The organism is Prevotella lacticifex (genome assembly GCF_019973375.1).
Classification (GTDB): domain Bacteria; phylum Bacteroidota; class Bacteroidia; order Bacteroidales; family Bacteroidaceae; genus Prevotella; species Prevotella lacticifex.
In genome coordinates, this window is sequence record NZ_BPTV01000002.1 from 641,256 (window position 1) to 756,598 (window position 115,343).

General features: G+C 48.5%; 95 protein-coding genes and 1 tRNA gene (1 of these 96 only partly in view). 17 read left to right on the top strand and 79 right to left on the bottom strand.

What is annotated here, in order from left to right; all coding sequences use genetic code 11:
- Positions 1-793: 793 nt before the first annotated feature.
- Positions 794-1,474, bottom strand: a complete 681-nt coding sequence (locus LDN30_RS12940; RefSeq protein WP_223929712.1) for a Crp/Fnr family transcriptional regulator — start codon at positions 1,472-1,474, stop codon at positions 794-796.
- A 168-nt stretch (positions 1,475-1,642) separates the two neighbouring features.
- Here LDN30_RS12940 and fldA point away from each other — a divergent pair, with 168 nt between their 5' ends.
- Positions 1,643-2,140 (top strand): flavodoxin FldA, encoded by a 498-nt coding sequence (gene fldA / locus LDN30_RS12945; protein ID WP_223929713.1) that lies wholly within the window; start codon positions 1,643-1,645, stop codon positions 2,138-2,140.
- 51 nt (positions 2,141-2,191) lie between these two features.
- Entirely contained in the window at positions 2,192-2,515 is a 324-nt protein-coding gene (locus LDN30_RS12950) for a cupin domain-containing protein (protein ID WP_223929715.1), read from the top strand.
- Positions 2,516-2,596: 81 nt separating this feature from the next.
- Here the strand turns inward: LDN30_RS12950 and LDN30_RS12955 are convergent, their stop codons facing one another.
- The 3 genes from LDN30_RS12955 to LDN30_RS12965 form a co-directional block, all read right to left on the bottom strand.
- Positions 2,597-3,844 (bottom strand): anaerobic sulfatase-maturation protein, encoded by a 1,248-nt coding sequence (locus tag LDN30_RS12955; RefSeq protein WP_223929716.1) that lies wholly within the window; start codon positions 3,842-3,844, stop codon positions 2,597-2,599.
- A gap of 122 nt (positions 3,845-3,966) precedes the next feature.
- Positions 3,967-5,391: a sulfatase-like hydrolase/transferase gene (locus LDN30_RS12960; RefSeq protein ID WP_373316547.1), complete on the bottom strand. Its 1,425-nt coding sequence runs from the start codon at positions 5,389-5,391 to the stop codon at positions 3,967-3,969.
- Between the two features lie 338 nt (positions 5,392-5,729).
- A complete protein-coding gene (locus tag LDN30_RS12965) occupies positions 5,730-6,878 on the bottom strand; it encodes a CobW family GTP-binding protein (RefSeq protein WP_223929718.1) in 1,149 nt (382 codons plus the stop codon).
- 396 nt (positions 6,879-7,274) lie between these two features.
- Here LDN30_RS12965 and LDN30_RS12970 point away from each other — a divergent pair, with 396 nt between their 5' ends.
- The gene (locus LDN30_RS12970; protein ID WP_223929720.1) at positions 7,275-7,658 is read left to right on the top strand and encodes a hypothetical protein; all 384 of its coding nucleotides are present in this window, start codon (positions 7,275-7,277) and stop codon (positions 7,656-7,658) included.
- Positions 7,659-7,716: 58 nt separating this feature from the next.
- Here the strand turns inward: LDN30_RS12970 and LDN30_RS12975 are convergent, their stop codons facing one another.
- From LDN30_RS12975 to LDN30_RS12985, 3 genes are all read right to left on the bottom strand, one after another.
- On the bottom strand, positions 7,717-9,270 hold the full coding sequence (locus LDN30_RS12975; RefSeq protein ID WP_223929722.1) for a hypothetical protein: 1,554 nt from the start codon (positions 9,268-9,270) through the stop codon (positions 7,717-7,719).
- A gap of 2,555 nt (positions 9,271-11,825) precedes the next feature.
- Complete coding sequence (locus tag LDN30_RS12980; RefSeq protein WP_223929724.1) at positions 11,826-12,080, bottom strand: hypothetical protein; 255 nt, start codon at positions 12,078-12,080, stop codon at positions 11,826-11,828.
- A 134-nt stretch (positions 12,081-12,214) separates the two neighbouring features.
- On the bottom strand, positions 12,215-15,118 hold the full coding sequence (locus tag LDN30_RS12985; protein WP_223929726.1) for a leucine-rich repeat protein: 2,904 nt from the start codon (positions 15,116-15,118) through the stop codon (positions 12,215-12,217).
- A 1,526-nt stretch (positions 15,119-16,644) separates the two neighbouring features.
- Between LDN30_RS12985 and LDN30_RS12990 the strand changes: the two genes are divergently transcribed.
- Entirely contained in the window at positions 16,645-17,115 is a 471-nt protein-coding gene (locus LDN30_RS12990) for a hypothetical protein (protein WP_223927394.1), read from the top strand.
- Between the two features lie 444 nt (positions 17,116-17,559).
- Here the strand turns inward: LDN30_RS12990 and LDN30_RS12995 are convergent.
- From LDN30_RS12995 to ileS, 9 genes are all read right to left on the bottom strand, one after another.
- Positions 17,560-17,634: transfer RNA gene (locus tag LDN30_RS12995), tRNA-Val, on the bottom strand.
- 284 nt (positions 17,635-17,918) lie between these two features.
- Complete coding sequence (locus LDN30_RS13000; protein WP_223927393.1) at positions 17,919-18,794, bottom strand: helix-turn-helix domain-containing protein; 876 nt, start codon at positions 18,792-18,794, stop codon at positions 17,919-17,921.
- 12 nt (positions 18,795-18,806) lie between these two features.
- Complete coding sequence (locus LDN30_RS13005) at positions 18,807-19,559, bottom strand: lipocalin-like domain-containing protein (protein ID WP_223927392.1); 753 nt, start codon at positions 19,557-19,559, stop codon at positions 18,807-18,809.
- Positions 19,560-19,638: 79 nt separating this feature from the next.
- Complete coding sequence (gene nadC / locus LDN30_RS13010; RefSeq protein ID WP_223927391.1) at positions 19,639-20,487, bottom strand: carboxylating nicotinate-nucleotide diphosphorylase; 849 nt, start codon at positions 20,485-20,487, stop codon at positions 19,639-19,641.
- A gap of 23 nt (positions 20,488-20,510) precedes the next feature.
- A complete protein-coding gene (locus LDN30_RS13015; protein WP_223927390.1) occupies positions 20,511-20,726 on the bottom strand; it encodes a hypothetical protein in 216 nt (71 codons plus the stop codon).
- Positions 20,726-21,673: a DUF4296 domain-containing protein gene (locus tag LDN30_RS13020; protein WP_223927389.1), complete on the bottom strand. Its 948-nt coding sequence runs from the start codon at positions 21,671-21,673 to the stop codon at positions 20,726-20,728. Before LDN30_RS13020 ends, LDN30_RS13015 begins: the two co-directional genes overlap by 1 nt.
- Positions 21,673-22,470: a lipoprotein signal peptidase gene (locus LDN30_RS13025; protein WP_306421523.1), complete on the bottom strand. Its 798-nt coding sequence runs from the start codon at positions 22,468-22,470 to the stop codon at positions 21,673-21,675. The genes LDN30_RS13020 and LDN30_RS13025 overlap by 1 nt, the downstream gene beginning before the upstream one ends.
- Entirely contained in the window at positions 22,471-22,854 is a 384-nt protein-coding gene (locus LDN30_RS13030) for a TraR/DksA family transcriptional regulator (RefSeq protein ID WP_223927388.1), read from the bottom strand.
- Positions 22,855-22,977: 123 nt separating this feature from the next.
- Positions 22,978-26,649 (bottom strand): isoleucine--tRNA ligase, encoded by a 3,672-nt coding sequence (ileS, locus tag LDN30_RS13035; RefSeq protein WP_223927387.1) that lies wholly within the window; start codon positions 26,647-26,649, stop codon positions 22,978-22,980.
- 218 nt (positions 26,650-26,867) lie between these two features.
- On the opposite strand from ileS, the gene LDN30_RS13040 reads away from it, so the two are divergent.
- From LDN30_RS13040 to LDN30_RS13075, 8 genes are all read left to right on the top strand, one after another.
- Complete coding sequence (locus LDN30_RS13040; protein ID WP_223927386.1) at positions 26,868-27,764, top strand: DNA/RNA non-specific endonuclease; 897 nt, start codon at positions 26,868-26,870, stop codon at positions 27,762-27,764.
- Between the two features lie 618 nt (positions 27,765-28,382).
- A complete protein-coding gene (locus tag LDN30_RS13045; protein ID WP_223928309.1) occupies positions 28,383-29,864 on the top strand; it encodes an L-fucose/L-arabinose isomerase family protein in 1,482 nt (493 codons plus the stop codon).
- A 971-nt stretch (positions 29,865-30,835) separates the two neighbouring features.
- Entirely contained in the window at positions 30,836-31,507 is a 672-nt protein-coding gene (locus LDN30_RS13050; protein ID WP_223927385.1) for a hypothetical protein, read from the top strand.
- 82 nt (positions 31,508-31,589) lie between these two features.
- Positions 31,590-32,192: a hypothetical protein gene (locus tag LDN30_RS13055; protein ID WP_223927384.1), complete on the top strand. Its 603-nt coding sequence runs from the start codon at positions 31,590-31,592 to the stop codon at positions 32,190-32,192.
- Between the two features lie 878 nt (positions 32,193-33,070).
- Positions 33,071-35,044, top strand: coding sequence for a polysaccharide biosynthesis protein (locus LDN30_RS13060; RefSeq protein WP_223927383.1), 1,974 nt, complete (start codon positions 33,071-33,073; stop codon positions 35,042-35,044).
- The gene (locus tag LDN30_RS13065; RefSeq protein WP_223927382.1) at positions 35,041-35,214 is read left to right on the top strand and encodes a FeoB-associated Cys-rich membrane protein; all 174 of its coding nucleotides are present in this window, start codon (positions 35,041-35,043) and stop codon (positions 35,212-35,214) included. Before LDN30_RS13060 ends, LDN30_RS13065 begins: the two co-directional genes overlap by 4 nt.
- 50 nt (positions 35,215-35,264) lie before the next feature.
- Complete coding sequence (locus LDN30_RS13070) at positions 35,265-35,516, top strand: hypothetical protein (protein ID WP_223927381.1); 252 nt, start codon at positions 35,265-35,267, stop codon at positions 35,514-35,516.
- Positions 35,517-35,688: 172 nt separating this feature from the next.
- Positions 35,689-36,588 carry a phosphate acyltransferase gene (locus LDN30_RS13075; RefSeq protein ID WP_223927380.1) on the top strand — a complete coding sequence of 300 codons (900 nt, stop codon included), beginning with the start codon at positions 35,689-35,691 and terminating at the stop codon, positions 36,586-36,588.
- 299 nt (positions 36,589-36,887) lie between these two features.
- Here LDN30_RS13075 and LDN30_RS13080 read toward each other — a convergent pair whose 3' ends face one another.
- Together LDN30_RS13080 and LDN30_RS13085 are read right to left on the bottom strand one after the other, a co-directional pair.
- On the bottom strand, positions 36,888-37,130 hold the full coding sequence (locus LDN30_RS13080; protein ID WP_223927379.1) for a hypothetical protein: 243 nt from the start codon (positions 37,128-37,130) through the stop codon (positions 36,888-36,890).
- Positions 37,131-37,151: 21 nt separating this feature from the next.
- On the bottom strand, positions 37,152-40,046 hold the full coding sequence (locus LDN30_RS13085) for a leucine-rich repeat protein (protein WP_223929728.1): 2,895 nt from the start codon (positions 40,044-40,046) through the stop codon (positions 37,152-37,154).
- Between the two features lie 538 nt (positions 40,047-40,584).
- On the opposite strand from LDN30_RS13085, the gene LDN30_RS13090 reads away from it, so the two are divergent.
- Positions 40,585-42,003 (top strand): transposase, encoded by a 1,419-nt coding sequence (locus LDN30_RS13090; protein WP_223929730.1) that lies wholly within the window; start codon positions 40,585-40,587, stop codon positions 42,001-42,003.
- 162 nt (positions 42,004-42,165) lie between these two features.
- A complete protein-coding gene (locus LDN30_RS13095) occupies positions 42,166-42,555 on the top strand; it encodes a transposase (RefSeq protein WP_223929732.1) in 390 nt (129 codons plus the stop codon).
- Between the two features lie 134 nt (positions 42,556-42,689).
- Here LDN30_RS13095 and LDN30_RS13100 read toward each other — a convergent pair whose 3' ends face one another.
- From LDN30_RS13100 to LDN30_RS13140, 9 genes are all read right to left on the bottom strand, one after another.
- Complete coding sequence (locus tag LDN30_RS13100; protein ID WP_223928808.1) at positions 42,690-43,784, bottom strand: IS110 family transposase; 1,095 nt, start codon at positions 43,782-43,784, stop codon at positions 42,690-42,692.
- A gap of 695 nt (positions 43,785-44,479) precedes the next feature.
- Positions 44,480-44,782, bottom strand: coding sequence for a glutaredoxin-related protein (locus LDN30_RS13105; RefSeq protein ID WP_223929733.1), 303 nt, complete (start codon positions 44,780-44,782; stop codon positions 44,480-44,482).
- A gap of 269 nt (positions 44,783-45,051) precedes the next feature.
- Positions 45,052-46,317: a peptidoglycan D,D-transpeptidase FtsI family protein gene (locus LDN30_RS13110; protein WP_223929735.1), complete on the bottom strand. Its 1,266-nt coding sequence runs from the start codon at positions 46,315-46,317 to the stop codon at positions 45,052-45,054.
- A gap of 29 nt (positions 46,318-46,346) precedes the next feature.
- Positions 46,347-47,372 (bottom strand): PrsW family glutamic-type intramembrane protease, encoded by a 1,026-nt coding sequence (locus LDN30_RS13115; RefSeq protein WP_223927373.1) that lies wholly within the window; start codon positions 47,370-47,372, stop codon positions 46,347-46,349.
- A gap of 88 nt (positions 47,373-47,460) precedes the next feature.
- Positions 47,461-48,867: a DegT/DnrJ/EryC1/StrS family aminotransferase gene (locus LDN30_RS13120; protein WP_223929736.1), complete on the bottom strand. Its 1,407-nt coding sequence runs from the start codon at positions 48,865-48,867 to the stop codon at positions 47,461-47,463.
- A gap of 6 nt (positions 48,868-48,873) precedes the next feature.
- On the bottom strand, positions 48,874-49,893 hold the full coding sequence (locus LDN30_RS13125) for a hypothetical protein (RefSeq protein WP_223929737.1): 1,020 nt from the start codon (positions 49,891-49,893) through the stop codon (positions 48,874-48,876).
- A 101-nt stretch (positions 49,894-49,994) separates the two neighbouring features.
- Positions 49,995-50,609 (bottom strand): sugar transferase, encoded by a 615-nt coding sequence (locus LDN30_RS13130; RefSeq protein ID WP_223929738.1) that lies wholly within the window; start codon positions 50,607-50,609, stop codon positions 49,995-49,997.
- Between the two features lie 19 nt (positions 50,610-50,628).
- Positions 50,629-51,753 carry a carboxylate--amine ligase gene (locus LDN30_RS13135; protein WP_223929740.1) on the bottom strand — a complete coding sequence of 375 codons (1,125 nt, stop codon included), beginning with the start codon at positions 51,751-51,753 and terminating at the stop codon, positions 50,629-50,631.
- A gap of 187 nt (positions 51,754-51,940) precedes the next feature.
- Complete coding sequence (locus tag LDN30_RS13140; protein ID WP_223929742.1) at positions 51,941-53,167, bottom strand: glycosyltransferase family 4 protein; 1,227 nt, start codon at positions 53,165-53,167, stop codon at positions 51,941-51,943.
- Between the two features lie 668 nt (positions 53,168-53,835).
- Here LDN30_RS13140 and LDN30_RS13145 point away from each other — a divergent pair.
- The gene (locus LDN30_RS13145; protein WP_223929743.1) at positions 53,836-55,848 is read left to right on the top strand and encodes a KUP/HAK/KT family potassium transporter; all 2,013 of its coding nucleotides are present in this window, start codon (positions 53,836-53,838) and stop codon (positions 55,846-55,848) included.
- A 423-nt stretch (positions 55,849-56,271) separates the two neighbouring features.
- Here the strand turns inward: LDN30_RS13145 and LDN30_RS13150 are convergent, their stop codons facing one another.
- The 29 genes from LDN30_RS13150 to LDN30_RS13285 all read right to left on the bottom strand — a co-directional run bounded on the left by LDN30_RS13150 (position 56,272) and on the right by LDN30_RS13285 (position 88,813).
- The gene (locus LDN30_RS13150; protein WP_223929745.1) at positions 56,272-57,234 is read right to left on the bottom strand and encodes an acyltransferase family protein; all 963 of its coding nucleotides are present in this window, start codon (positions 57,232-57,234) and stop codon (positions 56,272-56,274) included.
- Positions 57,235-57,434: 200 nt separating this feature from the next.
- Positions 57,435-57,806, bottom strand: a complete 372-nt coding sequence (locus LDN30_RS13155; RefSeq protein WP_223929746.1) for a DUF2335 domain-containing protein — start codon at positions 57,804-57,806, stop codon at positions 57,435-57,437.
- Positions 57,793-57,957, bottom strand: a complete 165-nt coding sequence (locus LDN30_RS13160; RefSeq protein WP_223929748.1) for a hypothetical protein — start codon at positions 57,955-57,957, stop codon at positions 57,793-57,795. Before LDN30_RS13160 ends, LDN30_RS13155 begins: the two co-directional genes overlap by 14 nt.
- Before the next feature lie 1,254 nt (positions 57,958-59,211).
- A complete protein-coding gene (locus tag LDN30_RS13165; RefSeq protein WP_223929750.1) occupies positions 59,212-60,096 on the bottom strand; it encodes a glycosyltransferase family 2 protein in 885 nt (294 codons plus the stop codon).
- Positions 60,097-60,098: 2 nt separating this feature from the next.
- The gene (locus LDN30_RS13170; RefSeq protein WP_223929751.1) at positions 60,099-61,277 is read right to left on the bottom strand and encodes an EpsG family protein; all 1,179 of its coding nucleotides are present in this window, start codon (positions 61,275-61,277) and stop codon (positions 60,099-60,101) included.
- 179 nt (positions 61,278-61,456) lie between these two features.
- Positions 61,457-62,374, bottom strand: coding sequence for a glycosyltransferase family 2 protein (locus tag LDN30_RS13175; RefSeq protein ID WP_223929753.1), 918 nt, complete (start codon positions 62,372-62,374; stop codon positions 61,457-61,459).
- Positions 62,375-62,382: 8 nt separating this feature from the next.
- Complete coding sequence (locus LDN30_RS13180) at positions 62,383-63,423, bottom strand: O-fucosyltransferase family protein (protein WP_223929754.1); 1,041 nt, start codon at positions 63,421-63,423, stop codon at positions 62,383-62,385.
- Positions 63,424-63,429: 6 nt separating this feature from the next.
- On the bottom strand, positions 63,430-64,437 hold the full coding sequence (locus LDN30_RS13185; RefSeq protein WP_223929756.1) for a glycosyltransferase family 2 protein: 1,008 nt from the start codon (positions 64,435-64,437) through the stop codon (positions 63,430-63,432).
- A 334-nt stretch (positions 64,438-64,771) separates the two neighbouring features.
- Positions 64,772-66,085 carry a Fic family protein gene (locus LDN30_RS13190; RefSeq protein ID WP_438804765.1) on the bottom strand — a complete coding sequence of 438 codons (1,314 nt, stop codon included), beginning with the start codon at positions 66,083-66,085 and terminating at the stop codon, positions 64,772-64,774.
- 661 nt (positions 66,086-66,746) lie between these two features.
- Positions 66,747-67,127 carry a GxxExxY protein gene (locus LDN30_RS13195; protein WP_223929759.1) on the bottom strand — a complete coding sequence of 127 codons (381 nt, stop codon included), beginning with the start codon at positions 67,125-67,127 and terminating at the stop codon, positions 66,747-66,749.
- Between the two features lie 1,648 nt (positions 67,128-68,775).
- The gene (locus LDN30_RS13200) at positions 68,776-69,930 is read right to left on the bottom strand and encodes a glycosyltransferase family 4 protein (protein ID WP_223929761.1); all 1,155 of its coding nucleotides are present in this window, start codon (positions 69,928-69,930) and stop codon (positions 68,776-68,778) included.
- A gap of 35 nt (positions 69,931-69,965) precedes the next feature.
- Entirely contained in the window at positions 69,966-70,523 is a 558-nt protein-coding gene (locus tag LDN30_RS13205) for an acyltransferase (protein WP_223929762.1), read from the bottom strand.
- Between the two features lie 100 nt (positions 70,524-70,623).
- Complete coding sequence (locus LDN30_RS13210) at positions 70,624-71,439, bottom strand: glycosyltransferase family 2 protein (protein ID WP_223929763.1); 816 nt, start codon at positions 71,437-71,439, stop codon at positions 70,624-70,626.
- A 10-nt stretch (positions 71,440-71,449) separates the two neighbouring features.
- Positions 71,450-72,274 carry a glycosyltransferase family 2 protein gene (locus LDN30_RS13215; RefSeq protein WP_223929764.1) on the bottom strand — a complete coding sequence of 275 codons (825 nt, stop codon included), beginning with the start codon at positions 72,272-72,274 and terminating at the stop codon, positions 71,450-71,452.
- A 3-nt stretch (positions 72,275-72,277) separates the two neighbouring features.
- A complete protein-coding gene (locus LDN30_RS13220) occupies positions 72,278-72,955 on the bottom strand; it encodes an acyltransferase family protein (RefSeq protein ID WP_223930312.1) in 678 nt (225 codons plus the stop codon).
- The gene (locus tag LDN30_RS16545) at positions 72,936-73,361 is read right to left on the bottom strand and encodes an acyltransferase family protein (protein ID WP_373316562.1); all 426 of its coding nucleotides are present in this window, start codon (positions 73,359-73,361) and stop codon (positions 72,936-72,938) included. Before LDN30_RS16545 ends, LDN30_RS13220 begins: the two co-directional genes overlap by 20 nt.
- On the bottom strand, positions 73,283-74,197 hold the full coding sequence (locus LDN30_RS13225) for a glycosyltransferase family 2 protein (protein ID WP_223929765.1): 915 nt from the start codon (positions 74,195-74,197) through the stop codon (positions 73,283-73,285). Before LDN30_RS13225 ends, LDN30_RS16545 begins: the two co-directional genes overlap by 79 nt.
- A gap of 40 nt (positions 74,198-74,237) precedes the next feature.
- Positions 74,238-75,782: an MATE family efflux transporter gene (locus LDN30_RS13230; protein WP_223929766.1), complete on the bottom strand. Its 1,545-nt coding sequence runs from the start codon at positions 75,780-75,782 to the stop codon at positions 74,238-74,240.
- 32 nt (positions 75,783-75,814) lie between these two features.
- Positions 75,815-76,822, bottom strand: coding sequence for an acyltransferase family protein (locus LDN30_RS13235; protein WP_223929767.1), 1,008 nt, complete (start codon positions 76,820-76,822; stop codon positions 75,815-75,817).
- A gap of 458 nt (positions 76,823-77,280) precedes the next feature.
- Positions 77,281-78,345: a type II toxin-antitoxin system antitoxin DNA ADP-ribosyl glycohydrolase DarG gene (gene darG / locus LDN30_RS13240; protein ID WP_223929768.1), complete on the bottom strand. Its 1,065-nt coding sequence runs from the start codon at positions 78,343-78,345 to the stop codon at positions 77,281-77,283.
- Positions 78,346-78,354: 9 nt separating this feature from the next.
- Entirely contained in the window at positions 78,355-78,981 is a 627-nt protein-coding gene (darT, locus tag LDN30_RS13245) for a type II toxin-antitoxin system toxin DNA ADP-ribosyl transferase DarT (RefSeq protein ID WP_223929769.1), read from the bottom strand.
- Positions 78,982-79,520: 539 nt separating this feature from the next.
- A complete protein-coding gene (locus LDN30_RS13250; protein WP_223929770.1) occupies positions 79,521-80,486 on the bottom strand; it encodes a glycosyltransferase in 966 nt (321 codons plus the stop codon).
- A 200-nt stretch (positions 80,487-80,686) separates the two neighbouring features.
- Positions 80,687-81,919: a hypothetical protein gene (locus LDN30_RS13255; RefSeq protein ID WP_223929772.1), complete on the bottom strand. Its 1,233-nt coding sequence runs from the start codon at positions 81,917-81,919 to the stop codon at positions 80,687-80,689.
- A 176-nt stretch (positions 81,920-82,095) separates the two neighbouring features.
- Positions 82,096-82,347, bottom strand: a complete 252-nt coding sequence (locus tag LDN30_RS13260; protein WP_223929774.1) for an STAS-like domain-containing protein — start codon at positions 82,345-82,347, stop codon at positions 82,096-82,098.
- A 106-nt stretch (positions 82,348-82,453) separates the two neighbouring features.
- Entirely contained in the window at positions 82,454-83,482 is a 1,029-nt protein-coding gene (locus LDN30_RS13265) for an NAD-dependent epimerase/dehydratase family protein (RefSeq protein WP_223929776.1), read from the bottom strand.
- Positions 83,482-84,441, bottom strand: coding sequence for a hypothetical protein (locus tag LDN30_RS13270; RefSeq protein ID WP_223929777.1), 960 nt, complete (start codon positions 84,439-84,441; stop codon positions 83,482-83,484). The genes LDN30_RS13265 and LDN30_RS13270 overlap by 1 nt, the downstream gene beginning before the upstream one ends.
- 173 nt (positions 84,442-84,614) lie before the next feature.
- Positions 84,615-86,519, bottom strand: coding sequence for an IS1634 family transposase (locus tag LDN30_RS13275; protein ID WP_223925324.1), 1,905 nt, complete (start codon positions 86,517-86,519; stop codon positions 84,615-84,617).
- A gap of 110 nt (positions 86,520-86,629) precedes the next feature.
- Complete coding sequence (locus LDN30_RS13280; RefSeq protein ID WP_223929779.1) at positions 86,630-87,607, bottom strand: NAD-dependent epimerase/dehydratase family protein; 978 nt, start codon at positions 87,605-87,607, stop codon at positions 86,630-86,632.
- A 9-nt stretch (positions 87,608-87,616) separates the two neighbouring features.
- Positions 87,617-88,813 carry an ATP-grasp domain-containing protein gene (locus LDN30_RS13285; protein WP_223929780.1) on the bottom strand — a complete coding sequence of 399 codons (1,197 nt, stop codon included), beginning with the start codon at positions 88,811-88,813 and terminating at the stop codon, positions 87,617-87,619.
- Positions 88,814-89,136: 323 nt separating this feature from the next.
- Between LDN30_RS13285 and LDN30_RS13290 the strand changes: the two genes are divergently transcribed.
- A complete protein-coding gene (locus tag LDN30_RS13290; RefSeq protein ID WP_223928966.1) occupies positions 89,137-90,282 on the top strand; it encodes an ISAs1 family transposase in 1,146 nt (381 codons plus the stop codon).
- 245 nt (positions 90,283-90,527) lie between these two features.
- On the opposite strand, the gene LDN30_RS13295 is transcribed toward LDN30_RS13290, so the two are convergent.
- The 23 genes from LDN30_RS13295 to LDN30_RS13405 form a co-directional block, all read right to left on the bottom strand.
- A complete protein-coding gene (locus LDN30_RS13295; RefSeq protein ID WP_223929782.1) occupies positions 90,528-91,175 on the bottom strand; it encodes an LbetaH domain-containing protein in 648 nt (215 codons plus the stop codon).
- 5 nt (positions 91,176-91,180) lie between these two features.
- Positions 91,181-91,624, bottom strand: coding sequence for a hypothetical protein (locus LDN30_RS13300; RefSeq protein WP_223929783.1), 444 nt, complete (start codon positions 91,622-91,624; stop codon positions 91,181-91,183).
- A 2-nt stretch (positions 91,625-91,626) separates the two neighbouring features.
- Positions 91,627-92,064, bottom strand: coding sequence for a hypothetical protein (locus LDN30_RS13305; protein WP_223929784.1), 438 nt, complete (start codon positions 92,062-92,064; stop codon positions 91,627-91,629).
- Positions 92,061-92,486 (bottom strand): hypothetical protein, encoded by a 426-nt coding sequence (locus LDN30_RS13310; protein ID WP_223929785.1) that lies wholly within the window; start codon positions 92,484-92,486, stop codon positions 92,061-92,063. Before LDN30_RS13310 ends, LDN30_RS13305 begins: the two co-directional genes overlap by 4 nt.
- A gap of 52 nt (positions 92,487-92,538) precedes the next feature.
- On the bottom strand, positions 92,539-93,687 hold the full coding sequence (locus LDN30_RS13315; RefSeq protein WP_223929787.1) for a DegT/DnrJ/EryC1/StrS family aminotransferase: 1,149 nt from the start codon (positions 93,685-93,687) through the stop codon (positions 92,539-92,541).
- Positions 93,688-94,012: 325 nt separating this feature from the next.
- Complete coding sequence (locus LDN30_RS13320) at positions 94,013-94,726, bottom strand: DUF4276 family protein (RefSeq protein ID WP_223929788.1); 714 nt, start codon at positions 94,724-94,726, stop codon at positions 94,013-94,015.
- Positions 94,723-95,832 (bottom strand): AAA family ATPase, encoded by a 1,110-nt coding sequence (locus LDN30_RS13325; RefSeq protein WP_223929789.1) that lies wholly within the window; start codon positions 95,830-95,832, stop codon positions 94,723-94,725. The genes LDN30_RS13320 and LDN30_RS13325 overlap by 4 nt, the downstream gene beginning before the upstream one ends.
- Before the next feature lie 173 nt (positions 95,833-96,005).
- Entirely contained in the window at positions 96,006-97,568 is a 1,563-nt protein-coding gene (locus tag LDN30_RS13330) for a PD-(D/E)XK nuclease domain-containing ATP-binding protein (protein WP_223929791.1), read from the bottom strand.
- A gap of 278 nt (positions 97,569-97,846) precedes the next feature.
- The gene (locus tag LDN30_RS13335) at positions 97,847-98,824 is read right to left on the bottom strand and encodes a glycosyltransferase family 2 protein (protein WP_223929793.1); all 978 of its coding nucleotides are present in this window, start codon (positions 98,822-98,824) and stop codon (positions 97,847-97,849) included.
- A gap of 88 nt (positions 98,825-98,912) precedes the next feature.
- Positions 98,913-99,827 carry a glycosyltransferase family 8 protein gene (locus tag LDN30_RS13340; RefSeq protein WP_223929795.1) on the bottom strand — a complete coding sequence of 305 codons (915 nt, stop codon included), beginning with the start codon at positions 99,825-99,827 and terminating at the stop codon, positions 98,913-98,915.
- A gap of 192 nt (positions 99,828-100,019) precedes the next feature.
- Positions 100,020-100,784 (bottom strand): retron system putative HNH endonuclease, encoded by a 765-nt coding sequence (locus LDN30_RS13345; RefSeq protein WP_223929796.1) that lies wholly within the window; start codon positions 100,782-100,784, stop codon positions 100,020-100,022.
- 6 nt (positions 100,785-100,790) lie between these two features.
- A complete protein-coding gene (locus LDN30_RS13350; protein ID WP_223929798.1) occupies positions 100,791-102,110 on the bottom strand; it encodes an AAA family ATPase in 1,320 nt (439 codons plus the stop codon).
- 33 nt (positions 102,111-102,143) lie between these two features.
- Positions 102,144-103,064, bottom strand: coding sequence for a glycosyltransferase family 2 protein (locus LDN30_RS13355; RefSeq protein WP_223929800.1), 921 nt, complete (start codon positions 103,062-103,064; stop codon positions 102,144-102,146).
- Positions 103,065-103,185: 121 nt separating this feature from the next.
- The gene (locus LDN30_RS13360) at positions 103,186-104,181 is read right to left on the bottom strand and encodes a glycosyltransferase family 2 protein (protein ID WP_223929802.1); all 996 of its coding nucleotides are present in this window, start codon (positions 104,179-104,181) and stop codon (positions 103,186-103,188) included.
- 988 nt (positions 104,182-105,169) lie between these two features.
- On the bottom strand, positions 105,170-105,913 hold the full coding sequence (locus tag LDN30_RS13365; RefSeq protein ID WP_223929804.1) for a glycosyltransferase family 8 protein: 744 nt from the start codon (positions 105,911-105,913) through the stop codon (positions 105,170-105,172).
- A gap of 11 nt (positions 105,914-105,924) precedes the next feature.
- Complete coding sequence (locus LDN30_RS13370; RefSeq protein WP_223929805.1) at positions 105,925-106,971, bottom strand: glycosyltransferase family 2 protein; 1,047 nt, start codon at positions 106,969-106,971, stop codon at positions 105,925-105,927.
- Between the two features lie 1,028 nt (positions 106,972-107,999).
- On the bottom strand, positions 108,000-108,542 hold the full coding sequence (locus LDN30_RS13375; protein ID WP_223927338.1) for a PD-(D/E)XK nuclease domain-containing protein: 543 nt from the start codon (positions 108,540-108,542) through the stop codon (positions 108,000-108,002).
- 230 nt (positions 108,543-108,772) lie between these two features.
- Positions 108,773-109,252 (bottom strand): DUF4411 family protein, encoded by a 480-nt coding sequence (locus LDN30_RS13380; RefSeq protein ID WP_223929806.1) that lies wholly within the window; start codon positions 109,250-109,252, stop codon positions 108,773-108,775.
- Positions 109,253-109,256: 4 nt separating this feature from the next.
- Positions 109,257-110,375 (bottom strand): ImmA/IrrE family metallo-endopeptidase, encoded by a 1,119-nt coding sequence (locus tag LDN30_RS13385; protein WP_223929808.1) that lies wholly within the window; start codon positions 110,373-110,375, stop codon positions 109,257-109,259.
- Between the two features lie 82 nt (positions 110,376-110,457).
- On the bottom strand, positions 110,458-111,762 hold the full coding sequence (locus LDN30_RS13390) for an AAA family ATPase (protein ID WP_306421525.1): 1,305 nt from the start codon (positions 111,760-111,762) through the stop codon (positions 110,458-110,460).
- 366 nt (positions 111,763-112,128) lie between these two features.
- Positions 112,129-112,515, bottom strand: a complete 387-nt coding sequence (locus tag LDN30_RS13395; protein ID WP_223929809.1) for a hypothetical protein — start codon at positions 112,513-112,515, stop codon at positions 112,129-112,131.
- 21 nt (positions 112,516-112,536) lie between these two features.
- Positions 112,537-112,791: a hypothetical protein gene (locus LDN30_RS13400; protein WP_223927333.1), complete on the bottom strand. Its 255-nt coding sequence runs from the start codon at positions 112,789-112,791 to the stop codon at positions 112,537-112,539.
- A gap of 327 nt (positions 112,792-113,118) precedes the next feature.
- The gene (locus LDN30_RS13405) at positions 113,119-113,673 is read right to left on the bottom strand and encodes a UpxY family transcription antiterminator (RefSeq protein ID WP_223927332.1); all 555 of its coding nucleotides are present in this window, start codon (positions 113,671-113,673) and stop codon (positions 113,119-113,121) included.
- Positions 113,674-114,028: 355 nt separating this feature from the next.
- Here LDN30_RS13405 and LDN30_RS13410 point away from each other — a divergent pair, with 355 nt between their 5' ends.
- Positions 114,029-115,343, top strand: partial view of an NAD(P)-dependent oxidoreductase gene (locus LDN30_RS13410; protein ID WP_223929811.1) — the 5' portion only. The gene runs 41 nt beyond the window's last position; only the first 1,315 of its 1,356 coding nucleotides appear in the window; the start codon lies at positions 114,029-114,031; its stop codon lies off the right edge, out of view.

Genomic DNA, 115,343 nt, shown 5'->3' on the forward strand with positions numbered 1-115,343 from the left:
AGACCGGATTATTCCAAGAGGGAATCACGGCACAGTGGATATTTTCCGTGGGTTGGATATGAGGCTTCTTCGCTGTATCGATTACATTTAGAGAGATGGAAAATAGTCCTGAACAGTCTTTAGCTCCTCATGGAGCTATGGGTCTGACGTGAAGGGGCAGCCCTTACGAGCAAGCTCGTGGGCTGCCCCTTCACGTCAGACCCGCACCTTCGGTGCCAAGCCTGTCCCGGACGAAAATCGCTGACGCGTAAAATTGCGCATGGGCGCATAAAATCATGCAACCGATAGCTTAAATGACGACTTTCTGAATCGTTTGTGGACGGAATAGTGAGGTGCTGATATTTTATGCACCGTTAAGGTGCAATTTTACGCGTCAGCGATTTTCGTCATGGACAGGCTTTTACCCCGTAGGGGTGAGTCTCAGCCTATGGGATAGACTGCGAGCTTGCTCGCAAAGGCTATCCCATAGGCTGAGACTCATAGCTCCATGAGGAGCTATGGGCCTGTTCAGGACTATTTTCCTTTCCTTCGTGGTGATGGATGACTACACATCGGAGAAGTCTGTACAACATACAGAATTACTCTTACGTTTCAAACAGTTTATAGAAAATTTCTGCTTCCTCTCACCATCATTCCACGGAGAATATCCACTGTGCCGAAATCACCCTTTTATCTTCCTCAGCCATAATATCAGGAAGACCTACGACCGCATTATTTCAAGAGGGAATCGCCCTTTTATCTTTCTCAGCCACATCATAAGGAAGACCCAAGACCGGATTATTCCAATAGGGAATCACCCTTTTATCTTCCTCAGTCCCTCGCTGTCGACGATGGTGATGGACTTGCCGTTGGTGGCGATGAGACCATCATCGGTGAACTCGCGGATGACGCGCTGGAGCGAGAACTTCTGGATGGCGAAGGTATCGGCAATCTCCTGGCGCGACATCGTCAGCGTGAACGTCTTACCGTCATGGCGGGCGGCCTCGTCGAGGAGGAATGCCGCCACCTTCTCGCGTACGGTGCTCAGGGTGAGCATCTGCGTCTTCCGGGCCAGAAACTCACTCGTCGACGACAGCTGGCGGATGAAGTTCATGCCGACCCTGTCGTCGCCCTTCATCAGCTGGTACAGTCCGGCAGGCGTCATCCTGAACACCACCGTAGGCGCTGTCGTCTCAACGCTCACCGGCAGGCGGTTGTCCTTGGCAAAGATATACGCCGGGGCCACAAGCGTGCCTACCCCGATGGTGGCCATCTGCACGAATTTCCCCGACGGACCGACCATCCGCGCCGTCATCTCGCCCTCGACGACGATGTCGGCATAGCGGCAGGGGGTACCGGCAAGGGCATAGACATCATCCTTGTCGAAACGTACCAGACGGTGCTTAACCGCGGCAGTAGCAAAATCTATATCCTCAGCGCTCAGACCCTCGAAGAGCTGACAGCGCATAAGGGCTTCGGTAACTTTCTTTTCCATTCCGTATGACTTGTTTCATGCAAAGGTACACATTTTATATCCATTTCCCGACACCGCCGACCGAAAAACGGACCCGTCCGGCCACAATTGTGGCTTTCTCGACCATCGGCACGCCTTTTGCCGTAGTATTATTGAAGGAAATAATAACAAACAAAAAACGATAAGACAATGAAAAAGACAATTGTAGTTTACGGATCCACCACCGGCACATGCCAGGAGGTTGCCGAGCAGATAGCTCAGAAGTTAGGTGTCAGCGACGTAAAGAATATCTCGGATGTCGATGCCGACATGCTTGCCGACTACGACAACCTCATCCTCGGTACTTCCACATGGGGTTCGGGCGAGCTTCAGGACGACTGGTACGACGGTGTGGAGATGCTCAAGGCGGCCGACCTCAGCGGCAAGACCATCGCCCTCTTCGGTGTCGGCGACGCCGAGGGCTACAGCGACACGTTCTGCGGTGGTATGGCATCACTCTATGAGGCCGTGAAGGACAGCGGTGCACGCCTCATCGGGCAGGTCGACGCCAGCACCTACACCTACGACGATTCGGAGTCGGTGGTCGACGGGAAATTCGTCGGTCTGGCCATCGACAGCTCAGAGAGCGAGGGTAAGACCGAGAACCGCGTCGACGAATGGATCGACGGCATCAAGGGAGAGCTGTAAGCGGCTCACCAACAGACCATTAACACGTATAACTCTTAAAACCTTACGACTATGGCAAAGATATTAAAAGCACAGGTGTTCAACCCAAATGAAGTTATCGATTATGCCGACGGCGGCGTCATCTCGAAGGAGTTTATCCATACCGCCAATGGCAGCGTGACACTCTTCTCGTTCGACGAGGGACAGAAGCTGTCGGAACATTCGGCACCTTTCGATGCTGTCGTCAGCGTCATCGACGGTGAGCCGGAGATTGTCATCGACGGCAAAGCCCATCATCCTAAGGCGGGTGAGGCTATCATCATTCCCGCCGGCCATCCCCATTCCGTCAACGCACCCAAGCGTTTTAAGATGATGCTCACAATGGTCAGAGGATAACCCTTTATATATAATGTTGTCCGCGCGGAAGGCAATGGATAACCCCTCACTGCCGTTCGCGCGGAGACAATGGATAACCTCTCACACATTATCTTCCGTGCCTATCCATCCCCGCCGTATTGCCTCCATGACATTCGCCGGGGCGCGGTCGTGGCGCAACTCGTTGGCCATAAAATCCATGTACGGCGCCACATGGTGGAAGAACTTCTTGTAACCGCGACAGAGATAGTTAAGACCACTATCGCCGTCGGCGGTGACGGAGAACCGGTTCTTAGGACACTCTCCATTACATGCAAAGAGATACTCACACTCCCGGCACTGCCGTGGCAGGGTCTCGCGCTTCGCGGCACCGAAGGCCCGCTGGCGATCACTGTGCATCAGTGCGTAGAGCGACTCGTCGCGGATATTGCCCAACCGGTATTCGGGAAACACGAAATGGTCGCAACTGTACACATCACCATTATATTCCATCACTCCCACCTGCCCGCATGTCGGTGCCATCGAGCAGATGCCCGGTGCCACACCCACCCAGTTGGCTAAGGTAGCATCGAAGAGCTGGACGAAATAGTCGCCGACATCCGTCCTCACCCACTCGTCGAAGACAGCACAGAGGAAATCGCCCCACTGCTCGGCACCCACCGAGAACGCCGTTACTGCCATGCTCTCCTCGTCGGGGGCGGCGAGACTGCGCCCGTCGGCATGACCGAGAGCACGCTCCACAACGGGCGTGAACTGAAGGTAGTGACAGCCTATTGACTTGAAAAAACGGTAAAACTCCAAAGGCCGGCTGCCGTTGTCGTTGTTGACGACGGCCATAGCGTTCCACTGCACACCATACCTGTTGAGGATCTCTATGCCTTGCATAACCCTCGCAAACGACCCCTCGCCCTGCCGCGACCGCCGGTATTCGTCATGAAACTCCTCCGGACCGTCGATGGACACGCCGACGAGCCATCCGTTGTCGGCGAAGAACCGCGCCCACCGTTCGTCGATGAGTGTGCCGTTGGTCTGGATGGCATTGTCGATATTCCGGCCGCGGCCGTAGCGCCGTTGCAGGGCGATGGCTTTCTCGTAGAACGCTATCGGCCGCAGAAGGGTCTCACCGCCGTGCCATGTGAAGAGGATATCGCTCGTCGCCTGTGCCTCGATATATTCCTTTGTGAACCGCTCGAGCATCTCGTCGCTCATTATGTGGCGGCTGTCGTCGCCATAGAGCCGCGACTTCTCGAGATAGTAGCAGTAGCGGCAGGCGAGGTTGCAGGCCGCTCCCGCCGGCTTTGCCATAATATAAAATGGTCGCGCGAAGGGCGATATCGTTCTCTCTTGCATTGGATAATTTCTTTTTAAGGGCTATAGAAGCTATAGAAACTATAGAGGCTATAGCAGCTATAGGCTCAGCCTCCTATCGAAGCCCATGCCCCCTATGCCGGTCTATGCCGGCCTATCGCTGTCTATTTCTTCTTGGGATAGTATTTCTCTCCCGGCAGGGGCCAGTTCTCCGAGGGGAAATGTGCCTTGCGCATGGCCTTGTCGAACTTCTTAACCATCTCGGGGTATTTGTCGGCGAGATTCGTCGTCTCGTTAGGATCCTCCTTGATATTATACAGTTCGAGGGGGCGGTTCGGCTTAACGGTCACACACTTCCAGTCGCCCTGGCGCGCGGCCCTCTGCTTTCCCGTGAACTCCCAGTAGAGCATGCGGTGGTCGGTGTCGACCTGACGACCGTAGAAGAGCGGGAGGATATTCATTCCGTCGATGCCGTGGGGCAGGAAACGCTCACTGCCGGTGAGGGCCGCGAGGGTAGGCATGAAATCGGGGAAGTAGACGATGTTGTCGACGGTACCCACGGGCACCTTTCCCGGCTGGTTGACAATCAGCGGCACCTTGATACCGCCCTCGTAGAGCTGTCCCTTCGTTCCGCGCAGGTTTCCGCCGCAGTGGAGGGTGGCCCTCGGCGACATCACGGCGGCACCGTTGTCGCTGGCGAAGATTATCAGGGTATTGTCGGCGAGTCCGAGAGCATGGACGGCTCCGAGCAGTCTACCTATATTATAGTCCATGTGGGTGACGAGGGCCGCATAGCGTTTCGTGTTCGCGTCCCAGTTCTCGTCGTCATACCACGACGTGTCGTCGATATGGTACGGTTCGTGAGGCGCGTCGTAGGCGAGGTAGAGGAAGAAAGGATGGTCCTTCTCTCTGTTGATGAACGCGATGGCGTCGTCGGTCGAAATCTCTGTATTATGTCGCACATGGGCATCGTGCTCGTTGGCACTGATGGTGATGAGACTGTCGCCGTGGAACCGGTAGTTGGGATAGTAGAAGTAGTCGCCATTGCTGCGTGTCGTCGATATCGTCCATCCGTAGAACTCGTCGAAACCGCGGTGGTTCGGCGATGCCGTCGGGTCGTAGCCGTCGAGATGCCATTTGTTCACGAGACAGGTGCGGTAGCCGCCGGCACTGAGCACCGTAGCGATGGTCGTATCCTGTGGCAACAGGTTCGCCCGGTGGTTATAGGTGGTGTCGCCGCGGAGGTTGATCTTCACTCCCCGCAGTCCGCCGACGGGACACTGGTTGTCGCGGATGCGCGTCTTTCCCGTGTTCTTGCCCGTCATCAGCGAACAGCGCGACGGCGACGAGATGCCGCTGCCGGCATAACTCTCGGTGAACCGCAGGCCGGTGGCGGCAAGGCGGTCGATATTCGGGGTCTGGATATATTTGTTGCCGTAGCAGTGGAGGTCCTCGTAGCCGAGGTCGTCGGCGAGGATGAAGATGATATTCGGATGGTCGGGGGTAGCCTTCCCTTGTGCTGTCTGTTGTGCACATACCGGTGTTACGGCTGTGAAGGCCATACCGTAGAGAATGAGTTTTTGTCGCATAATAGATATTAGTTCGATCTGTCTTAGATTGTTTCCACGGCTCTCGCTTTCAGCACCGATTGCCGTATTGTAGTGCAAAGGTAATAAATTTTAAAGGCAAATGCAAGTTTTTTAACACTTTTCTTTTGGCCGAAGCCAAAATTTTTATAAGGAGCATAGACCCTCATAGGCCTTAATAGGCTGGTATAGGAGGGAATAGGAGCCATAGCTACTATAGTGGCTATAGAGGCTATAGAGGCTATAGAAACTATAGAAGCTATAGCCCCCTCCCTGAAAAGCCTATGAACGCCTATGAAGGCCTATTCCTCCCTAAAAAGCCTATGCGCGCCTATGAGCTCCTACTCCTCGCTCACACACTTCTCCAGCCCCTCGACGATGGCCTTGCGGTCCATATTCCTGCCGATGAAGACGAGCTTCTGCATGCGGTCGCCGTAGGTATCGTCCCAGTCGGCGGCGACAGCCTTGTTCTTGCTGAGGAAGTCGCGGAGCTCATCCTCCGGCATCGTGGCATACCACTGACCGGCGTTGCGGAGACCAATCTGACGGCCGGCCTGCTCGAAGACATAGCATGTCTGCTTCTCGTCGGCGAAATAGCAGATACCCTTACAGCGGATGACCGACTGCGGCCAACTCTCTGACACCCACTCGTCGAAGGCCGCAAGGTCGAGAGGACGGCGCTCCTTCCATACGAAGGTCTCGATGCCATACTCCAGTGCCTCACCCGACTCCTCGTTCTCGAGGTCGTCATCATCGCCCTCCATGGCTGCTATCCACGCTGCCGAGGTGGCCACCTTGTCGAAATCGAATTTCCCCGTGTTGAGTAGTCGGTCGAGGTCGACATCACCGTAGTTGCACTCGATAATCTCGGCCTGGGGCTGCAGATGGCGCAGGATGTCCTTTACCTCGGCGAGGTCGTCGGCACTAACCTCCGAGGCTTTGTTCAGGAGGATGGTATTACAGAACTCCACCTGCTGGATGACAAGACTCTCGAGGTCGTCCTCACCGATATTCTCCTTCATCAGGGCGTTACCCTTACTGAACTCGTCGCGCATGCGCAGGGCATCGACGACGGTGACGATATTGTCGAGACGGGCACGGGCCGTACGCGCCAACTCGGGATAGAGCTGGGCATAGGCCGAAATCGTCTGCGCTATCGGTGCCGGCTCACAGATACCGCTGGCCTCGATGACGATATAATCGAATTTGCCGGCCTGGGCGATATCGCTGAGCTGTTTGACAAGGTCCATCTTCAGCGTACAGCAGATGCAACCGTTAGAGAGCGGCACAAGACTGTCGTCGCCCTGACCGACGATGCCGTCCTCGGCGATAAGGCTCTCGTCAATATTCACCTCACCGATGTCGTTGACGATGACGGCGAAACGTATGCCGCGCTCGTTGCGCAGGATGCGGTTGACGAGCGTTGTCTTGCCACTGCCAAGATAACCGGTGAGCAGCAGTACCGGGATTTCTTTCACTTTATTGTCCATTGTTTCTTTTCTTTTGATTTTTCCGCCTGCAAAGGTACAAATATTATGCCAAACACCACAAAACAATAGAAAAGGTTTCGAGCCAGAGGAATAGGTGGACGCGGGGGCGGAGGATGCGGCCGGGGCGATATAGCCCCTATAACTTCCATAGCCTCTACAGCTACTATTTCTTCCTATAAATCACTATAGTTTCCTATAAATTCCTATAGCTTCCTATAAATCCCTATTGCTTCCTATAGCCCCTATAGAAACCTATCGCCCCTAAAAAATCCCTATAGCATCCTATCGCCCATATAGAAATGGAAAAAGGAGTTCCTCACGGAACCCCTCCTTCGTTTTCTTACCTGTTAGCTCCCATCTTTATACTCTTGGGAGAGAGTATTTTATTTATCCGTTATGAAGAAAATGAATGTTGCCAATAACCTTCGGATGCAAAACTTATCATTCACATATATTATCTTTCTGTTTCCATCAGCGATAATCGTTGGAATATCGTTTCCATCGGGCGACAACCGTCCGAATGTCGTTTCCATCGGCGATAACCGCCAAGTATATCATTTTCACCGAGCCATGATACCCGATTGTCGTTTCCATCAGGCCTTAACCGCCACGTATATCATTTTAACCTTCACCCTCGCCCGCCCTATCCAAAGTCGTCAGCAGGAAGATTCTATCCCAAGCCGAAAGGGAAGCGCCGCGGGCTTCTATGAAAATCCCTACCTCCTAAGAGATAGCCAGCTCCCACTTTCACAAGGGGAGCTGCTACTGGTAAGAAATTGAGATTGAGGTTATGATGATTACTATTTTTCTTATTTTTCGTGCTTAATCGATTGCGCAATCAGAGCCGAGTAGAAAAGATACCCGTTTTCATAACTATCGTCAGCATACCGTCGCTGTAGAAAGCTCCGTTGAACTGAGTGTTGAAGTGAGCGGTGATATTACCGTCGTTGGCGATAATAAGGTTGCTCGGGTTCTCCTCGTCGATCTCACCCTTCTTGTTGCGGCTCATGCAGGTGTAGATACCATTCTCGCCCTTGTCGTAGAGCTGGTTCTCTGCAACCTCCTTGACAACCTTTCCGGTGTTGCCGTCGAAGAGGCGGGAAACGCCGTCCTTGCCGTTGAGCACCACCTCGTTGCCGTTGCAGTAGAAGTTCATCAGCTTATCGCCGTCGGCAGCGTATTTCTCGTGATGGCTGAGCTCGTTCGACTTACCGATGACATCCTTGCCGTAGAGGTTGACCTGCTGGTTCTGGAAGTCGCTGACGACGTTCAGACCTGCACTGGTCATATAGAAAGCCTTGTCCTTGCCGAGGTAAGCATCGAGAATCTTACCGTCAATCTTCAGGTAGTTGAGGAAGTACTGCTGACCAGTGGCGAGGTCGTACTGAGCTACGAACGGCTTGCCGACTTCGTAAGAGCAGCCCTCGAGATAAGCCAGACCGGTGGAGAGCAGTGTGATGCGGTCACCGTCAATATTGATGTGCATCGCTGAGGTCTTGTCCTTAGGCAGCTGTGTGAACCACTTCACGTTAAGGTCGTAATCCATGCAGTAGAGGTCCTCACCGTCAGCGAGGTAGATGAGATTATCCTTGAAGGCGATATTCGACTTGATACCTGTCCAGTAGCCGCGGTCGACATAAGGAGTGAAGGCGTAGTCGGCATCGGAGTTGTGGTTGGTGCTGTGGTCTTTCTTGCTCAGACCCACCGGAACACCGTAGCGGCCGGTATTGACGTTCATGCGCTTTACGACACCTGTCTGCGGGTCGATGAGCATCAGCTGGTCAGCCCAAACGAGGTAGTTGCCGGTCTCAGGAAGATACTGAACCTTGTTCCATCCCCAACGGGTGTAGTGGCTGATGGTGTCGCTCCAGAGTTCCTCACCATCGGAGAGGCGGTAAGCGTAGAGGACGTTCTTATTATGGAATTCGAGGTCACCGTTGAAGCTGTTCCACTTTGCGCGGTAGCCGAGGACAACGTTTGCTGAGTCGTCAACGTATACCGGAAGGATGTTTCGGGTCCATACGTGGTTGCCCATGAGGTTGTCCAGTGTGGTGAAGAATCCGGTGTTACCTTTTACATTACGGTCGGTATTGTTGGAGTTCAGCAGACCCATGCGGGTGACCTGGAAGATACCTCCCTGGTTGTCCTTCTTCCAACGGAAGCCCTGCTCAACACTTGAGTAGAGCATTGCCTCAGAGTTACGCTGCTGATATAAGAGGAGCATCTCGCCACCATGGCACTGGTCGACGAGCATTGTGTTAGCATTTAAGTCAATGTAGTCGCCGTTGATGTTTGAACCTCCAATAAGGTTCTTCAACGTCATTGCGCGGTTGTCGGCATTTGCGATGATTGCAATCGCGAGGAGCAGTATGGTAAGAAAATTGCGTTTCATAAGCCGTTACGTTTAGTTGTCTGTAGTTCTTGTTTTCTTTTGCAAAGATATTTACTATTCTCACTACTTCCAAACATTTCGGAGATTATTTTTTTGTTGTGCGCACACAATTAGGTTTATTAACATTTCATACCGCAATATGTGTAACGTTTAGAGCGTTTAGTGTAATAGAGAATGCAGTTTTTTGTGTTCTACAGCATAATAATTTTATGCTCTAAAGCTGTTTATATGTTTCAGTAATATGTATTATATGTTCCGTGTAGGTGTATATTTTGTTGCCTGAGGCTTGAAAAGGTATATATTTCGTTATTATAAGGGGTATATTCTGTTTACTTTGTAATTTATCTAAATCTTGAATAATAGCAATTGTGCACGCACACCGCGTTAACAACCATTCACAAGTGGATGGTTTGGGTTCTGACGGGGAAAATATGCTGTAGGTCACGTTTTCATCGCTGTTTTGTTGCCGCACAGTGCATAAAATGTTGCCGTTGTGTTATCGCACACAGTCGACAAGAATGCGAATTATCCTTACATTGAATCACACAGTCGTAAAACAATTCAACCATAATGGCGAAACATATAAGTATGTCGGGAATAGGGCAAGAAGTCCGTGGTAGTCGGCATTGCAGGAGTCAGAGGAAAATTATAGGGAACAATAAATGTTCAAATTTCGACAATGATTTTCGGTTTTTCCTTTGGCGAAATAAACGTCGGGAGTTGTACGGGAGTATGGCTCGGCGATTATTCCCCCACCGATGGTTCCCGCCGACAACGGTACGAGGACCATGCCGCTCTCGTGCATACACATTATTATATATAGGTGGTGTCCTGCCGCCAACAGCCATTGGGGTGCGGAATAATGGCCCACAGCGTGGCCAATGCAGGGCGAGGGAAACGGCCTAAAGGCCAAAGGAATCCCCTCGCAAAGCCGCAAAGACCGCAAAGGACACGCCAAGATAATAACCTTCGCGGAATCTTTGCGGTCTTTGCGGCTTTGCGAGAAACTGCACCTACCCACTTGCAGGGGCGGCCCTCGTGGCCGTCCGGTCGGTCGTCAGACCGAATCTCTGCATTTATTTCCGACGTTTGACAAGTCGTAATATTCTGCGTAAACCACTGATACTAAGCCGCTTGCAGCACTCCACCGCCGTGGTGGGGTTTATCCCCACCCTCGAAGCTGCGGGGTGTTACCTTGATTCTTGTCCGACGCTGGTAGGACGGGGATAAACCCCGCCCCTACGGTGGATGTGTGCAACACATTAGTTATCAACGGATTACAAACATAATGCCCTTGCAGAGAAGTCAGGTTATGGCCGGACTGTCGCGTTGAATAGACAAATGAATATGCGTATTCGGTCGTAAGCCCGAATCTCTATGGCGGCAGCCTGTTTTGATGGTTTTCCTTTGTGTCAGCGCCAAGATCCGACGGAGGAGGATCTGCCATTTGGGATTTGAGGGCGGTGAGAGGCCCAGCCTCTCACAAGCACTCAAAGCCCAAATGGCAAAGGGCGAAAGCCCTTGGCGCTGACGCAAAGGGTTTTTATGGTTTTGGTCTGAAATTATGATTGTCTATTCAACTCTCTAAAACTAAGGTTAGTATTGATTTTGGTCTTAAATTATTTCGTTCAAGGTGCTTAGACTGCCAATGCGTAGATGCGCACAACGTGCTATTGTGCGTCTTCGAGGCACTGAATATATAGCTGCCTGCTTCTTTCTTCCCCGGACTGCACTCGCTATCGCTCGCTTAGTCCGGGGTTACTGATGATTAAGCCCCGTCGGGGCTTTCTTATGGCAGAGAAGAATTGCCATCTTACTAACTGCGGGGTAGCTACCTTAGATCTTGTCCGACGCTGGTAGGACGGGGATAAACCCCGCCCCTACGGTGGACGCGTGCAACACATTAGTTATCAATGGATTACCAAGCCAACGTCTTCGAAAGGCGGGCAGGTAGGCAGGGTTAGGGATTATTTAATCGTTAATTTCGTGTTTTTCGTGCAGACGAAACGGGCTGGGCCGTTGACCCGTGTTGTCCGTGTAAGAAGAGGGGGACGGCCCAACGACTTGGTACCGCCCCCCTTAACACAAGTATAAAAAAATTGAGAATCTATTATTTCCGTTCTATTTCAGCAACATACGGCCGCGTAACGTGTACGTAGCAGGAGGCATCATTGGACGACATTCAACCGCCGAATCGCGGCAATTTACATCATTGTGCAGCACTCTACCGCTGTAGGGGCGAGGTTTATCCCCACCCTCGCTGCTGCGGGGTATTTGCTTTGTATCTTGTCCGCTGTTGGTAGGACGGGGATAAACCCCATCCCTACAGCGGATGTGTGCTATACCACTGATACTAAGGCGCTTGCAGCACTCGGTAACGTAGGGGTGGGGGTTATCCCCACCCTCGCTGCTGCGGGGTATTTGCTTTGTATCTTGTCCGTTGTTGGTAGGACGGGGATAGCCCCCGCGCCAACGGATAGGTGCAGCGCAACCGGCGGAGAGGTGCAACGACACGGTGGGCGCCAGGTCACCCATGGACCACCGTACAGGCGGCGTTACTCGTCCCAGGTACTCCAGGGGTCGTACTTACCACGGTTACCACTACCGTTGGCACTCTGACCGTGGGTAAACTCCGTGCCGGCATAAGCATTGACGATACCCCACTCCTGCTTCGTTGTGGGGCATTCACCCTCCCAATAGCGGTAGGTGGAGGCAATCTTTCCATAACGGTTTGACGCCGCCATCATTGCCTCGGAATGCATGACGATAACCTCTGTTACCGGCTTGATATATGTTTTCTTCTTTTCCATTGTAGTAATCATCTTTTCGTTAACCTCACTTACTTTCTACCTGCCATCATCACCTCAGCATGCACGGCGACGACCTTTGTCACCGGCTTGATATATCTTTTCTTCTTTTCCATAGTCGTAATCATCGTTTTCGTTTACTTCACTACATACTTCTTACCAGCGGCGATATAGATGCCCTTTGGCAGTCCATCGAGGCTGTCGCCGACATACTGTCCGTTGAGATTGTAGACCTTTCCGTGGAAAATATCTATTGTTCTGTCGCCAAAGTGCACCTTCGTTATTCCGTCGGCGGTGTTGCCCGCAGCCTCTATCGACACGTTCTCAGGACCGTTGGCCTTGGCGCTGCCGGTGGTGGTGAAGGAGTCGTCGCCGAAGACGCTCTGCCCGTTTGCATTATCATTATTATGACGTGTGTACCAGTGAACATTACCAAATTTACCTTGTGGTACATATATCTTATCATCACCTTCCTTCCATTCGTAGCCGATGATTGCCGTGTAAGCATTCCAGTTCAATTTCTGATCAGGGAATTCTTCCTGCCAGAAGAATGTTGCGACTTGCTCCTTATCATACCATGCGAGGAAGTAAGCATAGCGAGGCATCTCGGTCTGCCAGTAATTGCCAATGAATTTGTAATATTTACCTGTTCCTTTACCATCCTTATCGGTTGCCTCAACAGTTACTACACCATCCTTTACGCCCTTACGGAGTTCTACCTGCGAAACGGCCCTGCATCTTTCGTCTATTAGAACCTGCTGTGCGGGGTAGAATTCTAATGATCCATCAGATTTCTTCTTGAAATCGGGCTGGAGGAGGTAAGGCACACCGGCCTTGATGACAACATCGTCATCCTGCCTATCGCCAGTTTTTTTACCACTATCGTCGTATACATAATTATATACGTCACGGTCGAATTTCAGGACGATTTTACCTACAAGGTCAGTCTTGGTGTTACCGGTATATGTAGCATCGCGCAGCACACCAGTAAACTCGCAGACATGCGGTTTGCCCGGTTCCTCTCCATCTGGACGATTTCCGAAAATCTTTCTTACCTCAGCCCTCGTCATATTAAACGGCACGCAGATTGTCCACCAGCCATTATCGTTGATATAACTGAAGTTATGAGAAGGCACATCCGGTTCCTCATAATTGAACGAGGTTGCAAGGACAAACTGATGCCATCCACGGTAGTCGTTGTCGTAGAGTTGTTCATTTGTTCCTTTATAAACCGTTTTCTGCCAGTCGCCATTGTCAACGTCGCTCTTACCATCGGCACTTGTATGGTAGAAAATTGCCGACTTATCCTTCTTAGCACTATTGTTAAAGAGTGTATTGGCAATTTCCTGGCTCATCTGATAGCCATATGAGCCACTACTAGTCTCGCCATTCTTCAAATTTATGTCAAAAGTTCCCAAATTTGACCATGCAGTTCTCGGTGCATCCCATGCATTCCAAAGATATCCGTTTGTAGCCTGCTGATAAGAGCGGATAAATTCTGACTGGTTAGGCCATTTGATTACATTTCCTTTACCATCAGCATTTCCATCAGCATCGGTGATGGTATAATCACGGGTAACGTCGGTGTAGAGTTTTTCCTCGTCCATACCTTGAATACTGCTGGGGTAGTGGAGCACTGCTATCCAACCATGATTCTGGAAATCGGCGCGGGTAATACCTCCGTTAGGCGAGAATCCATTATTACCTGTACATGGGTTTGTGCCAAAGGCATTAACCTGACACACAGGCGCTTTCGTGGAAAGATTATACACGTCTTTCACCTTAATCATTGAGGCAAAAGCCCAGGTATCTATTTCTTTTAAATTTGTCGAAAATACGGCAGATCCAGCCGTTGAATCAACCTCATCAATGACTACTTGGTCGCTGAATTTCGTCCCATCTTTAGCAGTGAATTCTTTTAATTCCGTCTTTTTACCATAGCCCTTATCAATAAGATTTCCATCCTTGTCAGTTGTTGTAATGTGGTTTAGGTTGTTGAGACCATAAAACGCACGATAACCAATCTTAGTAATATTATAAGGTATATGTATACTCTTGATATTGTTGGCACCATTGACATGTAAGAAGTCAGCTGGCAACTCATCTACCGATGAAGGAATGACAACAGTTACTGAGCTTGCACCGATAAGTTTCGTTTCACTAAGAGTCAAATCATTGATGTTTGAGAATATGGCATCTTTAAGATCCAGTTTCTTAACGCCATTACTACCATCGAAAGCCACGCCATTACGGTCTCCTTTGGCATTTTTATCCATCTCCCTGTAATTGTCTGCACTTGATACATTATAATTATCCGTGAACGCAAAGTGACCATTCTCATCATAATAAACATCTGTATTTGTATTGGCCGAGATATCCTTAGCGTTGAGATTACCGGAGATTTTCAAGTAATCAATATCGAGGTTAGAATTACCCTGACCATTAACTTTTGTCACATCCTCCGTCATCTCGGTGAGGATATGGACATCGCCTTCATTGGAAGAATAGCATGTGTATGACTTTCCTTCCTTATAATAATATGCCACGCCCTTGAGTTGCGGGTTGTTTTTGCTATTGCGCAGGTCTGTGAAAAGCTGGTCGTCGTGCTTGGTCAGTTCCGCACCGGCGTCAGGCAGAGCTAAGTATTTAGCATTTTCGTTTAACTTGATTTTGTTGATGGCTTCAATTTTCTTCTCCGGACTGTCGAGGTCAACTAAGACGAGCTTCGAGAGATTAATCCGCTCGTTCGTCAACTTGCTCAGAGCGGCCAGGTCGGCGGAGTTAGCATTTCCATCGTAGATGAATGTCGTTGTTGATCCGTAAGTTGTGAGAAGTTCGCAGTTGTCATTATTAAGATGATCGGCAAACTCCCCGGCGTTTTCTACCGTTACGGTGACGAACGTAGTGCCACGCCAAGTTTGGCCAGCCGTCACCTTCACCCCACCCACGGCATTCTGTACACTCCCGAACACCGCGAGGAGGATGGTGATGAGAGCCGTCATCACCATGTGTGGTTGTTGTTTAATTTGTTTAGTAATCATCGTTGTTCTCAATTTATTATTTGTTCTTGTTTGTTGTTATCTTTATTCAATCTATTTCATGGGTCGGATTGTTATCCTTGCCACGATATATATATTGTCGGATGTTCCGGCGGTCGTTCATACTTCGGCAGTCGTTGTGACTTTTTCCGTTCCCCGGCGGCAACATTTGTTGCGTCGAGGGTTAATTAATGTTGTAAGGTTAGAAATAATAGGTAAGACACCAAAACTTATCGTTCGGTGATGCAAAATTATATGAAATTCGGATAACGTGAATGTTTTTTCGTTTCCGATGAATGTATAAAATGTTGCCATGGTACAATTTTATGGTATAAAAACAGTTTTTCCACCTCATCTGTTATGATTTGTTCCGAGAGAAGTGTATGATTTGTTAACGCACACAGAGGAGAAGTGGGAGGCGAGATGATGAGGCAGATGGAATGGGCGTCAACGATGTTCTGCACCTGGCCGTATGCAGGGGCGACCACATGCCACGAATCGACAAAAGAATACGGTTATTCGGTCTAACGACCGGGCGGATCTCTGTATCTTCAAACGGGGGAAAAGGGAAAAGAAAATCATGGGCAGGCTTATTCTCCCCATGGAGCAATGGGTCTAAAGCTATGGGACAGACTGCGAGCTTGCTCGCAAAGGCTGTCCCATCACTTCCACACCATGGCTCCATCGGGAGCCTAAGCCTGCCTATGACTATTTTCCTTGAGTTATGAACCTCTCTAACCAATTATGAATAATCGGTCCACGAGAAATATCCAGTGCACCAAATAAAGGGCTGGGATTCGGACTCTCTTGTGACAAAAACCGAATATAACCACTTGCGTTTGCAAGGGCTTCGCCCATTGTTTCTTCTCCGTCGCAGGCTTGCTCCGAAGCAAGCTTCGGCAAGCCGGCGACGGAGAAGAAACAGCCTTCGTGCCTCAGGCTTGCAACCGCAAGAAAAACCTTCAAAACCGCTGATGCCGCAGAATACGACCATGCGATTAGGTTTAGTTTGTAGTCGTCCGAGCGCAAGAATAAACGATGGTCGTTTGCATGGGGCGAGTAGAAAGGTTGTTACCGCTTAATAAATAAAGGATTCGGTCTTACGACCGACCGGACGGCCATAAAGGCCGCCCCTGCAACCGCACTGTGCAGCTAATCTGTAACTATAAGGGCCATAAATATCTCAAAAACTAAAGGACACCCTCGCAAAGCCGCAAAGACCGCAAAGGAGTTTTTTCGGGGGAATTCGGGGGCGGAGGGGCATATATATAATAATGTATACATTATATAAGGCACAGACTGGGGAGGGGGCGGAGGGGCATATATATAATAATGTATACATTATATATAGGGCACGGGCGGGGGAGGAAACGGGGCGGGGAAAGAAAATGACGGTGAAATATTTTGCTATCTCACTGGATTGCACTATCTTTGCAGAGATTCCTGCGAGGGCCGCCGGGAGGAAGACGAGGCGGACGGAGACGGGAAGAGAGCTACAACGACAAATCAATGACAAACAAGATATGTTTATGAGACGGATTATAGCACTAATGATGATGGTCGGACTGACACTGATAGCTTCGGCGCAGACCGACGTGATGAGTGTCGACGACGCTATCGCAATCTTTAAATCGGGAAAGAAGGCCACCGCCGACGCCACTCTCTCGAAGCAGGGCTACCGCTATAAGGGTGTGTCGACACTGCTGCACAAGGACTACTGCTGGGCCAAGAATGTGGAACTGTCGAAGGACTTCCTGCCTGAGAGCTACGGCAAGGGCAACTCGAGTGTGTTCATGATGGCCACTGACGGCAAGAGCGCGTTCCTCTATGTCTACAACCAGCGGGCCTTCGCCGGTCTGCAGGCTCAGGTGAAGAAGAAGGGCTACGAGGTTCAGAAACAGAAGGACGGGTCGCTGCTCTGCACCCACGATGCCCTTCCGACGCTGACATTCATGCAGTTGCAGATGCCCTACCCGTTCTGTATGGTCGTCACACCATAGGAAACGCGAGGCCGAGCTGAGGCCGCGGCGAGGACGAGAGGCAGCCGGGGCAAGGCTGAGCGGAGGCCGCGGCGAGGTTGAGCGGCGGGTTGTAACCCGCCGAACACGACAGCACAGACAAGAGAGAAGCCGAAAAACGGGCGCCCACGGAAAAAGGCGGGGCACGGAAAGACAGGCACGACGCACGGGAGAGGCCGAAAAACGGGCGCACGCAGATAAAGGAGGGACACTTAAAGGCAGGCCCAGCGCACGGGAGAGGCCGAAAAACGCACGCCCACGGAAAAAGGCGGGGCACGGAAAGACAGGCACGACGCACGGGAGAGGCCGACGAAGGGCACACACGTAGATAAAGGATAGGCACGAAAAGCGGAGCACTGAACGGTGCTGCGAATCTCTATGCAATGTAAAAAACGGGGAGGAAAATGGAGGAAGATGAAATAGAAGTAGGGACGATCGGGTTCGAACCGATGACCTCTGCAATGTGACTGCAGCGCTCTAAACCAGCTGGGCTACGCCCCTGTCGTTCTATTTGCGGATGCAAAGGTAATAATAATATGTGTAAATGCCAAAGAAAAAAGGCGCGTTTTTTCGTTTAGGACAAAAAACGCGCCTTTGATATTGTTATACGGCCACCGAGAATACGGATTCCACGATGAAAGAATCTCATTTGCGATATTTGCGACTTTGCGAGGTGTTCATCTCAGACAATACCAGCCCCTGCAAGTGGATAGGTGCAGCACATGTAATCATGATGGAGAACAGAAGGCTGCGAGGGAGCGAGCCAGGGGGCGGAAGGTGCTGGATCAGTCCTTCTTGCCTATCGTCTGGGCACGGTATTTCATCGGTGTGAGGCCGAGGTGCTCCTTGACATAGTGGCTGAAATAGGAGCGGGTCTTGAACTTCATGATTTCGCCTACCGACTTTATCGACAGCGTAGGATTGCGCAGGAGCCGCGTTATCTCGGCCATGGTGAACTTGTTTATCCAGAAGGAGGCCGTGTGGCCGCTGGTATCCAAGCTTATCTCGGAGAGGTATTTGGCCGTGATACCGAGTTTGTCGGCATACCACCTCACCTCGCGTTCCGACTTGTAGCTGCCGTTCTCGAGCATCGTGATGAAGTCGTGGAAGTAGCGCATCGACTGCCGACCGCTGTAGACGATGCTGTTGCCCGCCTGGTTCTGCCGGCTGTGGATGTCGTAGAAGTCGTACATCATTATATGCACGAGATTATGCAGAACTGGGCGGTAGAACATGTGGTCGTGGATTGGCAGCCGCTCGCGTATGCACTCTATCGTCTCGAGGAAGAACGCCAGGTCGCGGTCGGTCATCTTCACGACGGGACTCTCTATCAGCGCCGACATCCGGAAGTTGTACGACATGATATCCGGCTCATCGACGGTGAGATAGATTCCGTGGATGAAAATCGCCTTCATGGTGAAATCGGGGCTCACCTCCAGCCACGTCAGGACGTTGTTGTTCATGACGAACAGTCCGGTGTGGTCGGAGATGAAATACTCCCGGTCGGCGATTTTTATCTTAGCGTAACCCCCTGAGCAGTAGACGAATAACTGGAAATCGTGATATTCGTCGCTCGTCGTCTCCCGATAGTCGTCGGTGATGTGGAAGAGCGCGCTGTCGTCGTAGAGCTGCCGATTCTGTGTTTGTGTGCCTTCAGCCATAGATTCCCGTCATTACTTAGCGAAGCGCAGTCCCACCTGCATGCCGTCGTAGCTGCCGAGGATGGAGCTGAGGGTAGAGAGTGTGGCGTTGCCGGTGAGCTTACCTAACGATCCGGCATACTTCATGAATTTCGACGCATCCATGACGATGAGGAGGTTGTTGCCGTCGAGCTCAGTTTTTCCTACGAGCTGCTGGAGTCCGCTGGCGTAGGTGAGTACGACATTCTTTCCGCTGAGCTTGTATGTTCCGCTGACGGTCTTTGTTCCCACGGTCTGGGTGAAATTGCCGTCCTTATCGAAAGTCATCTTGAATTTGCCCTTTGTGATGCCGAATTTCTGCAGTTCGGTCTGGAGTTTCTTCTCCACGGCAGCGCTGGCGAGCTTTCCGCCGAGGTTCTTCAGTGCATCCGACGACTCGAAGACTACTGCCGGACGGGTGTATTTCCATGTTCCGGCGAGCGTCTCGGTGCTTGCCGACGAACCCCCGAGGAGTGACGAGACAGCCGAGAGGAGACCTCCAGCAGCCGACGAGGTGTTGTCGGTGGTGGCAGTAGTTTCGGTTGTTGTCGTGGTTTTTGTCGATTTTGTCGACTTTGTTGACTTTGTAGAGGTCTTCTTTGTCGACTTCTTGGTCGATTTCTTGGCGGTTTTCTTCTTCACCGGCATCGAGGTAGATGCTGACTCAGAGGAAGTTGCGAATGCTGAAGCCGGTGCTGCGATGAGAAGCGCTACGGCTGCTGCTAAAGATAATAATGCTTTTTTCATTTGAGTTGAATTTTTGATGGGGTTAATGGGGTGAATGGGGTGAATGAGAGAGGTGGGGCTGCCAGCTACGGCGGGGCTATCAGCAGGCTTTGAAGCTGAGGTCGAGGCCCTTGACGGAATGGGTGAGGGCACCGACGCTGATGAAATCGACACCCTGCTCGGCGTAGTCGCGGATAGTGTCGTAGGTTATGCCTCCCGACGACTCCACCTCATAGCGGTGGTTGATGATTGTCACGGCCTTGCGCGTGTCGGCGGGGGTGAAATTGTCGAGCATGATGCGGTCTACCCCTCCCTCGTCGAGGACCTGCTGGAGCTCGTCGAAGTCGCGGACCTCAATCTCAATCTTCAGGTCGAGGCCCTTAGCCTTGAGATACTCGTGGCAGCGGCGGATGGCGTTGACGATGCCTCCGGCGAAGTCGATGTGGTTGTCCTTGAGGAGAATCATGTCGAAGAGGCCTATACGGTGGTTCATTCCGCCCCCAATCTTCACGGCCTGCTTCTCGAGGATTCGCATTCCCGGAGTCGTCTTTCGGGTGTCGAGGATATGGCATCCCGTTCCGGCTACGCGCTCTACGTAGCGGTGTGTCATCGTAGCTATTCCGCTCATACGCTGCATGATATTCAGCATCAGCCGTTCCGTCTGTAGCAGCGAGCGCACCTTTCCGGTGACGACAAAGGCAATGTCGCCCGGTTTGACGTGAGCGCCGTCGTGGATCATCACGTCCATCTTCATTGTCGGGTCGAACTTGTTGAACACTTTCCTTGCCATCTCGACACCGGCGAGGATTCCCTCCTCCTTGACGAGGAGATGGCTCTTGCCCATGGCATCGGCCGGGATGCAGCAGAGCGTTGTGTGGTCGCCGTCGCCGATGTCCTCGGCGAAAGCCAGTTCGAGGAGCTTGTCCTCTAATTCGTCAACTGTGAGCATTTTGTATTGTTTTTTCGTTTGTTTTATTCGTTGTCACTGATGATGGTCTCGTCGCGGTAGGCTCGGAGTATGCCGTCGTCGTCGCGTTCCACGACGATTGTACCGCCGAGCCACTCCGTCATCGGCAGCTCGTCGCGGAACTCGTAGTAGTTGACCACGCGTCCGTCGCTGATTTCGACCACAGCCTGCGAGAGCGTCGCCGCGGGCGTTATGACCTTATGAGCACCGACACGTCGCATCAGCGTCCCTCCCTCAAAGTCTGCGGAGCCATCTGCACAGCACCACCGGCGGGTGCCGGTGCACTGCCACCGCCGCTAACGGGCATTCCCGACGGTGATGGTCCCTGCGGTGCAGGTGCCGCCGACGTTCCCGGGCCCTGTGCTCCCTGCTCCGGCTGCTGCTTAGGAGCGTGCATGCGCAGGAAGTGTATGTTGGTGATACAGAGGATTTTCAGCGTTGTCGACGGGATTACCCCATTGTCGGGCGGGAAGAGGATGTACCCCCGTATGGCCTTTATGCGGTTGGCGGTGAACCCGCCGAAGAATGTCGACTGATGGCTGTCGGAGCTGATACGCATCACCTGGCTGACGACGGAGTCGTTGTCGAGGGTCAACGCAATGACAGCCACGGCATTACGCGTACCGTCCTGGATGATGTAAGCGGCATCGAACTGCATCGAGAACGTGTCGCCGACATGATATGCCGTATCGCAGCGCATGGCGAAGGAGTAGCTGTTCTGTCCCGCCTCGGGCATGAGGACGACGGCCTGCGGTCCTTTCCACACGTCGGCGGTGTCGCCATTCTGCTTGTAAGTCTTAGCCATGCCCATGCCGGAGCCGTTGGCACCCAGGTCCTTAGCCTCGTTGTCGAGTCGCTCGGCGAGCTTATCGTAGATGTCGTGGAACTGGTCGGTGTGCCTCATATAATAGCGCATGGAGGCATCCATCTGCTTGTCGGTGTAGCCATACTTGCGCAGAACGGCCTCCTTATACTCCACTATGCGCTCGTCGCGGTGGGCCTCATCGCCCTGCTGCGCCATAGCCATGGCCACATGGTAGTCGTAGAGGATGTCCTCCATCTCGCCTGGCTGTATGTAGTCGTCGGGAACACCGGGCTTGCAGGCCACGACGATCGCGGCCAAAGCGGTGAGACACAGCATGTTGATGATGATCCTGAGCTTACTCATTACTTATTTTCAGTTATCGTATCGGTGGTGGCGGCGACATCAGAGGCCGCTGCCGTGGCAGCGTCGGCATCGGCCGAACTGCTTGCTTGTGAAGCCTCAACCTCCTCAGTATCAGAAGTTTCGTCGTCGGGAGCGTCGTTCTCTGATCCGTCGTCACCGCTCCTGCCTTTCCTTTTGTCCCTGTCGAGGTCGGTGCTGAGCGTCTTGTTATAGAAGATGAGCAGACAGATGACCCCCACGGTGATGCAGGCATCGGCGAAATTGAATATGGCGTTGAAGAACGTAAATTCCCGTCCGCCACCTATGGGCATCCAGTCGGGCAGGGTGCCGTGCCAGAGTGGGAAATAGAACATATCGACGACGCTGCCGCTGAGCAGCTGCGTGTTGTAGCCTTGTCCCCAGGGCACGAGCTGCGCCACGTCGAACGGTGTCGAGGCGGTGAAAATCTGACCGTAGACCACCGAGTCGAAGATGTTTCCAGCTGCTCCGGCGCAGATGAGACAGATCATCGTGAGGTATCCCCATTTGACGTTCCGGCGTATGAGCGAGACGATATACCAGATGATGAATCCCACGGCGACGATACGGAAGAGCGACAGGAAGAGCTTCGATCCGAGTTCCATTCCCCATGCCATTCCGCGGTTCTCGATGAACTGGATGCGGAACCAGGGCGCGATGACGATTTGCTCGCCGAGCGTCATGTGGGTTTTAACCCATATTTTTATTATCTGGTCGATGACGAGCAGTGCCACGATGAGCACTGCCGCCACGACGGTTTTCTTTTGTTTTACAGTCATTTAGTGATTCTTGTGCGCATTTTTCGACTCTACGCTGAGTGTGGCGTGCGGTACGGCGCGCAGGCGTTCCTTAGGTATGAGCTCCCCGGTGATGCGGTCGATGCCGTAGGTCTTGTTCTGTATGCGCAGCAGAGCGGCCTCGAGGGCGTTGATGAATTTCTGCTGACGCTGCGCCATTCCCACGAGCTCCTCCTTTGTCTGGGTGAGCGATCCCTCCTCGAGGGCCTTGTAGGTTGGCGATGTGTCGTCGACATCGTTGGTATTCTTGTTCATCAGCTGGTCCATAGTTTCCTTATAGTCCTGCCGCGTCTTAGCTAATTTCTCGTTTATTATCTGCCTGAACTCCTCGAGTTCGGCATCGCTGTAGCGTTTTTTCTCAGCCATAGTATATTAACTTTGTGCCCCGCCGTCGCCCCGTTTCCCGTTTGGGTGACGTGGTGGCGGCGGTGCTGTGATGGTTGTTTCTGCTAATGATTTCAGGTCGACAGCGCTGTAGTGCGAGCGCTCTCAGGCCTTCACAATCTTGATATTCAGCTTGAAGTCGTCGAAGTCGACCTCCTGTCCGTCGTTTGGCGCGATGTCGATGCTGTTGGCGAGGACCTGCGCCTTGACGAGGTCGCCGTAGCTCTCGATAGCGGCGTCGGTGTCGGCGTTCGGCGACAGCGTGACGGCAATGCGGTCGGTAATCTCCAGTCCGGAGTCCTTACGGAGGTTCTGGATGCGGTTGACGAGCTCGCGGGCCATGCCCTCGCGTTTGAGGTCGTCGGTGAGCTCCACCTCGAGGGCCACGGTGAGGTTGCCCTCGTTGGCCACGAGCCATCCGGGGATGTCCTCGCTGATGATTTCGACGTCGTCGGCGAGCACCTCAAGGCTGTTTCCGTCGACGGTGATAGCGAGTTTTCCGTCGGTCTCGAGGCGTGCGATATCGTCCTGCGAGAGGGCACTCATCTGTGCGGCGACACCCTTCATAAGCTTGCCGTACTTCTTTCCCATGACGCGGAAATTACATTTTACCTTCTTGACGAGCATGCCCTGACCCTCGATGAAGTTCAGTTCCTTGACGTCGGTCTCGGTCTTGATGAGGTTGGCGACGGCCTCGATATGGCGTTTCTGCTCGTCGTCGACGGCCGGAATCATGATCTGCGACAGTGGCTGGCGCACCTTGATATTCACTTTGCGGCGCAGGGCGAGTACCATACTCGTGATCTTCTGTGCCATCTCCATACGTGCCTCGAGGTCGGTGTCGATAGCCGACTCGTCGACAGCGGGCCACGTGTCGAGGTGGACGCTCTCGAGCTTGCCGCCGAGGTCGTGGTAGAGGGCATCGGCATAGAACGGCGCGAACGGTGCGAGGAGCTTGTCGACGACCATCAGACAGGTGTAGAGGGTGTCGTAGGCCGACTGCTTGTCGGCGCTCATCTCCTTGCCCCAGAAGCGCTTACGGTTCAGACGGACGTACCAGTTGGACAGGTCGTCGTTGACGAAGGCGTCGATGAGTCGTCCGGCGCGGGTAGGATCGTAGTTGTCGAGCTGTTCCTGGACGCCCTTGACGAGGCTGTTGAGCTTCGAGATTATCCACCGGTCGATCTCGGGAGCGTCGGCAGCGGGCTTCACGGCATGGTCGGGGGCCTCGTAGCCGTCGACATTGGCGTAGAGGGCGAAGAACGAGTAGGTATTATATAATGTGCCGAAGAACTTGCGGCGGCACTCGTCGACACCGTTCTGGTCGAATTTCAGGTTGTCCCACGGCTCCGAGTTCGTCATCATATAGAAGCGGACGGGGTCGGCGCCGTACTTATGTATCATCTCGAAGGGGTCGGTGACGTTGCCGACGTGTTTCGACATCTTATTGCCCTTGGCGTCGAGGACGAGACCTGAGGAGATGACGTTCTTGAAGGCTACGCTGTCGAAGACCATCGTAGCGATGGCGTGGAGGGTGAAGAACCATCCGCGTGTCTGGTCGACACCCTCGTTGATGAAGTCGGCAGGATAGAAAGCCGGCGGCACGGGGGTACCCTCATAGTTCGAGGTGATGAGCATCCGGCGGTATTCGGCCTCGCTCTTGCCTGTGGCCTTGAGTTTCTCGGCGTTCATCTCACCCTCGAATGGATAGTGGAGCTGGGCGTAAGGCATTGAGCCAGAGTCGAACCACACATCGATGAGGTCGGACTCGCGGCGCATGGGCTCGCCGTTGTCATTGACGAGGATGATGTCGTCGATATACGGACGGTGGAGGTCGATGCGGTCGTAGTTGGCCTGACTGTAGTCGCCGGGCACGAAGCCACGGGCTTTCAGCGGGTTCTCCTTCATCACTCCGGCCTTGACACTCTTCTCAATCTCCGCATAGAGTTCCTCCACCGACCCGATGCACTTCTCGCCGCGGTGCTCATCGCGCCAGATGGGCAGCGGGGTGCCCCAGAAACGGGAGCGCGAGAGGTTCCAGTCGTTGAGGTTCTCGAGCCAGTTGCCGAAGCGTCCTGTGCCCGTCGACTCGGGGTGCCAGTTGATGGTCTTGTTGAGTTCGACCATGCGTTCCTTCTTCGCCGTATCGCGGATGAACCACGAATCGAGGGGATAATAGAGGATTGGCTTGTCGGTGCGCCAGGAGTGGGGATAGGTGTGGACGTGCTTCTCAATCTTGAAAGCCGTTCCCTCCTGCTTCATCTCCATGCAGATGACGATGTTGAGGTCCTCCTCCTTCTCGGAGCGCTTGCGGTCCCAGACACCGTTCTCGTTGTATTTCGGGTCGTAGGCGTTCTTCACGTAGTCGCCGGCATGATGGCTGTAGAGAGCCTTGTCGACGCAGCGGTCGGTGAAGTTGCCGTCGAGTTCGTCGAGGGTATAGTATTTCCCCTGGAGGTCGACCATCGGGCGCGTCTCACCTTTCTTATTAATAAGGTATAGTCCCGGTATGGCGGCATCCTTCGACACCTTGGCATCGTCGGCACCGAAAGTCGGGGCGATATGCACGATACCGGTACCGTCCTCAGTGGTGACATAGTCGCCGAGGATAACGCGAAAGGCCTGGTCGGCCATCTCGACGAAAGTATCGACACCGTCCTCACCCTTGAAAACCTTCTCGGGGTGGGCGGCAGCATAGTCGGAGACGAATTTCTCGCTGTACTCGTCGACTTTCTCGCAGGGCTTCACCCACGGCATGAGCTGGCGGTAGCGCAGGCCTTCGAGGTCGGTACCCTTGAAATGGGCCACAACCTTATAAGGCACATATTTGTCACCATGCTGATACTCAGGCAGTTCGCCGTCGTCGGTGATAGGACCGCCGGGGTTGAGGTATGCGGGCACACGGGCCTCAGCCATGATGAGGGTCATCGGCTTGGCGTTGTAGGGGTTATAGGTCTCGCAGACGACATAGTCGATCTTCGGACCCACACAGAGTGCCACGTTCGAAGGCAGTGTCCACGGCGTTGTCGTCCATGCCACAAAATACGGGTCGCCCCAGTTCGACTTCTTCAAGCGCTGCGACTTGGTCTTGAGCTGTGCCCAGCTGTCGTCGTCGATGCGGAACTGTGCCGTGACGGTGGTATCCTTGACGTCGCGGTAGCATCCCGGCTGTGCGAGCTCGTGGCTCGACAGTCCTGTGCCGTCCGACGGGCTGTAGGGCTGGATGGTGTAGCCCTTGTAGAGTAACCCCTTGTTGTAGAGCTGCTTAAGGAGCCACCACAGGGTCTCAATATATTTGTTGTCGTAGGTGATATAAGGATGGTCGAGGTCGACGAAGTATCCCATCTCCTCGGTCACCTGGCGCCACTCCTTGGTGAATTTCATCACGTTCTCGCGGCACTTGTGGTTGTAGTCCTCGGTAGAGATGTATTTCGGCGACTTCTTGTTGTTGATGTCCTTCTTCGTGATGCCTAACTCCTTCTCCACACCGAGCTCCACGGGCAGTCCGTGGGTGTCCCAGCCGGCCTTGCGGTGCACCTGGAAGCCGCGCATCGTCTTATAGCGGTTGAAAGTGTCCTTGATGGAACGCGCAAGGACGTGGTGGATGCCGGGGTGTCCGTTGGCCGAGGGTGGTCCCTCGAAGAAAATAAACTGAGGATGCCCCTCACGTTGGTCTATACTCTTGTGGAAGATGTCTTTCTCCTTCCACTCCTCAAGAACGTCTCGGTTCACCTGTGTAAGGTCGAGCCCTTTGTGTTCGGCGAATTTCTTAGCCATAGATATATTTATTTGTCTGTTTTCTCTTTTCTATACTATATTTTTATAAGGTTGCAAAATTACCAAAAAAAAATGTTTCCGCCAAAAAATCACGTTAAATTTGGTTCGTCGGCGAGAATATGTTATTTTTGCAGCACCAAAGGACAGCGGCGACGCTGAATGGCAGCCGCAGTCCGGGGCGATTATGGCTCTGCAAACCAATAATTTACAATAATATAATGTTACGAAAGATTTCGAATCACATCTATGTCGTCCTCGCGGCCTGCCTGCTCATGGCCTGCCAGCTGCCCGGACACAGCAACAAAGCACAGGACCTGCCTGAGCTCTCCGCCGACACGGCAGCCATCGACGGCAACGATGCCGTGAGTGCCGAATCCGATGCCGACAACGCCACCGACGACGGCGCGGAGGGCTCCGTGGCCGATGCCGACGGCAAGTCGTCGCCGGCGAATCCTGTCTGCGGACTGCCACGGGTGGCGAAGGGCACACCGGAGGTCGTCCTGCGGCGCGTGGGATACACCGTATCCTACAACCCCGACAACCGCATACCGAACTGGGTGGCATGGGAGCTCACCGCCGACCATACCGACGGTCCGTACAAGCGCGGCGGAATAAAATTTCAGGAAGACGAGGGCGTGACAACCTACGACTACCAGCGGTCGGGCTACGACCGGGGCCACATGTGTCCGTCGGGCGACAACAAGTGGAGCGAGGAGGCGCAGCAGCAGAGTTTCCTCATGACGAATATGTGTCCGCAGAGCCACGGCCTCAACGCCGGCGACTGGAACGAGATGGAGATGCAGTGCCGACGGTGGGCCGAGGAGTTCGGATCCCTCGACATCATAGCCGGACCAATCCTCTTCCGCGGACGGCATAAGACCATCGGCAGCGGTGTCGTAGTGCCAGAGGCGTTCTTCAAGGTGGTATACTGCCCCTCGCGCCACATGGCCATTGGCTTCATCTACCGCAACGAACCCGGCAACCGACCCAAAGGCGACTATGTCAACTCGGTGGCCGAAATCGAACGCATCACGGGTTTCACCTTCCTCACCGCACTTCCACCGAAGCTCGCGGCAAAGGTAAAGAAGGAGGCCGACCTCTCGCAGTGGTATTAGCACCGGGGCCGTGGGGCCATAGCCCCATGGCTCCCCGCCGTCGTTCCGCCCCCCCTGTCATCGCCTATCCTTCCTATCATCGCCTATTCTTCCCTCTTCCCTATCATCGCCTATCCTCCCCTATGCTTGCCTATCGCGCCATCCTCCTGTAAATATATTTCATTTCCCCTCTCATTTTTATCTCCTCTTATAACCGCCTATCCCTCAGCCATTTACAATTCCTATCAAACGACCTTGCGAAACGGCCCATTTCGTCCTCCCAAACGGACCGTTTCAGCCTCCCAAACGGCCCGTTTTGCAACCTCAAAAGGCCCCTCTCCGAAAAATGTAAAATATTTTCTTCGCAAGTACCCCATATCCGCGCCATATCCCTATCATCGTCTATTCCTCCCTATGATTGCCTATCCTCCCCTATCATCGCCTCCCATCTCCCCTCCCCCTCAAAAATTATTTCAAAACCGTTTCCTTTTGTCTCTTCTCCCACCATCACCAAAAAATTATGAATAATTAATCGTCGGGATTTTGCAGATAAAGAAAAAACGCTTAACTTTGCGACTGTCAAAACTACTCAAACTGACAAAATACTGAAATCAAAAATAAATACGAAAACTTATGAAAATCAAAAGCACTAACATCCCAGAGGTGAAATTGGGCATCATCGCCGTCAGCCGTGACTGTTTCCCAATAGAATTGTCTACTCAGCGTCGCGAGAATATCGTAAAAGAATATAAAGGTGAAATCTTCGATTGCCAGACAACCGTTGAGAACGATGCCGACATGCTAAAGGCTCTCGACGAGGTGCGAGCAGCAGGATGCAACGCTCTCGTGGTGTTCCTCGGCAACTTCGGACCGGAGACTCCAGAGACGCTCATCGCCGAGAAATTCGACGGACCATGCATGTTCGTGGCTGCCGCTGAGGGCGACGGCGACATGATCAACGGTCGTGGCGACGCATACTGCGGAATGCTCAACTGCTCGTATAACCTCGGCATGCGCCACCTGAAAGGCTATATCCCGAAGTATCCGGTGGGAACAGCTACCGACATCGCGGCAATGATTGCCGACTTCGTTCCGGTGGCACGAGTAATACTCGGACTCAAGGGTCTGAAAATCATCACCTTCGGTCCACGCCCACAGGATTTCTTCGCCTGCAACGCGCCTATCAAGGGACTCTATGAGCTCGGCGTCGAGGTGGAGGAGAACTCGGAGCTCGACCTCCTCGTAAGCTACCGACAGCATAAGGACGACAAGCGCATACCGGCAGTATGCGAGGACATGCGCAAGGAGATGGGCGAAGGAAAATACTACGAGACACTGCTGCCGCGAATGGCACAGTTTGAGCTCACACTCCTCGACTGGGCAGAGGCTCACAAGGGCAGCCGCAAGTATGTGGCCTTCGCCGACAAGTGCTGGCCGGCATTCCCGTCGCAGTTCGGCTTCGAGCCATGCTATGTCAACAGCCGTCTCTGCTCACGCGGCATACCGGTGGGATGCGAGGTCGACATCTACGGAGCGCTGTCGGAATATATCGGTATCTGCGCGTCAGGCGACACGGTGACGCTCCTCGACATCAACAACTCGACACCAAGGTATATCTACGACGAGGACATCGTACCGAAATACGGAAAGAAATTCGACATCACCGACACATTCATGGGATTCCACTGCGGAAACACGCCGAGCTGCAAGATGTGCGCTAACCGCGCCATCAAGTACCAGCTCATCCAGCACCGTCTGCTCGAGACCGGCGACCCCGACTTCACACGCGGTACCCTCGAGGGCGATATGGCTCCGTCGAAGATCACATTCTACCGCCTGCAGTGCGACAGCGAGGGACAGCTGCGGTCGTACATCGCCGAGGGCGACATCCTCGACGTACCGACACGCTCCTTCGGCGGCATCGGCCTCTTCGCTATCCCGGAGATGGGACGATTCTACCGTCACGTGCTCCTCGAGAAGCACTATCCGCACCACGGCGCAGTAGCCTTCGACCACGTAGGAAAGACGCTCTTCGAGGCCTTCCGCTACCTCGGCGTCAAGGACATTGCCTACAACCAGCCGAAGTCGCTGCCATATCCTACCGAGAACCCATTCGCTTAAAAACGCACCGGCCCCGCCCCGAAACAAAAGGGACACCGGCATAAAGTTCTCCGGCCCTGCCCCGAAACAAAAGGGGCACCGGCCTAAACCCATGGCACCCACGCGCTTCGCCATTCCCGACGGCGCGTGGGTGCCTTTTTTTGTTCGTAGCGGTGAGGAGCCGCCTCCCAGCCGCGGCTTTCTGGCCTCCCCGCTGCTGTTTTCTTCGCCTCTCTGTGCCTCCCCGCTGCGGCTTTCTTCGCCTCTGTGCCTTTTTGTCGTGTTCGGCGAGTTATAACTCGCCGCTCTCCCTCCGTTTCTCCCCGCTCCCCTCCGTTCTCCCCGCTCTCCCTCCGTTCTCCCCGTCTTTCCTCCGTTCTCATCCGTCTTTCCTCCGTTCTCATCCGTCTTTCCTCCGTTCTCATCCGTTTTCCTCCGTTTCCCCTCCGTTTTCGCCCCCTTCGTATAGGCACAAAAAAACGGGGCGATACTTTCGTACCTCTCCGCTGAAGATTAAGTTATTTAATCGCTGTAATGTTGTTGCTCGGAAAAATGGTGGGCTTGCGCCCAGACAATCATCTCAAGCAGCAGGGCCTTTACTTGTCAAGGCCGATGTGGTTGTTTACGCGAATTGCGTTTGCTACTACTGCTGCTACGATTGCCATTACCATAAATGTTGTCATCATAATCAATTTTTCCTTTCTCTAATTGTTAATTCATTACCCCCGAAGGGCCAACTTAAATTTAATTTTCTACCGGGTGTACTAACGACCCTTTTGCTTAATTGCACTGCAAAGGTACGCATTGTGTGCGAACACAGCAAGCTTTTCGCTCTTATTTTCCCCTCCGCGCCGTCTTTCTTAGTCTATATCAACCCACTTGACATGCGTCAGTCCGTCAGCACACAAAGAAATTCTTCGGAGTTTCTTTGGCGTTCTGACTAAAATTCACTACCTTTGGCCAATGAATATAATACATTGAGGACACAGCTTATGATTACACCTGACAATTTTGAATCACAGTACAGTGATCCCATAGAGCAACGCCAGATAAGCAAGTTTGTCTGCGACGAGATTTCCCGACAAATACACCGGTACATAAAGGGTATGTCGGGGTCACACCGCACGATGGAGAAATTCGAAGACAGCCTCCGAAACCTCACCGTGCCGGAGAAAGAACGCGCCATAGCCGCATATATCGACCTCAACCGCCACGCACTCGACGGACTCGACATGAAGATGGTGCTCGTGAGGGCTATGGCCAACTACTGCGACACATTTGCATACATGATGCAGATGATCAAGGACAAACGAAAATGGCTGATGTACCTGAAGGCTATACGCGACACCTACTTCCGTTTCCATGAGGTGTTCGAGGAAAACGGCAAGTATGGCATCCGCGACCACGACGGACGAGTGACCGTAAGTCCAAGCTACGAATTCCTGCGTACACCTTATATATATGTAGACGATATCCGACAGACACCGGTAATCGCCCAGAAGAACGGAAAGATGGGACTCATCCTTGCCGACGGCCACGACACCGTCGTCGCACCGTTCCGCTACGACGATATCTCCCTGCGTGACGAGGAGCCCTACTTCGTCGCTCGCATCGGCGACCGCACCGTCTACCTCGATACCGCACCGAAAGGACGCAACCAATAACGCCCTCCCGGCCATCCACGGTCTCTAAGCAACGACAGGAATCAAGCCCATCGCCAACGACAGGAATCAAGCCCTCTCAACAATGGAAAACGAGCAAACGGAACCAGCCACACATCCACAGCAGCCGTCAGCCCCCGCATCACCGAGGGCTGACAGCGGGAAAGCAGCCCCGTCCCCTCAGCCGTCAGCGCCCATCAACCCAAGGACTGACAGCGGGAAAGCAGCCCCGTCCACTCAGCCGTCAGCACCCATCAACCCAAGGACTGACAGCGTGCAAGCCCCGTCCCCCCACCCGTCAGCCCCCATCACCCCAAGGGCCGGCAGCGGGCAAACACCGTCAGCCCCGCTGACACGCAGCGAGGCGGAGGCGCATTGGCGCATCCATGCCAACGAGATCCTCGCCTCTGATGCCGACTACCTTGCCGCCGAGCGCATACAGAAGCACGTCGGAAAGGTCGTAGGCTGGTCGTATGTCGTACTCGTGGCGAGCCTTTTGGCGTTTATGATGGGTTTCTATCTCTGGCGTTTCCGTTTCTTCTGGGCCATCTGCATCTACGTCGTCCTCCTCTGCCTCGCAGCTCTCGCCGCCCGAACCATCTCCGTCCACGCCATGCGCAACGACCACCTCGGCGACCGCGTCAAAGCCGCCCATGACCGGTTCATCACCCGCGCCACCGGCTCCTGAGCCGCCTTCCGCCCCCTGACCCTCCTCCATCTCGCCCCGCCTCCCGTCTCCCGCTCGCCTCGCCGCCTCCGTTCCCCTCTCTCGGGTCTTTGCTGTCGTGTTCGGCGGGTTACAACCCGCCGCCCGCCTCGCTCTGCCTCCTTCCTCCCCTCACTTCCATTGACCTCTATCAATCTGCTTGATTCTTATCAAGAATATAGCATTTCCCCCAATAAAACTGCAAAATTGTTTTGCCGTGTGCGCAAACAGCTGTACCTTTGCAAGCGTAAAAAGTTAGTAGATTGTTTAGGTTAGTAGTAATAGATTTAGGTTTTTAGTTATTTTTTTAGGTAAGAAACAAAAGAGATTGTTTCAGTTTTATTTAGGTTTAGTTATTAGGTTTAAGGATTGATTAGATTTCAGGTAATTATTTCGATGCAAGATTAATGGGGAACGCCGCGAGGCGCGAACCAACAATCAAGCACGATGTTCTATAAAGAACGTAGAGGGAGATCACCGAGAGGCGGTCTTTTTTTATGCCCCTACGTTTCCAACCCACTATCACCTCTATCCACCGCCGCATCCATCTACCCCATTCGCCCCATCAACTGTATCCCTCTCTCCTCCAGCTCATTAGCCCCATTCACCCCATCAACCCCATTAACCCCATCCTCTGATTCCTGCTCTCCTCCAGCTCATTAGCCCCATTAACCCCATTAACCCCATCCTCTGCTTCCTGCTCTCCTCCAGCTCATTCACCCCATTCACCCCATCCCCTGTCTCCCTTCCCATCCCCCTCCATCATTATTTTCATCTCCCCCAACAAAAAATCACCCATTCATGCCCTGCTCTTATATTTTTTTCGTAACTTTGCCAAACAAGCAATTGAGCAATAGTTAATGAAAAATATACTTGACCACGTCCTCAACTGGTACTTCTCGCGACAGGCACTGCCCTACTGGGTAATCCTCATCGTCGACTGCGCCATCTGCTACCTCTCCGGGATATTCGTGTTCTGGCTGTACTACCATGGGGCCGTAACATTAGGAAATATCACCATTCTGTCGAAGACCATACTCGTGTATATGATCTTCAACCTCATAGGCTTCCGGATTTTCCACACCTACTCGGGTATCATACGCTATTCGTCGTTCGTCGACCTGCAGCGCGTAGCCAGTGCGCAGGCACTGTCGTGCTTCCTCGCCATCATTTTCCATTACATCATATATCCCTGGCACCGCGTCATAGGATTCATTCCCCTCGAAGGACGGCAGATAATTGCCATGTACGTCATCGCCATGGTCCTCATGTGGGGCGCACGAATACTCGTAAAAACACTCTACGACGTATCGTTCAGTTCGAAGGCGGGAATGCGCACTCTCATCTACGGCGTTGGCAGTCAGGGCATTGGACTGGCAAAGTTCGTCCGAAACAGTAAGACATCGGCTTTCGTCCTGAAGGGATTTATCTCCCACGACCCCCATTACACCGGCCATCTGCTACTCGGCGAGAAGGTCTATAAGCCGGGGAAGGAACTCGCCGAGGTCATCGCCGACATGCACATCCAGGCCGTCCTCGTCAACGAAATGCGACAGCAGCTCTTCCGCAACGACACCCGACTGCAAAATATGCTCCTCGACGCGGGAGTGAAAATATTCTTCTCTAACATCACCGACGCATCGAAACCGGAGACTTCGGGGATGGCTCTCCACGAAGTGAAAATCGATGATCTCCTCCCACGCGACGAGATACAAATCGACATGACCAATATCAGTGCCACACTCTGCGGCAAGCGGGTCATGGTGACGGGTTCGGCAGGAAGCATAGGCTCTGAACTCGTAAGACAGATAGCCAGTTTCAAGCCCGCCGAACTGATCCTCATCGACCAGGCAGAGACACCGCAGCACGACGTCAGACTCATGGCCATGCGCGAATTCCCCAACGTGAAAACGGATACCTACGTGGCCAGCATAGCCAACAAAGGGCGAATGGAGAGCATCTTCCGCACGAAACGGCCTGACTACGTCTTCCATGCCGCGGCCTACAAGCACGTGCCGATGATGGAGAACAACGCCACGGAGAGCGTACAAAACAATATCTGGGGCACAAAGGTCATTGCCGACCTCAGCGCAAAATACGGCGTGAAAAAGGTCGTCATGATTTCTACCGACAAGGCCGTAAACCCATCGAACGTCATGGGATGCTCGAAACGCATCTGCGAAATCTACTGTCAGAGTCTCGACCGATGGCTCGACAGCCACACTCCCGACGGCAAACCGGCTCCGGCAGGCAACGAACACACGCGTTTCGTCACCACTCGGTTCGGTAACGTCCTCGGTTCCAACGGCTCCGTGATACCGCTCTTCGAACGACAGATAAAGAAAGGCGGACCCGTAACCGTCACCGACCCGAACATCATACGCTTCTTCATGCTCATACCAGAAGCCTGCAAACTGGTTCTCGAGGCGGGATGCCAGGGCGAGGGCGGACAGATCTTCGTCTTTGATATGGGCAAGCCGGTGCGCATCGCCGACCTCGCCAAACGCATGATCCAGCTCTCGGGAGCTACCAACGTACAAATAAAATACACCGGACTGCGGAAAGGCGAAAAACTCTACGAGGAGGTGCTCGCCAAAGATGAGCAGACACTGCCGTCGTTCAACAAGAAGATAAGGATAGCCAAGGTGCGGCAGTACGACTATCCGGCTGTAGAGACTGATATCGAGGACCTTATGCGCATAGCCGCAACCTTCGACGAGATGGCTACGGTAAAGAAAATGAAGGACATCGTACCGGAATACAAGTCGCTCAACAGCGAATACTCTAAGCTCGATTCCGGCAAACAAACAACAAAAACATCCAAAAACTCATGACAACGCAATACATCATCATCGCAATCGTCGTTGCGGCATGCCTCTTCTTCGCCGTGAAATACTTCATCGACGAATGGCGCGAGAACGTAAGATACAAAAACTACGGTTGCGCCGGCTGCCCGTTCTACGACAAATGTACGAGAACGAAGAAGAAACCAATAAAGAAATAATAAGATAAAGAAATAAATATATAAAAATATAAATAAACGAACACATACTTATGGATTTACTATTTATAGCCTTAGGAATACTGCTCGTGTGGTATGTCGTCGACTCATACGTCCACCACGGCCACAGCTCTGAGTATAAGGAGTTTGCAAAGGAACAGGCCCGCAACAAAGCCCGCAAGGAAGCCCGCCTCAAAGAGAAGTCGCAGTCGGCAACCGAGGCAACCGAGACAGCACCCACTGCCGATGCAGCCGCCTCAGCCCCCACTTCCGATGCAGCCCCTTCCGATGCAGCCCAGCCCTAAAAGCCAGCCACTATAGCGTCTATAGCTCCTATAGTTTCTATAGCCCCAATAAGGCCTATAGCTCCCTATAAAGGCCTATCACCTATAAAAGCCTATAGCTTCCTATAGAGGCCTATGGCTCCCTATAAAGGCCTATAGCCCCTATCAACCCATCAAAAAAAATATTACTGCCATGTCTATCACCACCTTCAATCACCTTGTGGAGCTCCTCGTTCGCCGGGGACAGCGCCGCCGCTTAGCCGTAGTCAACGGCATCGACGACCACACACAGCGCGCCGTCGAGATGGCTCTCGACGAGGGCATCGTAAACATCATCTTCGTAGGAGGAAAGAAAATAATCAGCCGAAACCAAGCTATGGCCCACTACCACAGCCACATAGAATACGTTCCGGCCGACAACCCCGACGACGCAGCACGACGCGCCGTGGCCCTCTGTCGTGAGGGTAAGGCCGATATGCTCATGAAAGGCCGCATCAACACCGACAACCTCCTGCGTGCCGTCCTCAACAAGGAAACTGGCATGCTGCCGAAAGGCAATGTGCTCACACAGATAACGATGACGGAGGTGCCGGGCTTCGACCGACTCCTGATTTTCACCGATTCGGCTGTAATACCGTTCCCAACGCAGGAACAGCGGGTGGCACAGGTGCGCTATGTCGTCAATGCATGGCACTTTATGGGTGTCGAGGAACCGCGCATAGCCCTCATCCACTGCTCCGAGAAAGTAGACGAGCGCCATTTCCCTTACACTGCCGGATATAAGGACATCATTGCCATGGCCCAGCGAGGCGAATTCGGGAAGTGTATCGTCGACGGACCACTCGACATCGGAACGGCGGTATCGCCGCAGGCTCTGGCCACAAAAGGTCTCTCCTCACCCCTCGAAGGGCGCGCCGACGGTCTCATCCTCCCGAATATCGAGGTCGGCAACGTCCTCCACAAAACACTCTCGACATTCATCCACGCCCGTATGGCCAGCGTCCTACAGGGTGCCATGACCCCCGTCGTCCTGCCCTCCCGTGGCGACAGCGCCGAGAGCAAGTTCCTCAGCATCGCCCTCGCAGCCCTGTAGCCGCGCCACCGCCCATCAGCCCCGCTCCCTATAAAGTTTCTATAGGGCGCAGGGCTTTCCATGGCCTATAGCCGCTATAGCTTCTATAGCCGCTATAGCTTCTATAGTTTCTATAGTTACTATAGCTCCTATAGCCCCCTATAAAAGCCTATAGCCCCCTATAAACTACAACAAATGGGTGCCCCAAATCCCTTGAAGACACCCATTCAGACAATTAATAAACCTCAGAAGCCGCTCCACAGCGGCTTAGTATATTTTTTGCCATAGGGCGCAGCCAGCACCCTACAGCCATCTCGTTTCTACCATTCCTCCCAGGCGTTGCCCTTACTTCGGTTTCCGCCTCCCGATGCACTCTGACCGTGGGTGAAGTAAGCCTCGGCCTGGGCGTTCACAATCCCCCACTCCTTGCCGGTGGTGGGCACCTCGCCCCTCCAGCGGCGTGCACCAGCAATCATTTCCAGCGACGCTGCAAGAATCGTCGTATTACCATGCAACACGATAACCTCTGTTGTCGGCTTGATATATTTCTTCTTCTTTTCCATAGTTGTCTCATTTTAAGGTTTTTACTTCACAATATATTTCTTACCGCCGGCGATATATATTCCCTTGGGAAGTCCCTCGAGACTGTCGCCGACATACTGTCCATTGAGATTGTACACCTTCCCGTGGAAAATGTCTATCGTTCTGTTGCCGAAATGCGCCTTCGTTATTCCGTCGGCGATATTGCCGTCGGCCTCTATCGACACATTCTGCGGACCGTTAGCCTTGGCGCCGCCGGTGGTCTCAAACGAGTCGTCGCCAAAGACGCTTGCGCCATTTTGCACATTGCCTAACCGTGCGAACCAGTGGACGTTATCTAATCCATTAGGGCCGCCTTGTGGCACATACATCTTACGGTTGTCCTTATTCCAGTTACAGCCGATGATGGCCGTATACGGATTCCAGTTCATCGTTCCTTCAGCCTGTTTCTCCTGCCAGAAGAATGTAGCCAATCCCTTGGAACCGTCAGTAGGCTGATACCAGGCGAGGAAATAGGCGTAGCCCGGCATCTCTGTCTGCCAGAAATTGCCAATGAAAGTGTACTTATAATTCTGGTCTTCGTTGCCCGCAGCGTCCTTGGCCGTCACCTCGACGACATTCTTCATAGCCATATCCTGAAGCTCTGCCGACGAAACAGCCTTACACTTAGGGTCGCGGAGGATATGCTGACTCGGGATAAACACCACATTGCCGTCGACTTTCTCCTTGTAGTCAGGTTGCAGAAGATACGGTACGCCCTTGTGAATCACGATGTTATCATCCGCGGTCGCCGTCTTTGTTCCATCGGCATTGTAAATCCACTTGTAAACATCACGGTCGAACTTCAGCACAATCTTACCCTTGCCCTGACCGTCGGCGTTGGCGTCGCGCAGCACACCGGTAAATTCGCAGACGTGAGGACCGCCGTGGGTGCCGTCGGTGCCGAACATCGTTCTCACCTCCGCTTTCGTCATATCGAACGGCACGCAGATTGTCCACCAGCCGTTGTCGTTGATATAACTGAAGTTATGCGACGGTGTAGTGTTCTGATAATCATACGATTCCGCCAACGAGAACTGATGCCATCCGCGGTAGTCGCGGTCGTAGAGCGGCTTGCCGTCGGCAGTCTTAACATTAGCATAAGCGCCGCCATCGACATCCGCGCCGCCGTCCGTAGCGGTGTGGTAGAAGATCGACGAGGCCTTGTCCGCAGCTTTATTATCAGCGTAATATTGATTGGCAGTGACCTGCGTCATCTGATAATTATGGTCGCTCTTATTCAATTGGCATGAGCCATATTGCGACCACGGCTCGCGCGATGTGTCCCAGGCGCGCCACAGATATCCGTTTGTGCCCTGCTCGTAGGCTCGGGTAAACTCCGTCTGGTTAGGCCAGTGGATAACGTTGCCCCAACCGTCGGTATTACCGTCAGCATCGGTAATGGTGTAGTCGCGCGTCACGTCGGTATAGCGTTTCTCCTCGTCAGTGCCCTTGACAGAATTAGGATAGTGGAGCATCGTAATCCAAAATCCTTGATTCTGATAGTCCAGGCGTGTGATGGAACCAGCCGGGTCAAAGCCGTTGTTGCCGGTATACATCATAGTTCCAAAAGCGTTGACATGGCACGCCGGAGCCTCCGTGGCGAGAACATAGACATCCTTCACGTGCGACATGCTACTGAACGCATAACTGTCTATCTCTTTCAGATTATCCGAGAACACCACTGTTCCGGAATTCTCGTCCGTCTGCGTACTGTCAACCACATGATCCGTCCATGACGTCCCGTCAGCTGCAGTAAACGTTTTCTTCTCCACCTTTTTACCATAGCCAAAGTCGATAACCTTCCCCTCGGCATCGGTAGTCGTGACGTGGTTCAAGTTATATTGATTTAAGAATGCTCTTGCGCCAATTTTCTCAATATTGCGCGGAATGCATATTTCTTTCATTGCAGACGAAAGATTTAGGAAATCCGGCGGTAGCTCCGTGATTGACGGGTCGGTAGGAATAAGCACAGTGGTAGTGGAAGCCGAGACCAGATAAGTCTTGCTAAGGGTTAAATCTGCGATATTAGTAAACTTAGCGTCCTGCAAGTCAAGAGATGTGACAACGCCCGCACCCACCCAAGCACAATTGTCAGTATTACCATCAGAGGAACTGGCAAAAGTCGTGGTTCCCCCGACCTTGCTCTCATCATCGGAAACCAATACGAAATGCCCGTCTTTATCGTAAGTGGCACCCCATTTGTTTCCAGAAATATCCTTAGAATTGAGATTTCCCGATATTTTCAAATTATTGAAAGGTGTACCATTAAACTGATTCCATTGATTACCTCCCCAATAACCTTCTGACATAGTGGTAAGTATATACACCTCCCCCGGAAACTTCGAGTAGCAGGTGTACGACTTCGTTGCCTTATGGTAGTAAGCCACGCCCCTGAGCTGCGACATATTGTCGTAAAGGGTCTTAAACAGCTGGTCATTGTGATTGGTGATATCAGCACCCGCATCAGGAAGAGCAATAAACTGGAAACTACTGTTTCTCAGCGTGTTAAGTTCGGCAAGGCGCTTCTCGGCAGTGTTTAGCTTCTCATCGCTCTCGTCGAAAGTCAGCTGGCAGAGGTTCAGCCGTGGGTTCGTCAGCCTGTTAAGAGCAACAAAATCCGCAACGTTGGCCGGACCCTTATAGACTATATTATCATAGCTCTTATATTCGGTGGCCAACTGGCCAACGCGATCGTTCATATATTTTGCGAAGTCACCGGCTGCGTCAATAGTCATTGTCACACCAGTAACTATTTGTGAGCCATTAACCCATTCGTAGTTCTTCGTGAGAGTCACCCCTCCCACGGCCTCTTCGACATTTCCGAAGAGAGCTATCAGCAACGTGATGGCAGTCACTGCCACCACGTGCCTACACTCATGAATAAAATTAGTAATCATCGTCAATTCCTCCTCAATTTTCTTATTATTAACTAAAGTTTCCCACTTGTTCAAAATGCCCATAAACAAGGGGTTTCTGAAAAGTTCAAATAGCAGGATGCCCATAAACAAAGTAGTTTAACAAGTGCTTAATAAATGTGAAAGGGCAAATGACCTTAAAAGGAGAAGTCCGATAATGCAATATTCTACTGCTCATAAAAAGTTTTTTGAAAAGTTAAAGATGCGCATACCCTTTGGGAAAGCCTTTTTATAAAGGGGTTCTCCAAGTGGGAAACTCTAGTTATTAATTAAACATTCCTTATATGTTTGCAAAATTAAGTAAAGAAACCTCCATTTGAGACACTATACAATTTGGCCCTTGCTTTGCCGTTTCTGGCTTAGCAAGGGCTTTCTTTCGTAGAAAGCCCGTTTAAACTTCCCCTTGTTTTAGTCTCTGCATAATTATTTTTGCCAATATTATTGGTAATTTCTTGCAGATATGGCCATTTATTTGTACCTTTGTATAGTTCTTTTAATTATATAGATACTATACATATTTATGGCTATTCCAGAAGAGATAAAGTCAGTCGCCCGCCCCAAAAGTACGATAGTTCGACAGAGAGGCAGCCGTTTTGTCGTCATAAAAAGGACGAGTAAAAGAATTAACGGGAAGCCTATCCCCGTAGACCAAGGAACGGTAGGAGAAATTGTAAACGGCAAGTTTGTCGAGGGCTCATATATGCGCAAGAAAAATCAAGTGGATATTAAAGATTATGGAGAGGTGGCTCTCTGTGACAAGTACGGCAGTGGACTTCTTCAAGAACTCGCCAAGGTTTGGAATCTCGACGATGCAAAGCGCCTCTATGTCATTGCCTTGCTCCGTGCTTCATATGGAGGCATCATGAACCGTGACTTGCAGATACAGTACCTCTGCTCATTTGCATCAGAGATGTATCCGGGAGTGCATTTGTCTGAGACGGCAGTGTCCGGGTTTCTTGTGAAGATAGGCAAGGCGTACTCCCTTATCTGTGAGTTCATGCGCAATAGGGTGAACACCTTTACCGGCGGTGACATGGTTATCGATGGCATGCTCAAGGACTACAATGCCAAGACGGGGAGTCTGTCGGAGTTCTCGCGCAAGGGAGCGAAGAAAGGCTCCAAAGACATCAGCTTGCTGTATGCTTTCAACCCATTGACGCGTGAGCCCATAGCGGCAAAGCCTTACGCAGGCAACATGCTGGATCAGACGGCGATAGACGACTTTGTAGCGGAGTATGAGATTAAGAACGGTCTGATGGTATTCGACAAGGGTTTCTACAACGACAAGCTTTTTGAGAAAGTCGACAAGATGGAAGGACTGGCATACCTGATACCGTTGAAGCAGAATTCGGCGTTCATAAAGAATTACAAGATGGATGAGCCGACAATGCCATTGAAAGACTATAAGGACGGAACGATTCTATACAAAAAGCAAAAAATGTCAAACGGCAAGTTCCTCTACTCTTTCCGCGACCCGAAGGCTGCCTCCGAACAGGAGATTGGATATGTGCAGAATGCCAACAAGAAAGATAACTTCAAGGCAGAAAGCTATGCCGAGAGGAAAGGTTTATTCGGTCTGATTGTCTTCAAGTCAAAAGCTGATCTTGACCCATTGACCGTCTATTTGGCTTACTCACAGCGATGGTCTGTGGAGACTCTGTTCTGGCTATACAAGAATATCGTTGACCGTGACACGGTAAACGTGCATTCCGACTACAGCGTATATGCCACTGAACTGATAAATTTCCTTTCAGTCGTCATAACGACAAGGGTTAAGAATGAGTTTGTCAAGCTGGGACTAAACAAGAAATATTCTTACAAGGCTATATTCAAATACCTTTCAAAATACAAGAAGGTGAGAACCAAAGATGGTGGGAAATGGGGTACGGCAACCATGCTTAAATATATAGAAGAGTTAGTGGCTATGCTTGGTGTATAGTGTCTCAAATGGAGATTTCTTTAATTAAGTAAAATCGGCGAGTTGGCCAAGGTTTTAAGTGTTAAAAATGAGACTTGTGACGCAATTATGCACTTCATGGCGTGTTTTGGCATAGGCAGGATCCTTTCCAAACACTCTTTGGACAAGATGCGTGGTCGGGATATGGCAGAGCAGATAATGGCCATGATGGTGTTCCGTATCATAGGTGAGACAATAGGCTTTATGTCAACAACAAAGTTCTACGGTATTCTTGAAGTTGGCAAGAACTGCTTCTATCGTTTGCTTGCTCGTTCGGAAATGGACTGGCGTATCCTCCTTCTGTCGATGGCCCGGCGTTTCCAGAGCATAGTACGAAAGGAAAACGCAGAGGAGACAGATGCGCCGAAATGCTATATTATTGATGACACGACCTTAGCCAAAACCGGGTTCCGCTTCGAAGGACTTAGTCGTGTGTTTGACCATGTCCTCGGCAAATGCGTCCTCGGTTACAAGCTGCTCATTCTCGCATTCTTTGATGGGTCAGACCGAATCTCTCCACCAAATCCTACCTAATAACCTGCGCAAACCTCTGATATTAAGACGCTTGCAGCACTCTGCCGCCGCTTCCTAGGTTTCTGACCAAAGGAAATCTCGATTATTTTTCGTTTTTAACTAAATTTATTGTAATGTTGATTTTTTATTTACATTTATAGTGCTGCCTCAAGTGAAGGTTCCGTCTTCAATACAGGCTCCACCGTTTTGAGTTTTCTCAGTAATTCATGATTGTATTCATAGTCGCAGTCGTTTTTTACAAGTGAGTATGTTATGTGCAGGAGTTTGTTTATTACGTTGTTGAGGACAATGCTGTACGGCTTGCCTTTCTTTTCCAGTCTGTCGGCGTAGGCCTTTATCTCTCGGTTGTAGATAATCGCACTTCTGGCAGCCATTCTGAGGTTGTTCTTTATCATCTTACAGCATACGTTCTTGCTTGGATCCTTCTTGTGGACAGAGGTGCCGGATTCGTCATAGAACGTATGAGCGCCTGCGTAACAGGACATCTTGTTGGGTGTGGTTATCTTCTTGAAATTCGACGAGTATGCGATAATGCAAGCTGCATTGACCAGGCCGAGTCCATTTATGGAAGTCATGTGCAGGTAGTTTCTCTTCAAGTCCTCGTCAGAGTTGATAATGCGCTCGATTTCCTGGTTACACTTTTCGATTATCTCGTCGAGTGTCTTTATCTCGGATTCAGACATTTTGTTTATTACGCGTTCTGTCTGCGATTTGCCAAGTACTGTGGTGAACTTCTTTTCCGACAGCCTTGTCTTTGCCTCTTTTCGGCGTTCTACCATTGTGGCGCGGTAATTCACTATTTCCTTCAGTTCCATGATAACCGTTGGATCGGGCGAAAAAAGGACAAGCTTGTCCTGATGTTTGGCCGCATACTCTGATATGTTCCTCGAGTCGGCCTTGTCGTTCTTCCCGCGTCTGAACCCGGAGGAACGGTGTATCTGCAAAGCACTCTCGCGCCATACGTTCTGGCCTTTGTCGTGAAGATACATACAGATCTGCCTGTCGTATCCACCGGTAGTCTCCATGCAGAACAGTCCGTCTTCCGACAGCTTGCCGTTGCATTGCTTGCACAACTTCTTTGCCCATGAGACAAGAGCTCTGAAGCCTGACGGGCAGTTTTCGAACTGTCTGTAACCAACCTCGTTCAACGAATCTATCGATTCGACGAAAATTGCAGTCGCATCAAAAGTTTTTTTGGCAATGTCTATGCCAATACAGAATTTCTTCATAACTTTGTCTTTTAATGAAGTAAGTAACGAGTTGACCGAGAAGTTGTCCCGACTAATACTTTATTTAGGCTTCGAGCCTAACTTCCTACTTGGTCTCTGCAGCTTCAATCCGGAGGGTCTATAACGGCGATTAGGCTCGAAGTCTAGTAGGGGGTATAGATTATCCCTCCGGTGGTCAACTTTTCCTTACAACAACAAAGGTAAAAATTAACCATGAAACTAAAGGCATAAACCTTTAAAATATTCACACTGCAAAGATAAAGTAGGGGGGGGGGTGGGGTTTATCCCCACCCTCGCTGCTGCGGGGAATTACCTTAATTCTCGTCCGCCGCTGATAGGGCTGGGATAAACCCAGCCCCTACGGTGGATAGGTGCAACACATTGATAACCAACATGTTATAACGTTATCCGCTTATACAGGCGGGTAGGCAGGGTAAGTGACGGTCGATTGCATCGGATAGACAAATGAATATGCGTATTCGGTCTAACGACCGGATCCCTCCACCAAATCCTACCTAATAACCTGCGCAAACCACTGATTCTAAGACGCTTGCGGCACTCCACCATAAGTAGGGGTGGGGGTTATCCCCACCCTCGCTGCTGCGGGGAATTACTTTAATTCTCGTCCGTCGCTGCTGCAGGGAATCTACCTTAATTCTCATCCGTCGCTTGTAGGGCTGGAATAAACCATCTGCTCAGCAACCCTTGCCATCGATGCTGCACGAAGGGGCATCGGAGGACGGATTGTACTCTTTCAGCCCCACATCCTCTGGCTTGAGGGTCACGGTGCCATCTTCGAGGACGAAGGCGGGAATGCCGATATCGCCGATAGCCTTCGAATGGTCGAAGACGGGACTATTGTCGCGCAGATGCATGAAAGCACTCATATAATGAACGTCGGCACCGATATCGATGACCTTGAATCGCTTGTCGCCCTTGACCTGCTCGTCGACGAAAGCGCAATAGGGGCAGGTGGGCATACCATAAATCTTAATCATTGTCGTTTTCCTTTCTTTTGTTATCAGTGCAAAGATAGCGAGTTTCTTCCTTATCGACGCACCGATTCTCCCTTTTTACCTATTTTTAAGGTTCTTTCGTTTCGGCGGAGAGATAAGAAGCGGGACTGTTGAGACCCATTGCATGCTATAGATGCCAATAGGCTCTATAGTTGCGATAATTGCTATAGTCGCTATAGTTGCTATAGTAGATATAGTTGCTATAGTAGCTATAGTAGCTATAGCCCCCTATATATAATATGTATAGGCTTCTATTTTCTCCTCGGCGAAGGTGTCTTCTTTGCACCGGAATTTGCGGGAGCCTTCTTCTGCGTGCCCCGAGCCGAGCCCGATTTCTTCTGCAATCCGGCTGAAGCAGCGTTTTTTCGGTGGCCGGGAGCCGACTTCGTATTCGTGGGCAGGAGATAGCTCTTGATAATCTGTGCGGCGATGGGTGCTGCCGTCTTGTTGCCGTCGCCGCCGTGCTCGATATATGCGCAGACGGCTATCTGCGGGTTGTCCATGGGAGCGAAGGCTATGAAGGCCGAATGGTCGATGCCACCGTTCTGCGCCGTACCCGTCTTTCCACAGATGGTGATGCGGGGGTCGTCGATGGTCTTCGCCGTCCCGTTCTTCACACAGGCCCGCATGCCCTCGATAACGATATTATATGCTGCCGGCGACGCTTTCGTGCGGTGAGGATTGATGTAGGCCTCGGGGTCGGCGCCGGCGGTGGAATAACGGTGATAGGGCGTCATCCACCATCCGCGGTTGGCTATCGTCGCCGCAAGGTTGCAGAGCTGTAGCGGTGTGACGGTTATAAGTCCCTGACCCATACCGATATAGCCTATCGTACGGGCGTTCCAGAACTTAGGGTATTTCCTGTTGACGTAGGCCGAATCGGGGATTATCCCCCGAGCCTCACCTCCGTAGTCGACCCCCGTTTTCGTACCGAAGCCATAGCTCGTCATGTAGTCGTGCCACACGTCGACGGCATGGCTCCGCGACCCGTATCGCGTTGTGTCACCGATCATCCGGATGAAATTCGTTATGAACCACGAGTTGCACGACTGCGCCAGGGCCTGCACCGTCGACAGCGGTGAGGCGTGGTAGTGGCATCCCACATGCGTTCCACCCATCATGAATCCGCGGTGACAAGCCACTTTCGTGTCGCGCGTCACTATTCCCTCGCTGTAGAGCGTCAGCAGCTGAGCCGCCTTGATGGTCGACCCCGGCGGATAGGTGGCCTGGACGGCGCGGTTGATGGGGTCGCCCTTGAGGGTATTGCTCGCCATACAGAGAATCTCGCCGGTGGTGGGGCGGATAGCCACGATAGAACCCTGCCGGTTCTCGAGGAGCCTTTCGGCAAGTCGCTGAAGCCGAGGCACATAGGTAAGGTCGGGGTCCTGAGCTGTGGCCGCGTGTGTGGCAGTGGTCTGCGCCCATGAGCTGAAGGGCTGCAGGAGGAGGGCGACGACGGCCGCGAGGGCGATATTTATGATGTTATTGTTCGATTTTTTGATAGTCTTTCCTGTCATTGAAGTAAATGTGATAAAAAAGAGAAGAATCAGTTGCGCAGCCGCTGACGAATGGCCCCGCTGCGCTCGAGATAGCCCATGAGCAGCAGTACGCTGACGACGGCCACGGCCAGAGCCACAAGGTACATAACGCCCGCAAACGAGTCGTAGAGGCCGTGGAGCGTGGCCGGAATGACGGCGGCGAGCGTGCACAGCGCCTTACGGTAGCGCGGGTAGAGTCCGGCCATACCGATGAAGTAGCCGCCGATACCGGCCCACACGGCGTGAAGGAACGGCAGCGACGTCAGCCGGGCGATGTTCAGGACGAACGCCGTGGTGTAGTCGGCCTGGATATTCACCTGTGTCTGGTACTGTACGCCCTCGAAAACGCCGAAGGCTATGCCGGCCATAAGCCCGTAGTAGACCATTGTCTGGGGCAGCATCGGCTCGCGCGACCGGTTCTGAAGGATGTACAGCGGCACCTGCTTGGCAAATTCCTCCGTCAGTCCCACGCCGAGGATATATCCGACGATGCTCAGGGGGAACGGCGCATGGGTGAAAACGTAAAAGAAATTCAGCTGGTTCAGTCCGGAGAAGATGATGAACACCCCAAGCTGGGTGAGGAAGAATGTCGACACCGTCGTCTTGAGGTTCACCTGCCGCGTGCGGAACATATAGTAGAAGAACATTCCCCAGATGGTGGCGAAATACAGCGATACGACGTAGAAGGCGAGGTAGCCCCCCACGGGCATCATCATGATGAACGACAGCGACAGTCCGACGACGGCGAGGATGAGCATCCGCTTGTCCTCGAAGAGATTCGTCCGCCGCATCGACTCGCGCGGGAAGATAAACTCGCGTCCCACGTAGTCGAGCTGTTGTCCGAGCGTCCCGTTGTTGCGTACGTGCGGCCGTAATCCCTTGGCCATCAGGAAGTCGCGCACTATTCCCTCTCGTCCCGTGTCGGCATCGCGGGCCTTATCGTGGAGCAGCAGCCGTCCCTCCTCCACGTACCGCGCCACCTCCCTCTCGTCGAAGGGTCCGTAGTCGTGGTCATTGCGTGTGATGATTAGCATTGTTGTCTTCTTTTCCTTTAAGAATCTCTTTCTACGTTAAAAGTATGTTCCGTATGGCCGCGGGCTTTACATTCTCAGCCACAGCCACTTAGCAGACGGCATCCTTTATGGCATCGACGATGAACTGTGCGTCGTCGAGGGTCACCAACGGTCCTGACGGAAGGCAGAGTCCCACCTTGAAGATGCTCTCCGCCGTACCGTTGACGTAGGCGGGGCTGTCCTTGTAGACCGGCTGCTTGTGCATCGGTTTCCACAGCGGACGGCTCTCGATGTTCAGGCTGTCAAGCCACATGCGCAGGGCCTCGACGTTGGCGTTGGGCTCACAGTCGGTATGTGCGCTGTCGACATAGTGGATGACGCCGGCAGCACCGCCCACGGCACCCTTCACCGTTGTACGGTATGCGTTCTCCTCGCCCTTGATTTTCAGCTGAGGGTCGAGGGTGATGGTGTTCAGCCAGTAGTTCGACAGGGTCTTACTCTCGGCTGCAGCTCCTACCGCCGGGTTCAGCTCACTGTCGCTGCCGGCATGGAACGTGATGCCGTCGAAGCCCTTGAAGGCCTCGGCGTAGAATTTCGCCAGCCGCCGGTGGTGGGCAATATGCTCGTCGAGCACCGTCAGCTGACCGCGTCCTATACCGGCGCAGATATTCGACAGACGGTAGTTGTAGCCTATCTTCTCGTGCTGGTAGTAGGGATAGCCCTCGCGAGCCTGGGTGGCAAAGAACATAACCTTGTTGCGGGCCTCCTCGTCGGGGCATACAAGGGCACCGCCACCGGACGTGGTAATCATCTTATTGCCGTTGAACGACAGGATGCCGTAGTCGCCGAAGGTACCGCAGACACGGCCGTGATAGCGTGATCCCAGGCCCTCGGCAGCATCCTCGACGAGCGGAATGCCGTATTTGTCGGCCACCGCCTTTATCTCCGCAATCTTCGCCGGCATACCATAGAGGTAGACGACGATGATGGCCTTCGGCTTCCGGCCGGTCTTGGCCATGCGGTCGTTGATAGCTTTCTCCAAGAGTTCCGGGTCCATATTCCACGTCTCCCTCTCCGAGTCGACAAAGACGGGCTTTGCTCCGAGGTATACGACGGGATTGGAACTGGCACAGAACGTAAAGCTCTGACACACAACCTCATCGCCAGCCTTCACGCCCACAGCTATCAAGGCAAGATGAACAGCCGCCGTACCACTGGAAAGCGCGACGACCTGCTTGTCCAGAAGTTTCGCGTCGGTAATGGAATCCAACCATAACTTTTCCGGATCGTTCTCATGAGGTTTAATGCTCTTCGGATAAGTCTCTTCCTGTAGGTCGTTTTCTGCTGTCAGCGTACAGGGGGATACCACAAATCTCTTCAGTTCCTCCTCAAACTTGTTCACGTTTGGTCCAAGTGGCACCACCCAGTTCTGGTCGAATGCCTCTTGTATATACTTCATCTCATTGCCCGACATGTGGGCGAGACATAGAATAATTCGTTTCTCTCGTTTTTGCATAATCTATTACTTATTGCTCATCATCTGCTCGATTTGAGCATCTGAGAGGCCTTGCTCTTTCAAGATCCGTTTCAGATTGGACAACTGCTCAGATTGTTGATTCAGCTGTTCACGTTGCTCCTTTATTTTTCCGTCCTGCTCTTTTATTTTTCCGTCCTGTTCTTTTATTTTTCCGTCCTGCTCCTTAATTTTTCCGTTCTGCTCCTTGATTTTCCCGTTCTGCTCCTTAATTTTTCCGTCTTGCTCTTTTATTTTCTTATCACGACTCATGATGGCGGTGTCGCGGTCCTCGATGGCGGAGTAATATTCATCCTCTACATTCATATTCTGCCGCATCAATGGATTGGAAGCAGCTGCGGTGAGACGGTGTACGATATAGTTCATGTCGTTGTTGTCGGCATATACCGACTCGTCGAGACATAGCAGATGTGGGTCATCCTTGTCGCGTTTTGTCTGGTCGAGCACACTGAGCACCTTGTCGAGGCGGTTATTGATGACACCATGGAGCAGCGGAATCTGCACGATGATGCTATCGTGCACAAGACTCTCGACGAAGGGGTCGGGCATTCCTTTCTTCACCTCGTGACCGTCATAGTCGTAGGCTTTGTGACTGACATACAGCACGGGTACGTCAATATCGCCGACGCGGTGGCCCATGATATAGATGGTCACCATAGGATAGGCAAAGCCCTTGTGGTCGCCTTTCTGTTTGTCGATGTTGTTCTTGTCGCTGTATTGAGCTCCGAGGTACTGTCGGAAGCGCAGCGTCTCGGTCTCCACCCAGGTCTTCTGCAGTTCAATGAGTATCAGTTCCGTCTCGTTCTCGCCCGTACGTATTCGTGCTCCGAAGTCTATGCGGAACATCGATATCTTGTCGTTTGTTTCGTTGGCATACTCGTGGGGCCGCAGTTCGACACTGACGACATCCTTCTTCAGCAATGCCGACAATACCGTCTTTGCCACACGCTCGTCCTCCATGAGATATTTGAACACGGAGTCGTAAATGGGATTGGCTACGTATATCATATCTACAGTCTTTTATAAATTCTTCGTTGCAAAGATACAATTTTTCTACTACATTGCCCACATGTAATAAGATAAAAAATGTTCACCGGAATAATCCTATTCTATATCTCTTCACCGGCATACCTCATCTTTCTCCCCAAAACAGTGCACACAATCATTTCTATATCTTTAAAGAAAGAGTAGTGCTCCAAGTAGTAAAGGTTCAGCCGTACTTTATCAGGATAGATAATCTTGTCGTTGTATTCCTGTGGGTTCTCTACGGAGTTGAGTAAGTCTTCTTCCTGTCGGTATTTCAATGATGCCGGCCCCGTTATTCCTGGTTTTAACTTAAGGATGTCGCGGTTCTTTCCTTTCAATTTATCAGCATATCCCGGTACATCCGGTCGTGGCCCGACGAAACTCATGTCACCCTTGAGGACATTCCACAGTTCCGGCAGTTCGTCAAGCTTGTACCGTCGGAGTTTCTTTCCTAATGGCGTAATTCTATTCTCCTCTGTTGAGGCTATTGATGTTGTTCCTTCACCGGCGACCTTCATCGACCGGAATTTATAAACGGTAAAGAGCCTGCCGTATTGTCCCACCCGCTGCTGCTTGAAAATGACCGGTCCTCCAGGCATCTTAATCCTTATGAGAATTGCAACAATCAGAAACACAGGACTCAGACAAACAAGTCCCATGAACGAGACTATCCTGTCAAAGAGATATTTTACATTCATTTTTCTCGTAAATAGTGTGTTATGGATTTAGTTTCCGGTTTTTAATGAGTTTCTCCAAATAGTAACAAGCTTCACCAAGGATTGCCTTCTTATCATCTGCGAAAAAGTCATCAAAAGCATCAAAGCCATGACAGGAAAACACCCGCTTCATCTCTTGCCGATTCCATTTCATGGACAACACTCTTCCGACCAGTGTTATAATATCACCCAACAGCCATTTTGTTCGTGTTCCTACTCGTACCTTTATAGGTTCGTCATAGCTACCCTTGGTAGCCAAACAATAGAGTACCCACGGAATATCAAAACCTGCGGCAATAGGAGTAGCTAATCCTCCGGTAAAGCGGGCGTTGGTCTCAATATAGGCTATTCTGTTATGGCGCTCATCTACACGAAAGTCCATTCCGCAGACACCATGAAAATCAATAGCATCCAACATTTTTCTTGCTTCCTGCTCTAACTCCGGCATCGCTACTATCTCACGTTGCGTCGTCGTACCTCCTCCATCAGTTTTGGTCACTAATGCACGATAGACTGACGTCTTACAAAAACCGTCCCAGCGCACGCAGTCGACGCTATAGTCACAACCTCCGATCCATTCTTCCATCAACGTATCTGTACCACGATACGTTTCAGCCAAACGATGCAACTCCTCCCTATTCTTAGGAAAGAACACACTTTTGGCGGAGTTACCAATCACGGTCTTGAAAACAACAGGGTATTGATTTATTTCTTCCTCAGAATGGTATACTTTAGGTATAGGCACTCTACTATTCCCTGCCAGCGCCGTTGACGTTGCTTTATTTGCAAGAAGAAGCAATGTTTTCTCATCTTCATAGGGGATAATAAGATCTTTAGGGAACTCTTCACGATGACGCATGATAACCACGCTCTCATCATGGGTTGGAAGAAGCATCGTCGGTTGAAGTCTCGCTACCCATTCTTTAAGACAATCTATGAAATGATTTTCATCGGTAAAAGGGTCTGGATAGACAAAATGTCCCGCACAATAACGCGACATACTACAGATGTTGGTACGGGAAGTGTCTGCTGCCCATACTTTTAATCCATGTTTTGCAAGACTCCGCAGTATGTTATAGCCTACGCGGTTCCAGCAATAAGTTACAATAACATCGCAATTGCTCATGCTGCCCTCCTCTCGTCGAAAACATCATAGAGTCGGGCAAGAAGAGTAACTACGCTACCCCCAAAGATATTATTATCATTGATTACTTCTATATACATATCATTATTATCCATTTCTTTAATTACCTAACATTGGCTCGCTGCGACAGCACTCTATACTTGCTGTATTGACCCTAAGCAACTGTTTGTCAGTCCTTCAATTCATTATAGAACGCTAACAGTCCATTCCACACATCCTTCTGCTCATATCTCTCCTTTATCATCCTGCGGGCGTTGCGGCTCATGCGCTGAACCTCAGCGGGATGGAGGATGAACCATTCCATCGTCTCTGTCAGCGCGGGGGTGATGTCGGCGACGTGATGGCCGTGGGCGTCGAGGGGTGCCACGATAATCTTCCCGTTCAGCCCGTCGCGGATAATCTCGTTGGATCCGTTGATATCGGTGACGATACACGGAAGGTTCATAGCCCCGGCCTCCATCGGCACATTGGGGAAGCCCTCGCGGTAGCTCGGGAATGCCAGCGCGTCGGCAGCCATAAGGTAAGGACGCACATCTTTCTGACTGCCAACGTATTTCACGACCTTACTGCTGAGGAAGTAGTCGTGGACATCATCGGTGATGGCATCCCCTTTCTCCATCGTTCCCACGAGCAGCAGACGGGCGTTAGGATGTCTGGAGCTGATGGTCCTCATAGCCTGCGCCAGCTCCGTCATGCCCTTGTCGGCGACGATACGCCCTACAAAGACGAACACGAAGTCGGCATCGGCGAATCCCAACCGTCGGCGCACCTCCATCCGGTATGCGGCAATATCCTCGTCGGTGACGGCCTCAGGACTCTTTTGCAGGTTGTCGGCAACCGTCTGACGGCGCGACAGATGCGTCGTATTCTTGCCGTTGATGTTTCCGAAGTGTATCACCTTCAGCGGCTTACGCGTGATGTGGTCGGTCTGGAGGGTATGCAGCACGCCCTGCCCTTCGGGAATGACGTTGGTGGCGAAGAGGCATGTCGTGCGCTCCATAGTCTTGAGAATGAGGCGGAAAAGCCCCCGCGCCCCCTGATAGCGCAGTCCCGTGACGGTGTAAATCCTGTGCGGCACCCGTGCTGCCCAAGCCGCCACCATCGCCAAGAGCGAGCCCTTGGGCGTATTGGCGTGGACGGCCCACGGTTTCTCCTTGCGGAAGAGCCGATACAGTATGCCGAGAGCACGTATGTCCTTCGTCAGCGAGATTTCCCGTTCCATGGGCACGTCGATGCAGCGGACGCCCTCGCGCTGCCTCACCCGCTCCATTACGCCGGTATTCTTAGCCACGCCGACAACGTCGTAATAGCGGCTGAGAAACCTCAGCTGCCCTTCCAAAAACGAGTCTAACGATATATCGTGTGTCGTAACACGTATCAACTTCTTCTTTTGCATGAACGATAAGTTTTTTATCCGAATGACCTAAATGCCATCATCACGCAAAGATACTACAATATTGTTGTCTAAACAAATAATCGGCTGAAAATATCGGAGCCAAAATCATTATTTTCCCGTTTTCATATAGAATCTGTCGCGGGAGGAAACGGGAATCGGCTGCCGCTATGGATTCTATGGCTACTATGTGGCTATGGGCTGCTATAGACTTTATAGTTTCCTTCCGCCCCATAGTTTCCTGTAGTACCCCATAGTTTCCTATAGCCGCTATAAATTCTATAGATTCCTATAGATCCCTATAAATCCATATAGCCCCAATAAATCCCCATAGCCTCCCATTAACCCCGCTCCTCCGATATTTCAAAACGCGAAACGGTACTTTTCGCATTGCAAAAAGTACCGTTTCGCGTCGTAATACCGTCCGTTTTGCGGAGCAAAATGGTCGGTAACGTAATCAACTGGTTATCAGAGTGATAAAATAGAGGCTAAGAGAGATTCCCGCATGGAATATTATTTACATTTTATCGCCAGCCCCACACTATTCACAGCCTGCGCCGGGGGCTCTATGGGGCGGTGCGGGGTTAATTATTCTAAATATTATGGTGGGGAGCAATCTTATCTCATTGGATTTTCGTAATATTGCAGCCGATTTTTTTAGGATAACATATATGACATCAAGAACCGTTTCTTCGGGAAGTACGGCCCACCGCCTCAGTGCGATGGGACTGTTAGTGACATTGGGCATCGTGTACGGCGATATTGGTACGTCACCGCTGTATGTCATGAAGGCCATTACCGGCACCACCTCGATGGTGACGGCCGACTATATAATTGGTGCTGTATCGTGCATCATCTGGACGCTCACCTTCCAGACCACGCTGAAATATGTGGTGCTGGCCCTGCGCGCCGACAACAAGGGTGAGGGCGGCATCTTAGCACTCTACGCCCTCGTGAGGAAGCACGGCAGGGCGTGGCTCTACCTCCTGGCCATCATCGGCGCGAGCACACTCGTCGCCGACGGGGTCATCACGCCGTCGATAACGGTACTGTCGGCCATCGAGGGACTGCGCGCCTACGAGCCGTCGACACCCGTCATCCCCATCGCCATTGCCATTCTGACGGTGCTCTTCTTCATCCAGCAGTACGGCACGAGTGCCATCGGCAAGCTCTTCGGACCGATGATGCTGTTGTGGTTCTCGATGATCGGCATCCTGGGCATAACGCATGTGGGCGACAGCTGGATAATCCTGAAGGCGTTCAATCCGTGGTACGCCATCCGTCTGCTGACGACAAGTCCGGAATGGTTCCTCATCCTTGGGGCCGTATTCCTCTGCACTACCGGTGCCGAGGCCCTCTATTCCGACCTCGGCCACTGCGGCAAGCAGAATATCCGGGTGAGCTGGGTGTTCGTCAAGGCCATGCTCATCTGCAACTACCTCGGTCAGGGAGCATGGATTATCGCCCATGCCGACAGTCTCGTGCCGGGAGTGAATCCGTTTTATGCCATCATGCCGGCGGGATTCCTGCCCGTGGGAATAACGATGGCCACAATAGCGGCAATCGTTGCCAGTCAGGCACTTATCAGCGGCTCGTTCACCATCTTCAGCGAGGCCATGAACCTGCACTTCTGGCCACGGCAACGCATAAAATATCCCACCGACATCAAAGGACAGCTCTACATACCGTTCATCAATATCAGCCTCTACGTCCTGTGCATCGTCGTCATCGTCTTCTTCCGCACATCGAGCAATATGGAGGCCGCCTACGGACTGGCCATCACGGTGACGATGCTCATGACGACACTGCTCTTGGGCTGCTACCTCCGGCAGAAGCAGATGCGGTGGGCGCTTCTCGTACCGGTAATAGGATTCTTCGTAGTCCTCGAGAGCATCTTCTTCGTGGCCAATCTGGCCAAATTCCTCCACGGCGGCTGGGTGACGATGCTGCTGGCGGGAACCATTTGCACGGTGATGTACGTATGGTACAACGCCGAGAAGATAAGAAACGCATTCGTCGAGCACCGCGACATTAGGAAATATTATGACATCCTATCCGACATCAAGGCCGACAAGTCGATAGCCAAATTTGCCACTAACGTGGTGTATATGAGCAGGTTCGGCGGAAAATACGACATAGAGCAAAAGGTGCTCTACTCCATCATCAACAAGCATCCCATGCGCGCCGACCACTACATCCTGCTCCACACCGACTACGACGACACCCCCGACGAGCGAAGCTACGAGTTCTACGAGCTCATCCCCGGCACCCTCTATCGCCTCAACCTCCACCTCGGATTCCGCGTCCAGCCCTATGTCAACCTCTATCTACGGCAGGTCATCGAGGACCAGGTGGGCAACGGCCGCTTCACCCTCGAGAGCGGCTACGACTCACTGCGCCGGCACCACGTGTCGGGCAACTTCATCTTCGTCTTCATAAAGCGCGTCTATGCCGAGTTCAATGTCTTCACGCCCAAGGCCCGCTTCATCATGACCATCTATAACCTCGTCCACCATCTCAAGCAGAGTGCGCCAAAGGCTATGGGCCTGAGTACCAGCAACGTACTCGTCGAGACCGTGCCATTGGTGGTCAGGGCCCGGCAGGTCGAAAGGGTGACGCAGATCAACGACGGTTCCCCCGCCGATGCCCCCGCTGCCGATCCCGTTGCCGCCCCCGTGGAATAACCACCGCAGCCCGCCGGCAGCGTCAAAAAGGGCGCAGACGGTTACGTGAGAAAGAAACGGGATGTTCCTGGCCGATGAAAGAGAATTATCCCCTCCCGCCTACCAGCACAGGCAGACGGTGAACATGATGTTCCTGGCCGATGAAAGAGAATTATCCCCTCCACACACAAAACAAAAAATCCCGCAAAGCCGCAAGGTTCGCCGAGCTGATTCCATCGGAATCAACCTCCTTTGCGTTCCTTACGGCCTTGCGGGAGATAAAATCGTCTCGCGAGGAGAAAAACAATGCTCCTCTGCCCTATGGCGGCCTATAAGCCTGCTATCCTTCCTTATGTTTGTGTAGTACCAATAGCAGCCTGTCGCTGTCTTTTCCCTATAATATCCTATCTTCTCTATAGCCGCCTATATCCCTGGCCCTCAGCATCATCCTCCCAACATCACCTTCGCCGTCACCTTGTTTTTCTTCATTATCCTTGCAATGCCGTAGCATACAGCCACCGTTGCTGCTCCTATGGCCGGGGCGACGACAAACTGCTGCACTCCGGCCGGGCACACCGCCGCATCAATATTCGCGAGCCGCACCACGACATTCTCCAGCAGCACACCCTGGAGGCCGTAGATAGCCAAGGTGTAACGGCCCACATCCGCCAAACGGTCCTTCCATCCGCCACGAAACAGCCTGCAAACCAGCATCAGCAGACCGATGCTCAGCAGCGCCCCCGACAGTCCGCCAACGAACTGCACCGGCAACTGCAATGGGTCATGGAACAGCACATCATGCGTCAGCACCGCCGGACCACGCCACGGCACGAGCAGGAAGCCGACCGCCGATGCAGCTGTCACCCCCCCCACGTGTGCTTTCAGCCATCCGTCATAATCCTTCATCACATAGCCTAACCAAAAGAATATGAGCATATAGTTGAACTGCAAGTAATAGCCATGGGGGAAGAGCAGCGCGACGACGATACTCCCGACAATCCTCAGCCACAGCGCCCCCGGCAGCCTCAACACCAGCCATGCATAGAGATAGCAGGCAAAGAGCGTGCGCAGAAACCACATGCCGCCAATAGCCTCATTATGTATGAACCCCACCGGGCATCCGCCCGTTACCACCCTCGTAGCTAATAGGTTAAGACATACATACGCCACCGTCGGCACCAACAGCTGCAATGCCTTCTTCTTGACGAACGCCCCGAACGGCATCGTCAGCGCATGATGGCTGAAGTACCCGCACATCAGCATGAACAGTGCCATGTGGAACGTGTACAGCATCCTCCACACCACCGCCCCGTCGCCCACCGACAGCATCTGGAACGCATGTCCCGTACACACCAAGAATATCGCCCACAGCTTCGCCAGGTCGAGATAAGCTATCCGTTTCGGCATTTTTTACTTTTGTTTCAGTTTCTTCGTATCCACGATGTGCATCGCCCACCCCACCGGCTTGACCCATTTCCAATACCAAGCAATCGACGGAATTGGGATCGCGGCCTCACGCTTGTGCTTCTCCGTCAGACAAATATATAAATTGTAATGGAATGACCTTTCAATCATTCCAATTATTATGATGTAAAATCTATATGGATTCAATTATTGTGCTTTGATTTTCCATAAGTAAAAAGACCCACTACAGCTGCTATTGCACCTATAGCTGTTGCAATAGCTCCAGTGTCAGACTTTACATAAATTGCAAAACAAAGTATTCCCCCTAATAATATGACACATAAGAAAGCAAGTACAGTAGAAACTATTATGAGCCTACCATTATATTTCAACGTTTTGTCCTCTCTTCGGTGCCTATGTTCCATCTCTTTCTCAGCCATTGAGAGTATTCTTTCTGCTGCTCCTGGAACTATAATGTCATATTGTTTAAGTGACTCTGGAGGAGGAAGAGGACCATGCCAAGCTTCCATTTGCGAAACTTGGTGGGTTTCAGTACTTTGTTTATTTTCGCCCATAATTATTCATAGCTGCGAATAAATCTCTGCCAACATTTTCCCAATCATGCTTAATGGCCTCACTATCAGAGTGTTCATCTATAGACATAGGATTATTTCCCATGCCAAACATATATAGAAATGTCTTCCAAAATATTTTCATGCCGTTCATTTTTCTACAAAGTTAAATGATTCCTATTTAATCCGCAAGTGTTTTGCCACTTTTAACACATTACTCCATAGAGATAGAGTGCCAGGATTTCTGTATCACGTTTTATTTCTTAACTCAATCTTGAATATTTAAAAAGTTAAAGCATTACTCATGAGTTTAGAAGCCTTTTCTGCCTCTTCACTGTAAGAATATATTTGACAAGTTGGCTAAAAAAATCATCGGAAATAATAATTACATGTGCTGCACCTACCCGCTTGCAGGGGCGGCCTCGTGACCGTTATTACATGTGCTGCACTTACCCGCTTGCAGGGGCGACCTCGTGACCGTTATTACATATGCTGCACCTACCCACTTACAGGGGCGGCCTTTATGGCCGGCCGGCCGGTCGTAAGACCGAATCTCTGCCATATCTTCGGCCTCTCAGCCCTGCCTAACGGCCATTGCAAACCACTGATAATAAGACGCTTGCAGCACTCTGCCCAGGGGCAGGGTTTATCCCCGTCCTACTGCCAAAGAAGAATTATAAGCCTCACACTACCAGCCCCGACGGGGCTGAATCGTCAATAACCCCGGACTAAGCGAGCGACAGCGAGTGCAGTCCGGGGAACATATAGGTCGACAGACATGCATTCAGTGCCTCGAAGACGCACAATAGCACGAAGTGTGCAAAAGCATGTGTTATCTGCGCGTTCCGCTATTCAACCTCTCCGAGGCTGGTCGTGGATTTCTCGCGTCCACGATCTTCCCCAGACTGCGGTCGCTGCGCTCCCTTAGTCTGGGGTTATTGAAAATTAAGCCCCGTCGGGGCTTTACGTTAGCAGCGAAAAACAATACATTAATTATCAGCGGATTGCCAACGTGACCCATTGGCAAGGGCGGGTAGGAAGAATTAGGGGTCGTCGGCGAACAACGGACAAATATAATCAGACCAACAAAAAAAATAGAGATTCGGTCTGGTGACCGACCGGACGGCCATAAAGGCCGCCCCTGCAAAGGGATCACGGAGGAAAAACGTTTGAGCGTTTCGGGCTCACTTGATATTTCCCGTGGACCGATATGTTTAATCTTCTCTGGTTACTGATCTATAATTGGTTAGAGAGGTCCATAACTCAAGGAAAATAGTAATAGGCAGACTTTAGCTCCCAATAGAGCTATCTCCTGCCACTGCCAGCCCACGGGGTTGAATCGTCAATAACCTAAGAATATCGCCCACAGCTTCGCCAGGTCGAGATAAGCTATCCGTTTCGGCATCTTTTACTTTTGTTTCAGTTTCTTCGTATCCACGATGTGCATCGCCCACCCCACCGGCTTGACCCATTTCCAATACCAAGCAATCGACGGGATTGGGCTCGCGGCCTCACGCTTGTGCTTCTCCGTCAGACAACAGCTGAACCGCCAATAATTAATCGCCGCTTTAGCCTTCTGCAACAATGGAATAGGCAGAGTAGTCATCTCGGCGTAAGTCATCATCGCCGCTATGGGGCTTTTCATGCGTATGCGCACTATATTGTCCGTGAGTCCGCCGTCGAGATAATCGCGTAGATATACGACCTTAGGGAACACCCGCAACCGGTATTTTCTTGCTATTCTGTTCCATACAAGGCACTCAGGGCAGAAACGCTCACCCTTCACCTCAGGGAAAGGGTACCGGCGCAGGATGTCGGTACGGAACACCTCACACATATCACCGCCGACATGCAAACGATAGCGCAGTTCCACTTCTGTAAAATCGCCCCCGACAAACGGATGTCCTATAACTTGTCCGTCGCGATGGGCCATATATCCACACACACCGGCAATATCGGCACTGCCGTTAGTGGATCTGTAAGCCTCAGCAATGTCGGCAATGGCCGTAGGAGGCAGCTCATCATCGCTGTCGAGCAAAAGCGTCAAACGACCGTGGGCGTTCTTGACACCCATGTTTACTGCCGTATGCTTGCCACCATTGGCCTTACTAAGCAGAATGACAGGAAAAGCGGCGGCAGGCAGCCTGTCGACAGCAGAACTGACATCATCATCTGATCCGTCGTCGACAATAATCCACTCAAAATCTTTGAATGTCTGATCGCATAGGCTTCTAAACAAATCCGGCAGAAAAGAGGCCCGGTTATATATTGGGGTAATGACCGTGACGAGCATAATTATCTCCTTTCCTCACCAAACTTAAAGGGCCTACGGTACAACTTGTCACGGTCGTAGTTATGGTCGTACTCATACTGTGCCTCTATATCGTCACCTCTACGGAATCCATTGGTAAGGAAAGTCTTATAAGGGTAGAGCATCATGCCCCAACTCGTAAGGATACGGTTGAAAAGGAAGAAACACACTACGACAATGATATTGGCGAATTTCCGGTTGTTGGCGGTGTGTGTACAAAGATAGGAGATGGTAGAGATGACACCTATCATATAGTACCAGCTCAGTCGTCCTCCGTTTTCATTTTTGATGAAGAACAAGAGAATAAGACAGAAAACGAGGGCCATATTCATCATCACGATGTTTGTTCTCCTCAATGGAATCTCATTATATCGTCTGAGAATGATGTACAGGAAAAATACAGCCTCAACAAGATAGGCTATTCGGAATCCTGTCTCATTACCCGCCACTTCCGCACGCTCACTGTCCACCTCACCGTATGCCGAGAAGATGGCAGTAGGACCACCGGTCAGTCCTAGCAGGAAAGCGGCAATCATCACATAGATAACTTTCTTCTTTTCGAACTTCCTTACAGGAACGAAATACATCGGAAGAAGTATTAATGCCGAGTTATGGAATGACCAGGCTATGAACCACACTAACAGGAATCGCTTCCAATTACGGTCAATGATATATCTTATCGACAGCCACGCTATTGTGGCTCCTATTACCTGACGGAGATAAGTAAATGTGAAAAAGAACCACAGGCCCAAAAACAAAATGACGGCAAAAGGGTAGTTATTGCAGTAATCTTTGATAGAGTGGAACAGAAGTGTATAAATCACGCAGGTAGTGATAAGGATGAAGATGTACCGGTTGTCGGTAATCGCTCCTACGATAACGTTATATATCTGATAGCCATACTCTTTCGGGTACAAATTGGCTACTGCCGACTGCCGGAAGTCGAAGATGCCGTCGTTCACCATATCGGCAGTATCGTCGAACAGCTCAGCATAGATGTATCTGTCGTAACCACCAAGCATGTCGGCAAGACCGACGAAGAATGCGAGGAAGGCAAACATAGCTACAAGTGCATAGCGCTGGTTGTCGGTACGGCTTCCGTAGCCCACCGACGAATAGTATGTGGCTACCGCAATAAGAAATATAATGTAGTATAATAACATTTACAATTGACTATTATGGTTGTAAAATGGCAATAAATCAGTCCTCCCTTGGATTAGCAGCAGGTCAGAATCGATGCCATATCTTCTAAAGTCTCTGCAAAGATACAGTAAAATTATTTAAAAGAACAACAATAAAAGAGAATTATATATTAACTTCCTTTTTATTATGAATTAAAACATCAAGAATGATGGCGGATGGGGTGAAAACATGAATCAAAAAGAGAAAAGATATTAATGAAGAACCCGAACAGATCGGCCTTCAGGTTATGTGACCGTCTGACAGGAATCAGCCCCATCTTGCGATAGACCGCTGCATAATACCTTAACGTTCGTCGGTCGTCGAACCGGAAAATGGTGTAGAGATGAGCAATGATATCGAAATTGAGACGAGCCTCAATGATCGCGCGCTGCTCTCCGGAAAGATGCCCGGCGAGGGTCTGAAGCGACTGATAGACCTTCAGAGAATCCTCGTTGGCAATGATACGGGTCTGCGGGTTATTGGTATGGGAAATAGAATTGTTATTGTCACGATGATAGACATAACCGATCACGGGAAGGCACACGATCTTCGACAGCTGGATGATGACATGAAGGTTAAAGCACATATCCTCTATATGGAAGATACCATCGATAAACCGATTGCCGCCGATGGCTGACCGGCGAAAGATTTTATTCCATAGATAGGAGCCGCCGGAAGCGTGCTTGATGAACATCACCCCATCAACGACAACCTTTTTCTGATATTTGCTGACAGTCACGGTCCGGTCAGGAAAACATTCGTCATAGTTGAAAGCGATCAGTTCAACATCCTTGGTTCTGAGTGCATCAACCATCAGGCTCGCATCGGCAGCTGACAGATTCTTTACCTCGTCGTCTCCGTCTACAAACCATATCCATTCTCCACTTGCTTGCGCTAAGCCACGGTTGCGGATGGTTGCCGGTCCCTCGTGGTGAAGATCATCCAACTTGATGATCTCATATTCACTCCCAGGAACTCCCCATTGCGACATCAGTATCCTTATGCTTCTCAAGCAACGGCCGATGTAGGCCTCACAGTGATAGGAGGGAATAATAAAGGAAAGCAGCATCTTTCTCATTGTACTTATTATGATAATGTAGAAACCTTTATTTCTCTATAAGGCGCGCCACCTAACAGAGCTGATCTCTGTGGAAATGTGCTACGCATCAACAACTTGTCAGTGGCTTGATAAACAGTGCCCGAGAAAGAAAGCATATACATATCAAGGAACGACTTCATGTAGACAGCCTTTGACGCATCGGCTGTAAAACCAAGATGTACGACCTTGCCAGGCATGACATATACGTAGGGAAGGGATTTTTCTTTCAATTCTGAAAGGAATGTCGAACTGTCTGCGGTTACAAGAATATTCTTGTCCCCATATTGTTTGTGAAGTTTCTTAACTGTCTCGATGCATCTCTCTATGTAAGCCTCTCGCTGTTCTACCGGCAACGTGTCACCGCCTTCCTTGAAGTCGCCAAGCAACTGCCGAAAACGGAACGTGCAGGAGATATAATTTCCTTTTCCTCCTAACTTCTCCAGGTGATAACCGATAAGTTGTTGCAAGTCGTCAGTAGGCCTGAAGAGCTCGTGAAACAACGTCTGATATTCCTCATCGCTCGGTATCATATTCGTAAAGACATGAAGCTGATGACAATGTTTGCGGAAGTATGACCGCAGCACCGACGACTGTACGAAGTGCTGCCAACTGTTGTGCGGGTCGTTATGATAGGTAAGAAGAACACAGGGATAACTCTTAGCCAGATCCCAGTCAATCTCATCCTCCCAGATCCGCCAGTCGTATTCGTTCGGGGCCAGATAATCCTCCAAGTGTAAAGGCTCAAAGACGATTCTGAATGGTCTCCCCTGCCGTTTGCATTCCGCATAGACAGACACGATACCCCGCAGACGGTCGCTGAGACCGCCGGAGAACGTTGTCTCGTTCAACGCCATAAAGACGACGGCACGCTCATGCTTGTCAGAGCGACCGCCACCTCCCTTGCCCTTATAAAACGGTATCAGAAACTTATGCCGCCAACGATAATTGGCAAGCAATATAGGCGTAAAATAGAATAGGCTGTTGAAGAGTCTATAAAGAAAATCTGCTAATTGTCGAAATATTTTCATCTGTTTTCAGTGGTTCTTCAAAAGAATGCAAAGCAAAGGATCCACCAACCAATGAAGGTGCCATCGGCATACAAACATAATCATCTTTCTGCCATTGCTTTTAACATCAGACAACTTCATATTGCGGAACCAAGGATCATGGGCGATTGTAGACCAGCGTTGCTGCCTGGCACGAAACGGCAGCTTCGTGTCCCAGTAATAGCCTTTACACATATAGGATGCGGCGTGAATAGCAAAACGATTATTCAGTCTTCTTAAATATGCCTCGTCATGCACCCCGTATTTTCTAATCAATGATAAATGAATGTCTTCCATCCGTTTAATCCAATTGTATTCTGCTATATAAGAATGATGGTGACCCAAGGAACCCTCATTGTGAATAAAACAATAGCCTTCAAAATCAGATTTCTTTATGCTTTTGGCATAAGAAAGAAATGTATAGGAGAACAGAATATCTTCATATTGAATATCTTCGAATCGGAGGTGATAAGTGTCTATGACTGACTTCAAGAACATCTGCCGCCAGACCGCCCCATAACAATAATAATCAATCTCCCCTAAATGCTTACGGAAATCTTCCTTCGATTCACATACAATGCTTTCTCTTAAACTTGTGTTCCTTAGCTTTTGCCCCCCCCTAAAGCATTGGGTAAAGTTACAGATCAACACGTCGCAACCTTGTATCTCCCGTGCCATATACGCTAACCAATCAGGATAAACATAGTCATCATTATCCATGAAGGTGACATATTGCCCGTTCGCATGGTCAAGGCCATAGTTTCTGGCAGAACTCACTCCGCCATTGGGCTTTTGAAAAACCTTGAATCGATCATCCCGATTGGCGAACTGCTCACAGATAGCACGGGAATCATCCGTGCTACCATCATCGATCAACAAGACCTCATAGCTTTGATAAGTCTGTTGCGCTACAGAGTCCAATGCTTCTTCAAGGTACTTGGAAGCGTTATAAACAGGGATGATCACTGATATTAATGGGTCCTTGTCTGTTTTCATAGTCAACTTTTTATTTATAATCAATAGAAATTGTATTTACAAAACTCTCTTCAGCGTACATATCCAAACATGGATCGCATTTACCCCGTGCAGGGGGAGGGCTTCATGCCCTCCCTCGAAAAATGTCCCAACCGCTTTGGATACCACCGCCGATTTGAAAACGTCACCGCCGCTTTGATAAATCTGTCGAACATTATTTGTGGAAGGGCATGAAGCCCTTCCCTGCACTGGCACCAACGCTGCTCGGGGAATCACGCGACTCGTTTGTTTAGCGTACATATTCATACATGGATCATACATACCTTTGCGTCCTCTGCGCCTTTGCGAGAGCCCATTAATTCTTAATTTTTCTTTCCTCCCTCTGTACTGAATTCACTTTTACAAATCCCTTCTTCACTTTATTGATTTCAATCTCTGTGAGAAAACCTTTCTCGACAAGGGAGACAAGATCTTGCCTCGCTGTCGGATCACTGACGCCAAAGCGGTTCTGCACTTCTTTTACAGTCATTATCTTATTAGGCGTTACATTGAACACCGTCAAGATTTCTATCTGCCGACGATTGAGTCCATGCATTTTTGGCAATAGAGCCGTTTCGCTGATGGATCGTTTCTTCCTTTGAATATATTCACGCAGTTCTTTGAACGATTGCGACATCACCTTCAGATGGTAATTGATAAAATAGCCCATATCCATGCCGTCATTTTCGGTACAAAGAAAAGCTTTCTCATAACTTGTTTTACTTCTATAGATAATACGTGAGATAGAGAGATATTCCATCAGCCAATAGCCCTGTTTGAGCATGTACCAGTAGAACAGTGCCCTCGCTGTCCGGCCGTTACCGTCAACGAACGGGTGTACGTAAGCAATCATGAAATGAAGAATAATTGCCTTGATGATAGGATGAATAAAAACAGAGTCCTGTTCATGATTGACGAATTCACACAACGCTTCGATAAATACCGGTATCTCGCTAGCAGCAGGTGGAGTATGTACAACCTCTCCTGTAATCTCATTAACAACTCTGATATCATCGTTTGCCGAACGGAACCGTCCCGCATCCATAGTATTCTTCATCGTCTTAAATGTCATCAGCCGATGAACATCAAGGATAAACGCTTCGCTGAGCGTATTTTCCTTGTGCTCTACAAGATATTGAATAGCTCTATAGTTATTCAAAATCATTTGCTGTGAACGGTCTTTGGGTGACTGGTTTTTACGGAGCATCTCTTTAGCCACACGCCTTGTAGTAACAGCCCCTTCCATCTGGCTTGAAGAGATAGCTTCTTCCATTAGTGAGGATATGAGATATCGTTCCCTGCCCTCTTCTGGCAGCAGATTTCCATTGCCCCAACTGCCACCAAAGTTCATATCCAAATCATGGCACACACGCTGCATAAAATTGGTCACTGATACAGTAATATGATATTTCGGCCATTCGAAAACTTGATTGACACGTCTGGAAAACTTTACCACCGCCCACAGGTCTTCTGCCGACATACCATCGGGCAAAGGACGATATTTAACGTCCGACCAATAGAGATAGTCGTCATTGATCTTTTCCACAGCGGCACGAACATCAGGACGTGCATACAGGCGTATGACCTTCTCTGCTAATGATGGGCTAATCTTAGGTGTCGGTTCCATAATCCTTCAAATTTTCCTGCAAAAATACCACCAATTCTTCAAAGAATCAAGAAAACTTTGAAGAATTTCGAGATTCCAGGCCAAATACTTTGAAGAATTTCAAAGAACTTATATCCTGACTCTATTCCTTTCGGGTATCCTATATTGCGTCTCAATTTCTTCTTCTCTTCTCGTGGGAGTCTTTCCTCGCCAAACCGCAAAGATCTGCATACCTCCGCGAGCAATGTAACCTGTGCAGGGGAGGGCTTCATGCCCTCCCTCGAAAAATGTCCCAACCGCTGAAAACCACCACCGCCGATTTGAAAATGTCACCGCCGCTTTGATAAATCGGTCGAACATTATTTGTGGAAGGGCATGAAGCCCTTCCCTGCACTGGCACCAACGCTGCTCGGTGAAACCATGCAACTCGTTTGTTTAGCGTACATATTCATACATGGATCGTACATACCTTTGCGTCCTCTGCACCTTTGCGAGAGCCTCATTACTCGCGGGATATTTTTTCTCGCCAAGCCGCTAAGGGCGCAAAGACCTGCATCCCCCCGCGGAGCCTTTGCGTTCTCTGTGCCTTTGCGAGAGACCTTTTTCTCGCTAAGCCGCAAAGGTCGCAAAGACTTGTATACCCCTGCGGGCATTTGCGACCTCCGCGCCTTTGCGAGAGGATAAACTACAAATTATTAACGATCCTACGTATGTTACCATCCTTCAGCCGAGTACAGTTAAAATTTACGAGTAAACCAAGCTTCATACCTGTCAAGCGTAGATATGTGAGGGTTTGCTTAAAATGAAGATCCTTCAACTCTTGAACCGACTTTAATTCCAGTATGACTTTATTGCCGACAACGATATCCGCACGTAATTCCGTACCGAAAACAAGTCCGTCATAATGTATTGGTATCTTTAATTCTGAGACAGCCTCAAGACCTCTCTTCTTTAACTCATAGAGCAATACTTTCTGATAGATACTCTCAAGCAGGCCTGGACCAAGTCCTTTATATACCGCATATATTGCATCCACACATATACTCGCAATTTCATTCTCTGTCATAGCTAAAATCCGTTTTACCAAGCGTTTATACTATCTATATAACTCCACCCTACGATGCTAAATCTCTCGCATGTTTCATTTTTATCGCAGGAGCCCCTTCTCGCATTATATTTATTTCTCGCATATTTTTTCTCGCCAAGCCGCTAAGGCCCTATATCCCCCTGCGCAGCCTTGGCGCCCTTTGCGCCTTTGCGAGAGGAAGAAACATCATGCGAGCGATATTATCTTCTTGCGGGAATCTTTCTCGCCAAGCCGCCAAGATCGCTAAGAGGATCATTCCGAAGGAATCTTAGCGTTCTCTGCGCCTTTGCGAGAGAATAAACAGCATGCGAGAATCCTTTTTCTCGCGGTATTAATTTTCTCGCCAAGCCGCAAAGGTCGCAAAGAGAATTATTCCAAAGGAATCTTAGCGTTCTTCGCGCCTTTGCGAGAGAATAATAACTACTTGCGGGAATCTTTCTCGCCAAGCCGCCAAGATCGCTAAGAAGATCATTCCGAAGGAATCTTAGCGTTCTCTGCGCCTTTGCGAGAGAATAAACAGCATGCGAGAATCCTTTTTCTCGCGGTATTAATTTTCTCGCCAAGCCGCAAAGGTCGCAAAGGAATTATTCCAAAGGAATCTTAGCGTTCTTCGCGCCTTTGCGAGAGAATAATAACTACTTGCGGGAATCTTTCTCGCCAAGCCGCAAAGGTCGCAAAGAGAATTATTCCGAAGGAATCTTAGCGTTCTCTGCGCCTTTGCGAGAGAATAAACAGCATGCGAGAATCCTTTTTCTCGCGGTATTAATTTTCTCGCCAAGCCGCAAAGGTCGCAAAGAGAATTATTCCAAAGGAATCTTAGCGTTCTTCGCGCCTTTGCGAGAGAATAATAACTACTTGCGGGAATCTTTCTCGCCAAGCCGCCAAGATCGCTAAGAGGATCATTCCAAAGGAATCTTTGCGTTCTTTGCGCCTTTGCGAGAGAATAAACAGCATGCGAGAATCCTTTTTCTCGCGGTATTAATTTTCTCGCCAAGCCGCAAAGGGCGCAAAGGAATTATTCCAAAGGAATCTTAGCGTTCTTCGCGCCTTTGCGAGAGAATAAACAGCATGCGAGAATCCTTTTTCTCGCGATATAATTTTCTCGCCAAGCCGCAAAGGTCGCAAAGAGAATTATTCCGAAGGAATCTTAGCGTTCTCTGCGCCTTTGCGAGAGAATAAACAGCATGCGAGAATCCTTTTTCTCGCGGTATTAATTTTCTCGCCAAGCCGCAAAGGGCGCAAAGGAATTATTCCAAAGGAATCTTAGCGTTCTTCGCGCCTTTGCGAGAGAATAATAACTACTTGCGGGAATCTTTCTCGCCCAGCCTCCAAGATCGCTAAGAGGATCATTCCGAAGGAATCTTAGCGTTCTTTGCGCCTTTGCGAGAGAATAAACAGCATGCGAGAATCCTTTTTCTCGCGATATAATTTTCTCGCCAAGCCGCCAAGATCGCTAAGAGGATCATTCCGAAGGAATCTTAGCGTTCTTCGCGCCTTTGCGAGAGAATAATAACTACTTGCGGGAATCTTTCTCGCCCAGCCTCCAAGATCGCTAAGAGGATCATTCCAAAGGAATCTTTGCGTTCTTTGCGCCTTTGCGAGAGGAAAAGACATCATGCGAGCGATATTATTTCCTTGCGGGAATCTTTCTCGCCAAGCCGCCAAGGGCGCAAAGCATTTCTTTCCATTGTCCGGCGATATCATCCAGATTGAACCGCGCCGCGAGCCCCAATGCCTGCTGGCCCATAGCTCGCCTCATCGCCGCATCCCCCGCTAACTTACTGATGGCCGTGGCAAGCGCCGCGACGTCGCCCACAGGCCGCACGAGGATCCCGTTCTCCGGCGTGATGATCTCCGCCGGGCCTTGCTGACAGTCGAACGACACAAGAGGCAGACCGCAGATCCCTGCCTCGACCAGCACCAGACCGAAGCCCTCAAAGCGAGAGCTCAGGACGAACAGCGAGTGACGCGCATACTCCGATGCCACATCATCCGCCCTGCCGCGCAAGAACACCGATTGCTGCAAGCCTTCAGCCACTATCAACCGCTGCAGAGTTTCCTTCTGTGGTCCGTCACCATAGATATCCAACTGCCAGTCGGGATAACGCGTCACGACCCTCTTCCAGGCCACTATCAGCGTGTCGAAGCCTTTCTGCCGGTCCAATCGTCCCACAGCCATGGCGCGTCTCACCGAATAGTCAGCGACCCGCTGCGGCTTGATCGTCACAGGGTTATAGATAACAGACACACGGCTCACGAACCGCCGCCACTGTCGGGCATCCGCCTCCGACAGTACCACGACACGATCATAGCCACGGGCACAGAGCAGCCGCTTGGCCTGCCGCAGACGACCTATGCAACGATTGACCAGTCCTATAGAAGAGAGATGCGTTGTCAGCAGGTCATAGTTGAGCGCGAAGTGGAACCACAGTACCTTCTTCGAGCCGTCCTTGATGTGGGGCAGGAACCCATACTCAAGACTGCCGAGAGAGATGCATACATCATGTCGGTGCGCAACGAGGTACGTCTCCAACCGCTCGCGATAAGCCTTCTTCCGCAACCTGCCCGACGGGTAATCGCCCTGCGCAAGCCCTAAGTCAACCTGTCTGACCGTCTCCGCGATGGTGAAGAACGGAGCCCTGCCCTCGTTGAACGCCGTGAGGATGGTGATGTCGAACCACGCCGCGAGCCTGTTGGCCATGGTGCTGAGCATACGCTCCATCCCACCGGAGTTATAGTCCGACTCTATGATAAAAGCAATGTGCATCATTCGTACATTCATTGTGCATTTAGATTCTTCGGCAGAACCGCAGCTGTCTAACCCTTCCATGCCATCCCATTCTTAATATCCTTTGCCGGCATGCCACCGATGAGCGTGTGAGGCATGAGGTGCTTTTTGATGACCAGTGACCGTTGCGCCACGACACAGTCGTCGGCTATCACCACCCCTTTACCGATATGACTGTCAGCACATATCCACACATGGTTGCCAATGGTGATCGGCTTGCTCCGCTCCTTTAGCTGGCCATTCTCTAAGATGTCGTGCCCGTCAGTGGTATTCATCTCCACCCGCCAGCCATAAAGATTGTCGTTACCGATAGTGATGTCGCGGTCGCAGGTGAAGAAGCAGTCATCATTACAGAAGAAGTTGTTGCCTATTGACAGCCGTGCTCCGTTGATAACGATAGCCGTACCCCGCGCTATCGTCACGTGCTCCCCCAACACGAACTTCCCGCCCTCATGAACAGAGAGATAAGCCGCCCTACTGTCCCTCCGTTCTGTACCTGTGAAGCCCAAGACGACCCGTGCCCGTCGTGGTTCCGTGGTAAAGACGATGTCACCACGACGCAACGTCCCAACCTTCAGTTTGCTCACAAGGATCGGAACCCGCAATGCCTGGCGGAAAGGAAGATAGCGGAGGCAGAACCATAACGATCGTGGATAGGTCTTTAATAGATAAGTCAGAAGTGGCATATTACAAATCCTTTATCCATTTGGTATGCAACCACATGTTCAAGACTTTCAACACTATGCGGTTCGTGTTATATATTATTTTACGCACAGGAGGTATTACCTCAACCTTATTCATCATTTGGCGGAAGGGAGTAACACCATAACAATAATCTCTATAGTCTTCTAATATTCTTTTTGGCAGGCATCGTTGAAGTTCTTCTTCTACCTCTTTACGTCCAATTGACGAATTGCTGTCCGACAACCCGCCAGTCTCAAAGATTGCTATTGGCATACTGATATGCCGATATGATGCATCGTGGAAAATTAATGAGTGCATAAGGAATTTCCAGTCAGCAGCACTTCTCATGGATTCGTCATACGGATAGGCTTTTATCAGTGACGTACGTATGAATGTAGCTTGATGGTAAAGTGTGCTTCTGTAGAACACTTTCATTGTTACTTCATCTGGGTTCGGTATAATATTGTCACCGATGCATAAGTCGCCACAGACGATGTCTTCTTTGGGATTGCTGTCTACAACCTTTTGCAGTACATCCTTTGAATAGAATGTGTCACCAGAGTTCATATAGATGCAATAATCTCCATGAGCGTGGGAGGTGCCTTTGTTCATAGCTGGATATATACCCCCATCCGGCTCGCTGACCCAAAAGTCAATATCCTTTTCGTATTCTTCGATAATGCTTTTTGAACCATCCGTGCTGCCTCCATCGATGACGATATATTCTATGTTGTTATATGTCTGGGCTATAACACTTTGAATAGTTTTTCTAAGACCAGTAGAATTATTGTAATTTATGGTAATTACCGATATTATCATTTTGGAAATCTTATATCTTATATTTCTTGATAAATCCTCTATTGAGGCATATAATCTTAAGTACGATCACAACTAACTTATAAATCCACATTCTATATTTTGAAAAGGATAGTTCATAAAACAATCGGTGGTAGTCGTCTCTCTTCCCCATAAAAATGTCAAAATCTTCTTTTACTCTCGGCGGCATGATGTCAGATATTGTTTCTGAAAGTATCTTTTTGTCAATATCTGGCGTCTGTTGCGTACTGCTGATTCCTTCGGTGTTAAAAATACTAATTATATCCTCAAGCGTTTGATATGACGCATTTAGCCGGATAAGGGTGTACATGAAGAATTCATGGTCGCCAACTATCTTAGTATCTTCACGGAAAGGGTGGACTTCCAAAAGTTTTCGTCTGGTGAAAGAAGAAGGGTGTGCAAGTGAGCCACGAATAAAAAATGACATTGTCAGATTCTTCTCGTTCGGTGGCGTCATTCTCCCTCCTTTGTCACTTACCAGATTGCCAACGCAAATGTCTGCTTTAAGCTTTGGCAGGACATGCCCTATAACGTTATTGTCATATAGTATATCTCCTGAATTAAGAAACATGATGTATTCGCCGTGTGCCATCCTAACGCCTTTGTTCATTGCGTTATATATTCCGCCATCGCGTTCGCTTACCCATTGACTTACCTTGTCGGCATATTGCTTAATGATGTCTACTGAACCATCGGATGAACCACCATCAACAATAATGTACTCAAAAGCGTCGTCGGTTTGCGATACAACACTCTCTATTGTCTTACGTAATCCTATAGAGTTATTATAATTAATTGTTATAATAGATAATTTCATAATTTATCTTTTTCCAAGAAGAATATTTATTGGTCGCTTTGTGCAGCAAAAAATTACTAGCGTCATAATGATAAAAGTGAGCGCCATATAGACTAACAGATAGAGCATTGACTTCACTTTACCTGCCGGACTTATGATCAGTGTTGTAAGGAAGGCTGAAAAGCATAATACAGGGACATTAAAGATGTAAACCACAAGACTGTTTTTCCCATAATATTCCAAGAACTTGTTATGCCCTGTCTTTCTACTTATCCAGCCAAGCAACGCTGTTCCACTAAGCACATAGAAAACATCAATGGGGATCTGCCAATAAGTAAGCGTTGATTTTGCTGCATCATAAGGGATAGGAGAAAGGACAGGCAAAAAGCGCGAAAGGACAAGTAAGAAAACATAGAAGATTCCCATCCCCAATAAACGCTTATCTGTAATACGCACCTGTTTCATCTCATCTCCTATCCAAAGAAAGACACAAAGGCCTAAGGAGGCTTGCCAATAAAAATAATCGGAGGGGAAAGAATTGGGATGATGATTGATAAAGATGCTGCCAATCATTATAGCAATCATCACCGCCCCTCTCATGTATCGATTATGAAGAGCATGAACAAACATCCAATAAATAAGTCGGGAAAGGAAGAGCGCATTCAAAAACCATAAAGGACCATTAAGGATAAACGTGCGCACCCCCCCCCATAGAGAATAGACTGTAATCGGCAGTCAAAAGACCTTCAAAGACTTGTTTGACGAATCCAAGGGTGAATAGTGGCACAATGATAGTTTGAATATTTCTGACTATGAATGTCTTAAAGTCTTTGTGGAAGTTACTGACATATCCAGAAACTAAAAAGAATGCCTGCATAAAGATGCCGACATATAGAAACGTTGTCGTATTAAAAGGATAGCACACATATGGATAATTATAGTCCATCAACCCGATACTCCACGCCGCATGGCCAAGAACAACACTTATAACAAGGAGCCCCTTCACCCTGTCAATATAACTTAAACGCTTCATAACAGGCTCCTTACAATTACCGACAGCCGGTCCCGGCTGCTCATATCGTCGCACTGGGCAATCATCCTTAGGCATTGAAGTTTCTGCAGCAATGGCACTCCCGCAAGATGCGCTAAAAGCGTCACTTTGTTGTAGATAGGCAAAAAATCATCGATGTTATTATGCAGGAAGGCCGCTACCTCATTCACCGGCTTGATAGGATGGAGGGTTTGTCGCAACCAATGATAAAACATCAATCGTGCATGTACCTTCTCTAAGATGTTCCTTTTATCACTCGAGATATTGATATCGCTCCACCTGAACCTCACCAGGTGCTCTTGTGTGGTTGCCACGCCATGCTCCGCCATCATGATAGCTGTGGCGTCATCGGAAGCCCATGCCTTAGGGAAGTTGACGAAGCCGTCTTTATCTATAAGTGCCTGCCGCTTGAAGACATACTGCGGGATGCCACCTTTCATGCCATGAAGCATGTGGTAAACAAACTCATCTTTCGTAAGATGCTCCTTATAGCAACGGTCTATCCCCATAATGTGGGTGTCCGCATTCACCTGAAGGATTCTTGCCCGGAGGAGCTCTACTGCCGGATAGGTATCAATCAGCTGCGACATCTCTTCTAAGAACTTAGGCTCATACAGGTCGTCGTCGGTAGCAAGAATGACATAATCGCCATGCGCATATTGCAAGCAGTGGTTCCACTGCGCCACCAGATCCCGACCACCTATATTGTGCTCATTGCAATGATATTCGATTCTCGGATCGTGGAACGCCCCGACAATCTTCTCAAGAGCTTCCGGAGAACAATCGTCAACAACAATCAGCTCAAAGTTACTATAACTTTGGTTGAGAATGCTTTGGATGGCTTCTCTCAGATATCTGCCTTTCCAGGCAGGGAGGATAAACGAAAACTTCATTGACCAAGTGGCGATATATGCCGTTTTATTAATAAGTAGACTAACTTCTACGAATATGCAACTTATCCTTAATCTTTTCCATCACCAATTGTCGTGCCCTGTCATCCAAACCCTTATAATAAATAAGTGGACAGGAACATGCAAGGCTTAAGGCTGTCACTGCACACAACCGGACAAAGTTCGTTGGCATATAAAAATGTGCAACCGTTGGTAGGATGCTGGCGATAACAACAAAGAATAACGTTTTGAGAAGGATACCGCAGTAATAGGACATCCTATTAAATTTTGTGTACTTATGCAATATCCATACATCACAAATCATGGCACCCGGATAACAGATGATTGACACCAGATATGCTACGGTCGGGTTAGCGCCCAACTTCATGGCTAAATACGATAATGGCAGAATCAGCAGATAGACAAGAGATGAAGTAATGTTGGGCAGTTTCATCTTCCCTACGGCATTGATGCCGTAACCCACAGGGAAATCGATGGCCTGTACCATTATCTGAATAATGGTGAGTCTGACAAAGGTAGCGGCGAAGGGAGGTACATTGCCCAGCCATATCTTCAGAATAGTGTCAGCCTCAATAAAGATGGGTATGCCAAAAAGCATACACAGATAGGATGAATACTTAGCGCAATAGAAAATGAGCTTGTTCATCTTCTCATATTCTCCTGCAGCATAATGCTTGACAATCTGTGGCTGCATGGCGGTCTGGAAGTTAAAGACAAACTGACTGACGATATTGCTTACTGATCCTGCCACACCACGGGCTGCATTGATTACGGTTCCAAAGAACATATTCAGCAATACCGTGATGCCTTGACCGTTTAATGTAAAAGCAATGGCACCCATCGCTTTCCAGCCAATGTACTCAAACATCTTCTTGTATAGCTTTCCATCAATCCTTAATCGGAAACGGCATTCACTGTATTTCCTCCTGCAGAATAAGAGATAGAAGCTTGATGTCAAAAGACTTACACAGAAATAAAATACAGCGTACAAACGCAGTTTGTCAGTATCGACTACCATTAACAGATAGACAATCACTAATTTCATTACAGTATCAAATATACTGATGTAAGCATATATCCCCATGTCCTCGTGTGCCATGATGCAAGCACTAAAAGGTGTCTGCATAACGCCAAGAACACAAGTTATGATGGATAATTGATAAACAAAAAGTGCCACATCCTCACGCCCAGCCTGAATATTGAGCTTGTTTTCAACATACCACAGACCTACAGTCTCAGCAGCAATGAGAATCACGCATGCCAGCATAACATGAAGAGCCAATGCACCCGAAAAGGTGTCCTTCAGATGTTCTTCATTTCTCTCTCCGATAGCAAAGGTAATAAATCGTGAGGTTCCTTCCGATATGTAACCATTCATGAAAGCGAGAAGAGACACAAAGCCTCCAACGACATTGTATAATCCAAAGTCGTTAAAGCCAAGCGCTTGAAGTACAACTCGGGAGGTAAACAGGGAGATAAAGAGTGTGAGAGCGAACCGGGCATACAGCATCAATGTATTACGTGCTATACGCTTGTAGTTCTGACTTTCGTCTTGTTGGTGTGTCACAGAAATAAAATGTTGATAATGTGGTTATGATTTCAGTGTAACTTAAGAATGTTCTCAAGAACGGCTGATGATTTAAGCACTACAATGGATATCGCATATGACAATGCCGTCAAGACCAGGAAGATGAGCAAGGGGTAACGGAAGCCATAGATGAAATTGGGAAAGAGATAAATACTCAGAAATGTGTGGCACATCCACATCGGCATGCTGTGACGACCGAGATTGGCAAGGAATGCCCCCCCCAGACGGTTCTGATATGTGAACTGCAAGATGAGCAATATTACAAAGAATGCATAGAAAGAGTCGTCCGCCTGCGTGGGCGACAACATCTCAAGACCAACGATGATTACGAGCAAAGCCGATGCCTGCCATACTCGCAAACGTTGTATCTTCTTTCGTGCGGCATAGCGGTAGAGTAATGCTCCAAGAATGAAATCTAATAATAGATCACAATAAACAAGAACTACATTGATGACCGGATTAATGTCAATTCCCTTTGTCGAACAACGGCTGATGATGAAAGCACTGCCAAAACTGAGGACGAAAGCTACGATGAAAGAGACTTTGTTGCCGAGACGATCCATCATGCGGAACAACCACATTGAGGTCATGCTCAAGAGAACATAAGGAAAGAGAAACCAGGTCTCGTAGTTCCATGTTGTTTTTACCGCTGTGACATTTCCTATGATTGACCAGAAATCTCCAGGATATTGTCCCGGATTAATAAAGCATCCCATACCCACAAAGATGGCCATAACGATCCAATAGGATATATATAGCTTTAGGATTCGTCGTCCCTGTTGCCTCAGATTGTTACCTTTGTTCTCCCACACATAGCTCAAACCATAACCGGAAAGGATTAAGAAAAACGCCACCGGATGGCATGCATTGGCGATGATATTCACCAATGGACGCTCACCAATATATAGCAACGGTTGGCACAACTCATGATAGTCGGCTCCCACCCGATTGAAGAGATGATAAAAGATCATCATCAGGATCGCAACGCCTTTAATAATGTTGGTCTGTTGTTTTGTCATAACATGTATATCCTCTCCTTATTATTTCAACGTACATATTCATACATTCATCGTACACATTCCTTTGCGCCCTTTGCGCCTTTGCGAGAGCCTTCCTCGCGAGATGTTTTCTCTCGCCAAGCCGCCAAGGTCGCTAAGATCTGTATACCCTGCGCAGCCTTCGCGAACAATGTACTCGGTGCAGGGGAGGGCTTCATGCCCTCCCTCAAAAAATGTCCCAACCGCTGAAAAACATCCAAACCGATTGAAACATCGCCACTGCTTTGAAAATCGGTCGAAAATTTTTTGTGGAAGGGCATGAAGCCCTTCCCTGCACTGGCACAAACGCTGCACGGGAAATCATGCAACTCGTTTGTTTAACGTACATATCCATGCATGGATCGTACATCCCTTGGCGTTCTCAGCGCAACAAATCAGAGCGAAAAATGAGTGCATTACATTATGTTACTCTATTGCAATCATATATTACACTCCTTCAAGTGCTCAATGATTTTGGGCATAAATGGGCTGCCATTGAATAGCTTATCCTTTCTTTCACTCCCTTTCTGCAAATCATCGTTGATTATATCTATAATTTCACCGGTTCCTCTGTTTTTCCATCCAAATAATCGCTTGTCGGAGTTTAAGAGATAGTCAACGGAAGCAAGCAGCTCTAACGAATAAGCGGAATAATAGCCTCGCAAAAAGTTCTTCGTTCCATTAGATATATCCTTATATCTTACATTATCAGGATTGTCAAGATACGCATGGACAGACTCTTTGGTATCAGGCAAGATCCATAGTTGATCAAAGGGCTTGACTTCCATTCCACCCATACCTTTTATATAGCTGCCATTGAGTGCATAAAGCAGATGGCTTACTTTTCCTTTGGAATAAGGTCCATAAAAATATGGTATGTATTTAATTTTGAAAACATCTTCTGCTCCGAACTTCTGTAGGAAATAGATAATCTTTTCAGTCGCAAAAACAGAAATAAACTCCCCGTAGGCAACCAAATCGCCAAGTACATCCAAAGTCATGGCTCGAGCTGGCGTTAACTTTACTCGTTCACTCTTGAGCCGTTCTACAATGTGATCAGACGGCTGGTAGATATAAATGTTACAATCGAGATCAGACAAAGAATCCTCTATCATTTTCTGAACCCTTAACCAATCAAGCCCCCCATTATGGGAGCCCAAAGGAGGAACAGCTATGGACGTGATATTCATATTAAGAATAGTACTGCGCAGACTTCTCAATCCTTGCTGTATATATGAATATTCTGACGGTCGGCGCCACGTGGTTTTCGTTGGAAAGTTTATGATGATTTTATTGCCTATAAGACTATGTTCGGTAGTAACAAACATTTCACCGATTCTAACTTTTCCGTCCTTACATGCTTTATGATATCGTGCATAGTTCATAGGGAAGCGCTCCTTGAACTGTAAAGCGATTCCTTTGCCCATGACTCCTACCGTATTAACGGTGTTCACAAGAGCTTCTGCTGAACTATCCAACAGATTTCCTTTCGTATAGTGTATCATATTGGTTCCTCAAAAATAGTAAGACTGGCGGATGGCGATCCTAGCCTCATCAATCTTATAATCCAACAATTGCTGTTTTGCTTCCTTATTATAAACGACGAAGCCTTTTATATATTGTGGTGGCAGCTCATCTAAAAGCAATAACTCGGCTTCTTTGCGTCGTTTCAAATCTCTATCATCTTCATTATTTGCCCAACTTGTTGCATAGACATCTTTGTAACTAACAATGTCATCTATCATTGAAAGCTTATCACTCGTATATGTAGTCGTTAACAAATCCAAAGCATGCCCATCGGTAAACACACAATTTATATTATGTGTAACTATATCGTCAAGTCTAATGACAACATATACAATTTCTTCTGCTTTATACATTACCACATTATTATAGCCATGCTGAATCACATATAACATAGGAGAACGAGGACCGAAATAAAATGGTATACAATCGCCTATTTTATAATTCTTGTAGATAACTCTATCATCTCGGGACGCAATGACACTTGTGTCACCGATCGGCACATAATTGGGATCTGCATGCTCAGAATTTCTATGGACGAACCCATACTGCAAGAGATGTGGGATATTATGAATATGTATTATTCGAAATGCATATTTTATCTTATTCCTTTCCATGATATAATACTCCGTCTTATATATGATTATTTAGGATACGACAAGATTTGTCGTACATTTCTTTGTGTTCTCCGCGCCTTTGCGAGAGGATAAACAGCATGCGAGAGCCTCGTTCCTCGCGAGATATTTTTTCTCGCCAAGCCGCCAAGGTCGCAAAGACCTGTATACCCTGCGCAGCCTTTGCGTCCTCCGCGCCTTTGCGAGAGGATAAACAGCATGCGAGAGCCTCGTTCCTCGCGAGATATTTTCTCTCGCCAAGCCGCCAAGATCGCTAAGACCTGTATACCCTGCGCAGCCTTGGCGTTCTTTGCGCCTTTGCGAGAGAAAAAATCATGCGAGCGATATTATTTCCTTGCGGGAGTCTTTTCTCGCCAAGCCGCCAAGGTCGCAAAGACCTGTATACCCTGCGCAGCCTTTGCGTTCTCCGCGCCTTTGCGAGAGAAAAAACAGCATGCGAGCGATATTATTTCCTTACGGGAGTCTTTTCTCGCCAAGCCGCAAAGGTCGCAAAGAATTATATCATCCCCTTTAGCTGTTCGTCAGAGGAAGCGGAGGAGGTTGATGAACGGCAGGAGAAGGGTAGTCTTCCACGACTCCGTGCGGCCCCAGATGGGATAGAGATGGTAGCCGCGTGCCCGGTCAAGGAGCGTATGCAGAAAGGCGCGGTCGTAATACTGATGATCCCTGTAGGCGGAAAGGACCGATGAGACGAGCAGCGAGCGCATGCGACGGCGATACAGTCGCTTGACGGCTTTGCTCACGGGTGCCGTCTCACAGTAACGAAAGATGTCGTTGACAATCTCTACCGTGCTCAGTAAGGTCTGACGATGTTTTGCTACATCCTTATTGCGCATCAGTGATGGGTACGAGAATGAGCAGTTATAATGATATACTAAAATATCGGTGAACAGGATGCGATGAGCCAGGGGGTAGAGCATCATATTAAAATCTATATCCTCATTGATGAGGCCTTTATGAAATTTAAGTCCGATACGCCTTAAGAAATCTGAAAGATAAATATTCATCCATACCGACGAGACTTTCATCCCATGCAGCGTGATATATTCTCCCGTATAGACCTGATCATACGCAAAAGGCTGACGGGCGGTAGGCCAGGAACCATGTTCGTTGAACGCCTCCGCAAGAAAGAAACATAGTTCAGCCTGGTTGCGCTCCGCGACCTCCAAAACCCGACCGATGGCATTCGTCTCAATGTAATCGTCAGAGTCGACAAACATCATATATTTGCCACGTGCAGCATCCATACCCGTATTGCGAGCCGCGCTAAGCCCCTGGTTCTCCTGCTCGATAACCTTTATATTCTCATACTGCTTGGCGAGTTCCGTACAGATCTCTCCACTGTGATCGGTGGAGCCATCATTGACAAGAATCACTTCGTAGTGTTCAGCTGCCAGGTCCTGCTGCTCGAGGGAATGAACACACTTCCGCAGGAAAGGCTCTACATTATATACAGGAACAATGATTGATAACTGGATATTTTGCATCAGCAATTCTTTTATTTTATTTGTATCACAAAATTATTAGTACCGCGCAGCCAATGTATGTTCAATGCTTGACAATGCACGTTAAAACCTTATCCCTTTTTATGTATCATCGTATGCACCGCAAACATTTCTTGCACGAATACTTTTCTACTTGTGCTAGTATGGCAGCAAGGAAAAATTCTAGGATCCTTAATAATCTATTAACTCCTTGCAAGGTTATGAAGAAAATTGTACCCCTTTATTCCAAGCACAGTTCTCAAAAGTCGTTTAACTTTTTGTTGCCAAGACAAGCGGATGTCTCTGAGGTCAAAATACTCTAACTTAGGAGCAACTTTTGAGAGAAACTCCAAATGTAAGTCGAAATTCTGTTCTACCTTTTCCCAATCATGCTCATAGTCGACTTCCGGGCGAGGTGGCAAATTTCTTCCATCTTTCAAAATCCAGTTCATATAGTCGAGGATGCTATTACATTTCGGGTTCTTGACAGTCCTAATGGGAGTAGTAGATGTTATTATCCCATCAGGTTGATAGGAAAGTACATTTACCTTTAAGCTATAACACCCAGCCTTACAAGCGACATTGGCACTACCAGCACCTGAAACAAAAAGGGAAATTTTATGCAAAGCTTTCACAGGAAGTGGATAAATGTATCCAGTGATGAGAAGACGCACGTTAGGAAATGCACAAAATCTTTTGGTAATCTGTCTCTCTGTCTCTTTGTCAAAAGCAGCACCAAAGAATGTCAAAGCTATTGTCTTATCAGCATTCTCAAGAATAAAAGTCTCGAACGCATCAAGGATAGCAGGGAGAAAAGGCTTCTCTAAGCGACCAACATAGCCTATGTTATAGTCGCCACTTGGTATCTTATCTGTTATCGAACTGTCATAATCATCCAATGAGTTTGTACAATTACACGGAAGCCCATAACATTGTTCAAGATATAAGTTGATCCCAGCCTTCTTAAACAAAGCTTGCATAACCTCTTTTGAGATGCATGCCATCTCATGCCGCTCATATTTGAACTTAAAGAAATTGATAGTACGTGCATTTACAAAAGGATTCTGTTCATCCAGGAAGATGACAATATGGCGTGCGCCTATACGCTCAGCCAACAATTCACCCCAGTAAGCAGTATAGTCGTTACCCGTCTCTATCACAGTCTCTCCTGCATTACAAGGGACATAACTCAATAGGATTTTGAGTAGTTTCTCTCTTTGGCACTTAGTAAATTCTGTAGGGATATAACCAGCTTCAGGTAAGAAGTTCTTAAAATACTCCTCCAGACCTGGAATGGCAGCCCTTGTTCCCACATCAGTCCTCACAACGACCACATTCCAGCCTTTCTCCTTCATATACCTTACCTTATTGGCATTGTATATAGGTCCTCCTGCAATCTTATCCGCAAAAGCACATATAATAATGTATGTCTTCATTAATCTGAATCTATGGAGTTCTGCAAATCTTCAGCATATCAATTACGCCCAAAACTTACCTAACTAATTTAATTGAAAGACTAAATTCGCGATCTCAAAGGACGCGAAAGTCTTCTTGTGGAATTTTATATCACGCAATGGTTCCTGCTATTTTCCTCGCGTGATCTAACCCCATATCAATCAAAGCTAATTGCTTTCGTAGCATTTTTCATCTTTATATTTTGAAAGTATGTATCACTACCCAGCTCTCTATATAATGTACCAAATATGATATTTGCACATTGGGTTGTCATGGCTATGACTCCCATCATATCAACAACTACTACATTATTCGACGGATTCATAGCTTTTATGGCATGATATATTTTAAGAGCTATTTCCTTTTGTGTTATAGCAACACCATATTTCTTTAAATTTATAATATTCATGTTGATTACCTTTTAATCTATAACGAAAAATCTTTCTCCATATTGTCGTGAGATGACTGCTCATGTATACAGGGGTGCTGAGTAGTTACAATATGAGCGATAATCCTCATCTTATATAGCCTTTTACATCTATAAAAGGCAGATATTTCAACCGTAGCTCTGCAAACCGCTTGACCGCCATCTCTTTTTTATAATCCTCAAACAAATCTTTGCAAGAGTATTTAGGCTGATAACCTAAATCTCTCTTAGCGTTCTCAATGTCCATCAGGAAGCCGCCACCACAAACTTTATCCGGGCGCATGACAATTTCCGACGGATGATCTTTCGGAGAGAAAACTTCTATGATGGTCTCTATCTGCTCCTTGATGGTAACAGGAATACCTGTTCCTACATTGTAGACACCGCCATCAACATTGGCCAGCACAGCCTTGCACAACTCTTGTGCGCAATCATAGACATGAACCATATCCTTGGAATAAGTTCCATCCCCATAGACTTCAATAGGTTCGCCTTTCATGGCCTTTTCTATCATTTGGTAGACAGGGCGCTTCGTCTTCACCCCATTAGGGAAATAATAGGGATAAGGACTATAACTGTAAATGGTAGGGAAACGGAACACGAATTTCTTCAACCCGTATTGCGCATGATAATGCTTCATCATCTCGAGCATGGTGTTCTTGGCAATGACATACATGGCATGATCGCCCTTGTAGCTGAAGTTTGGTTTCAAATCCGGCTTCAGTATCTTGTGGTCGTACAATGAGATGTCGAAGACAGTCTGTGTATAGAGAATACGGTCTACATGATTCTTACGACAATACTCAAGGACATTGTATCCGCCCATTACAATCGAGTTTAGATACTTGCGTGCATCATAATTCGACATGTATGAGGGTATCTCTGCTGCCAAATCCATAACAGCATAAACATTCTCTGTGGGAAGCTTGTCGAAGTCTTCGGGCTTCGTTACGTCCACGGAATAATATTCGTAACCTCTCTTGGTGAAGAAATCCGTTTCACGCCTGCCAGAGGCTATCACCTCAAACTCGTTGGAATCAAAGAATTCCGTAGCGTACTTGAACAGATAGGAGCCGACATTACCTGTTGCACCAAAGATAATTATTTTCTTTCTCATTATTGAAAGTTTATTATTGTACTTATTATATAATCCATTTCCTCTTCACCATACCGTTGATCAATAGGCAGAGGCAGAAGAAACTCGGTCAAGTCGGCTTCAAAGCTATCTCTCCCAGCCCATTCTGTAACATTCGGCCAATATTTGGCTACATAAATCTTATTCTTGATAAGATGCTCCCGCAAACCTTTTTGATGGCTATAATATGGATAGACCATGGGAACCGTATCGCAACTGATAAGGAAATGCATCTCGTTGGTTCTGGATAAAGCCTTGTCCAACCGATAGAAATTCCTAAGACGGCGGTTGGCGACATCGGTATAATCTATCGAGTCAATGATGCTTTGGGTAAGCTTTGACATGGTTCTTATACCACAAGTGCTTAACGATTCCTCGCATTCATGGTATTCATGAAAGGCTTCCTCGGGCGAATAGTCCAGTCTGTCAAGGATGGCACTCATCCTCTCTCTTGAATGGTCTTGTGGAATATCTATATCGAGCTTGGTATCCGTAAACAGATAGGCACCATCTGACACTCCAAAGTATTTACGGCAAGTATTGAAGACATCTGTATTCTTACGAGGTCGTGTGTAAAAAGCCTGCGTGTTGTCCAATATTACATTTGGTGAATACTCATACGCCACTTCTCGGGCATAATCATCCATCAAACCAAAATAGTCTGTATAGACGAGCACTTCATCCTTGGCCACATGTACATTACCGGCGATATGAAAATCTTTATCAATATGATAGAACTCATAGTCAATACCATTCTTCAGAATAGACTGCAGCATGACATCACAAGTATAATATGGTAGCCATACTTTCTTATACCCTCTTGCCTTCAATATATACTCAAAACATGAACGCCCACTATTGAGTCTGATGGCTTTTGGATAAAGTTCTCCCCCTGTGTTATGAGGCAACTCCAATGAGAAAAAACCGCCGATGCTTCTCATACTGCAAGTTCAATTAAATTAAACTTATAGCATGAGATGTTTCTACACGGTTCCCCCCTAAAGAAATAAAATCTTCAGGCTTCCCCCATATTCGCTCGAAACGATTAACCCAACTTTGACATCGTATTTTGCTTAGTTGTTCTGTATCAGCAATTTAGTGTTTTTAAAAAGTCCTACTGTGTTCTACAGATTTTTATTTTTTTAAATGGCACTTTACTGATTTTCAACAACTCGTAGATTTCAGCTGCACTATCTGTAGGCACACTGCACAGTCTGGTCTCGACAGCCTCTCCAAGCGCATTTACTGCTGTGGTAGTAACTGCTTTTTGAGTCTTCATGATCCGCATGATCTCCGACCAGTACGGTGTCGAACGCTCCCGCCCATGCTCATCCTTGCCTTGCTTTCGCCGGGCAACCTTCATCTGATGGCGCACGGTGTTTACTATCCAGTAAGCCAGCAGCCCTAAGAAAAGGTGTGCGTCTGCCCTATTGTCAGTCTGGTGGTATATGGGCCTGAGGCTGAGGTCGGTTTTGAGCTGCCGGTTGGAGCATTCTATTTCACGTATAAGATTATAGTAGTTCCAGGTCGTTTCCTCATCTAATTTCTTCACATTGGTTCTGAGGAAGTATGTTCCGTATTCCACCTTGTCCGGGATGTTGACCTCCCATGTCATAGAAGCGACTTTGTCGTGTCCGTCATCCTCAACTTTTATATTGTAATATCGGCTTATAGAGGGATATTTTCCTTGCAGGGCACCGATCCTGTTTTGTACCTTGCCGTAGTTTTTTATCCCGTGTTTTGATTGGGTACTCTTTCTGATTTTTTTCAACCCTTCCTCAAAACGCTCACGGAATTTGCGGTTCATGGATTCTTCCTTCAACGCTTTTGCAGGAGAGTCTATTTTGAGGTAACAGTCGTCATTCTTGGCCGTTGTTACGCGTTGAAGCGTTATCTCGCGCTTCAAGCAATCGCAAACTGTGACTTTGGGAGCATTCTCGGGGGTGGTGTATTCGGTAAGAGCTTTGCGGGATACACAAAGATAGTTGTATCCTTTGTCCCTTATAGTCTTGAGGTTATCTTCAGTTGAGATACCTGCGTCAATGACTACAAGCACTCCCTCGTTATCGGGACATTTGGCCGGATTCTCAGCAATAAGCTCGTCCACCATGTTGGGAAGTGACTTTGGATCGGCGGTATTGCCTTCCAGTACCGCACTGTAACGTATGAAGCCGTCAGTATTGATGCATAGCGCGAGGACAAGCAGCTTGCAGTCGCTGCGTTTCTCCTTTGAACGGCCAAAGGCAGCCTTCTTGCTGCCGGTCTTGCGTCCCTCAAAATAAAAGTTGGTGAGATCGAAGAGCATAATGCGGTTGGTCGGTTTGAAGAGGTCATCGGTCTTGTGGCAAAGATACTTCTCAAGCTTATCCTTTATGGAATAAAGGTCATCGGCAACTCGATATATCCTCCTTGGAGTTATTTTGGCCATAGGAAGGTCAAGGAGTTCGCACACTGCAGAGTTCTCTTTTATAATGGATATTGACTTTAATTCGGACGGAGTATAGGCCGCCCTCGTAATAAGATGGGCCAAAGTGACCTTCACCTTGTCCTCAGACCATCCCAAAGAACGGAGAAATGTATCCAGACCAAGTTTACGAATCGTTTGCAGGCATAGCCATTCGCAGCCGACTTCCCTTGCGTCTGTATGCCTCATAGTGTCAACATCTATCCGTTTCCTGGCCTTGGACTTGCTTCTCTCGTAGGCGTTGCCCACAATATCAAGTTTTTCCTCCTCGACAAGTCTGGCCCAGTACGCATGCACTCTGTCACGAACCACTTCCGAGTAACCTTGCAGTTTCTCATCCCAAAGTTGGACATCCTTCTGGTGATTGTACAGATACGTCAGTCCACGCGCAACATCTCTTATCTGCTCTGGGGATAGGTCATGTATAAACCCGACATTGAGCAATATCAAAGTACATACCCTACCGCTGGCATCGCGATAGGACTCCTTCAGACGGTAATACTTCTCGTCTTTACACGTCTGTGGGTTGTAACGTATTTGGGACGTAAAATTCATGCCGCAAAGATAAGCAATCCCTACGACATTGCTGTGTTCTACATTGCGATTTTGAGCAGTTTGACCACGCAAACCCCTATAAACACTGGAAAAAATTCTGAAAAAAAACATTAGAGCGTCAAACTTGGGTTAATTCTCATTTCCTTCTTGAAATCCTCTAAGTAGGAGAGATAATCATATTTAGGAACATAGCCTAGAGCCAATGTTTTCTTAATGTCTAATCGGAAGTGGGGTGAACTTGGCTTTTCTGGCCGATAGGTAACAAGAGAGGGATGAGTACTTGGAGAAAACACCTTGATAATTCCACGAATCTGATTTTCCATGCTAACTCCAACGCCATTGCCAACATTGAAAATGCCGCCTTTGTCTTCAGACTCCACGCATTTCTCTACAATCTGCACAAAGTCACGTACATACACTATTTCCTTCTCAGACGATGGGTCTCCCCACAGTTCAATAGGCTTCCCTTTCATGGCTCTATCAATCAAATAGCGATATCCCATCCATCGCTGTTGTCCATCCACATAGTAAAAAGGATTAGGTTGATAGACATAAATAGTTGGAAGGCGTAATATGAATCTAGAGAACCCATACTGAGCATGATAATGCTCAATTAGATCGACAGCGGCATTTTTTGATATGGAATATACCGCATGATCGCCAGTCAATGGAAAGCGTCGTTCTGTATCAGGATCAATGGGAATGCTCGTTCCAAATTTGTATAGGATATCAGAAATAGACTGAGCAAAAATGATTTTCTTTGCCCCTACCTTATTCATGTATTCCAAAACATTTAGTGTGCCTTCTACGATGGTTTCCACATACAGATGCGGCTGATAGCTTTTCATTCTGGCTGGCATTGCTCCTGCGAAATGAACTACTTGATCAATACCTGATTGCGGCAATACGTCAAATGCATGTCGATTAGATATATCAACAGAATAATAAGGTATGCCATAGTCCTCAAACATTCCATTATCAGACTTACGGTGAGCAACGGCAATGACGTTATATCCCAAATCTTTCAGTCCAACAGCCGTATAAGCTCCTACGCTGCCCGTCGCACCAAATATTAATATTGTCTGCATAATTTCCATTTAATCTGTTTCCACTTTGCACCAAGAGTTTACTCCATCCATTGCATCTAGAAGTTTCTTCTCCGTGTCGAACCGCATCACAAGAGTACCAATGGTGTCGTTGGCACCTCGAAACGTATTCACTGTATCACCAGGCTTCACCCACAAGTCTGTTTGTTTTATATAGGGCACAACTTCGGGTGAAATATTAAGTTGTTTAAACTTACCAGTCTTTTCCGAGTGTAATATCACTTCAGCCCAATGCCCATCAAAAGTCTTCTGCTCTATTGTGGGCACAGAGTCGCCAACTGCAGCTCTCACACAGGCTGTAATGATATCGACCCCCGTGCCCATCCGTGCCATCTCTGCGAGGCGATTGCCGCCGCCACGAGGCGAAACTTCCATGATGTACTGCTTGCCGTTCGTCCCAATACGTGTCTCTATATTATAAACAGACGTCTGCATGTGGAGAAGGGTGAGAAGACGCTGGAGCTCTGACTTCAGATATGCTTCTTGATCATCGGTAAAAGTAGACGGCCAAGAATAAGCAGCCGGGACATATTCATTGGTGGCATCCCTGTCAAATCGCTGTGCGGAGAAAGATGTGAAGACTAGCCCGCCATCAAGAGAGAAACTGTCGCTGTCGGACGAGCACCCTTGCTTTTCGATAAACTCCTCGACAATCACTCGCCCAGAGATGGAATGCTCGAAGGCATCCTCAAGGGCGGGCTTCAGGTCCTCAAACCTATCAACACGTGACACGCCCTTGCTGCCAGCCGAATCCGTCGGTTTGACGATGACCGGCCAAGGATACCAGTCTTTTGCCGCAAGAGCTTCATCCATGGATCCAAAACCTTTAGCCTTAGGCACGTTGAAGCCATGTTCTGTGAGGAAAGCTCGAAAACGGTCTTTGTTCTGCAAGATGCATACCGACTCATACGGGCCGAAGGAGGGTAACCCCATTTCGTTTTGAACATAGGAGGCCGTTATCACACCCGGGTCGACTGCAAACGACATGATGCCGTCAATCTTCTTCTCACGTGCAACCTTCAGTACGGCTTCTTTATCCACAATACTCACATCCACATACTCATCGGAATATTTGTGCGCAATGTTATGAGGCAGATAATCACAGGTAATGACATAATATCCCTGCTGGTGTGCTGCCTCAATGACAGGAAGGAGGTAGCGAAGACCTCCAAGAAAGGGCTCTTTCATTTAAGCCGACATAGAAGACAATATGTCACAATGTAATCCGTTTAAATGAATGTGACGATAGGCACAAACGCCCGAAGGCGGTTTCTCAACCGCCAGGCTCTTAATACCTTTTGTCATATATTTTTATTTTTGAAGAGGGGGTTTATGGTATTTGTGCGATTAGTGCACTTTGTGCCCCCTCTTCTTTTTACACTGCAAAGATACAAAATAATTAGCTAATAACCAAACAATTACGCACTTTTATCATCTCGGATGCAACTTTTTCTTCCCTATAAGGGATTAAGAGTTTGGCGGTTGAAAAACCGCATTTGCTGAGCCGAGATTTGTTAAATTTTATCCACTCAGTACCAGATTATCGTAGGATGAACAAAGGCAACTGTAAACACAAGTTGTCCGACATGCTTCTGCTGGTTATTTTGGCCAGGGCATGCGGCTGCGAGACTCGCAAGGACATTGTGGCCTTTGGAACGATCCATTTGAGCTACTTGCAAGACCACCTCGGCATTCTTGCTAAGGGATGTCCGTCCGAGCCCACACTTTGCAGGATGGAAGGTGGAATCGACGACATTACTTTGGCCTCTTTGGTTTCGACATTATCACGAAAATACGTGTCGGAGCATGATGGAGCAAACAGACGGCACATTGCAATTGACGGCAAGTTCATGCTGGGTACGAAAATTGGCGACGGACGCTCTCCTGATGTTGTGACTGCTTTCAGCGTGACCGACCGGTTGCCGCTTGACACTGAAATGTGTGAGGTGAAAAGCAATGAGATAAAGGCTGTGCCCAAAATCATAGAGCGGGCTGACTACATGAATGGATGCGTTATAACTGCGGATGCCATGTCGTGCCAAAGTTCTATCATCAAAGGCATCGTCGGGAAGGGAGCTGACTATCTTATTGCGCTGAAAGCCAACCAGAAAGCAGCAAGATGGTCGGTAGAGGACGCTGTGCCTACGCTGCATCCTAACGACGAATGGAAGACGGAGTGGGAACTTGCCCACGGGAGGCTGTACCAACGCCGATGCCGTGTATATTCAGACATATCCGGTATCAAGGTGCTTGAAAAATTCCTCAATGTCAAGGCTGTGATTGCCATAGACACGCATACGATTGAAAAGAAAAGCGGAACGGAACAAAAACAGACGAGGTACTATATAACCAGTTTGGAAGAAAGGGCACAGACTTTGGATCGAATCAGCCGCATGCACTGGGGAATCGAGAACAATCTCCATTGGACGCTGGATGCAAGAATGCGCCAGGACCGCACAAAGAGAAAAGAAACAAAGTCGGCCAGAAACTTGGACTCGATCCAGAAGCTTGTTTATATCATCTACACCATAGCCTCCAAAAAGCACCTGCCAGAGACCATCAGAAAGAGGAAAGAACTCTTTAAAGTCAAGTTCTCAGCCATTGCATCTTACGCCAAGAACAGCTTGGCCTATGCTATTTCTCTTCTCAGTCTGTAGAGGTCGTTAATTTTGAGGGATATATAATAAGCCCTAAGCTACATCCAGCTTGGGTAGGGGATACTTTATCCATTGGTCATCAGACCTTTACTACAAATAGCATTTCTGCGGTAAAGCGGAGACTGAGCAACAATCATGCCATGTCAGTCTAAATTTAAATGAAAGAACCGTACCTCCAAGAAGCATAAGTTTCTTCATTTGCTTGAATCACTCAATGAGCCATTCAAACAAATGAGCAGCTCACATTATGGTTTATATTTTAATATCCTCGCAGGATTTCCTGCTACTATTGCTTTATCCGATACAGGCTTCACGACAACGCTACCTGCTCCGACAAGAGCGTCTTTGCCAATATGTTTAGCCTTGCCACTGACAAGTACAGAACATTGTCCGATGAATGCTTTTGACTCGACATCTGTGTAAGCACCGACATAAGCCTTGGGTCCCATAAAGGTGTAAGGGAAAAGGTGACTGTCATGGCTGACCATCGCATGAGGCCTTAATACACACCCTTCCTCAACTGTCGCATTACTATCAATCTCACAGTAACTGTCGACCAAGACACCGCAAGGAGAAACATCAGCGAAGCGAGAGATTACTGCGGTCGGATGGATGAGGGATGGTATTACCCCCCCTCTATGAATTAAGTTCAAGCTCACTGATTGTTTTATAGCCATATCACCCATCGTCAGGCAAAAGTTCTTGTCCGTAAGGTCTTCACGAAGGAGGTCGGCGAAAGATCCTAAAATAGGAAATCCATGGTCAGTCTCTCCCGTCCGATCCTCATTATAATGATACAGCCCGGCCACATGATAGCCACAGGCCTCTGCCAGTTCAATAAACAGCGGTGTGGCATGGCCTACGCCAAGGAGATAGATGTTGTTTGTATTCATATTTGTTATTCTGCTTGCTCACCTGCTTTAGGAAGTTCGAATACTGAATCCTTATTAATAGTTTCTACCAAATTCATTTGAGGAAGGAACAGACTCTCTATAACAGTACCTTCCGCCTTAGTCAAAATGACGCCTCTGGCTACTCCTACAGAGAAAGTCGCCATATAGCGTAAGAAGAAGACAGGAAGAGTTAGTTTGTTGTCTACTATCATTGAATCAAATGCACTTTTTTCTATTTCAAAGATCGCACTTAATTCCAATTTAAGGAACGTCGTTTCTTCCTGAAGATAACTATACTCACTTATACAGCGAACAAGATGTTCCTTAAAGTCAACAGAGAAAGAGAATCCGGAATTCACCTTAACTTCAATGCCATTCTGAAACTTTCCCTCTTCTGATCTGAAATTGTCTATATGAAGGAACTTAAGTTTAAAAGGTATTTTTTCCATCTTTAGGCTGCTAATGAATAAAAATCATCCGAATCTCCCTTTGAGCTGTGAGCCTTGTAAGTCCATCCCGTGGTATCTTCGTATTTTTCATCAGATGAGAAAACGGAACTGAAATCAAAATTATTCTCAGTGTCCGCACTCTCTATCACTTTATGATTATAGACATGAGTCTGATACATTTGGAAATCAAAATTGAAAACCTGGTTCATCTCATCATCTAAAAAAGTCACGGTCTCCCCATATTTATCAGAGAACAAGCCCTCGAATTCAATTGCTTTAGCTTGGAAAAGATGCGATTCATACATCGCTTTATCCTTCAACAGGACAAAGTAATCATTGTCTGCCGCAGACTGGTAGATACCAATGCTTTGGTTCACATTTGGAACATCACAAAAAAAATTGATTACAAACTTTATGATGTCATTTATTTCATCTTTCATAGCTGTATACCTTTAAGTTTACTAATAATGTTCTCGGCTACTTTTTTATCAGCCTCAGCTTGAGCATGTGAAAAGGAAGTATCCGAATAGTCTGCTTTGTGACGGGATTCCTTAAGCGACTTCATCATTTCGGTTTCTTTAAAGAAGGCAATACCATTTTCTTGCATCTTCTCTTGAAAGAATTTTATCCAAAAATCATGAGATCCAAGGAATCTTCCTCTCTTAATACTTCTGTTATACACATAAGCATCATAGTCTGACTTTCTTTCCCGCTCATTTTTGTCAAACAGCTCATCGATCTTGTACAATAACATTTGATAGCATGCATAATAAACACAATGTATGCTTTCCGTGTAATATTGTCCTTGTATTAGGCAAGAAGCAGCATCAATGTTATGTAAAGACTTATCTATTAGCTCCATATACCTGCTTGCAAAATTAATAATAAAATTCCATCTCTAAGGCTGAAAAACATTATTTAACTATGCACTCTATCACTCTTTGCACATCCTCGTCACTCAGCAGATGGTGCATAGGCAGGCAGATGACTGTGTCGGCCATCGTGTGGGCAGTAGGCAGATTATCGGGAGCTGCACTCTCCAGACCGCGGTAGGTGGAGAACTCACTGATAAGCGGATAGAAGTAACGGCGTCCCCAAACATTACGGTCGCGCATCTTGAAGTATAGCTCATCGCGACTCATGCCGTATTTCTTCTCGTCGACGAAGATGGGAAAATAGCTGTAATTATGTTGCACGCCTGGCATCTCGTCGAAGAAAGTAATGCCCTCGACGTCCTTCAGCACCTCACGGTATCTCTCGGCAGCATGACGGCGGGCAGCTATGGCCTTGTCGACTTGCTTGAGGTTGAGCAGTCCATAGGCCGAGCGTATCTCATCCATCTTACTGTTAATGCCCGGACCGACAACTGTTGTCTCGTTGGCAAAGCCGAAGTTCTTCAGATAGTCGATACGCTGCTTCATCTTAGCATCGTGCATGACCATGGCGCCACCCTCCACGGTGTTGAACACCTTTGTAGCATGAAAGCTCAGTGTGCTCAGGTCACCGGCATTGAGGACCGACACATAGTCGCCCTCACTCTTTGAGAGCATTTTGCTGTGGCGACTGTCTACTTTCACACCAAAGGCATGGGCAGCATCATAGATGACCCGCAGTCCGTACTTATCGGCAATGTCCTGGATGACATCGACATCGCACGGATTGCCATAAACATGCACTGGCAGGATGGCTGTCGTGCGCGGAGTTATCGCGGCCTCCACCTTGTTCGGGTCGAGGTTTCCGGTCTTGGGGTCGATGTCGACAAAGACAGGTTTTATGCCGTTCCACCACAGCGCATGGGTAGTGGCAACGAAGCTGTATGGGGTAGTGATCACTTCGCCTGTGATACGGAGTGCCTGCAAAGCTGTAATCAGTGGCAGCGTACCATTGGTGAACAAACTGATGTAGGGTACACCAAGATACTCTGCAAGTGCTTTTTCCAACTGCTGATGAAATTCGCCGTTGTTAGTAATCCATTGCTTATCCCAAATTTGCTTGAGATATTCATTAAAAGCTCCTAAATCCGGGAGTAGCGGAGACGTAACCTTTATAATATCCTTATCCATTGTATTCTTCCTGACAAGTAGCTATCATAAGATATTCTATAGAATCAATTTTAATCCTCATTGCTATCTCATGTCCATGCTAATAGTTTTTAAACCATAAATAATTATCTCTGCGAGCGGCATGTAACCGGTGCAGGGGAGGGCTTCATGCCCTCCCTCGAAAAATGACCCAACCGATTTGGAAAAACATCACCAACGTTTTGAAATGTGACCGCCGAATTGAAAAATCGGTCGAACATTATTTGTGGAAGGGCATGAAGCCCTTCCCTGCACTGAAATATTCGTACTGGTGGGCTAATTCAGAAACTGCTGTTTGGACCTCTGGTTAGGGGAGAAATACTTTAGTAACATTATTCCACAGGTAATTTTCGATCTTAGTCAGCCAATCATTGAAATGTCTGCACCGAGTGCGGAGGGCAGTCATGCCAAGAGAAGACGTAGTTAATTTTCCGCCCTGGGGCTTGTCGTATCGGTATTTGCCAGCCAAAGCTTGGATGATGCGCTTACTCGGAGCTGTGGCAGGACTATTGTCTACAAGTTCGGTATTGCCGCCATAGTCATCCATTACGATTTTATCCAGTTGATTCAATTCCTTTTCAGCATTTGGATACATTCTCACAAGTTCCGGAATATTGCACAGCACCAAAGCCTCAAACTCATGAAGTTGTATATATGGGATGAAATTCTGCTGGTTTACAAACTTCCCAAGTTCCTCCTCCAGACTTGTTACTTGGTCATAATCCTTGAACTGGAGCGACTTTTGATATCCTGGGAAATCATCAGGCAAGGCATAGAGATCGAACATTGTCGTAAATAAATGTCTGTCCATTCCATCGTCATGAAATTGCCTCGTCATGTTCTCCAAGTCACGCATAGCCTGTGAAAAACTGATCATTCCTCCCTTTGCACCGAGTTTCCTATTCGTAATGAGTGCCTGAGGTATCACTTGTATTCCCTTCAGGATGAGATAAGGACTTAATACATAGCTTGCAAAGACAAGTTCACTTTTGCCCTCGCAGAGGACGTGCAGATAGTTCATAATGGCAATCCTCCGATGACATTTTTCACCCAAAGTTCACTGACGGTATAATCCTCAAGCCAGTGTTTGAGCTGCTCTGCATCGAGCCGATGGGCTACAGTGCTGTTCGTATTACGGTCTTGGTCAATAACGGTGATATCGCCCGGTTCAAAGGAGTCGATAAGCATAGGCGACTGGGTTGCGATGATAACCTGGGAATGTAGCGAGGCGTCCTTGATCATCTCTGCTAACTGGTCGATAGCGAAAGGATGCAATCCCAATTCCGGCTCATCTACAATGATTACGCTCGGCATCGTCTTTGCAGGCTGCAACAAGAGGGTGGCCAAGGCTATAAAACGAATCGTGCCATCTGAGAACTGGTCGGATGTAAACACGTAATCGTTGGCAGAAGAGTCTGTCCAGTTTAATGACACGTAGTTGTTAACCGGCTCAAGATAGAAATCACCAAACTGTGGCATGACCATCTTCACATAACTCACTATTCGGCGATAAGCCTGCTCGTAGTTGTTTTTCAAGAAATACAAAAATGCCCCAAGGTTATTTCCTTCCGACTGCAGGTACTGTGCGCCAGCTACCAGTGAAGCTTGACGCAGAGGGCCTCCCATGGAAGAGTCGTGAAACTGAAAAGCCTTGCAACGCGAGAGTATGGTGCGCAAGACGACCCCAGTACTGTCGTTACTGTTTACAAGACCCGACTCCAGGAAATTAGACACTAATTCTTTCTTTATAGGCTTATTCTCCCCCTGGCGTTGCCAGACTATTTCCTCTTTATTAAGAATGAGTCGACCACCGGCAGCGGGAGTGAGCATGAAAGAATAGACATCTATGTCTTTACTACCGCGAAGCCTTATTGTAGCGTCAATGGATGGCGTGACCTTTGCTCCGAAATGCAGGAAAGCCTGGTTGGTCCCGTTGGTGGCAATAAAGTTTTGCAAGGTTCCCGACATCATAAAGTTCAGCATCCTGAAGAAACTGATGATGTTGCTCTTCCCGGCACCATTGGGTCCTAACAGGATGTTTACATCGCCTAACGTAAGATGCAACGGCCGGTCCTTGGCTATTGACTTGAAGCCTGCTATTTCTATCGAATCAATTTTAGTACTCATTGATATCTCATGTCCATGCTAATAGTTTTTAAACCATAAATAATTATCTCTGCGAGCCGCATGTATCCAGCAGGGAAAGACTTTATGCCCTTCCACGAAAAATGACCCAACCGCTGTGGAAAAACACAAACGCTTTGACTTTGACAGGAAATCAGCAATTGACGTGAGGCACGTCATACTTGTTTTTTTATACGCCAGTCCTTCAGGTTCCTTGTTGTGCTGTCAAAGTTGATGGCGACTTTCGTTACAGGCAGTCCACTATGTGAGAAGGCCTCTGCATAGTCACGCAGGTCGATTTGGTGCATAGCTGCTTCTGCGGAGGCATCGAGCTTCAGCTCGATGATATACAGACAGCCAAATGCTTTCATCACAATGTCTACCCGCCCACGCGGTGTATGCACTTCCACGTCCGCCCAAGTGCCCAAAAGTCGGAAGATGATGCACAGCACCTGCTGGTAATGGCCTTCATACTGAGTGTTGTCTGTATAAGGGATGGTGGCAAGGAAATTCTGGAGCAGATGCAGCAGCCGGTCTATATCGCCTTTATATAGAGCCTCAGCCATATCTCCCAGTGTCACATTGGCTTTGGCCGTGTCAGGTGTAATATAATAAGGTATAAACGACTGCATCAACCCTAATTCCACCTCACGGTTCGGGATGTCCAAAGTGTATATTCGGGAGAAATTGTTATACCCTTTGATGGTCAGATAGCCACTCTGGTAGAACAGTGGCGTAAGGCTTGACAATGTCTCCGTGGGTGCGTCAAAATCAGAACTCCGGGCCTTCATGCGCCCAATCTGCGACGGCATGACATGGAATTTATGCATCATCTCTATGAGATAGGTCGGAGTGCCGGAAGAGAACCAGAAGGCATCTATGTCCTTAGCCGAAAAAGCGTTGAGGAGACTGAAAGGGTTGAAGATATCGGGACTGGGCCAGGCAAAGTGATAGCCATCGTAATAATGTGTCAGATTGTCAATGGTCTTCTGTCGGCTCTCGCCTGTGGCTTGTGCAAGGCTGTCAACATCCTCAGACATCTGCGTCAGCAGTTCCTCCTTTGTGATACCGCATATCCCGGCATAATCAGGACGCATGCTGATATTGACGATATTATTCAACTCAGAGAAGATGCTCAGCTGCGAGAACTTCGTGATGCCGGTGAGGAATACAAAACGGAGGTTGGGGTCGTTGAGTTTCAGAGGACTGTAGAAGTTACGCATAATCTGACGCAATTCTCCGAGTTTTTCTTCGTTGTGAACAACATCCAACAGAGGCGCGTCATATTCGTCGATAAGCACAACGACCGGTTTCCCGGTTTGCTTATGCGCAACATCTATCAAGTTGGACAGCCTGTTGTTTTCTCCGCTTGGAGGATTGACGATGTTCCATTTCTCCTCAATTTTAGCAAGCATGAAGTCAAGATAAGTAAGAAGCCGCTCTTTATCCACGTGTTTTGCGCCACTGAGGTCGAAATGCAAGACGGGGTTGGAGATCCAGTCTTTTTCAAGATTATCTATAGCAAGTCCCTTGAAGAATTCCTTTCGTCCCTCGAAATAGCTTTCTAATGTAGAGGCAAGCAACGACTTGCCAAAACGACGCGGACGACTAAGGAAGAAGAACTTCCCGTCCTCGTGTGCCATCTTGTAGACATAGGCCGTCTTGTCAACATAGACATAGTCGTTATTTACTATCTCTGAGAAAGTCTGGATTCCTATCGGATAACGTTTTCTTACCATAACATCTATTTATTTTGATTCAGCGCTCTGTCCCATTTGCGATAGATCAGCCTGCCAGGTTCCTTCCTTGATATCTTTTATTTTAACGTACATATCCATGCTTTGATTGCATTTACCCGGTGCAGGGAGGGCTTTATGCCCTCCCTCGAAAGATGGCCCAACCGCTTTAAAATAGGTCGAACATTGTTTTAGGAAGGGCATAAAGCCCTTCCCGGCACTGGCACTAAGCCGTACAACATCGAAACGGCTGGTTAAACCCTGATGGGTGGCGGAAAACGTTAGAATACTAAATGTCTCTTCACCCAAGGATAGAGCCCAAGGGCTGCAAGGAACGCGACAAACTTATCCTTTACCGTGATATAAGGACAAGTGTACAGACGGAGATTGATGTCGGGGTGGCAGTGTCGCCAGAGGCTGCAATCGCTTGAGGTGTGCAATGCCGGCAGCACCCAACGCTTGTTGAAAAACTTGCGGAAGACGAACTCCTTATGGAACCGCTGCCCGCCATGCTCGCTGAAGAAACGCTCTAACAGGTTGACATTAGCCTCCATATCTCTCATCAGACGGATCAGCCGTCTGTCTCGTTCTGCGCCGTCTGCATTCGAGAGACTGGTCTCGTTGTAACGGTAATAATAGAGTGGCTCGGCTACATAAGCGAGGCGATGCGCCGCTGTGTACATCTGCAAGAGCACTGTCAGATCCTCCGCCATATTGTGCGTGGGAAAATACGCAATGGATTTATATAGGTCGCTACGGACAAGATGACTCCATAGCGATCCCTGGCGTCGGCCAAGCAACAGACTCTTTATCTCCGAGTCTATAGACAGCTTACCGGCAGGCAGCTGCTTTATTATGTTCCACTTCTCATCTTGCTGCTTATAAAAGTCACACCATACGATATCCGCTTTCTCCTGTGCCGCTTTTGCATACAGTTTCTCACAATAGTCGGGAGCGACAAAGTCATCGGAGTCGACGCAGATAACATATTCGCCCGTGCAGACGGTCATTCCGTTCCGCCGTGACTGTGCTGCACCTTGATTTTTCTCATTATGCAGTATCTTCACTTGCGCCTTTCTGTTAGGATACTCCCCAAGCACCTGCTGGAGGATCTCCATACTGTTGTCGGGCGTGCAGTCGTCAACAAAGACATACTCCACGTCTTGCAGCGTCTGCTCCATGAGTGACTTCCCACATTTTGCGATATACTGTTCCACGCCGTAGATGGGAACGATGATGCCAACAAAAGGGATGGTCATGGCTTTTGTTTATATTGATATTTGAACATTCCTGTAAATTCTGAGTCGGCCGTAGCGGGGCACGATGACGCTGGCTGATGCCGGAGGGCTACTCGTATTCTTCTATATACCCCGGCAGGATATGTTTATGGACCAGGTAATAGAATATCTTGTACTTCAGGGAACGCCCGTCAAGGCAACTGCCGAGAGACTGTCCCTTCCATGGCGAATGATATAGATAATCAAGGAACAACTGACGGCGGGGATGCTGGCACTCCCTTTGCCACGGCTTCACTGATGAGCAGAAATGCAAAACCACGGGATGCTCCTTAGCCTGAGCAATACGCTCCCATTTACGCCAATGAAGTGCCTTCTCTTTATCCTTCATGTAAAACATATTCTGCACATTGTACTGATATGGCAGCTCAATGACAGAATCTCGGAAAAGCACATTAATGGCATCCTGATCAAGAAAAGCAAACCTTTTAGCATCGGTGCCCATGAGTTGCATAAGATGCCGCATGCTGTCATCCTTGCGCCAGCTGTCTAAATTAAGAAGCAACACTCCTGAGTTATAATACTTCTTTATCTCTTGCAGTCTGTTGAAAATATGTACGTTGTCGCCTTGTTGATCCTCAACGGCAGCGATACTAAAATCCGTAACATCAGTATTCCATAGTTCCCGCAAGCTGTCAAGGACCAGTGTGTCGCAGTCCAGGTAGATGAGCTTCTGAACATCCTTCGGCAGGATGTTGGCAAAGAGGAACCTATAATAGATAGAGAGTCGGAACTGATGTGTCGTGGGATACCCCTTGAAGAGGCTGTCGTCTACAGGTATCAATTCTATCTTCTGACCATAATCGGCCGCGAGCGTACGGAACTTCTCTTTATTGTCATCCGTTAATCCTTTTTCCAGCACGTACACGGTGATTTCCTCATCTTTATTGTTCTCAAACAAAGATGTCACGCATACGCCACACGGCATGGCATAACGGTTGTCGGTACAAAGTCCTATGTGTATCATAGCGCTGAATGTTATAATCTCATCTTGAAATAGATTCTCAACAAGGGATCTTTTATTCTGTTAAGCAGATAGATGGATTGGTGACCCAATTGTCCACGTCTTGCAGCGTCTGCTCCATGAGGGCGCACCCACACTTTGCGATATACTGTTCCGCGCGGTAGACGGGAACGATGATGCTAACAAAAGGGATGGTCATGGCTTTTGTTTATATTGATATTTGAACATTCCTGTAAATTCGGATTCCTCAGAGGAAAAGTCATCAACTATTTGTCTTATACGAATGGCAATCGACTTATCTTCATTATCTCCCTTGTCGGCTTTTTTACGGGCGAGATTGAGCAACTCTAACATTTTCATATATTTAATCCAGGCCTTCCGTCTTTTATTTAAGAGTTCATTGTCAGAATTGAGATGGAAAATGGCAATAGTAGTATTGCCTTTAATATCATCTGTGTCTCCTACTCGCTTAGGACAAACCATATATTGGTGAAACTCAATATGGTCTCCCGGGTCCTCCATAGCAGGATTGATAATCAGAGGCTCTTCTTTTGAAATGTCTTCATCTGCAATATTGCGGTCTGCATCATTTACAAGTGGGAAGAGATTCCGTTTATAAGAAGTGTTGCATCTGTCACAACTGTATAATAGATTGTTCCAATCGTAAGTAAGCCAATAATAGCCTGGCTTATGCAACACGTCATCACAGGACTGTATATATCCACCTTTAGGTCTATAATGCTCAACAGCACCATAATCACCATTGAGGTATCGTTCACAATATGCACATTTGCCATGCTGATCTTTCTTTAACAGTTCCTTTACGTCATCAGCTTTATATAAATTTCCAAACTTTACACGCTTACCTTCCCTTATTTCTTGGCGAATTTTGTCCGTAGCATCTTTCGAGCCATGAAGTAATGACTGAGGAACATTGACAGACTTATTAATCTTATTCATCCTCTTCTACTCTATATTCAGTTTCTTTGCCATTTTCTTCACAAGATCATTGATCTTAATGTCATCCAAAGACTGACTGTAAGAAAAGTCTCTCATCTGCTTGTCAAGCTTACTTAATTCCTCTTGTTCCTCCTTAGTAAGCGTATGATAACGCAAGAGCAGATCCTCATGACGCTTGAACATTTCATCGTATTTGGGGGAATAAACACTTTCTAAGCCAAACAACTGCGTGAGCAGAATCTGACTCACATCATATCGTGAAATATCAAGATTTGTATCATCTATTATATGAGAGCCGTCCAACAATACAATTTGAGCAATATCAGCAGCTCCAAGCAGAATAATGGGACTATGTGTAGTTACAATAAACTGTACATTAGGAAAGACACGGTGCAAATCTTTAAGAATGGTCCGTTGCCATTTGGGATGAAGATGCAAATCGACCTCATCAATAAGAACGATTCCACTGGTCATTAGCGGCTCGTCCATATCCGGGTTCCCTTCTGCCATTCTTGAGGCTATGTCAGCAACCATCGCAATGATTATTTTATAACCATCAGAGAACTGCTCCAGACGCAATGTCTTATCAACCTGTCCTTGATTATCCAACTGATCAAGATCAAATCTCAATGGGTGAATATCTATTCTCGGATTAGCATATCTTCCTTTTAAAAGATCACGGATAGCCTTTCTTACAGATTCCAATACAGGATCTCTATAATCGAAATCTTTTCGTTCTTCCTTCTCTCTACGCTCCTCATCTTCTTTATTGTCAAACCATGAGAAGAAACGTCTGAACTCTGTAGATGAGTCGAGGGATGAATTGTAGCAGTCCCATCTGCGATAAAGCTTCTTGGAATAAGTACGACGAGCCGGTGTCTGAAGATAAGCGCGATTGGTCCCATAATAGGCCAAGACCGGAAGTTCTATTGCCTTAGAGCCTTCAACAATTTGCTTCTGAAGCGTTTCCGCATATTCCTTGAAAGCCTTTAGGTTTGACGCGGGTGCTTTTCCAAATCCTTTCCTATATCTCGATATTTCATACTCCTTCTCCGCAGAAATATTTGCTTTGCAGACAAGATGGTTTGCAATAACATCGGAATGTTGTATATGTACATCCCAATCATTAAAATTCTTTTCTGCATTTCCAGGGAAGGAACCGGTAAAAGTACTTAACATAATAGATGCGGCATCCAGCATCGTTGATTTTCCACAACCATTATTACCCAAGATTACAGTTACCGGCTTATTTTCATCAAAGGAAAGCGTTTGGGCTTCTTGTCCAAACAATCTTATATTCTGTAATGTTATTGATTTTATTCTCATCGGGATATTAATTTAGAACCATCAGGTGTACAACTATTCTCCTGTCCTTATCTTCACGTATAGGCGGGTGAGACAGGCAAAGATATGCAGGATGGCGTTGGACCGCCATATTCTCAGACCCTCTTTCCGTTTCTTTGCGTCAAGTCCTTCCGTGTAAAACAAAAGACTGTAGATACGCCAGAAGCGGGTCTTCAAAGCTTTCAAACGGCTCATCTCCTTGTGCGTGATCATATACTGATAGATACGGTAGTCTTCCGCCGAACTGCGCATAGACCGTTGCATCTTTGCCGTCGTGCTCTGAAAGAACTGACGACAACGATTCAGCTTCTTGTCGACAAAGGCCACACGGCCTTGTTCTGCCATCTCAATCCAAAACATCCAGTCGCCACTGCCTCTGAACTCCTGATAGAGAGGAGCGGCTCCGAGCGCCATGCGCTTCCTTATCAATGCACTGCTGGCATTGACCACCGAGCAGATACGATAGAGATGGCGTGCGATGAAGTCATGCCCTTCCATGACATAGCTGCCATGCATATCCGGCTGACATACTTCGAAAGGTTTATCCGCCTCGTCGACCTTCGTTGTCCGGCAGAAAGCGAACGCCACATGCTCGTCGGCAAAGCAAGGCACTAACGACTCAAGAAATGTCGGCTCACAACTGTCGTCGCTCTCCGCTATCCATACGATCTCGCCCGAGGCCAATTCCATACCTTTCTTCCACTGTCGGAAAGGAGAACCGGAATTGGTATCGTTAAATAAGATTTTCCTCACCTTCGGATTGCTCCGATATTTCTCTATTACCTCGCGGCTGTTGTCCGTCGACCTGTCATCAAGGATAATCACCTCAAAGTTCTGATAGGTCTGTCCCAGCACACTCTGCATGCGCTCATCAAGGAACCGTGCATGATTGTAGTTGGGGATGATGATGGAGACTAATGGATGATTACTTACCATAATATTAACTATCTTTCAAGTTATCGAATGAGAGCTTATATGATGGGAGCTGAAAATAGATAACCTACCCGCTTAGGCCGAGGGAAAAGTACGTCCCTCGACGAGCTATTACAGACTTAATCTAACTTGCCATGAATCTTTTCCCTATTCTGAGATACGCACGAAGGACAAAATAACTGAGGGGCAAACGCAAGATAAAGTTAATCTTGGAACCTAATCGCTGACGAAGCACCGAACCATATCGGCATAACAGCTCATGCCTGTACTTGTAAAATGCCATCTGGCTATGGTACTTATACATTTCAACCATATAGCTGTAACAGTTCGAACAACTTACATTGAGCACAATATCATGATATAGCAGACTTTTATCTTCGAAGAATGACATCAACGAACTATAATTGGTATATGTATCATGATAAAATTTCAAGGCCTCATCCATCGACTTCTTACTATTGCACATCGACTCCATGTTCATGAAGTAATGATATGTAGTCTTGTTCAGTCTTACGATACCGCTGGCATACCAAAGTAGCATAGGTGTCATGCGCCAGTCTTCACCTTGGTTCACACCCTCCAAAGCCTTCAGCTGATAATCTGTATACAGGGATCGTTTGACAAGACGACCCGCCATTTCGTGGTGATGTATCTGCGAGAGAATATGAACCATCATTTCGTCTTTGTCCTTATATGTGGGTTCCACATAGTTATCATCCAAGGTTTGCTCATTTATCACCATCACACCAGTGACAATCTCCGCTCCTGTCTCAATCTGCTTCTTCACCAGCTCCTCCACGGCATCATTTTCTATCCAGTCGTCGGAATCGACATGCATAAGAAATGTTCCAACTGCTGCTGCCACAGCTGTGTTGCGTGCTGCCGCCAATCCTCGGTTATGTTCATGCCGGATGATCCTCGTCTGTGCCTTGCGATCAGAATATTCTTCCAACACACGTTTAAGGATTTCGATACTCTTGTCGGGCGTACAGTCGTCCACGAAGACGATATCGAGGTTATGATATGTCTGCTCGAAGATGGAGCGGGCACACCGCTCGATGTATTTTTCCATACCGTAGACCGGCACGAGGATGCTGACGGTGTATGGTTCCTGGGGCATATTCCTGTTATTAATTATATTCGCCTTCGACATTTATAAAATATAACTATCTGACGTTTTTGATTTCTATATTCAATCTCAAAACTAAATGAAAAAATGATAGAAGAAACTACCTATTCTAACTATAGGTAAATCATGATAGCTTGGAGCATAGTAATCTTTATAAGGCACAAGCAAAACAATTGCAATGTATATCAAAGGATTTGCAAAGATATGATTTATCTTTTTTCCAGATTGGAATAAAATTTTGGGAAAAGGAAGTATCCTCATTTCTCCAAAGACATGATAAAACATCATCGAAGATAGTATCCAATAGGGAATCGTTCTTCCCCAATCGCAACTCAAAATGCAAAACATCGGTAGGAGAAAAAGGAACTGTAAAAAGAGGACGACTGACATCCCCCCCCAGTTCCTTTAATTGTCCATAAAGATATATGTACTGTATTCAAATTATTAGTGAGTATAAAGCTTACCAGTAACATCCAAATGATAAGGGCAAAAGAATATCCATGGAAGTTAACACCAAGATGGAATTTTATTGTATCCAGCAATTGCCATGTTAGAGCATCAATTCCTGTTTGCGCTGACACGCCATAATGTCCCAAATATGTGGCTATATCTTGAGACCCATAAGGATAACTTGCTATAGTATCTTTCCATGACAACCAAATATTTTGAGATATACTGTTCCGCACCGTAGATGGGAACGATGATGCTAACAAAAGGGATGGTCATGGCTTTTGTTTATATTGATATTTGAACATTCCTGTAAATTCGGAGTCGACTGTAGCAGGGCACGACGTCGCTGGCTGATGACCTATGCGTATTCTTCTATATACCCCGGCAGGATATGTTTATGGACCAGGTAATAGAATATCTTGTACTTCAGGGAACGCCCGTCAAGGCAACTGCCGAGACGCTGTCCCTTCCATGGCGAATGATATAGATAATCAAGGAACAACTGACGGCGGGGATGCTGGCACTCCCTTTACCACGGCTTCACTGATGAGCAGAAATGCAAGACCACGGGATGCTCCTTAGCCTGAGCAATACGCTCCCATTTACGCCAATGAAGTGCCTTCTCTTTATCCTTCATGTAAAACATATTCTGCACATTGTACTGATATGGCAGCTCAATGACAGAATCTCGGAAAAGCACATTAATGGCATCCTGATCAAGAAAAGCAAACCTTTTAGCATCGGTGCCCATGAGTTGCATAAGATGCCGCATGCTGTCATCCTTGCGCCAACGGGCTAAATTGAGAATCAATACGCCTGCATTATAGTACTTCTCTATCTCTTGAAGACGATTTAAAACATGCACGTTGTCTCCCTGCTGATCCTCAACGGCAGCAATGCTATAATCCGTAATATCAGTATTCCATAGTTCCCGCAAGCTGTCAAGAACCAGCGTGTCGCAGTCCAGGTAGATGAGCTTCTGAACATCCTTCGGCAGGATGTTGGCAAAGAGGAACCTATAATAGGTAGAGAGTCGGAACTGATGTGTCGTGGGATACCCCTTGAATAGGCTGTCGTCTACAGGTATCAATTCTATCTTCTGACCATAATCGGCCGCGAGCGTACGGAACTTCTCTTTATTGTCATCCGTTAATCCTTTTTCCAGCACGTACACGGTGATTTCCTCATCTTTATTGTTCTCAAACAAAGATGTCACGCATACGCCACACGGCATGGCATAACGGTTGTCGGTACAAAGTCCTATGTGTATCATAGCGCTGAATGTTATGATCTCATCTTGAAATAGATTCTCAACAAGGGATCTTTTATTCTGTTAAGCAGATAGAAGGATCGGTGACCCAATTGCCCTCGATAAAAATAACGACTGCTGGAATCGTTCATTATAAACTGGAAAAAGAAATCGTCGTTCATGTTCTTGGCATAATCGGCTATCTTTACAAAGAGTTTATCACCGTCACCATTTGCGTTCTTGATTTGGTGGAAATTGACTTTTGTAAAAACGATTTCAAGATATAACCACAACACCCGCAACATCTTCTTCTTAGCTTCCGAAGAATTATTGGCTGACGTGTTGTATTCCTTGAGAAGTCCATATTCCACGATACCTATCTCTTTATAATGCTTCATCAAAGATCTGGGATCCATAGTCTGCCCATTCACCCCAAGCCGATAGCAATACACTATATCCTTGACAAAAACCATTGTCTTGGCATAGAGACATGAGTAGAAGATAAGTTGATTGTCGGTATAACTAATGCCCTCCGTCTGTTTGTATCCATGTTGGCGAAGGAGCTCCGTCTTTGTAGTCAGGCAATGCATCTTGATGTTGTACCTTAGTTTGAAAAGGTCTATATCCACATCTTCTATTTGCCACACTTTCCCCAACAGTTCGTCTTGCAGCACGCAAGTATTCTTCACTTCCCCTTGCTCATCGACTTCCTGATAGGATGATATCACCATATCTGCATCCGTTCGCCCAAGCATCTCGATCAACTTTTCAAGAGCTTCGGTATTGTAATAGTCGTCACCGTCACAGACTTTAAAGTACAGTCCTTTAGCTTCAGCGAGTCCACGGTTGATACATGAACCATAATTCCCGTTCGTCTTGTCAATGACCCGATAAGTTGCAGGGTAATTAGCTTGAAATTGCTTTGCTATTTCTGACGAGTGGTCTGGACTCCCGTCATTGATGCACAACACTTCCAATGAGTTCATCTTCTCCTTGTCCGGCATCACAAACGAGCCTAAACATTTACGAACATATTTCTCCACATTATACATGGGGACAACGATGGTCAATAACTTCTGCATGATACAAACAATGATTTAATGTTTAAACTTTGAACGAAAATGAAGAATCTCTATATCATACAAGAGGCTTTTAAGTCCGAGTATGCGCAAATACTCCCGCATCAATATCCGCAAAGTACGCCGACGAGGATACCCCCCAGTAAATGATTTTCTATTTGCCGATACGATATTAGGATTCCGTCATCAGCTAATGCGAGAAGCTCTTTCGAGGGATGAATAGAACGAATAGCTTTTCTCATACCCGCATAGCCCCTTATATCTGTCAAGAATTTAAAATCATATCGTAAACGTCTTATTTTCCGCCACACCACATCTCCCGGCTGTTTTTCAGCCGGTTATGCGGATTACGCAAAAAAAATGATTTTCCAAGTTTTACCTATATTTTGATATAACAGGGCAGCAATTGCCGCTTGTCATAGGTTTCTTTGCTGACTATTGTCTTGGACCGTCGCTCCCGTCGCACTTTAATCTGATCGGGAGTTAGCTTCTGGACTTTATATACAAGTTCCAGTTTGAGTTCATAAACTTGTCATAGTTGATCATACTCGGAGCAGAACTCCTTCAGATCCTTAGTCTCACTGCACAGCTGATGCAGATCGTAGACTTCCTGATAATTGACTTTTTCTTTCGGCATAACTTTTCTGTTTTAAAGTTGATGCCGCAAAGGTAATATTTTTATGTGCCGGTGTCAAGGCGGGAAATAAGACGTTTACTATCGTACATACCTTTGCGATCCTTGCGCCTTTGCGAGAGACCTTCCAGCGAATTTTCATCTTCTCGCCAAGCCGCTAAGGGCGCTAAGACCTGCATACCCTCAGCGGAGCCTTTGCGTTCTCCGCGCCTTTGCGAGAGACCTTTTCCCGCGGGATATTTTTTCTCGCCAAGCCGCTAAGGGCGCAAAGGCATGCAACCGTTTTGGAAAAACACCACTACCGCTTTGGGAATATCGGTCGAACATTGTTTGTGGAAGGGCATGAAGCCCTTCCCTGCACTGGCACCTACGACGCAGGAAACTTGTCGGACGGGTATCACACTTTTTCCCCGGCAATTTTCCATCCGTCAATGCATCGCTTCTCTTTTGAGAAGTTGACACCAATCTTTATCACCTTGCGTGGGTCGCAGGCGAAAGGCTTGGCATAGCCTTTCTCGTCTATCTGTCGCAATGCCTCCTCCGCCGACTTGTCGTACTTAAACTCGAAAATGTATATATAGTCGTTGGTTTTGGCTATCATGTCGATACGACCGCCGGTCATCGTGTTATAGCCAGTATCCACGACGGTCACTCGCCAGGGTTCGCAATGACTCTCATGAATGGTCATCTCGTTGCCTCCGTTGCGATAATCGAAAGTGACGTCGCTGTTATGGATAAAATAGTTGGCAAACCATTCCTTTATATATTCCTGTTTGTACCCGGCACAAATGATGAAATCATTATGTCCGTAGTAGGAATACTCTTTCATGATATGCCAAAGTATCGGCATGCCGCCAATCTCTATCATCGGCTTCGGCTTGTATTGCGATTCCTCGCTGATACGAGTGCCAAAGCCTCCGGCTAATAAGACTACTTTCATATATGCTAATTTATAGATTAGAATGGAGTGAGCGAAAGCGTTACAGAATTGGAAAAGACAATTCGTAGAACTGCTCTAAGACTCTGTAAGTGATATGTCGATGTCCAATTGTTGCCTTTCTCCTTTCAATAGGGTACTTTGGAGTACCCTGTTTTCTGCCAGGCTGAGTAAAATTTAAGTCGTTATAATCAAGCCCCACACCATCATTCCTATTAAGATACTGATGTCTATTATATAGTGATACCTAAAGATCTTAGAACAGTGTTAAGATCGCAACATGCGACTCCCATCGCATTACAAGCGTCTGGAATCAATACTCTTCGCTTGCTTTGAGGATCGGAATGTTCGTAACTAACCACAGTCATTCCTTTTGCGGCAGCCGTTGCAACCAAATACGAGTCAGCAACCTGTGCGAAAGTATTTCTTGCAGCTTCTGTAAAAGGTTGAGAGAATGCCCAATTCTGCAATTCTTGGAACTTTGTCATTATATCTGTATCCAAGGAAATGAAACAAGACTGTGGCGCGGAATCTCTCAGCCATGTGACAAGCTCATCATTGCCATGCTCTATTTCCTCTTTTACCTTGACGCTTATGAACACTTGTGCAACGTTAATCATTTCTGTCATTCTCTGCCAGAAAGTAGGCCATAGGTCTAATGGCATATCATTCTTTGAGCGTATGAATATATTGCTATCAAATAAATATGCCATTATCTTAGATGTTATGGTTCATAAAATGTTGGAAAGTATTACCATACAATCCCGTAAGTCTATAAGCTTCAGTATAACTAAGCTCTCTATTGTTCACAGCATTCCTCACATGGATAGCAAATGTTCTTCCAACACGTTTAACACTGGAAAGATAGAAGTCTCCGCCTTTAGAGGATTTTTTTGCTTTTGGTCGATGACTGTATTCTAACCAAAATGCTCGATAATCAGCATCGCTAAGGAAACCTAAATCATGTCCTCTCCTTGCGACAACCAACTCACTAACCTTAAACTTGTTAGCCATCCACTTGATATTACCATTCCACACGTTTCGCAAAACGGATTGTGGTACCAAGAATTCTGCGGCTACTGCATCACAATATCTTTCTGTGACATTATGCAAAAATATGTCTTCGCCTGCATGACCGGCACTTACTCCAAGCATGAGGTGTGCGGTTTCATGAACGAGTGTGAACATCTGCGCAGATTTAGCATCCCCACTGTTTACGAACACGTATGGAGCCATACCATCTACAAGAGCAAATCCGCGACATTCATTAACGTCCAAGACACGATGCGTGTTGTTGCCAACAACACCATTAAATGCAACAAAAACTCCAGCTTGCTCCAAACGTTCTGTCATCATGCTAACGGCTGCATCAATAGAAGCGATGCTAAAAGCCCATCTTGTATCTAAACCCAAAATAGTACGTAGTATGTTGACGGCTTCGGAAACTGGAATTCTTTGATTTATAGAACCAACAAGCTTGCAATTTTCCACCTCATTCTCTTTTAGGTAGTCTTCAAGCCATTCTTGCCGACTTAAAATATTCATCACAGTGTCATAGACATTAAGGTCAAACCTATGGTCTATACCTGCTTCTCCCCTGAACATAGGGAATGGCAAACGCTCTACGGGAGCTTGGCTTAGGAAAAGATAGCCTATAGGTACATGAAATTTAGAGGAAAATTTAGTAAGCTGAGCTAAAGTTGGTTTCTTCTCGTCAGACAGCCAACTCTCCAGCAAAGGGAACACGTGTTTAGCGTTCTCTTCACTGTAGCCTGCCCTATTGACTGCCCATATAAGGGTTTCATGGCTTATATTGTTTAACCTGACGACTGCCATATAACTTTATCTTTGCGCAAAGATAATTATTTGTTTTTAATTATGCAAATGTTTTGTAAACTTACTTAGCTTTACCATCATGCTATATTTTAGGAATAGCATCAAAACGGCCTAACATATAGTTCAGACCTAAGTCTTTCATATCGGACGGCAGTTTGAACTTATCCAGTGGATAGAGCGATGAAACACCGTCCCTCTTATCAAGGAACCATATTTCTTTCTTTCCAAACATCCCGGAGTCTAACAAGAGAATGTCGTGCGTGGAGAAAATCAGCTGACTCTCACTGTTGTCAGATGTCTGTTGAAAAAAGACTTTGATAAACTGATGAGTAAGAGCACTATGAAGGCTTCTGTTTATTTCATCGATCACCACTACTCTGTTTTTTTTGATGGCCATTCCCAACAACGGGATTAAATCCATCAATCTGTTGGTTCCGTCAGACTCTTCGCTTTTTGAAAGTAAAATTCCAGTATGGTCGTCGTTGTGGAGGAATCCCACCTTACTTGCTTGTATCTCTCCAAGATCGTTCAACGAAACCAGATAGTCGTCCTTGGGAGTATGGAGCATGACAAGCTTCCCCCTGTCATCTTTTTTTAATGTCTGCTTCATGTCAGAGATAAGTCCCGTAGGCAAATGGAGGCTCTCCACAGCTATATTGGAAAGTTCAATTTTGTCTATGTCAATTCCAAAAGCCTTGAAATATTTCTTGTATAGCTGATTTACGGCATCTATATCATGCGCTACTGCACCCATCAGGTTATATACGGAGTTAGGGAACAAGATGACAAGCTCCTTTACCCACTGAAAGACATTCTGAACAGAAGTTTTCAACACGTCTTCTTTCAGAGCTTTGTCAGATAAGACTGTCAAGAGCAGTAAGTTCTGATTCTTTCTGTTATCTTCATTATAAATCAGAACCCTTTCCCTATTTGAAGGATCAACATCACCATTGAGTTCCAATTGATCGTCCGACACAAAGACCTTAGCCCACTTTTGTGATGTACCATCGTAATAAGACAACCACTCTTTTACAACTATTGATGTCATAAAAGAAACCACAAAGCCATACTGATACAAAATATTAGCTACCTTTATCTCTATCACGAACGCGCTTGGCGCACTTAGATAATCCTTGTCAAATTTGAAAGCATCATTACGATGATTCTCCAACACGCTGTTGTCAAGAACAAAATCTTGAATAAAATCCAAAGCCTTTATAAGATTGCTTTTACCTGAGGCATTGGGACCGTATATAGCCGCATCTCTGAGTACGGGTATAGGACTATTTTGGGAAGCCACATGTATAGAGTCAGAGGATGGAATCATAGAGAACTCCGTCCGATCTCTAAAGGATTTATAATTCTGTAATATCAATCTATATAACATAGAGAATAGAGTAATTCTTATTATGAATTTATGTCGAGGACAGCGAACAGATTCTAAGGCTTTGAGCAATTCGTCATTTTGGGACGATTAGGCTTTCTTATCTGTAATTGGGATGGTATCTATCAACGCCCGTATCGTTTTCCGCTTAATGAACTCTTGTTGTCCGGGAGGTTCGCTGCCCTCAGCGGACGACATGGAATAATGTGCTTCTACTGTCGAATGATGGTTGCCATATAATGTTGAGTGCCGTTTGTCCGCTGAGGGTAGCGGAGCTCCCGAGGGCGCAATTTTGTCGACATGGTAGTGGATTTACTTTCAGGTTTTGATTCTTGACTGGTCAGCAATGGAGGGAGGTTCATCATCCCGCTATTTGATCAACTGCGCAATATCGTCGTCAGAGAGTCCCTGATCCTTCAACTTCTGTATTAGTTTAGAAAGCTGGGCGTCCTTCTGAGAAAGCTGGGCGTCTTTCTGAGTCAATTGGGCGTCTTTCTGAGTCAGCTGGGCATCCTTCTGAGAAAGCTGGGCATCCTTCAGAGTCAGCTGGGCGTTTTGCTCCTTAATCTTGCCGTTTTGTTCCTTGATTTTTCCGCCTTGCTCCTTGATTTTTCCGTCTTGCTCCTTGATTTTTCCGTCTTGCTCCTTGATTGTCTCGTTGCGGCTCATGACAGCTGCGTTGCGGTCTTCAATTGCCTTAAAATATTTATCCTCCTCGCTCTTGCATTGGCGAAGCTGTGTGTCTTGGACAGTCAAAGATGGCCGGGGCAATTGAGGCTAAAAGCCTAAGGAATTGAAGATGCGCTCTTGACGCTTATTGAAGTCCTGGAGGAAGTTGAGGCGTTCCTGGAGCTGGCGGTACTCGGGAGAGTCGATTTGGTCGGACTCGGCGAGGGAGATCATGCGGGTGAGGATGTGGGTGATTTCATCTTTGGCTGTAACGGCCTGGTTACCGGCCTCAATCTGCTTGAGATAACGGGAGTACTCGGCATCGAGGTCGGCCGGACGGGGAGAGTGGGATTTCTTGGACATAATGGAGGGATTAAAAATGATGATTAAAAAGAGGGAGCGGCGGGTTGTAACCCGCCGAACAGGACAACAAAGACCTGAGAGAGGAAAAGGGTGGAAACGGGGCGAGGGCGAAAGGAGGAGCGAGGGAGCGGCGGGTTGTAACCCGCCGAACAGGACAACAGAGACCTGAGAGAGGGAACGGGGCGAGGGGCCGGATGAGGGGCGAGGGGAGGAGGGGACGGATGAGGGGCCGGATGAGGGGCGAGGGGGCAGATGAGGGGCGGAGGGGTGGATAAAGGGGGCGGAGGGGCGGATGAGGGGGGCGAGGGGGTGGATAAAGGGCGGGGTTCAGTCCTTGCGGATGATGAAGCGGGAGGGGACGAAGTTGATGCAGACACCGGCGACGCCGGCTATTTCGACAACGACGCGTCGGTTGCCATTGATGCGCTTGATGATGCCCTCGATGCCGGCGAAGGGTCCTGAGGTGACGACGACGGTGTCGCCGGGATGGCCTTGGAGGTCTGCGGCGGAGAGGAATGTGCGCTGGTCGTCGGGTGCCTCGGAGATGCGTATGAAGTTGTCCATCTGCTTGTCGGGTACGGTGATAATCTCGCGGAGGCTGTCGGGAGCGGCTGTGATGGGGCGTGTCATGTAGCGCAGGGGCTCGGCCTCGATGCGTGTGTGCTTGAGGTTGTCGAGGGTGACCTTTGCGGAGCGGACGAAGAGCAGGTTGCTGATGGCCGGTACGCGTCCGTGGCGTATTCGGCTGCCCTCGCGCCACGTGCGTTCGACGGTGGGGAGGAAGGTGCGTATGGCGAGGGTGTCGAGGAAGTCCTTGACGAGGTTCTGGCGGCCGTAGGTGACGCGCATGGGGAACCAGTATTCGGTTTTGGCGTCAAGCATAGCTGGGGGTCACCGCACCGGTGAAGCGGCACGGCGATGGTTGTTGTTCGTCGTTGATCCTTATCTTGTCCATTGCCCTGATATCCAGTAGCCCTATTGGGCGATAAGGGTGTCAATTTCTTGCAAAGGTAAGAAGTTTATGGGAGTTTTCAAAGAAATCCACATTAAATTATGGAAATTATTGGAAATAATTAGTAATTTTGCAGCGGAGAAGAGGAGGAGATAGGCGAGAATAGGGAGCTATAGGCGAGCATAGGGAGACCATAGAGAGCCAGAGGCGGCAGGAGCGAGAAGAGAGAAAAAAGGCTCCCGACGGAGCCGAAACTAAAACAGATCAAAAAGAAAGGAAATAGATATGAGCAACAACGAAGAGACAAATAATTTTCAGGTGGTGCACCATGCCTACAGTCCGTTGGAGGCAATCACGGAGGCTAAGCGGTGCCTGCACTGCCGTGTGCCACAGTGCGTTAAGGGTTGTCCGATAGGCAACCACATTCCCGACTTCATCCACGAGCTGTCGAAGGGCAATATTGGTTCGGCGATGGCTGTTATCAACGAGACGAGCAACCTGCCTGCAATATGCGGCAGGGTGTGTCCTCACGAGAAACAGTGCCAGGGGCATTGTATTTTAGCCAAGAAGGGCAAGCCGATAAAGATTGGTCGCTTAGAGGCTTTCATCGCCGACTTCGATACCGATATGAACCTCACGCGCGAGATGATTCCTCAGAAGACCCGTGGTCGCGTGGCGGTGATAGGATCGGGACCGGCGGGCCTGACCGTTGCCGGCGACCTGGCGCGTAAGGGTTTCGCGGTGACCATCTTCGAGGGTCAGGAGGAGCCTGGCGGTGTGCTGATGTACGGCATCCCCGAGTACCGGCTGCCTAAGGACGTGGTACGCAAGGAGATAGCTAAAATCCAGGCTCTCGGTGTCGACTTCAAGCTGAACTGCTTAGTGGGCCGCAACGGTGTGACCGTCGACAGCATTTTTGCCGACGGCTACGATGCCATCTTCATGGGCACGGGCACGGCTCTTCCCCAGGAGCTGAAGGGCGTTCCAGGAGCTACGCTGCACGGTGTGAGTCAGTCGACCGACCTGCTGCATAACGTCAACGCGTTCAACGAGGGAGCCATCGGCCGCGAGATGGTTCCGCTGCGTGAGGGCGAGAAGGTGGGCGTCATCGGTGGCGGCAATGTGGCCATGGACGCTGCCCGCACTGCTATCCGCTTGGGTGCCGACGTGACGGTCATATACCGTAAGACTCAGGAGGAGATGCCTGCTATAGAGAGCGAGTATAACGACGCGGTGAAGGAAGGCGTGAAATTCGTTTGGCAGACAAACGCTGTGGAGTTCATCGGCGACGGCAACAAGAACAAGAAGGAGGAGCGGCTGAAGGCCGTTCGCCTCGCTGGTCCCGACGGTGAGCACGTGGAGCCTTACGACCGGATATTCTTGGCTATAGGATCCCGTCCGGCGAGCAGGATTGTGTCGACGACTAACGGCATCGATGTTGACGAGAAGGGATACGTCATCGTCAAGGACCGTCCCTGCGGTATGACGACGCGTCCGGGAGTTTTCGCCGGTGGCGATGTCGTTCACAGGCCTCAGACGGTGGTCTTGGCTATGAAGGCCGCGCAGATGGTGGCTGAGGGCATTGCGCAGTATGTCGATG

Bases quoted from the DNA above. Each gene is read 5' to 3' on its own strand.
- LDN30_RS13175 (WP_223929753.1), bottom strand. From the start codon at position 62,374: ATGAGAAAGATGCTGCTTTCCTTTATTATTCCCTCCTATCACTGTGAG.
- LDN30_RS13125 (WP_223929737.1), bottom strand. From the start codon at position 49,893: ATGATATACGTAGCCAATCCCATTTACGACTCCGTGTTCAAATATCTC.
- LDN30_RS13315 (WP_223929787.1), bottom strand. From the start codon at position 93,687: ATGGATAAGGATATTATAAAGGTTACGTCTCCGCTACTCCCGGATTTA.
- LDN30_RS13195 (WP_223929759.1), bottom strand. From the start codon at position 67,127: ATGACAGAGAATGAAATTGCGAGTATATGTGTGGATGCAATATATGCG.
- LDN30_RS13000 (WP_223927393.1), bottom strand. From the start codon at position 18,794: ATGGCTGAAGGCACACAAACACAGAATCGGCAGCTCTACGACGACAGC.
- ileS (WP_223927387.1), bottom strand. From the start codon at position 26,649: ATGGCTAAGAAATTCGCCGAACACAAAGGGCTCGACCTTACACAGGTG.
- LDN30_RS12975 (WP_223929722.1), bottom strand. From the start codon at position 9,270: ATGAAACGCAATTTTCTTACCATACTGCTCCTCGCGATTGCAATCATC.
- LDN30_RS13310 (WP_223929785.1), bottom strand. From the start codon at position 92,486: ATGGAGCTAATAGATAAGTCTTTACATAACATTGATGCTGCTTCTTGC.
- LDN30_RS13255 (WP_223929772.1), bottom strand. From the start codon at position 81,919: ATGAAGACATACATTATTATATGTGCTTTTGCGGATAAGATTGCAGGA.
- LDN30_RS13060 (WP_223927383.1), top strand. From the start codon at position 33,071: ATGAAAAATATACTTGACCACGTCCTCAACTGGTACTTCTCGCGACAG.
- LDN30_RS13200 (WP_223929761.1), bottom strand. From the start codon at position 69,930: ATGAATGTACGAATGATGCACATTGCTTTTATCATAGAGTCGGACTAT.
- LDN30_RS13130 (WP_223929738.1), bottom strand. From the start codon at position 50,609: ATGAATGTAAAATATCTCTTTGACAGGATAGTCTCGTTCATGGGACTT.
- LDN30_RS13305 (WP_223929784.1), bottom strand. From the start codon at position 92,064: ATGAAAGATGAAATAAATGACATCATAAAGTTTGTAATCAATTTTTTT.
- LDN30_RS13005 (WP_223927392.1), bottom strand. From the start codon at position 19,559: ATGAAAAAAGCATTATTATCTTTAGCAGCAGCCGTAGCGCTTCTCATC.
- LDN30_RS13025 (WP_306421523.1), bottom strand. From the start codon at position 22,470: ATGACTGTAAAACAAAAGAAAACCGTCGTGGCGGCAGTGCTCATCGTG.
- darT (WP_223929769.1), bottom strand. From the start codon at position 78,981: ATGGAAAGGAATAAGATAAAATATGCATTTCGAATAATACATATTCAT.
- LDN30_RS13385 (WP_223929808.1), bottom strand. From the start codon at position 110,375: ATGGCAGTCGTCAGGTTAAACAATATAAGCCATGAAACCCTTATATGG.
- LDN30_RS13070 (WP_223927381.1), top strand. From the start codon at position 35,265: ATGGATTTACTATTTATAGCCTTAGGAATACTGCTCGTGTGGTATGTC.
- nadC (WP_223927391.1), bottom strand. From the start codon at position 20,487: ATGCTCACAGTTGACGAATTAGAGGACAAGCTCCTCGAACTGGCTTTC.
- LDN30_RS13300 (WP_223929783.1), bottom strand. From the start codon at position 91,624: ATGGAAAAAATACCTTTTAAACTTAAGTTCCTTCATATAGACAATTTC.
- darG (WP_223929768.1), bottom strand. From the start codon at position 78,345: ATGATACACTATACGAAAGGAAATCTGTTGGATAGTTCAGCAGAAGCT.
- LDN30_RS13360 (WP_223929802.1), bottom strand. From the start codon at position 104,181: ATGCCCCAGGAACCATACACCGTCAGCATCCTCGTGCCGGTCTACGGT.
- LDN30_RS13080 (WP_223927379.1), bottom strand. From the start codon at position 37,130: ATGGAAAAGAAGAAGAAATATATCAAGCCGACAACAGAGGTTATCGTG.
- LDN30_RS13210 (WP_223929763.1), bottom strand. From the start codon at position 71,439: ATGATAATATCGGTAATTACCATAAATTACAATAATTCTACTGGTCTT.
- LDN30_RS12950 (WP_223929715.1), top strand. From the start codon at position 2,192: ATGGCAAAGATATTAAAAGCACAGGTGTTCAACCCAAATGAAGTTATC.
- LDN30_RS13345 (WP_223929796.1), bottom strand. From the start codon at position 100,784: ATGAATAAGATTAATAAGTCTGTCAATGTTCCTCAGTCATTACTTCAT.
- LDN30_RS13285 (WP_223929780.1), bottom strand. From the start codon at position 88,813: ATGAAAGAGCCCTTTCTTGGAGGTCTTCGCTACCTCCTTCCTGTCATT.
- LDN30_RS13135 (WP_223929740.1), bottom strand. From the start codon at position 51,753: ATGAGCAATTGCGATGTTATTGTAACTTATTGCTGGAACCGCGTAGGC.
- LDN30_RS13185 (WP_223929756.1), bottom strand. From the start codon at position 64,437: ATGAAAACAGACAAGGACCCATTAATATCAGTGATCATCCCTGTTTAT.
- LDN30_RS12940 (WP_223929712.1), bottom strand. From the start codon at position 1,474: ATGGAAAAGAAAGTTACCGAAGCCCTTATGCGCTGTCAGCTCTTCGAG.
- LDN30_RS13280 (WP_223929779.1), bottom strand. From the start codon at position 87,607: ATGCAGACAATATTAATATTTGGTGCGACGGGCAGCGTAGGAGCTTAT.
- LDN30_RS16545 (WP_373316562.1), bottom strand. From the start codon at position 73,361: ATGCCTAAGGATGATTGCCCAGTGCGACGATATGAGCAGCCGGGACCG.
- LDN30_RS13050 (WP_223927385.1), top strand. From the start codon at position 30,836: ATGATTACACCTGACAATTTTGAATCACAGTACAGTGATCCCATAGAG.
- LDN30_RS12970 (WP_223929720.1), top strand. From the start codon at position 7,275: ATGAAGAAAATGAATGTTGCCAATAACCTTCGGATGCAAAACTTATCA.
- LDN30_RS13155 (WP_223929746.1), bottom strand. From the start codon at position 57,806: ATGGGCGAAAATAAACAAAGTACTGAAACCCACCAAGTTTCGCAAATG.
- LDN30_RS13235 (WP_223929767.1), bottom strand. From the start codon at position 76,822: ATGACAAAACAACAGACCAACATTATTAAAGGCGTTGCGATCCTGATG.
- LDN30_RS13075 (WP_223927380.1), top strand. From the start codon at position 35,689: ATGTCTATCACCACCTTCAATCACCTTGTGGAGCTCCTCGTTCGCCGG.
- LDN30_RS13365 (WP_223929804.1), bottom strand. From the start codon at position 105,913: ATGATACACATAGGACTTTGTACCGACAACCGTTATGCCATGCCGTGT.
- LDN30_RS13390 (WP_306421525.1), bottom strand. From the start codon at position 111,762: ATGTTATATAGATTGATATTACAGAATTATAAATCCTTTAGAGATCGG.
- LDN30_RS13265 (WP_223929776.1), bottom strand. From the start codon at position 83,482: ATGAGAAAGAAAATAATTATCTTTGGTGCAACAGGTAATGTCGGCTCC.
- LDN30_RS13105 (WP_223929733.1), bottom strand. From the start codon at position 44,782: ATGATTAAGATTTATGGTATGCCCACCTGCCCCTATTGCGCTTTCGTC.
- LDN30_RS13015 (WP_223927390.1), bottom strand. From the start codon at position 20,726: ATGCGACGTGTCGGTGCTCATAAGGTCATAACGCCCGCGGCGACGCTC.
- LDN30_RS13335 (WP_223929793.1), bottom strand. From the start codon at position 98,824: ATGACCATCCCTTTTGTTGGCATCATCGTTCCCATCTACGGCGTGGAA.
- LDN30_RS13095 (WP_223929732.1), top strand. From the start codon at position 42,166: ATGGCAGAGCAGATAATGGCCATGATGGTGTTCCGTATCATAGGTGAG.
- LDN30_RS12960 (WP_373316547.1), bottom strand. From the start codon at position 5,391: ATGCGACAAAAACTCATTCTCTACGGTATGGCCTTCACAGCCGTAACA.
- LDN30_RS13055 (WP_223927384.1), top strand. From the start codon at position 31,590: ATGGAAAACGAGCAAACGGAACCAGCCACACATCCACAGCAGCCGTCA.
- LDN30_RS13090 (WP_223929730.1), top strand. From the start codon at position 40,585: ATGGCTATTCCAGAAGAGATAAAGTCAGTCGCCCGCCCCAAAAGTACG.
- LDN30_RS12955 (WP_223929716.1), bottom strand. From the start codon at position 3,844: ATGCAAGAGAGAACGATATCGCCCTTCGCGCGACCATTTTATATTATG.
- LDN30_RS13370 (WP_223929805.1), bottom strand. From the start codon at position 106,971: ATGCAGAAGTTATTGACCATCGTTGTCCCCATGTATAATGTGGAGAAA.
- LDN30_RS13020 (WP_223927389.1), bottom strand. From the start codon at position 21,673: ATGAGTAAGCTCAGGATCATCATCAACATGCTGTGTCTCACCGCTTTG.
- LDN30_RS13150 (WP_223929745.1), bottom strand. From the start codon at position 57,234: ATGCCGAAACGGATAGCTTATCTCGACCTGGCGAAGCTGTGGGCGATA.
- LDN30_RS13270 (WP_223929777.1), bottom strand. From the start codon at position 84,441: ATGAGAAGCATCGGCGGTTTTTTCTCATTGGAGTTGCCTCATAACACA.
- LDN30_RS13100 (WP_223928808.1), bottom strand. From the start codon at position 43,784: ATGAAGAAATTCTGTATTGGCATAGACATTGCCAAAAAAACTTTTGAT.
- LDN30_RS13250 (WP_223929770.1), bottom strand. From the start codon at position 80,486: ATGCAAAATATCCAGTTATCAATCATTGTTCCTGTATATAATGTAGAG.
- LDN30_RS13170 (WP_223929751.1), bottom strand. From the start codon at position 61,277: ATGTTATTATACTACATTATATTTCTTATTGCGGTAGCCACATACTAT.
- LDN30_RS13275 (WP_223925324.1), bottom strand. From the start codon at position 86,519: ATGAATTTTACGTCCCAAATACGTTACAACCCACAGACGTGTAAAGAC.
- LDN30_RS13160 (WP_223929748.1), bottom strand. From the start codon at position 57,957: ATGAACGGCATGAAAATATTTTGGAAGACATTTCTATATATGTTTGGC.
- LDN30_RS13400 (WP_223927333.1), bottom strand. From the start codon at position 112,791: ATGTCCAAGAAATCCCACTCTCCCCGTCCGGCCGACCTCGATGCCGAG.
- LDN30_RS13085 (WP_223929728.1), bottom strand. From the start codon at position 40,046: ATGATTACTAATTTTATTCATGAGTGTAGGCACGTGGTGGCAGTGACT.
- LDN30_RS13405 (WP_223927332.1), bottom strand. From the start codon at position 113,673: ATGCTTGACGCCAAAACCGAATACTGGTTCCCCATGCGCGTCACCTAC.
- LDN30_RS13325 (WP_223929789.1), bottom strand. From the start codon at position 95,832: ATGAGTACTAAAATTGATTCGATAGAAATAGCAGGCTTCAAGTCAATA.
- LDN30_RS13330 (WP_223929791.1), bottom strand. From the start codon at position 97,568: ATGGTAAGAAAACGTTATCCGATAGGAATCCAGACTTTCTCAGAGATA.
- LDN30_RS13225 (WP_223929765.1), bottom strand. From the start codon at position 74,197: ATGAAGTTTTCGTTTATCCTCCCTGCCTGGAAAGGCAGATATCTGAGA.
- LDN30_RS13340 (WP_223929795.1), bottom strand. From the start codon at position 99,827: ATGATACACATAGGACTTTGTACCGACAACCGTTATGCCATGCCGTGT.
- LDN30_RS13115 (WP_223927373.1), bottom strand. From the start codon at position 47,372: ATGCTAATCATCACACGCAATGACCACGACTACGGACCCTTCGACGAG.
- LDN30_RS13350 (WP_223929798.1), bottom strand. From the start codon at position 102,110: ATGAGAATAAAATCAATAACATTACAGAATATAAGATTGTTTGGACAA.
- LDN30_RS13320 (WP_223929788.1), bottom strand. From the start codon at position 94,726: ATGAACTATCTGCACGTCCTCTGCGAGGGCAAAAGTGAACTTGTCTTT.
- LDN30_RS12990 (WP_223927394.1), top strand. From the start codon at position 16,645: ATGAGACGGATTATAGCACTAATGATGATGGTCGGACTGACACTGATA.
- LDN30_RS12985 (WP_223929726.1), bottom strand. From the start codon at position 15,118: ATGATTACTAAACAAATTAAACAACAACCACACATGGTGATGACGGCT.
- LDN30_RS13215 (WP_223929764.1), bottom strand. From the start codon at position 72,274: ATGAAATTATCTATTATAACAATTAATTATAATAACTCTATAGGATTA.
- LDN30_RS13030 (WP_223927388.1), bottom strand. From the start codon at position 22,854: ATGGCTGAGAAAAAACGCTACAGCGATGCCGAACTCGAGGAGTTCAGG.
- LDN30_RS13110 (WP_223929735.1), bottom strand. From the start codon at position 46,317: ATGACAGGAAAGACTATCAAAAAATCGAACAATAACATCATAAATATC.
- LDN30_RS13180 (WP_223929754.1), bottom strand. From the start codon at position 63,423: ATGAAAATATTTCGACAATTAGCAGATTTTCTTTATAGACTCTTCAAC.
- LDN30_RS13375 (WP_223927338.1), bottom strand. From the start codon at position 108,542: ATGAAAGTAGTCTTATTAGCCGGAGGCTTTGGCACTCGTATCAGCGAG.
- fldA (WP_223929713.1), top strand. From the start codon at position 1,643: ATGAAAAAGACAATTGTAGTTTACGGATCCACCACCGGCACATGCCAG.
- LDN30_RS13380 (WP_223929806.1), bottom strand. From the start codon at position 109,252: ATGGCATATTTATTTGATAGCAATATATTCATACGCTCAAAGAATGAT.
- LDN30_RS13295 (WP_223929782.1), bottom strand. From the start codon at position 91,175: ATGAATACAAACAACATCTATCTCCTTGGCGTAGGCCATGCCACACCG.
- LDN30_RS13355 (WP_223929800.1), bottom strand. From the start codon at position 103,064: ATGGTAAGTAATCATCCATTAGTCTCCATCATCATCCCCAACTACAAT.
- LDN30_RS13120 (WP_223929736.1), bottom strand. From the start codon at position 48,867: ATGCAAAAACGAGAGAAACGAATTATTCTATGTCTCGCCCACATGTCG.
- LDN30_RS13165 (WP_223929750.1), bottom strand. From the start codon at position 60,096: ATGCTCGTCACGGTCATTACCCCAATATATAACCGGGCCTCTTTTCTG.
- LDN30_RS13140 (WP_223929742.1), bottom strand. From the start codon at position 53,167: ATGCAAAAGAAGAAGTTGATACGTGTTACGACACACGATATATCGTTA.
- LDN30_RS12965 (WP_223929718.1), bottom strand. From the start codon at position 6,878: ATGGACAATAAAGTGAAAGAAATCCCGGTACTGCTGCTCACCGGTTAT.
- LDN30_RS13145 (WP_223929743.1), top strand. From the start codon at position 53,836: ATGACATCAAGAACCGTTTCTTCGGGAAGTACGGCCCACCGCCTCAGT.
- LDN30_RS13260 (WP_223929774.1), bottom strand. From the start codon at position 82,347: ATGAATATTATAAATTTAAAGAAATATGGTGTTGCTATAACACAAAAG.
- LDN30_RS12980 (WP_223929724.1), bottom strand. From the start codon at position 12,080: ATGGAAAAGAAGAAAACATATATCAAGCCGGTAACAGAGGTTATCGTC.
- LDN30_RS13040 (WP_223927386.1), top strand. From the start codon at position 26,868: ATGTTACGAAAGATTTCGAATCACATCTATGTCGTCCTCGCGGCCTGC.
- LDN30_RS13065 (WP_223927382.1), top strand. From the start codon at position 35,041: ATGACAACGCAATACATCATCATCGCAATCGTCGTTGCGGCATGCCTC.